This is a genomic window from Burkholderia sp. ABCPW 111 (genome assembly GCF_000773065.1).
Lineage (GTDB): Bacteria > Pseudomonadota > Gammaproteobacteria > Burkholderiales > Burkholderiaceae > Burkholderia > Burkholderia savannae.
Genome location: NZ_JPWT01000059.1, coordinates 1 through 82,933 on the forward strand (window position 1 = coordinate 1; position 82,933 = coordinate 82,933).

Here is an 82,933-nt window from a genome sequence, read left to right on the forward strand (position 1 = left end):
GGCCACGCCCTATGTCGAGTACATGATTACCGACAGGGGCAAGTTGCTCGAGCCGGTTTTTCATGCGATGGCGCAGATTTCCGATCAACTGTTCGGTGATGAGTTATCGAGTCAAGACGTCAATCAGTGAACGTCTTTGTGGTTCTCCCTATTCGGTCCGACCGGAGTTGACCCTGCAACTCAGGACACGCGGACACTGTTAGGTTGATGGCACTGCGGCGTGCCTGAACTCGTGGGGCGAGCGGTATTTCAGGGCTTGATGCGGGCGGCGCTCAATGTGGTGTTCAAACGCAATAGCTAGACGCGAGAGCGCCGGTGATGCGTCAGGCTTGTCCATGCATGCGACGTAATTGTGCTTCATGGTCTTCACGAACGATTCGGCCATGCCATTGCTCGGCGGCGAACGGACCGGCGTGGTCAGCGGTTCAAGGCCCAGTTCCCGAGCGAAGCTGCGTGTGCGGTGGTCGATGTAGGCCGAACCGTTGTCCGACAGCCATTCGATGGGCTGCGCGGCCTGCGTGGTGCCGAAGCGCTGTGGCTCGGACGTCGCCTGCCGATCGCGCGGAATATTCCGTTTCAGTTCGCCGTTGGGTGTCAGGACCGTCTTGGGGCTGATGCCGTTGCGGTGGTTGAGTCCTCTCGCGTTCCGGCCGATGGGCTGACGCGAGGAGGGTTGCATCATGTCCACCGGCATCTTGCCTGCCGCGCGGTCCCTTCCTCGCCTGCGGGCTTCGCTTGATCGGACGGTTTGCAACCGTCCAGCCCGCTCGCCAGCCCGTATGGCGCGCGGTGTCGTCCGTTTCACGGCGCGCGAAAATCGTGTGTTTTGATGCACTGTGGGGCGGATTCATGCGCCTCAAATTGCGGTGACCGATTTCTCGGCAGATCGTACCTTCGGCTAGCCAATCAGCGGTCTTGATTTTGTCCACCATGCGCATCGTGTCGTAACTCAGCGGATCGGCGCTCGTCGCGACAGAGGCCGACGAAAACGACAATCGAACCGTGGAGAAAGACGACGGCGCAAGCGATGCATGGCCGCATGAACAAACAATTTCGCTATCGGTTGCGAATTCATGTGCAATCCGCGGCGAACCCGGATGGGTTCGCCGCGTTTAATCACGAAATTCGAGCACAAAATCAAAACGACGACGGGGAGGCAATCCGATGTTTACCCGTTTGATGGCGTGCGGTAGCATTAATATGCCGTCCAGCTTCGGGAGAAATCATGGACCGGAAACAGTGCATCTCCCTCATTGAGAGCGGCTGTATTATTAGTGCCATAATCAATGACGGACAAACGATCTCAGGCATTGTCCACAGCCTGGATCAGGAAAGCAGGACGATAACGGTCAGGCGCGGCCATGATAAATATTGCGATATATTCGTCGATAAAATAATGGCGATCAGCGTCAGGCCGCGCCCCGCAGACGTCGACAATTTCAAGATCGAGATCGACTCGCTTCATGATGAAAAATTGATCGAGCGCGTGAGGCGAGAGTTCTTGACGCCGTGGCAGCGCACGATTACCCCGCTGCATTTTCGGTTCTTGTATGGAAAATCAGGCGCAAACCAAGCGACCAGGACGAAAATAGATCGCTGGATAGACGCCGTTCGAACCCTCCAGGCTGCGCTTAGAATAAAAGACGATGAAATCATTCGGCAGATAGCACTATATGTCTATTCGATCAAACACGATGGCCACGTGCAGAGCGAAAAATTTCCCCGGGAGTCGATCGAGGAGAAACTGATGGCGATTCCCATTGGAGAACAGGTAACGCTATACGGGGATTTTAGCGATTCAATTAATTATAATATCGAGCAGGGCCGGCTATTGGAAATTGACATGGATAAACGATTGGTCAGGCTGCATAGTGCGATTGATGATCTGGATTTCGACATTGATCTCGATGCGATATTTGCAATTGAAGCGGACCGGCTCGCAGCCGATATTGCGGCATCGCACTAGATGCGCTGTCGCATCTCCCCATGATTGTTCGTCCGAAATATCGCCGGATTGGCGGGAAGCTGCGCAAGCGCCGAGGCCGAACGACAGACAGCAGACAGCAGACGACAGGCGCTCCGCAACCGCAGCGGACGATCTTCAAGCGGTCGAATAACGAGCCTGCCGCTTTCCGCGAAGCTGTCGCCGGCCGCCCGAGGTCAAACGCTGCGCGAACGCGGTCGCATTTTTCGGCGAGCGCAGCAGAACCCGGACGGCACCGCGCATGAGCGCCGAAAGGCGAGGTGCGAGGGGCCGCGCCCGCGTGACGAGGCCGGCCGAGCGGATGAAAATTCGGCTGCTCTTCTTGCTTGATGATCACCTGCATAGGCGCGCGTTCGGCACGGTCATGACGAGGGCGATATGGATCGCGCTGCCGCCGCCGCCAATAACGGCCGCACTGTCGCCGCGGACGACAGCACCTCGATACGCGGGCCAAGCCAAGCACATCGACGTCGCGAGCAACGCAACATGACGCGTCGTCGCGCGACCCGCGCGAAGCGTGTTGTCGCTTGATCCGCGACCCATTCCCGGTGCGGATGAACTTTGCGTAGTCAATGCGCTCGCGTCGTCGCCCGGCGAATGCGGGTGGTGCCGCGCAGCAAGCCGCGCGCGTTTCAGCTCATCGGAAGCGGACGGCATGGCGCGTGCCTTGATCGGAAGGATTCCGCGCCAAGCCGTTATCGCCGTGCGGCCGAATGCCGAAACTGACGGTTGCACCCTTGTTTCGCTCGCGCGTGCACGCGGCCGCCGCTCGCGCGATCGAGACGCCATGCCGGACATGCGCGATCCGTCGGCCATCGACATATTTGGCAATGCGCTTGTCGAAATATCTCGCGGCATGGCCCTTCTCTGACGTGGCGCGTTCGAATCGAAATCGGCATTCAAACAGTTTCGGCGGCCGTCGCCACGGGTTGCCCGCAGCCGGCGAGCGCGTGATCGCGGCAACGGCGATGCAGATGACGAAAAAGCCGGCCATCCACGGCCGCCACGCCCGGGCGCTGCATGCGTTGGCGGTGGGGGCGGCGTCGCTGCCGTGCGGCAACCGGGCGGTGAGCCGCACGTTCGACATCGCGAGACGGCACCTCCGATCCATGCGGCACGCACGGCCGGGTGATCCGATGGCCATCGCCGAAAACGCGCGATGCGTGAACGGCCCGGCGCGAAGCCGAACGCGCCGAGTGCGAGATCGCATGGCGGCGGCTCGCCCAATAACGGAACGCAGCGCTGAGCCGCGTTCGTGACGAAGCGATCCAAACGAGTCGCGGCGGCGATTGCCGTCTGATGGAATCGGTTGCTTTCGAAGGTTTGAAGGAAATTGACTGGAAAAGCATCGCCGATGGGCGATGGGAACATCCGGCGGCGCCGTCAAACTCAGGAACCGAAAGGCGAGCGCCCAATAAGCATATCGCTCACGAAATCCACAGGACGGAAAGATGGAATTAAAAATTTCCCTTTGCCATCCAATTCGTTTTCATGTCGATCCGGACGGATGGATTTATTTATAAATAAGTGGTTATTTGCTTCGGCTCGCGGCATTCGCCGGCAGAGAAATTCATTTTCTCTCGCGAGCGGCGCGGAGATGCCGGGTCGGGGCGCGCGATACGCTTGCGGATGCGAAGAGAGGCGCATCGCGCATCGCTATCAAACGGGGCTCAATGAACGCCGGCGCCGCACAAGGTACAGAGCAAGTTGCGCTACAAAAAGGCGATTAATTTTAAATTCCGGCTCAAACATGAATATTTTGCAAATCCGGCTTCGGCGTCATATATAAATATTGGTGGCGCGATATCCATCCGTTAATTCGCGAGGGAGTTTTCGGGTTCGGTCGATTGTGATTTGGTGAAAAATGCAAATTATTCTTGCAAGGATGATCGTGCCGCAGAATGCGAAGCGCGTTTTCGCACTTTTCGTGCCATTGATGTGCCGGGCCGCCTCCGGGGTGACGGTGGCGCAGTTCTCTTCGCCAAAGGATCGATGTCCGATCGCGTGAGATGGAGGTTCTGATGATTCGCTACTTCAAATCCCTGATGCATGACGAACGGGGTGTGAGCGCACTCGAGTACGTCGTCCTCGGCGGCATCGTCGTTGTCGCGCTCGCGGCGGTGGGCACCATTCTGAGCAGCACGTCCACCGGGCTTCCGAACGTCTTTTCGACTTTGCTTGCGAAAGTCACGGGCCTGATCTAAATCCTTTTTTCGCGTGTTGCCGGGGACGACACGGATTCTGCGAGGTCGGACGCCCTGTCGCGGCGCGCGAACGGACGGCGCTCTTTATGGCCAGCTATGTACAGGCGGCAGCTACGCTAATTCTGGCGCTGCTCGCGGCGCAGGACATTTGCGTTCGGCGTTTAGCCAACGGCGCGGTGCTCGCGCTCGCGACGCTTTACTTCGCGGACGCGGCGCTCATTCGCGACAGCTCCGCGTCGGTGGCGAGCCACGCCGCCATCGCGGCGGTGATGTTGGCGCTGTTCGGGGCATTGCGACATCTCGGCTGGATCGGCGGAGGCGACGTCAAGCTGGCGGCGGCGATATTCCTCTGGGCGGGACCGGCGTTGGTGTTCCCCGTGATGCTGATCGTCGGGGCGGGCGGGCTGCTGCTCGGCTTCGCGATCGCCGCCGCCGTCGCGTGGCGGCGCGGGGCGACGGCATCGCGATGCATCTCGGCGCGCGGCGTGCCGTACGGCGTTGCGCTCGCATTGGGCGGCGCCTTTGCGATATGGGCGCCGGTGGCGAATAGCGCTTCCATCAATTAGCGTCGCGTGCCCGTCGTCATGCCAAAGTCAATCAGAATGGCCGCGCTCCTCATCGCCGCAGGTATCGGCGCCTTCGTGCTGCGCGGACTGTATGTGGCCGCATCGGTTCAGAAGGCGGCCGAGCCGGCGCCGCTCGAGCGCGTGCGCGTCGCGGCGGCCGATTTGCCCGAGGGGCTCTTGCTGCGCGACAACGACCTTGCCTGGCAAAGCATGCCGCGCACCCAGATTCCGGCCGGCGCGTTCGTCGAGACGCAACCCGGCGCCGATCTCAAAGGCGCGTTGCTGCGCAGCCGGGTCAGTGCAGGTACGCCGCTTCGCGTCGACAACGTCATACCGGCAGGCGCGCCCGATTTTCTCGCCGCCGCGCTCAAGCCGGGCATGCGTGCGATCTCGGTCCCGATCGACGACGTCTCCGGCAACGCCGGCCTGATCCAGCCGGGTGACTACGTGGACGTGCTCCTGACCCAGCAGATCGGAGGCAACGCCGCGGCGTCCGTTCCGCTCGAGCGCGCGATCGAGTCGGAAACGGTCCTCACCCGCATCCGCGTGCTCGCGGTGGGTTCCGAGTTCCAGCGGCCGAAGGCGTCCAACGCGGCCGAGTCGACCGCGCGGGCGCGAACGGTGACGCTCGAAGTCAGTCCGCGCACGGCGCAGGTGGTATCGGTCGCGACGCGTCTCGGCGCGTTGTCGCTCGCGCTGCGCAGCTTCGCGACGAGCGACCGCCGTCATCCGGCGGGCGGCGAGGAGATGGAGCCCGATACGCCGCCCGTCTGGGCGGGCGACGTGTCGCGCGCGTTTCGCGATTCGGCGCGCTCGCAGGCTTCGTCGCGAGACTTCGCCCGGCAGCAGTTGCCGTTGCAGTCGGTGGTCATCTATCGCGGTTCGAGCATCGCCGACAGCGCGCCGGCCGGAAATACCGGCACGCCCGGCTTGCCGCCGCTGCCGCCGGGATTGGCGAGCAGCGGCGGGGTGGCCGAGGGGGCGACGCCGCCTCGGGCGACGACGCAGTGACCGTTTGGATTTCACTCAATCGCCGTTCGGCTTCTGACGGGGACACGAATGTTGCGCATAGTCCGCTCGCTCGCTTGCTGCTGTCGGCTGGGAATCGCCGGATTCGGGATCGCGTGCGCGCTCGGCGCGTTCGCGCAGGATTCGGGTTCGACGCTGATCGTCGCGAGCGGCAAGGGCGAGATGCTGTCGCTGCCCGAGCCGGCCGTCGCGATGTTCGTCGCGGACCCGGCCATCGCCGACGTTCAGGTGCCGACGCCGCGCACCGTGTTCGTGCTCGGCAAGAAGGCCGGCACCACGACGCTGATCGCGCTCGGCGCGAACAACCGGACGATCCTGCGCAAGACGATCGTGGTCCAGGTCGATACGCAATCGCTGCAGCGCGTGCTCGACACCCGGTTCCCGCAACTGGGCGTGACCGTGACCGGCGCGCCCGGGTCGCTGATGGTGAGCGGCCGCGTACCCAGCGCGGCGGACGCGGACGCCGTGATGCAATCGCTCACGCCCTACCTGCGCGACAAGGAGAAAATCGTCAACAGGCTGACCCTGTCCCGGCCCGTCCAGGTGAACTTGCGGGTGAGGGTGACGGAGGTCGATCGCAACATCACGCAGCAGCTCGGCATCAACTGGAGCTCGCTCGGCAACGTCGGCAATTTCGTCGGCGGCCTGTTCAACGGGCGCACGCTGTTCGACCCGACGACCAACCAGTTCAATCTTTCGCCGACGGGCGCGTTCTCCGTTCGCGGCGGCTTCCATACGTCGCGATGGTCGATCGACGTCGTGCTCGACGCGCTCGATCAGGAAGGGCTGATCACGATGCTGGCCGAGCCCAACCTCACCGCGATGTCCGGCGAGACGGCGAGCTTTCTCGCCGGCGGCGAGATACCGATTCCCATCGCGCAAAACAACACGGGCGCGATCACGATCGAATTCAAGCCGTTCGGCGTGTCGCTCGACTTCACGCCGACCGTCCTGGCCGACAACCGGATCAGCTTGAAGGTGCGGCCGGAAGTCAGCGAGATCGATCCGGCGAACAGCGTGACGACGGGCGGCGTCCGGGTGCCGGCGCTTACCGTGCGGCGCGTCGAGACGACGGTCGAGCTGTCGAGCGGGCAGAGCTTCGCGATCGGCGGCCTGTTGCAGAGCGAGACGAGCGACATCGTCTCTCAACTGCCGGGGCTCGGGCGCTTGCCCGTGATCGGCCGGCTGTTTTCGTCGAAGAGTTTTCAGGACAACAAATCCGAGGTCGTCGTGATCGTCACGCCGTACATCGTTCAGCCGGCCGGCCCCGGCCAGCTCGAGCACGCGATCGACAGCGTCACGCGGCCGAGCAGCGATCTCGAGTTCGCGCTCCAGCGCAATCTGGGGCTGGATTTGTTGACGGGCGACACGCCGCGGCTCGTCGGCGCGGCGGGCTTTGTCTATTGACTGTCGGGAGGCCACGATGCGCGTTCGAACGATCGCCTTCGCGCTGACGCCGCTGGCGCTGGCGAGCTGTCTGTCGGCGCCGCCGCCGCTCGATCTGCCGGATGCGTCGGCGATCGGCTTCGACGGCGTGCGCGCGGTGCCGCCCGACTGCGGCCGGTTGGCGGAGCCGTCGCATTTCGTCGACGCGGGATACCGGCGGCCGAGCGTCGCGTTCGGATGCGCGACGTACAGGAATCTTGCCGCGATGCTGGCGCGGCCCGAGGATCTCGTCGCGCCCGTGCCCTACGCCGGCGCGGACGCGGCGTTCGCGGCCGACGCCGTTCGCCGGTTCATGGAGGACCGCGTGAAGCAGCCCACGTCCGCAAGATCGAACACGACGACGATTGCTCACTGACTCCGATCGAATGCCGATCCCACGCACATGAAAGTCCTGGAACGTCGCCCCTTCAAACGCACCGCCGCCGCGAGGACGGTGGACTTCGTCGCAGTCGTGTCCGATCCGGGAAGCGAGGATGTCATCCGCCGCTTCGCGCAGGATCTGGCCATCACGCGGATGCATCTGCAGATCGGGCAATTCGACGATGCGATCAGGCTGCTGCAGCAGAGCGAACGCTCGCCGCGCCAACTCGTCGTCGACATATCGGATTGCGCGATGCCCGTTTCCGATCTGATGCGCCTGGCGAAGATGTGCGATCCGTCGGTTCGCGTCGTGGCGATCGGCACGCGAAACGACGTCGGCTTGTTTCGCAATCTGCTCGGGATCGGCGTGCACGATTATCTCGTCAAGCCGATCACGGTCGAACTGTTGCGGCGCGCGCTGACGACCGACGAGGCCATCGCGCAGGTCCGCACCGGCAAGACGGTCAGCTTCGTCGGCGCGCGCGGCGGCGTGGGCACGACCACGATCGCGGTTTGCCTTGCCCGCTGCCTGTCGGACGAGAAGCTGCGCCGGGTCGCCTATGTCGATCTGAACCTGCACGGCGGCGCGGCCAATTCGCTGCTCGGTCTCAGCAGCAACAACGGGCTGACCGAGCTGCTGCAAATGGAGCAACGTCCCGATGAAGCGTTCATCGAGCGCATGTCCGTCGCGAAGGGCGACCGGCTGAGCATTTTGTCAGCCGAGCTGCCGTACGCAGCGGCTGCGCCGGTGCGCGCGGGCGCCATCGCGGATCTCGTCGACACGCTGAAGGGCAAGTACCACTACGTGCTGCTCGACGTTCCGGTTCAGGCTAGCGAGCTGATCGAGGACGCACTGCTCGCGTCGGATCTCGTCTACATCGTCGCGGATCGCTCGGTTCACGCCGCGTACGAATGCGCGCGCCTCGTGCGCTTCGCGCAGCAACTGCCCGGCGAGCGGAGCGTGTCGGTACTCCTGAACAATCCGCTCGAACCGGTGGCCGGCCGCGTTCAGCCCGCCGAATTCGCGCAGGCGTTCGAACGGATCAACGTTCGCGAGCTGCCGCACGAACCTCAGACGCTCGCTGTCGCGGAGAATCTCGCCGAACCCGTCGGCGATGCGAAACGCGTCGGCTTCCTGCACGAAATCCGCCGGCTCGCGGACGGCATCACCGGCGAGCCGATGTCTGTCGCCGAGGCGTGGTATGCGCGGTTCGTGAAGTGGAGGAGAGGATCGTGACGTTCGGCACGCGAAATAGCGAACCCGCCCGGCCGACGCCGCCCGAGAAGCCGGCTGCGGCGCAGCCCGCCGTTCGCGTTCCGGCGCCCGCCGCCGACAGCCACGAAGCGTTGATTCGATCCGGCAAGTTCGATGTGATCCGCTCGGCGGTGTTCGCGTCGATGAACATGTCCGCCGCGCTCATGAAGACGCGCGACGAGGTGCGCGCGGGAATCGAACAGGTCGCCGCGCATACGGCCGAGCGCGAGCAACTGAAAATCACCGCGGGCGAACAGGTGCTGATCGTCGACGCGATCCTGAACGACATGTTCGGCGTCGGGCCGATCGAGCCGCTGCTCGCGGACGACGCCGTCACCGACATTCTGGTGAACGGCCCCGATCAGGTCTACGTCGAGCGCAGCGGACGCCTCGAGCTCACGTCGCTGAAGTTTCGCGACGATGCGCACGTCATCGGCGTCGCGCAGCGGATCGCGGCCGCCGTGGGCCGGCGGGTCGACGAAAGCAGCCCGATGGTCGATGCGCGGCTCGCCGACGGCAGCCGGGTCAATGTCGTGCTGCCGCCCATTGCGATGCGCGGCCCGTCGATTTCGATCCGCAAGTTCGCGAAGCGCGACATCACGCTCGCGCGCATGGCGCAGCAGGGCAACCTCTCGCCGACGATGCTCCAGGCGCTGAAGCTCGCATGCGCATGCCGGCTGAACGTCGTCATTTCAGGCGGCACCGGCTCGGGCAAGACGACGCTGCTCAACGCGATGTCGCAGCATATCGAGGAGCACGAGCGCATCGTGACCATCGAGGACGCCGCCGAGCTGCAACTGCTTCAGCCGCACGTGGTCAGCCTGGAAACGCGCCCGGAGAACACCGAGGGGCTGGGCGAGATTTCGCAAAGGGATCTCGTGCGCAACGCGCTGCGAATGCGGCCCGACCGAATCATTCTTGGCGAGATTCGCGGCCCGGAAGCGTTCGACGTGCTGCAAGCGATGAACACCGGCCACGACGGCTCGATGACGACGATCCACGCGAACTCCCCGCGCGACGCGATCAACCGGCTCGAGAGCATGGTCATGATGGCGAACGCCAATCTCCAGCTTCTGTCGATCCGCCGCCAGATCGTGAGCGCCGTGCATCTGATCATCCAGATCGAACGGATGCGCGACGGCGTGCGTCGCGTGACGAAAGTCACCGAGATCGTCGGCATGGAGGGGGAGGTGGTCATCACGCAGGACCTGTTCCTGTTTCGTCAGGATGCCGACACGTCGAGAGAGACGGTCAAGGGCGGTTTCGAAACGACGTCGCTGCGGCCGGCGTTTGCGGCGCGCGCCGCCTATTTCGGCCTCGAGAGTTCGTTGGACGAGGTCTTCCGATCATGACGGCGAATGTCTTTGCCGTCTGTGCATTCTTCGTGATCGCGGCGATCGGCCTGGCGCTGATGTCGCTGCGCGATCGCGTGCGCAATTCGCCGCAGCGCCTGATAAGCGAACGGCTTCATCGAATCGTGCCGGCGGATGCGGGCGGCGCGGCGCTCGCCCGGGCGGAATCCGGAACCGCGCTGCTCAACCTGGAACAGCGGCGCGGCAGGCTTAGATCGTGGCTTCAGCAATACGTCCAGCGCGTTCGTACCGTGGCCGGCAGCGGCGGCCTGCGCATCGTGGGCGCGAGCGCGGTGGCCGGCGTGATCGCCGCGGCGTCGGTCATCGCGTTCTTCGACCCGCCCGGCGCGATGCGTCCGTTCATTTATCTGGGGTTGCCGCTTCTTGCGGTGAGGCTCAGCTATCGCGCGTTGATCTCGCGGTTTCGCACCCGATTTCTGGAGGCCTTTCCCGATACGATCGATTTGATTGTGCGCTCGGCCCGCGCCGGCATTCCGGTCACGCAGGCGATCAGCACCGCGGGCGAGGCCGCGGCCGAGCCGGTGCGCTCGACGTTTCGCGTCATGGGAGACCGCCTTCGGCTGGGTGTGGAGCTGAAGGACGTGCTGAGCCAGGCGGCGGGGCGGCTCCTGATCGCGGACTTTTCGCTGTTCGCCGTGTACTTGCTGCTGCAGCGCGAGACAGGAGGAAGCCTCGGCGAAACCCTGGATGAGCTGTCGGCGATCATCCGCACCAGGCGGGACATTCGGCTGAAATCCCGGGCGTTGACCGCCGAAGGGCGCATCACGACCAACATCATTTCGGCGATGCCGTTCGTCATCATCGGCGTGCTCTACATCGTGAACCGGGCATACGTCGAACTGCTGTTCGAGACGGATGCGGGCCACACGATGCTGACGACGGCCGCCGTGATGCTCGCGATCGGGCTCGTGCTGATCCGGAAATTGTCGAAACTGGATACGTCAAGATGACAGCCTTTCCCGGCATCTCCGCGTGGTTCCTGCTCAGCCGCGGATTCGCGTTGCTGCTCGTGCTGGGCTGTGTCGCCGTCGCGCTCGCCGACCCGGGCGCGCGGACGCGCGCTAGGATCGCCGAGCGCGTGCGGCGCGCGACCGGGCAGGCGGGCGCGACGTCCGGAATGACGATGTTCCAGGCCGGGGATCTTCGTCAGGGGCTGTCGCGGCGGCTGGCGCAGCTCGGAGAGCGGTTGCCGGAATTCGATCCGATGCAGCGCGTGAAGCTCGGCCGCCAATTGACTCGGGCGGGTTTGCGCGATCGTCGCGCGGTGTCGTCGATGATCGGGATCAAGTTGTCGAGCGGCCTTCTATTCGCGGGCGCCGCGCTTCTCCTGAGCCCGTTCATCCCCCGCTTCGGCGCGTATGTCGTCATTCGTTTGCTGGCGATGACGGGCGCCTTCGTCGTCGGCCTGATCGTGCCGGAGTATGTCCTCGCCGCGCTGATCGCCCGCCGTCGCCGGAAGATTGCCGCGTGCCTGCCCGACGCGCTCGACCTGCTCGTCGTTTGCACGATGGCGGGCAACAGTCTCGTGACCAGCATCAAGCGCGTCGCGCTCGAACTGGTGCGCATCTGCCCGCCGCTTGCCGACGAATTGTCCGTTTGCGCGGACGAGATGACGATCGGGGAAGGCAGTGCCGTCGTGCTGGTCAACTTCGCCGCGCGAGTCGACCTTCCGTCCGCGCGATCCCTCGCCGCGACGCTGATTCAATCCCAGCAATACGGCACGCCGATCACGCAGGCATTGCGCACGCTGTCTCGGGCCGAACGGGCGGAGCAGCTCTTTGCGCTCGAAGAGAAAGCCGCGAAGCTCGCGCCGAAAATCACGCTGCCGATGATGGTGTTCATTCTGCCGACCGTCGCGTTGATCGCGGGCGGCCCCGCGGTGATACGCCTGCTCACGATATTCAAATGAGACATTCGATCTTGCAAACGGCCTGGCTTGCGATCGCCTTGCCGATCGTCTTTGCGGGATGCACGCAGCCGGGATTCCAGCCGCGCCCGGCGCTGTCGCATCGGATCGACGATCCGGCGGCCGATCTGCGCATTGCGGACAGCGCGCTGTCCGGCGGCAACGTCGATCTTGCCGCCACGCTGTACGAAAAGGTGCTCGACGCGCATCCGGATTCGCTGGCGGCAAGGCTCGGCCTGGGCGACGTCTATTATCGATCCGGCAACCTGGAGCGTGCGCGAGTGCTGTATTCGCAGGCCGCCGAGCAGGCGCCGGCCCAGCTCGGCGCGCGGCTCGGCCTCGCCCGCGTCGCGCTGCGGCAGCGCCGTCTCGACGATGCGCTTCGCCTGTATCGCGCGTTGCTCGCCGAGCAACCGGGCAACCCGCTCGTGGCCGAAGGGCTCGGCACGGCGCTCGACATGGACGGGCGGCACGCGGACGCGCAGGCGGTCTATCGCAATGCATTGCTCGCGCATCCCGATGAGCAGGGGCTGCGCATCAATCTCGGGTTGTCGCTCGTGCTGAGCAACCGCTCGCGCGAAGGCGTGAACGTCCTGCTCGATGTCGCGGGCCTGCCGGATGCGCCTTGGCAGGCGCGGCAAAGCCTCGCGTTCGCGTACGGCGTTCTCGGCAACGCGGATTCGGCCAAGCGGATTCTGTCGTCCGAGCTTCCGCCTTCGGCCGTGGCCGACAACTTGCGCGTCTATCGGGCCGTGCGCGCGAAGTTCGCGTCGCGCGATCTGCCGGAAGCGCCGCCGTCGGCGAGCGATGTCCGGCCGGGCGCCGCGCATTCCGGGCCGAGGGCGAAAAAATGACGCGACGCGCGAGGTGCGCCGGAGGGCAGCGCGGCGTCGTCTCGCTCGAATTCGTTCTGATGCTTCCGTTTCTCTTGATGGTGCTCCTCGGCATCATCGACGTGAGCTTCGTTCTGTGCGACAAGGCGGTGATCACGAACGCGAGCCGCGAGGCGGCCCGCGCGGGCGTCGTGTTGCACGTGCCGCAGTTGACGAGCGCGCAGATCAGCAGCGTCGCGCTGGCGTACGCGCAGAACAGTCTCATCACCGGCGGCACGCCGAGCCCGCCCACGATCACCGTCAGTCAGCCGAGCGGGACGTCTTCGGGCAGTCCGTTGTCGGTGACGGTCAGCTATACCTATACCGGTCTCGTGCTGGGGTCCGCGTTCAGCGCACTGACGGGGCCCGTCACCATCACCGCCACGACCGTCATGAACTACGAATGAGGCGGCGCGTGCGACTCACCACACGTTCGAATCGACATGCGCCCGAGCGGCGGCGCGGCGGGATGACGGCGCGGCGACAGGACGGATCGATCGCGCTGTTCTTTCTGATGTTCCTGATTCCGTTGCTGTCGTTCGGCGCGTTCGCAATAGACGCGGCGCGCGTGGCGGTGGTGCGCAACGAACTGCAGAACGCGGCGGATGCGGCGGCGCTGGCGGGCGCCGCGGCGTTGCTGCCGTCCGGCGGCACCAGCCCGAACTGGGCGCAGGCCGCATCGGCGGCCACCGGGGCGATATCGCTCAACGCGTCCGACGGCGTGAAGCTTTCGGCCGGCACGGTCAGCGCGGGCTACTGGAGCCTGACCGCCAGCCCGGCCAGCATGCAAGCGTCGACGATTACGCCCGGAACCTACGACGCGCCGGCCGTGCAGGTCACGATGACGCGCGCGACGGGCGTCAACGGCGGGGCGATTGCGTTGCTGCTGGGCGGCCTGCTCGGGATCGGCAGCGTGTCCGGCAGCGCGACCGCCGTGGCCGCGATCGCGGCGCCGGGGGCGGTCGCCGCGGGCGGGTTGTTTCCGATCGCGCTGGATCAATGCGTCTACAACCAATATTGGAATCTGGCGACCAATCAGCCGCTCGTCAATCCGTTGACGAACCTGCCGTACGAATTCATCGTGACGAACGGGCAGACATACGGCTCGTCATGCACGGCCGGTCAATGGACTTCATTTCAGTCGACCGCGAACGACGTGACGACGATGACGAACCTGATGACGGCCGGCAACCCGGCGTCGCTTGCCATCGGCGACAGCATCTGGCTCGTCACCGGGGCAAAGACGGCGCTTTACAGCTCCGTCCCGGTCGGGACGACCGTGGTGCTGCCGGTCGTCACGCAGACATCCACCAAGAGCTATGTCCCGATCGTCGCCTTTGCCGCCTTCCACATCGATGCGTCGCTCGGCGGCACCGCCAAGTACGTTCAGGGCCACTTCGTCGGCGGCGTCAAGCTGACTGGCGTCGCGACCGGCGTCGGGCCGTACTACGGCGTCTACGCGCCGCCGAGGCTCGCGTTTTGAGCCGTGATTCGCGTGCGGCGCAGGATGGCGAGAAGCATGAACAGCAGCACGATCGGGCCGATTTGCGGGAGCTCGAGCCATGGATTCAGCATCTCGTACACCGGCAACAGCCAGGCGCAGATCGCGGCGGCCTGCTCGCCCGGCAACCACCCGTCGCGCAGGCCGAGCGTGACCATGCACGCAAGCGCGATGCCGAGCCAGGCCAGTTCGTAGTGCCACAGGTACGGATTCGAGATGAGCGTGGAGACGAACAGCGCCGCGCCTCTCAATCGCGTGTCGCGCGTGCGTCTCCACACGCTGCATGCCGCGGCGACGGCCACGACGGCAACCGATCCGTGCCACGCGTATGCGTAACTGAGCGGCACGTCGCTCAGGCGCAGCGCGGCGAACGGTGTCGGCGACACGAACCAGAACACGACGCCGTGCTCGAGGATCAGCGTTCGCGCGAGCTCCGCGTTGACGGCGAACAGGCGCACCGATTCGACGCCGCAAACCAGCACGGCGATCGCAGCCAACAGGATGGCGCTGACGGCGGCCGACGCGAGCGTGCGCCACGCGCGCACGGCGATCAGGACGAATGGGAACAGCAGCGCCATTTGCGGTTTTGCGCTGAGCAATCCGATGCAAATGCCCGCGTGGATGGGCTTCTTGTCGACCCAGTACACCGCGAGGGCGGCGCAAGCGGCCGTCAGGATGGCGTTCTGCCCGAAGATCGCCGTGACGAAGATGCACGGGGAGGCGACGAGCGGTACGCAGCCGAGACCCGGCGTGCGATGGATGCTCGCGGCGCCTGAAATGCGGCGTGCGGCAATGACATAGCCCAGTAGACTCGCGCCGATGAAGTACGGATAGGCGACGGAAAACGGGAGCAGCGCCAACGGCGTGACCATGAGCAGATACGTGGGCGGATACAGCCAGGCGATGAAATTCTCGCGTTGAAAATCCGAAAGCCGCGTCAGCACGAGGTCCGCGAGAAGATGAAGGTCGTACGCTTGCCAGGGCGCGCCGTGCAGCGCGAGGTACGACGCGGACCAGAACACGGCGAAGTCCGGGCCCGGCCGCACCACGTCGAACTCGGGGAAGCGGCGGTTGATTCCGGTCCAGGCTACGAATAACAGCCCGTAAAGCGCGAGCGTCACGCTACTGTAGAGAACGATCCGCCGCTGCGTCAGCCACGCGTTCACGGGGGGGCGGCTCACGGGCATGCGCGGGCGCGGAACGTACATGATCCGGGCGGCGCGCTATTCGGTGAACTGGTGCGTGGGGACTGGGCGCGCCGAGCCGGGTGCGCCCGCCCGACGTCTTGCCGCGGCGGCGCGCTTGGCCGGCGAATCGATCCGCGCGGAAGGCGGATGCGCATGATCGTGCAGCACGAATGCCGCGCTATCGCGGCTTTCCGCGCGATACCGCTGCCTGATCAGATAGATCGGGCGTTGCTTCGATTCATGGTAAATGCGCCCGATGTACTCCCCGACGACGCCGATGCCGACGAGCTCGATCCCGCTCATGAAAAGGATGATGGAAATGAGCGATGCATATCCCGGCACTGGATTTCCGAACAGAAGGGTGCGGAAGACGATGAACGCGCCGTACGCAAACGCGAATAATGCGATGGCGAGCCCGACGTAGGTCCAGCTGCGAAGCGGAATGGTGCTGAAGCTCGTGATGCCCTCGAGCGCGAAATTCCACAGCCGCCATCCGGAGAATTTCGAGCGGCCGGCCCGACGGGGCGCGCGCTGATATTCGATGATCACGGTCCGGAAGCCCACCCATGCGAACAGGCCTTTCATGAAACGCCGGCGCTCCGGCAGCCTTCGCAGCGCATCGATGACTTGCCGGTCCATCAGGCGGAAATCCCCGACGTTCGCCGGCATTTCGACTTCGGAAAGCGCGTTGTGCACGCGATAGTAGAGCGCCGATGCGATGCGCTGGGCGAACGAATCGCACGTCCTGTCGGTTCGCCGTGCCGCCACGACCTCGGCGCCGCGTCGCCAGTGATCGATCATTTGCGGAATCAGGCCGGGAGGATCTTGCAAGTCGGCGTCGATCGGAATGACGGCGGCGCCCGTCGCCTCGTCCATGCCGGCCGTCAGCGCGGCTTCCTTGCCGAAATGGCGCGTCAGATCGACGACGCGTATGCGCGAATCGCGGGAACTTGCGGCGATCAGCTTGTCGAGGGTGCCGTCGCTGCTGCCGTCGTTGACGCACACGATCTCGAAACGAGCCGAGTCAACCGAATCGAGAACCGGAATCGTCTCGGCGAAGAACAGGTCGACGGTGTCGTGTTCGTTGTAGAAAGGTACGACGAGCGAAATCAAAGGTTTTCTGCTTCGCATGAACGCGCTCCACTCGCCAATGTGGCGGAAGTTATAGCGCAGGCTGAAGCGCGCAGTTGAATAATGTAATTGGTTTTGATGAGTGGATTGTGCGTGCGATCATGGCGATAAAATGAATTAAATTCCTATCTTATAAATTGTAGGTCATTATCCGCGATGGAAAATGAATTTTGATTTTCCTGTTTGTCGGAGGGCCAATGAAGGCGTGGCCGTCGCGGGAGCGGCGCGCTGCATCGCCGAGGCGACGCAACGCGGGCGGCGCATGTCGAAGCGGCAATGCGCCGTGCGGATTGCGCCGTGACGCAGGAGCGGGCGCCGACGGGCCTGGCCGATTGCCGGCCGTTCGTCGCGGAACGCCGGTCCGATGGCCGGAAAACCGATGTGCGGAGAGCGCGAATGACGCATCGGCATACGCTTCGATTCGCGACTTATCTGGGCGTCGGCGTATCGGGAACCGCCGCGCAATATGTCATTTTATGGACGCTGGTTTCGACTGCGATCGCGGCCCCGGTATTTGCGTCGGCGGCGGGAGCGGTGGTTGGCGCGCTATTGAATTATGTTCTCAATTATCACATTACGTTCAAGCGTTCCCGGCCCCATGATCAAGCGGTTCCACGCTTTTTCTCCGTGGTGTTCGCCGGCATCGTCATCAACGTCATGGCGATGTTCGCGCTGGTACGCTTGCATGTCCCGTTCATGCCGGCTCAAGTCGTTGCGACCGGATGCGTGTTGGGAGCGACTTACCTCGCCAACTCCGCGTGGTCGTTCAAGCGGTAGTTTGCGAGCGACCCCTTTCGGCGGCGCCATACGAAGATTGATGATTTTTCTCGGGCGCAACCGGTGTCCGCCATGCGGCGAGATCGTGCTTTTCGTCGAAGCGTCGTCATGCGGTGCGGCTGCGCGCAAGCTACGCACGCGCGGAGTCCGTCGCGGAATACGTCGACCCCGTCGACCCCGTCGACGCATCGGCCGCGCCGCCGCCACGTGGCCGGTGCCGATGTCTCGCTGCGCTTTCACGATATCGGGGCGAGCCCGTCAGCCGGCTCGCCGGCGATTTTGCCGGATCTCCAGGAACGGTTTTGCCGCTCGCCCCCGGATTTGCATTCGAATCGGAAGTGGGGCGCGCGGCGTGGCGGAGTATCGGCGAATCCCGGCCAACGCATTTCAGCAGCCGGAGCGAAGCGGCACTCCGCTCACCGCCTCGAACCTGCCGGACCGCTCGACCGCTCGACTGCTCGACTGCCCGATCACTCGATCACTCGATCACTCGATCACTCGATCACTCGATCACTCGATCGCCGCCCGCCGAACGTTCAACCCCGCCAGAGCCAAATCAGCATTCGTGCATCGCTATCCACGACGGATTGGCTCGCGTCGCGACGATCGCCGCTAGAATCGTCGCTTGCGAAAACCTGACGAATCACCTCGAACCACCAGCGGAGCACCAACGATGAAGCACAACCAAGGGATCGGCCGCCGGCTCGCCGCCGGCATCGCAGCGGCGCTGCTCGCAACGGCCGCGCATGCCGACACGTCGCTGCTGAACGTGTCCTACGACGTCACGCGCGAACTGTACAAGGACATCAACGCGAGCTTCGCCGCCGCCTACAAGCAGAAGACGGGCGAGACGGTGTCGATCCGGCAATCGCACGGCGCGTCGAGCGCGCAGGCGCTGTCGGTGCTGCAGGGGCTGCAGGCCGACGTCGTGACGATGAACCAGCCGAACGACATCGATCTGCTCGCCGAGCGCGGCCAACTGCTGCCGAAGGACTGGCGCACGCGCTTGCCGAACAACAGCTCGCCGTACTCGACGACGATGGTGTTCCTCGTGCGCCACGGCAACCCGAAGGGGATCAAGGACTGGAGCGATCTCGCGAAGCCGGGCGTGCAGGTGATCATCGCGAATCCGAAGACGTCGGGCAACGGCCGCTATGCGTATCTCGCCGCATGGGGGTATCAGAAGCTGAAGGGCGCGACCGATCAGCAGGCGCTCGACTTCGAGAAGGCGATCTTCCGCAACGTGCCGGTGCTCGACTCCGGCGGCCGAGGCGCGACGACGACGTTCACGCAGCGCGGCATCGGCGACGTGCTCGTCACGTTCGAGAACGAGGTCGCGCTGATCGACACGGGCGCGGCGGGCGCGAGCTTCGACGCCGTCTATCCGTCGGCGAGCATTCTCGCGGAGCCGCCCGTGGCGATCGTCGACAAGGTCGTCGACAAGAAGGGCACGCGCCGCGCGGCGCAGGCGTATCTCGAGTACCTGTACTCGCCCGCCGCGCAGGAGATCGTCGCGCAGCACCATCTGCGCCCGCGCGACGCGAACGTGCTGAAGAAGCATGCGAGCGAGTTCAAGCCGCTCAAGACGTTCAGCGTCGAGCAGATCTTCGGCAACTGGGCGAACGCGCAGAAGACGCATTTCGCGGACGGCGGCACGTTCGACAAGATCATCGTCGATCGAAAGTAAGCGCCGGCCCGGCGGCGAAGCGAGCGCGCCGCCGGGCATCCGCGCGGGCCGTCGTCGCCGGGCGGCCGGGGCATGCTTCGCCGGCCGCGCGAACCTTACATTTTCCGTTCGCGGATTCACGGGCGTATTCCATCGAACCGGAATGCGCCCGTTTTCGTTTTCTTTATCCGATTCGGATGCCGAATTCATTCGCGATTTTCGGCATTTCCGGGTGTGTTCCGGCTTCACCCGATCGCGTTCCCGTCGCAATCCGCCGGTTTGTTGCGCGCGCAACAAATGTTAACATTCTGGGCATCCTGTATGCACGCGGAACCTATCGAGCCGCGTAATTGCTTTCGGCGGCGAGGCAAAAGCGGCCGTATCACGTGCATTGTCGATCGATTAATGAATGGATAGGCCGGGTGGTTGACGCGCCATTTTTTCATTATTAGGATGCGCGGAAATTGAATAAATCAATTGAGACATTATCGAGGAAGGCATTGCACTGCAATACCTTACGTCTTTGAAATAAATAGAAAGCGAAAATGAATAAACCGATGGATGGAGGGAACGCCGGATCGGCGGGATGGCGCGGCCGGCTCTCGGCGGCGGCGGTTGTCGCGACGATGCTGGCCCTGGCAGGGTGCGGCGACGATCTGCAGAGCAGCACGACGCCCGCGCAGCTCAATCAGCCGTACACGGACACGGCCGCCTACTCGCCGAACGCGGGCGACGGGCTCGCCGCGTCGCAGGTGTCCGAACGCGCCGCGGTGATGAGCCACCAGTGGTCGTCGAACGGCGCGACGCTCGATTACCTGAGCACGACCGGGCATCTGACGGCCTACGATTCGAACGGCAACGCGGAAGCGACGATGTCGTATGTCGCGTACACCGTGCCGACGCAGGACGGCTCGCCGCGGCCCGTCACGTTCTTCTACAACGGCGGCCCCGGCTCGTCGTCGGTGTGGCTGCGGCTCGGCTCGTTCGCGCCGACGCGCGTCGCGACGCCCGATCCGCTGATGACGAACTGGCCGAATTTCCCGCTCGTCGACAATCCGGACAGCCTGATCGCGACCACCGACATGGTGTTCATCGATCCGCCCGGCACCGGCCTGTCGGAAGCCATCCAGCCGAACACGAACCAGACGTTCTGGGGCGCGGACGCCGACGTGAAGGTGATGCGCGATTTCATCCGCCGCTATCTGTCGGTCAACGGCCGCGGCGGATCGCCGATCTACCTGTACGGCGAATCGTACGGCACGCCGCGCACGGACATGCTCGCGCTCGCGCTCGAATCGGCGGGCGTGCAGCTGACTGGCATCGTGCTGCAGTCGTCGATCCTGAACTACATGGCGGCGAACGGGGATCAGGCGGTCGGCACCTTCCCGTCGTATGCGCAGGTGGCGGCGTATTACAACCTGGTGTCGCCGTCGCCGACGAATCTCGGCGCGTACGCGCAGCGCATTCAGGATTTCACGACCGCGCAGTACACGCCGATCGTCCATTACGCGACGGCCTCGTCGCCCGTGTCGCCGGACGCCGCGACGCTCGCCGCCTGGTCGACGCAGACGAGCATGACGACGGCGTCGCTCGGCGCGTACTTCCAGTACTTCTACGACACCGAAGCCTCCCCCGGCCAGACGACGCTCGTGCCCGGCTATACGATCGGCCGCTACGACGGCCGCGTGTCGCTGCCGAACGGCGATTCGCGTCTCGCGAGCGACGACGATCCGTCCGACATCCTGATCTCGCAGCCGTTCACGAAGGCGCTCGCTTCGCAGATGCCGAACTATCTCGGCTACACGGCGCCGAACGCGACCTATCAGACGCTGAACCCGAACATCATCGGCGTGTGGAACTTCAGCCATGCGGGCCAGCCGTATCCGGACACGATCCCGGATCTGCTCGCCGCGCTGCAGCTCAATCCGAAGCTGAAGGTGCTGTCGTCGAACGGCTACCATGACCTCGCGACGCCGTACTTCGAGACGGAAAAAGAGCTCGCGCGGCTGCAGACGGTGTCCGGCCTCAATCCGAACCTGCAGGTCACGTTCTATCAGGGCGGCCACATGATCTATCTCGACGACGTCGCGAGGCCGCAGATGAAGTCGGATCTCGTCGCGTTCTATCAGAACCAGCCGGTGGCGAACGCGCTGACGCTCGCGGCGCTGCCGCCCGCGTGGCCCGACGAAAGCCCGGCGAACACGCCGACGGCGAAGATCGCGCGGGCCGCCGCGGCCCGCTGAGATTGCGGCGAGCGGGCCGCGCGATGAGCGGCCCGCTCCGTTGAACCCCGATATTGCGAGTTACGTCATGTCCCATATTTTTCAGTTGCGACGCATCATTCCGGCGATCGCGTTCGCGGTTGCCGCGGCGTTCACGATCGGCGCATCCGCCGAGACCTTGCAGGCCGTTTCGTCCGCTGCGCCGCTGCACGGCGGCGTCGACGGCCCGTTCTTCCCGAAGGCCGCCTCCGCCGCGCCCGCGTCGGCTTCGGCGACGACGGGCGCGCAGTTGCAGCAGCAGGCGCAAAGCCGGCTCGCCGCGAGCCTCGGCGCGAGCGGCGCGCTCGGCAACGGCGCGGCGCTCACGAAAGCGCAGGCGCAAGCGAGCGGCCTCGGCTACGTCGCGCAGCATTTCGACGAAATCGACACCGCGCACACCGGCAAGGTCACGCTCAAGCAGGTTCAGCAGTTCATCGAGCAACAGCGTCAGTGACGGACTGACGCGAGCGCGGCGCGCGGCCCGCCGAGGGTTGGGCGCGCCGCGCGGATCGCGCGCGGCGCGCGGGCCCGGCCGCGCGACGAACGCATCGCAAGCGCCGCGTGCTACGCTCGCCGCACCGACTCCGGCGAGACTGCGATGAACGTCGATTCCTCTTCCCCGCACCCCCCCGATCCTTTCGCGGACGGCGGCGCCCGCGCGCGCAAGCCGCCGCGCGGCGGCCGCCGGATCTGGTCCGGCACGCGCGAGGTGATCGCGTACGGCATGCCGGCGTCCGTGTGGCGCGATCTCTATTACTGGGCGCTCAAGGTGAGCTGGCCCGTATTCTTCGCGACGCTCGCCGCGCTGTTCGTCGTCAACAACACGCTGTTCGCGCTGCTGTACCTGCTCGGCCGCACGCCGATCGCGAACCAGTCGCCGCCCGGCTTCATGGGCGCGTTCTTCTTCAGCGTCGAGACGCTCGCGACGGTCGGCTACGGCGACATGCATCCGCAGACCATCTACGCGCACGCGGTCGCGACGCTCGAGATCTTCGTCGGGATGTCGGGGATCGCGCTGTCGACAGGGCTCGTGTTCGCGCGCTTCGCGCGGCCGCGCTCGAAGATCATGTTCGCGCGCCACGCGATCGTGCGCTCGCTCAACGGACGGATGACGCTGATGGTGCGCGCGGCGAACGCGCGGCAGAACGTGATCGCCGAGGCGCGCGCGAAGATGCGGCTGATGCGGCGCGAGCATTCGTCGGAGGGATATTCGCTGATGAAGATCCACGATCTGAAGCTCGTGCGCAGCGAGCACCCGATCTTCCTGCTCGGCTGGAACATGATGCACGTGATCGACGAATCGAGCCCGCTGTTCGGCGAGACGCCGGAGTCGCTCGCGCAGCGCAGCGCGATGCTGCTCGTGATGATCGAAGGCTCCGACGAAACCACCGCGCAGGTGATGCAGGCGCGCCATGCGTGGGAGCACGGCGACATCCGCTGGCATTACCGCTACGTCGACCTGATGAGCGAGGTCGACGGCATGACGCACATCGACTACACGCGTTTCAACGACGTCGAGCCGGTCGAGCCGCAGCCGGCGGCCGACGGGGGCGATTCGCCCGACGGGCCCGACGCGAGCGGCCCGGCCGCCGCGCCGAATCCGCCGCCCGCCTGAGGCGGCGCGCGGCCCATCCGGCGAGCCGAGCGGGCCGGGAGTGAAATCTCTCTCAAATTGCAAGCAAAGCTTCAGCAGTCTTTCGCTGAAACGCTGATCGATATCAAGATAAGCAAAAAAATTCTTCTATTGGCGTAAAAAAATAAAGTTCATTGAGTTGCGCGTCGAAACGCAGGGCCGCGCCTTGCCGGCGCGGGGCGACGCCGCAACGTCGAACAGCACATCGAGGAGACGACAATGAACGCACGCCTGCCGGTCGGCGGCCCGCCCGCGTTGGCCGACTATCGCCTGACCGACAACCTCCGCGCGACGCGCGGCCGCATATTCCTGACGGGCACGCAGGCGCTCGTGCGCCTGCTGCTGATGCAGCGCGCGCTCGACGACGCGCAGGGCCTGAACACCGCGGGCTTCGTCAGCGGCTATCGCGGCTCGCCGCTCGGGATGGTCGACCAGCAGCTGTGGAAGGCGAAGAAGCAGCTCGATGCGAGCGGCGTGCGCTTCCTGCCCGCGATCAACGAAGAGCTCGGCTGCACCGCGGTGCTCGGCACGCAGCGCGTCGAGGCCGATCCGGAGCGCACCGTCGACGGCGTGTTCGCGATGTGGTACGGCAAGGGGCCGGGCGTCGATCGCGCGGGCGACGCGCTCAAGCACGGCAACGCGTACGGCTCGTCGCCGCACGGCGGCGTGCTCGTGGTGGCGGGCGACGATCACGGCTGCGTGTCGTCGTCGATGCCGCATCAGAGCGACTTCGCGATGATCGCGTGGCATATGCCGGTCGTGAATCCGTCGAACATCGCCGACATGCTCGAGTTCGGCGTGTACGGCTGGGCGCTGTCGCGCTTCTCCGGCGCGTGGGTCGGCTTCAAGGCGATTTCGGAGACGGTCGAATCCGGCTCGAGCGTCGATCTCGATGCGCTGACGACGCGCTGGCCCGCGCCCGAAGGCTTCGCGCCGCCCGCGGACGGCCTGCACAACCGCTGGCCGGACCTGCCGAGCCTCGCGATCGAGGCGCGCCTCGCCGCGAAGCTCGACGCGGTGCGCCACTTCGCGCGCGCGAACAGCATCGACAAGTGGATCGCGAAGAGCGCGCACGCGAACGTCGGCATCGTCACGTGCGGCAAGGCGCATCTGGACCTGATGGAGGCGCTGCGCCGGCTCGATCTGACGGTCGCCGATCTCGACGCGGCCGGCGTGCGGATCTACAAGGTCGGCCTGTCGTTCCCGCTCGAGATGACGCGCATCGACACGTTCGTCGAAGGCCTGACCGAAGTGCTCGTGATCGAGGAGAAGGGCCCCGTGATCGAGCAGCAGATCAAGGATCATCTTTACAACCGCGCGTCGGGCGCGCGGCCCGTCGTGCTCGGCAAGCACGACGCGGCGCACGCGCCGCTGTTGTCCGAGCTCGGCGAGCTGCGCCCGTCGCGCATCCTGCCCGTGTTCGCCGACTGGCTCGCGCGGCACAAGCGCGCGCTCGACCGCCGCGCGCGCGTCGTCGATCTCGTCGCGCCGACGATCCTGTCGAACGAGGCGGACGCGGTGCGGCGCACGCCGTACTTCTGCTCGGGCTGCCCGCACAACACGTCGACGAAGGTGCCGCAAGGCTCGATCGCGCAGGCGGGAATCGGCTGTCACTTCATGGCGTCGTGGATGGAGCGCGACACGACGGGCCTGATCCAGATGGGCGGCGAGGGCGTCGACTGGGCCGCGCACGCGATGTTCACGAGCACGCGCCACGTGTTCCAGAATCTCGGCGACGGCACCTACTTTCATTCGGGAATCCTGGCGATCCGGCAGGCGGTGGCCGCGCGCGCGAACATCACCTACAAGATCCTCTACAACGACGCGGTCGCGATGACGGGCGGGCAGCCCGTCGACGGCAGCATCTCGGTGCCGCAGATCGCGCGGCAGGTCGAGGCGGAAGGCGTGTCGCGCTTCGTCGTCGTGTCCGACGAGCCCGAGAAGTACGACGGCCATCATGCGCTGTTCCCGACGGGCACCACGTTCCATCACCGCCGCGAGCTCGATGCGGTGCAGCGCGAGCTGCGCGACACGCCGGGCGTCACCGTGCTGATCTACGACCAGACGTGCGCGGCCGAGAAGCGCCGCCGCCGCAAGAAGGGCGAATTCCCCGATCCGGACAAGCGGCTGTTCATCAACGAAGCGGTCTGCGAAGGCTGCGGCGATTGCGGCGTGCAGTCGAACTGCCTGTCGGTCGAGCCCGTCGAGACCGCGCTCGGCCGCAAGCGGCGCATCGATCAATCGTCGTGCAACAAGGATTTTTCGTGCGTGAACGGCTTTTGCCCGAGCTTCGTGACGGTCGAGGGCGCGAAGCTGAAGAAGGCGGCGGGCGCCGCGTTCGACGAGGCCGCGCTCGCCGCGCGCGTCGACGCGCTGCCGCGCCCGGCGACGCATCTGGCCGACGCGCCGTACGACATGCTGGTGACGGGCGTCGGCGGCACGGGCGTCGTGACGGTGGGCGCGCTCGTCAGCATGGCCGCGCATCTGGAGGGCAAGAGCGCATCGGTGCTCGACTTCATGGGCTTCGCGCAGAAGGGCGGCTCGGTGCTGTCGTTCGTGCGGGTCGCGTCGTCGGACGCGTGGCTCAATCAGGTGCGCATCGACACGCAGCAGGCCGACTTGCTGCTCGCGTGCGACATGGTCGTCGGCGCGAGCGCCGACGCGCTGCAGACGGTGCGCCGCGAGCGCACGCGCATCGTCGTGAACACGCACGCGATTCCGAACGCCGCGTTCGTGCGCGATCCGGACGCGAGCCTGCACGCGGACGCGCTCGTCGAGAAGATGCGGCACGCGGCGGGCGACGGCTTCCTGTCGCGTTGCGATGCGCAGGCGCTCGCGACGAAGTTCCTCGGCGACACGATCGGCGCGAACATCCTGATGCTCGGCTTCGCATGGCAGCAGGGGCTCGTGCCCGTGTCGCTCGACGCGTTGATGCGCGCGATCGAGCTGAACGACGTCGCGGTGCCGATGAACAAGCTCGCATTCGCGATCGGCCGGATGGCGGCCGCCGACGCGGCGGGGCTCGACGCGCTGTGGGACGCGCGCCATCCGGCGCACGAGCCGCTGCCGCCGCAGACGCTCGACGCGGTCGTCGCCGATCGCGAGGCGCGGCTCGCCGAATACGGCGGCGCGCGCTACGTCGAGCGCTATCGCGCGCTCGTCGGCGCGGCGCGCAAGGCGGGCGACGAACGCGTCGCGCGCGCGGTCGCGACGACGTTCTACCGGCTGCTCGCGGTGAAGGACGAATACGAAGTGGCGCGGCTCCACGCGCACGGCGCATTCCGCGCGGCGCTCGAAGCGCAGTTCGAGGGCACCGCGGGCAAGGACTTCCGCGTGAAGTTCAACCTCGCGCCGCCCGCGACCGCGAAGGCGGGCAGGGACGGCTCGGCGCCGGGAAAGCAGGTGTTCGGGCAGTGGCTGTGGCCGGTGCTCGGCGTGCTCGCGCGCGTGCGCGGCCTGCGCGGCACGCGGCTCGATCCGTTCGGCGGCACCGTCGAGCGCAAGATGGAGCGCGCGCTCGCCGACGACTACGAGGCGACGATGCGCCGCGCGCTCGCGGCGTTGACGCCCGGGACGGCCGACGCGGTCGCGCGGCTCGCGGAGCTGCACGCGAAGGCGCGCGGCTACGGGCACGTGAAGCTCGCGAACGTCGCGAGCGTGAAGCGCGCCGAGCGCGAGCTCGCCGCGCGTATCGCGATCGATGCGGCGACGAGCGCGGCCGTGCAGCGCGCGCTCGACGAGATGAAGGGCGCGGGCGCGTTGCGCGGGATTCCGGTCGTCGTCGCGAAATCGTGAGCGCGGCGCGAGCGCCGGACGTCAGATGACGGGCAGCGGGCAGCGGGCAGTGGGCAGCGGGCGGCGAGCGGCGAGCGACGGGCAGCGGCCGGTTGCGCGCGGCATGGCGCAGCGGTCCTCCGCCGTCGCGTTCCAGCGTTGCGCGCGCTGCGTGTCTGTCGCGTGCTGCGTACGTCGCGAGCGCCTCGAGTGTCTCGCGCGACGCCCGCCCGTCACTGCGCCGCCCGCTCGCCGAGCGTCGAGAACGCGCGCCGGCGAGCGCGCGTCGTCAGACGATGCCCTTCTTGCGCGTCGACAGCGCCGTCTCCGACAGATCGACTTCGCGCATCAGCTTCGCGAGCGTTTCGTCGTTGATCTTCTGCTCGCCGCGCAGCCGGTAGAGCACCGCGCGCTCCGCGCGGATCGCCGCGATCTTCAGCGCCAGTTCCATCTTCTCGGTCTGCCGCGCTTCTTCGCGCGGCGTCGCGCCGTCGGCGGCGAGGCCCGCGAGCCGGCGGCGGTACAGGTCCATCACGCGCGCCGTCACGTCCGCGCAGCGCGCGGCGGCCGTCTCGTCGAGATCGACGGCAAGCGCGTCGTGCGCCGCGTCGACCGCGCGGATCGCCGCTTGCGCCGCCGCCGCGCGCGCGGCGCGCTCTTCCTCCGCGTGCGGATTGCGCATCGGGCGCATGCCGCGCAGCAGGAGCGGCAAGCCGATCACCGCGACGACGAGCGAGCCGAGAATCACGCCCGACGCGACGAAGATCGCGGTGTCGCGGCCCGCGAGCGGCGTGCCGTCGCCGAGCGCGACCGGAATCGACAGCACGCCCGCGAGCGTGACCGCGCCGCGCACGCCGCCCACCGTCATCACGGCGATCGTGCGCACGCCCGCCATCGTGCCGGTGAGCCCCTGCCTCGCCGCGCGGCGGCTCGCGATCCAGCGCAGCAGCCAGACCCACGCGAAGCGGATCGCGTAGAGCGCGGCGAGCATCGCGGCGACGTAGCCGAGCATCGCGCCGACGAGCGCGTCGCTCGTATGGTGTGCGTCGAGGAGCGCGCGGCCGATGATGTGCGGCAGCTGCAGGCCGAGCATGATGAACACCATGCCGTTGAACACGAACTCGATCATCGCCCACGTGCTTTCCGCGCGCACTCGCGCGGCGACCGTGCTGCTCTTCGAGAAGCTCGTGTAGTTCATCATCATCCCGGACGCGACGGCCGACAGGATTCCTGACAATCCCAAATGCTCGGCGATCAGGTACGACGCGAACGGCACGAGCAGCGTCATCACGATGCCGGGCGCGGGATCGCCTTCCTGCGAGGCGTTCAGGAAGCGCGTCGACAGCGCGCTGAACAGCCACGCGAGAGCCGCGCCCGCCACGAGGCCGCCCGATGCGACGATCACGAAGCTGATCGACGCGTCGCGCAGCGAGAACATGCCGGTCAGCGCGGCGGCGATCGCGAACTTGAGCGCGACGAGGCCCGACGCGTCGTTCATCAGCGCCTCGCCCTCGAGGATGTGCATCAGCTGCGGCGGGATGCGACCCTTGCCCGCGATGCCGGACAGTGCGACCGCATCGGTCGGCGACAGCACCGCGGCGAGCGCGAACGCGATGGGCAGCGGCAGGCCGGGAATCAACCAATGCGCGAAGTAGCCGACCGCGAGTACCGTCATGAACACGAGGCCGAACGCGAGCATCAGGATCGCGCGCCGTTGCAGATACAGCTCGCGCTTCGGAATGCGCCAGCCGTCCGCGAACAGCAGCGGCGGGATGAACAGCAGCATGAAGATTTCGGGATCGAACGTGACGTGCAGATTGAACTTCGGCCACGCAAGCACGGCGCCGATCGCGATCTGCATCAGCGGCAACGGCAGGCGCAGCGGCAGCACGCGCGTCGCGACGCCCGACAGCGCGACCGCGAGCAACAAAATCAAAACAGTGAAGACGATTGCCATCGATGATTGAAACGGGGAAGAAACGACGGTACGCAGTGTAGCGTGCGCGCGAAATGCGCGACGGGAAGCGACGTGCGAGCATCGGCGCACTGTGATGGTGCGCACAATCCCCATCGCCATGCATGCGCGGCGCGGCGCGATCGACGCATCCGCACCGGGGATGGCGCGACTGGGCGTGGTGTCGTGCGAGTGAGCACGGAGCTTGCTTGAGGCTTGCAGACAACTACGATCGAACAACCGAGGACCACCGATGAAAACCCGCGAGCCGCACGTTTCGCCTGCCGACGTTTTCGTCATGAGGAGGGCCGCCGCATGACCACGACCGTTCAGCAGGAGCGTCCCGTCGCCGCGTCGCCGTATCGCTTCGAGCCGGAGATGACGTCCGGCCTCGAGCGCGTCGCCGCGCATCACCACGATCTCACCCTGACGACGGTGTTTCAGCCGATCTTCAGCCTGTCGCACATGCGCGCGGTCGGCTACGAGGCGCTGTTGCGCGCGCACGATGCGCTCGACCGCCCGGTGTCGCCGCTCGACGTGTTCGGTGAAGCCGCGCGCCACGGCGAGGCGACGCAGGTCGACCGCCTCGCGCAGGCGCTGCATCTCGAAAACTTCGCGCGATTCGGCGCGGAGCGCGAATGGCTGTTTCTCAACGTGCACCCCGGTGTGCTCACCGATCCGTTTCAGGCCGCCGCGCTGTTCGCGAACCTGAAGCGGCTCGACATCCCGCCGCGGCGCATCGTGCTCGAGGTGCTCGAGCAGCGCGCCGACGACATCGAGCGGCTCGCCGACGCGGTGCGCGAATTCCGCGAGCAGGGCTTTCTGATCGCGCTCGACGATTTCGGCGCGGGTCATTCGAACATCGAACGAATCTGGCAACTGAGCCCGGACATCGTGAAGCTCGACCGGATCATGCTGTCGCATGCGCAGCATCGCACCGGACTCACCGCGATCCTGCACGGGCTCGTCACGCTGCTGCACGAGGCGGGCAAGCTCGTGCTGATCGAAGGGATCGAGACCGAGCACGAGGCGCAGATCGCGCTGTCGTGCGATGCGGATTTCGTGCAGGGCTATTTCTTCGGACGTCCGGCGCCGGGGCTGCCCGACAGCGCCGCGGCGTCCGCCTGCATCGGCGAGCTCACCGAGCGCTATCGCAAGCAGACCGAAGCGGCCGAGCGGCGCGACGCGCAGCGGCTCGCGCCGTACCAGCGCGCGTTCGAGCGCGCGGCCGAGCGCCTCGCGGCGGGCGAGCCGCTCGACGAGGTCTGCTGGAACTTCCTCGCGCTCGATCACGCGGCGCGCTGCTTCCTGCTCGACGAGCGCGGGCGGCAGGCGGGCCGCAACGTCGTGCTGCGTGCGGACCGCGCGTCGCACGAGACGCGCTTTCTGCCGCTCGCCGACGCGCAGGGCGCGAACTGGCTGCGGCGTCCGTATTTCCGCTCGGCGATCGCCGAGCCGGAGCGCGTGCAGGTGACGCGGCCGTATCTGTCGATCAACGAGGCGCTGCCGTGCGTGACGTTGTCGATCGCGGTGCGCGTGAACGATGCGCTGTGCGTGCTCTGCGGCGACATCGACTGGATCGACGGCGAGACGCCGCCCGGCGCTTGATCGTCGGCGGGCCCGCGGGCCGCTGTGTTGAGTGGCGGTGCGCGCGGGCGTTGCTGCGGCACACGCGGGTTCGCTATGTGTCCGCGGAATTAACTGCAATCTTGGTTGAGTTTTTGATTCGATGCGAATGCATCGCGCGTTGCGTGCAGTTGCGCCTCGCGATACGCGGCGAGCACGTTGCCTTGCCTCGGTTCGTGCGTACGGCTTTCCAAGGCCGCGAGCGGTGCGCGTACGGCCGCGGGTTCCTGCGCGCGTCGCCGCGGGCGCGATCGGCGACGGCGCGCGTTGCATTTTGCGAACGCGAGGCCGAGAATGCTCCGAGGATTGCGGTGCCGGGCCGGCTTCGCGCGATCCCGCCATCGGCACTACGCGAAGAAAATCATGAAAAGACCGCTTTCGCTGACTGTCCTAGCGTGGTTCGTCATCGTCTCGAACCTGATCGGGCTGATCTCGCTGCCGTTTTCTCTTCACGATCCCCTTTCGCTCGCCGTCCTGCGCCGCTCGCCGCTGCCGATCGAGGCGACCGTCGCGATCGCCGTCGCCAGCGAGGCGCTGCATCTCGTCGCCGGCGTCGCGATCCTGAAGCGGAAAATCTGGGGGCGCACCCTGTACGCGGTCGTTGCGCTCGTCGGATTCGCGATCTCCGCATTCACGACGCCGTTCAGGGGCATGCTGATCGTCGTCGCCGCGCTGATCGCGCTGTTCCTGTTCATCCTGTATCGCCCGGCCGCAACCGCATACTTCAGACGGGCAGCCGCATGAACGCGCTGCGCAACGTGGTTGCGGTGCTGTTCCATGTGCTCGGCAGCTTCGTCGCGGTCGGCACGATGGCGTGCGTCGTCTGGTTGCGGCCGGCGACGCCGCGGCGGCTCGCGTGCGGCGCGGCGCTGCTCGTCGGCGCGGGCGCGCCGTATGCGGTCGGCGCGGCGATCGGCGCGTTTCGGCCGCGGCTGCGGCCGGTCGGCGCCGCGCTTGTCGTGTCGTCCGGGCTCGTGCTGCTCGACGTGTTCGCGATGGTCGGACTGCGGCCGTCGCCGGATCTGCTCGCGATGGCGATCGCGCGGCGCCCCGGGGCTCGCGTTCCCGCTCGAAGGGCTCGCGTGGGCTGAGCTCGTCGCGCTCGCGATCGGCGTCGCGGGGTGACGGTTCGCCGCGCACGGCGCGGATTGACGGGCGCTCGCCGGGCGGCGGACATTCGTCTTGCGACGGCTTTGCCGCGGCTACTGCCGGGGCAGGGCTTCGAGGCCAAGATCGCCGCCAACGCCGCCAACGCCGCCAACGCCGCCAACGCCGCCAACGCCGCCAACGCCAACGACGCCAACAACGCCAACAATCCCGACGCACGACCAAGATCCCGACATGGCCGGCCAAACGGTCCGACACGTCGGCAAGCGACGCCGCCCGCCCCCGCTTCCGCCTCCGCTTCGCTCATCCATTCGATTTCCATTCCATAAACTTTCAAAAGCATTCACATTCGCGTCATATCGCCCTCGTATCTTTCTTGCGTTTTTGAAAGAAACCACATCAACGGGAAGCCGAAAACATGAAGCGAGTGAGACTGGCGGCGCTCCTTTGCGCGAGCGTTTTCGCGGCGGCGGGCTGCGGCAGCGACGAGCCGAAGACCCCCGCCGCAACGGACGACGGCGCGCAAACCACCGCCGCGCGCAACGTGATCTTCTTTCTGGGCGACGGAATGGGGATGACGACGCTGACGGCCGCGCGGATCTACGCGGTCGGCGAGGACGGCGCGCTTACGCTCGACACGCTGCCCGAAACCGCGTTCGTGAAAACCTATTCGAACGACGCGCAGGTGACGGACAGCGCGCCGTCGATGTCCGCGTACATGACGGGCGTGAAGACGAACAACGAAGTGATCTCGATGACGCCCGACACGAAGGCGATCGAGCCGACCGCGAACCTCACCGGCAATTGCGGCGCGGACAACGGCAAATCGGTGCCCACGCTGCTCGAGATCGCGAAGGCGAAGGGGCTCGCGACGGGCGTCGTGACGACCACCCGCGTCACGCACGCGACGCCCGCGGCCACCTACGCGCACGTGTGCCATCGCGACGCCGAGAACGACATCGCCGCGCAGCTCGTGCCGGGCGGCGCGGGCTACAACGCGGCGCTCGGCAGCGGCGTCGACGTCGTGCTCGGCGGCGGCACGCAATTCTTCGTGCCGAAGGACGCGGGCGGCAAGCGCGCGGACGGCCGCAATCTCGTGAACGAGCTGAAGGCGAAGGGCTACGCGATCGCGCAGAACCGCGACGAGCTCCTCGCCGCCGACGCGACGAAGAGCGGCAAGCTCGCCGGCCTCTTCGCGTCGAGCCACATGAGCTACGACCTCGATCGCGGCGCGACGAAGGAGCCGAGCCTGGCCGACATGGCGACGCGCGCGCTCGACGTGCTGCAGAGGAATCCGAACGGCTACTTCCTGATGATCGAGGGCGGCCGCATCGATCACGCGCTGCACGACACGAATGCGAAGCGCGCGCTGCAGGACACGCTCGCATTCGACAACGCGATCAAGGCGACGCTCGACAAGGTTCGCCAGAGCGATCCGGATCTGAAGAACACGCTCGTCGTCGTGACGGCCGATCACGATCACACGCTCGTGCTGAACGGCTACGCGGCGCGCACGGGCAAGACGGAGGCGGGCAAGCCGGGCGTGCTCGGCGTGCTGCGCAACTATCAGACGGGCGCGATCGCGAAGGACGCCGACGGCGCGCCGTACACGATCATCGGCTTCGGCAACGGCGAGAACCGCGTGCAGGGCAGCCGCGCGGGCACGGGCCTCACCGACGCGGTGACGGGCGCGGACGATTACCGGCAGGAAGCGGTCGTGCGCATGGCGAAGGGCGGCGAGACGCACGGCGGCACCGACGTGTTTCTCGGCGCGATCGGCCGCGGCGCGGACGGCTTTCACGGCGTGATCGAGAACAACAAGGTGTTCGAGCTCGTGCGCAGCGCGGCGCAGCTTTGAGCGCGGCCTTGACGGAACAGGGGAATACAGGATGTCGACTATGAAGCGCATCGCGGCGGCGACGCTCGCCGCGGCGGCCCTCTCGGGCGGGTTCGGCCACGCGGCGCACGCCGCGGGCCAGGCGAAGAACGTGATCTTCTTCCTCGGCGACGGAATGGGGCCGACCACCGTGACCGCGAGCCGCATCTACAAGGTCGGCGAGGCCGGCCAGCTCACGATGGAGAAGCTGCCGCGCACCGCGCGCATCAAGACCTTCTCGAACGACGCGCAGACGACGGACAGCGCGCCGTCGATGGCCGCGTACATGACGGGCGTGAAGATGAACAACGAGGTGCTGTCGATGTCGTCCGACACGCGCGCGATCGCGCCGGGCACCGACGCGAACGGCAACAAGACGGTGAACAATTGCGGCGCGACCAACGGCAAGGCCGTGCCGACGCTGCTCGAGCTCGCGAAGGCGCGCGGCAAGGCGGTGGGCGCGATCACGACGACCGAGCTCACGCACGCGACGCCCGCCGCGACTTACTCGCACATCTGCCATCGCGACGCGCAATACGACATCGCCGCGCAAGCGGTGCCGGGCGGCGCGGGCTACAACGCGGCGCTCGGCGACGGCGTCGACGTGCTGATGGGCGGCGGGCGCAATCACTGGACGCCGTTCGATCCGGTCGCGAACAGGCGCGGCCGCGCGGACGGGCGCAACCTGCTCGCCGAGCTGCAGGCGAAGGGCTACGCGCTCGCCGCGACGAAGGATCAGCTCGCACAGGCGGGCGGCGGCAAGCTGATCGGACTCTTCAGCACGACGAGCCATCTCGAGTATGAACTCGATCGCGTCGCCGGCAAGGGCGAAGGCGCGACGCAGCCGAGCCTCGCGGAGATGACGGCCAAGGCGATCGATGTGTTGTCGAAGAATCCGAACGGCTATTTCCTGATGGTCGAAGGCGGGCGCATCGATCACGCGCTGCACGGCACGAACGCCAAGCGCGCGCTCGAGGATACCGTCGCGTTCGACGAGGCGATCCGCACGGCGCTCGCGAAAGTGGATCTGTCGAACACGCTCGTCGTCGTGACGGCCGACCACGACCACACGATGACGATCAACGGCTATTCGAAGCGCGGCAATCCGATTCTCGACATCAGCCGCGGCTATCGCGACGGCCAGCCGAACAAGGATGCGGACGGCAACACGTACACGACGCTCGTGTTCGGCAACGGCGCGAACCGGCCGAACGCGCGGGCCTCGGTGGATTCGGCGAGCGCGACGAACGAAGCGTACTTGCAGGAAGTGGGCGTGCGGATGGGCGGTGCGGGCTCCGAGACGCACGGCGGCGGCGACGTGATGCTGTTCGCCGACGGCGCCGATGCGAAGGCATTCAAGGGCACGCTCGACAACACGAAGGTGTTCGGCCTCGTGAAGTCGGCGTTCGGGTTCTGAGCGGGAGGGTTGCGATGCGCACCTTCGCGATGCAAACGCGCGGGGAAAGACGCGCCGGAAGGCTCGTCGCGCGGCGCGTGCGCGCGGCGCTCGGCGCGACGGCCATGTTCGCCGGCGCGCCGGCGTTCGCCGCGCCCGCCGCGCCCGATCTCGACGCGGTGCTGTTGCACGAGAGCGCGTCGGTGAGCGCGGACGGCGTGACGCGCACCGTCACGTATCGCGAGCGGATGGTGCGCCGCGACGGGCACGTGTGGATCGAGCGCGTGCTGCCCGCGAGCGCGAAGCACGGGCAAGCGAGCGAACGACACGCGCACGGCGGCCACGCGCACGCCGCCGCGCACGCGCCGCAGTCGCGCGGCGGCGTGCGCGCGGCCGCCGCTTCGACGGACGCGCACGCAGGCCACAAGCACTTCGACTTCGATGCGGCCGCGCGGCACGTGACGAACGAAGGCGGGAAGGTTCGCATCGAGTACGTCGATGCGGCGCAGCGTACCGTCGTCGCGGTGCCGCCCGCCGAGTACGAGACGACGGGCTTCGACGGCTCGTGGGACAACGCGTTCTACATCACGCCGCCGTCGCGGTTGAAGCGGCTCGCGGCGAAGTCGACGCCCGGGCCTGTGTCCGGCACGCGCTGGTACGAGCAGACGGTCGGCGCGCCGCGCGCGCAGGGCGTCAATCGCGTTCTCTGGAGCGACACGCTGCAGGCGCCGCTCGTCGTCGAATATCGCAGCGCGGACGGCCATGCGTCGCGCAAGCTGACGCTCACGCCGGCGTCGCGCGCGAAGGTGCCGCCCTGGCAGCAATTGCAGCCGTATGCGCGCAAGGAGTATGCGGACTATCTCGATTGACGCGTGATGCGTGATGCGTGATGCGTGATGCGTGGCGCGTTCGCGCCCGCGTGCGATGCCGGGACAAGCCGAGCAACGCAACGCAACGTAACGCGAGACGGCGCGGAGCAACACAAGCGAAGCGATGCGATGCGGGCGATGGCCGCACGGAGCAACGTCGCGCGCGGCGCGGCGAGCAAACGCAGGCAAGCAAGGCGAAGGCGGCGCAAGGCCGGGCGACATGGCGCAGCGCGTTGCCCGTCGTCCGTCATCCATTGACCGTCGCCGCCGCATTCCGCCCGCCATGCGCGCGCGTTCGCGCCGTCGGTTACGATGCGGGCTGGTTCAACTCGACCCGAGCCGCCTCCATGCCAGCTTCCTCGATCCTTCTCGAAGTCATCGCGACGACGATCGGCGATGCGAAAGCCGCCGCCCGCGCGGGCGCCGATCGCCTCGAACTCGTGACCGCCATCAGCGAAGGCGGATTGACGCCGAGCGTCGGCGTGATCGAAGCCGTTGTCGCCGCGGTGCCGATTCCCGTCAACGTGATCGTGCGGCCGCACAGCCGCTCGTTCCATTACGACGCGAACGAGCTCGCGGCGATCGCGCGCGACGTGCGCGCGGCTGTCGCCGCGGGCGCGAACGGCGTCGTGTTCGGGATGCTCGACGCGCACGGCGACGTCGATCTTGCCGCGTTGCAGCGCGTCGCCGACGCGGCCGACGGACGCGATCTCACGTTCCATCGCGCATTCGACGTCGCGCGCGATCTGAATACCGCGCTCGATACGCTGCTGCGCGTGCCGTCGGTCACGTCGGTGCTGACGTCGGGCGGGCATGCGTCGGTGCTCGACGCGCGCGACGTGGTCGCGCGGATGGTGCGCCGCGCCGAGGGCTCGACGTGCGCGGTGCTCGCGGGCGCGGGGCTCACCGTCGACGCGGTCGGCGATTTCGTGCGCGCGACAGGCGTGCGGGCCGTGCATTTCGGCTCGGGCGTGCGCGAGCGCGGCGAGGTGCTCGCGCCGATCGACGAGCGGCTCGTCGCGAAGGCGCGCGCGACGCTCGACGCGGCGGCGCGAGGGTAGCGCGTCGAAGGCATGTGCTCGCACGCGTGGGCAGGTGCTGCGCGACGATAAAAAAGCCGGGACATCGTCCCGGCTATTTGCTTGACTATTGAAGGCGTTCGGCGTTCGGCGTTCGGCGTTCGGCGTTCGGCGTTCGGCGTTCGGCGTTCGGCACCGATTGTTTGATGTTCGACACCCGACACCCGACACCCGACATCGCACATCGCACATCGCACATCGCGCATTCGACACCCGACGTTACCCGCCGAACCTCGGACGTCCGGCGTTCGACGCCCGACGTTCGAAATCCGACATCCGACGCCCGGCTTCTCTTTCAGCGCTCGAGCTTCAAACGAAAAGCATCGCGCCGGGAGCGCTCGGCCGTCACCGGCGAATGTTCGCGAGCGCGCGGCCGCCGTTCGCCACGCGCGGCGGCGCGCTCAGGCACTCAAGCGTTCAAGCGTTCAAGCACTCAATTGCGTCGCTTCGCTCGCCGACATCCCGAGCCGCGCCAGCAGCTTGCGGTCGGCTTCCGCGCGCGGATTGCCGGTCGTGAGCAGCACGTCGCCGTAGAACATCGAGTTCGCGCCGGCGAGGAAGCACAGCGCCTGCATCGAATCGTCGAGCTGCTCGCGGCCCGCCGACAAGCGCACCATCGCCTTCGGCATCGTGATTCGAGCGATCGCGATCGTGCGCACGAATTCGAACGGATCGAGCGCCTGCGCGTTCTCGAGCGGCGTGCCTTCGATCGCGACGAGATTGTTGATCGGCACCGACTCCGGATACGGGTTCATGTTCGCGAGCTGCGCGATGAGGCCCGCGCGCTCGCGGCGCGATTCGCCCATGCCGATGATCCCGCCGCAGCACACGTTGATGCCCGCCTCGCGCACGCGCTCGAGCGTGTCGAGCCGATCCTGGTACGTGCGCGTCGAAATGACCTGGCCGTAAAACTCGGGTGACGTATCGAGGTTGTGGTTGTAGTAGTCGAGGCCCGCTTCGGCGAGCGCCTTCGCCTGATGCTCCTCGAGCATGCCGAGCGTCACGCACGTTTCGAGGCCCATTTCCTTCACGCCGCGGATCATGTCCTTGATCGGTTCGATGTGCCGATCTTTCGGGCTGCGCCACGCCGCGCCCATGCAGAAGCGCGTCGCGCCGTTTTCCTTCGCGGTGCGCGCGGCGGCGAGCACCGCGTCCACTTCCATCAGCTTCTCCGCCTTCAGGCCGGTCTCGTGATGCGCGGATTGCGAGCAGTAGCCGCAATCCTCCTCGCAGCCGCCCGTCTTGATCGACAGCAGCGTCGACAGCTGGATCGCGTTCGCGTCGAAGTGCTCGCGATGCACCTGCTGCGCGCGGAACAGCAGATCGTTGAACGGCAGCTCGTAGAGCGCGATCACGTCGGCGACGCGCCAGCGCGGCGCGACGGGCGCGGTCACCGGCGTTTCGGTCGTCGCGCGAGCGGTTTGGGCTTGAGTCATGTCGGTCATCCTTCGGAACGGGGATCGATTCGGAAATGCTTCGATAAGCGGGTAAAACGTCAGCGCGGCGCGGCGGCGCGCAACGCTTTCAGCAACAGGTTCACGTCGAGCGCCGCCGACGCCGCCTCGGGCGACGGCGGGCTCATGTGCGCGACGTCGCCGACGAGCGGCGCGCCGTGCTCGCGGTCGAGCCACGCGCGCAGCGTGTCGACGTTTTCGTCGGCGAAGTTCATCGCGGCGTCGATGCGGTTCGCGACCCAGCCGGCGATGCTCAGGCCGCGCGCGGCAATCGCGTCGGCGGTGAGCAGCGCGTGGCTGATGCAGCCGAGCCGCACGCCGACGACGAGCACGACGGGCAGGCCCAGCGCGACCGCGAGATCGGCGGTGTCGCGCGTGCCGGTCAGCGGCACGCGAAAGCCGCCGACGCCTTCGACGACGACGACGTCCGCCGCCTCGCATGCACGGCGATGCGCGGCGACGATCGCGTCGATGTCGAGCGCGACGCCTTCGCGCGCGGCGGCGATGTGCGGCGCGGCGGGCGCCTTCAGCAGGAACGGCGTGCGGATCTCGGCGGGCAGCGCGACGTTCGCGGCGGCGTCGAGCTGGTCCGCGTCGTCGTTGCGCCACATGCCGTCGCGCTCGTATGCGCCCGCGGCGATCGGCTTCATCGCCGCCGCGCGCAGCCCCGCGCGCGCGAAGCCGCGCAGCAGCGCGGCCGACACGAAGGTCTTGCCGATCTCGGTGTCGGTGCCCGTCACGAACAGCGAAAGCGGCGCGCTCATGCGGCGGCCTCGGCCCGCGTGACGAGCGCCGCTTCGAGGCGCGCGAGGTCGTCGAACGAATGCGCGGCCGACAGCGAGATCCGCAGCCGCGACGTGCCGGCCGGCACCGTCGGCGGCCGGATCGCGGGCACCCAGAGGTTCTGCGCGTCGAGCGCGGCCATGGCGGCGAGCGTCGCTTCGTTGCTGCCGATCACGAGCGGCTGCACGGCCGTGTGCGAATCGACGGGCCGCCACGGCGTCGCGCGCAGGATCGCGCGCGTGCGCTCGATCAGCGCGGCGAGATGCGCGCGTCGCGCGTCGCCTTCGTCGCTCGCGATCACGCCGAGGCTCGCGGACACCGCGCACGCGACGGACGGCGGCGCGGCCGTCGTGAAGATGTAGCTGCGCGCGCGCTGCACGAGCCATTCGATCACGGTCTCGTGCGCGACGACGAACGCGCCCGCGACGCCCGCCGCCTTGCCGAGCGTGCCGACATAGACGAGGTTCGGCGAGCGCAGCCCGTGCGCGGCGAGCGCGCCGCGGCCTTGCGGGCCGAGCACGCCGAAGCCGTGCGCGTCGTCGACGACGAGCCATGCGCCGTGCGCTTGCGCGAGCGCGACGAGGCGAGCGAGCGGCGCGACGTCGCCGTCCATGCTGAACACGGTGTCGGAGACGATCAGCTTCGTCGGCGCGTCGGACGCGGCGAGGAGCGCTTCGAGCGCGTCGGCGTCGGCGTGCGGATAGATGCGCACGTCGGCGCGCGACAGCCGCGCGCCGTCGATCAGCGAAGCGTGGTTCAGCGCGTCGGAGAAGATCGTCGCGCCGCGGCCCGCGAGCGCCGTCAGCGCGGCGAGATTCGCCATGTAGCCGGTGCTGAAGTAGAGCGCGCGCGGCGCGTCGCAGAAGCCGCCGGAGAATGCCGCGAGCTCGTCTTCGAGCGCCGCGTGCGCGCGCGAATGGCCGCCGAGCAGATGCGAGCCGCCGCTGCCGGAGCCGTAGCGGCGCGCGCCTTCGGCGAACGCTTCGATCAATCGCGGATGCGCGGCGAGGCCGAGATAGTCGTTGCTCGCGAAGCCGACGATCTCGCGGCCGTCGACCGTCATGTGCGCGCCGCATGCGGTGTCCGCGATGCGGCGGCGGCGGCGCAGCCCTTGCGCGTCGATGTCGGCGAGGCCGCGTTCGAGCGTGGCGAGCAGGTTCATGCGCGTGCCTCCGTGAGCGTTGCGTCGAGCGTCGCGCGCGTGCGCGACGCGAGCCATTCGATTTCGCCGTCGTCGAGGATGTACGGCGGCATCAGGTAGACCGTCGTGCCGATCGGGCGCAGCAGCGTCTCGCGTGCAAGCGCGTGCTCGAAGAAGCGGCGCGGGAATGTGCGGGCCGCGTCGCCTTCGAGCGCGACGTCGAACGCGAAGATCGTGCCGCGCTCGCGCAGGTGGCGCACCTGCGGATGCGATGCGAGCGGCGCGAGCGCGGCGCGCATCAGCGCGGACTTGCGCGCGTTCTCGGCGAGCACGTCGTCGGTGTCGAACAGATCGAGCGTCGCGACGGCCGCGCGGCAGGCGAGCGGATTGCCCGTGTACGAATGCGAATGCAGGAAGCCGCGCGTCACGTCGTCGTCGTAGAACGCCTCGAAGATCGCGTCGCGCGACAGCACGAGCGACAGCGGCAGATAGCCGCCGCTGATGCCCTTCGACAGGCACAGGAAATCGGGCCACACGTTCGCCTGCTCGCACGCGAAGAACGTGCCGGTGCGCCCGCATCCCACCGCGATCTCGTCGGCGATCAGATGCACGTCGTGCGCGTCGCACAGCGCGCGCAGGCCGCGCACGTACGACGGATCGTGCATCGCGAAGCCGGCCGCGCACTGCACGAGCGGCTCGACGATCAGCGCGGCAATTTTCTCGCCGCGCTCGGCGAACAGGCGCTTCACGTCGTCGAGCGCGCGCGCGGCGACGTCGGCGGCGCTTTCGCCGGGTTGCGCGCCGCGCGCGTCCGGCGACGCGACGACGTGCGCCGCGCGAATCAGCGGATCGTATGCGTCCTTGAACAGCGCGACGTCGGTCACGCCGAGCGCGCCGATCGTCTCGCCGTGATAACCGTTCGCGATGCAGACGAATTCGCGTTTGTCGCCGCGGCCGCGGTTGCGCCACGCGTGGAAGCTCATCTTCAGCGCGATCTCGACGGCCGACGCGCCGTCCGACGCGAAGAACGCGTGGCCGAGCGTGTGCCGCGTGCGCGCGGCGAGCCGCTCGGCGAGCTCGATCGCGCTTTCGTGCGTGCAGCCGGCGAGCATCGCGTGCTCGAGCGTGTCGAGCTGCTGCTTGAGCGCCGCGTTGATGCGCGGGTTCGCGTGGCCGAACAGGTTCACCCACCACGAGCTGATCGCGTCGAGATAACGGTTGCCCGCGCGATCGAAGAGCCACGCGCGTTCGCCGCGCGCGACCGGGATGAGCGGCAGCCGCTCGTGGTGCTTCATCTGCGTGCAAGGATGCCAGACCGCGCGAAGGCTGCGCGCGACCCAATCGTCGGTTGCGTGTGTGCTCAAGACTGCTCCGGGACCAAAACGCGTCGAGGGCGTGCGAAGCGCCGCTTGCTCATGCGGGATCGATGGCGGAGAAAGCGCTCGATCGGATGGCGAAAAACGCGTGTGCAAAATCAAAACCGGGGCTGAGATTAGCGTGTTTTGCGCTTCGTTGCAGTACCCGTTACAAAACGCCGGAGCCTTTACGGACGCGGAGTTCGGCGCATTTCGCGGCCGCTCGCGACGGTTTGGGCCCGTTCGTTCGCATACGGCGCAGAAGACGACGGCAAAGAGCGGCTACCCGTCGGGCGGAAATCGGGCGGCGCGCGGCCGAAACAGCGCGAGCGCCGAAAAAAGGGCGCTTTCAGGCGAGATCGAATGGCTGCCCGCGTGCGTCGCCCGCGCCGACAGGCGACGCGCGCGGACGGCGTGCGGTCATCGATGTGAGGAAAACGCAAGAACGCGGAAGAGGAGCCGGCCGCAGCGGTGCGCCGGCGTGCGGCCGAGAACGGCCAAGCGCGGGACGGATCGATTGCTCGGCGATCAGCGGCTTGCGAGTGCGCGCGCGGCGTTCGGCGAATCGTCAGCCGTTTGCGCGATCGCGTCGCGCCACACGACGCGATCGTCGACCGCGTACAGCTGGCACTGCCCCGCGCTCTGCTTGCGGCAGCCATCGAGCGCGAGCGCCATCGGATCGTCGCCGCCTTCGGCCCACGACCACGCGCCTTCGCTCGACACCGCGAACGCGCGGCTCGGATGCTGCGCGAGGAAGCGGCGATACGCGGCGCGCCCGGCCTCGTCGATGAACGGCACCGCTTCGACCGCGTCGATCGCCGCATAGCCGCTCGCTTTCGGCTCGTGCGGATTCGCGACCGCGTAGCGGACCGACGTCGGCAGATTCAGCTGCGCGAGGAACGACGCGACGGGCGGCCACCAGATCGGCACGCCGTCGCGATCGACGATGATCCGGTGCGCGTCGTCCTTATAGCGGCCGAAATCGACGAAGAGCGTGCTCGCGCCGTGCGACACGTACGCGTCGCGCAGTTGCGCGACGAGCGCGGGCGACCATACGGAATCGTTGTCGCCGTACAGCCACAGCGACGGCACATGCGTGCGCGAGCCGTACGTGTCGAACGCGTCGACGAGATTCTTCTGCCAGCCTTCGCAGAGATCCTGGCGCAGCCCGCCCGAGAAGTTGATGATCCCGCGCACGCCGCGCGCGGCCTCGGCGCCGTATGCGAGCGATACGAGCCCGCCGTGCGACGTGCCCGCGACGACGACGTGCTTCGCATCGACGTAAGGCAGCCTCGACATGTAGCCGATCGTCGCGGCGACGTCGCGCGCCTGCGCGACGCCGTTTCGCTCGACGTCGCAGCCTTCCTGGGCATACGCGCCGCCCGAGCCCGCGAAGCCTTCGCGGTTCGGCGCGACCACCGCATAGCCGCGCCGCACGAACTCGCGCGCGAACGACAGCGGCCGGCTGCGCGGCTGCGCGCGCAGGTCGCCGGGGTTCTTGCCGTGATTGAAGACGACGAGCGGGAAGGGGCCGGGGCCGTCCGGCTTGAACACCGTCGCCTCGAGCGTGATCGCGCCGGCCGCGTCGACCGGAATGCGGATGATCGTTTCGTTGAGATTCGCGGCGACGGGCGGCAGGCCCGAATTGCCGTAGTCGAAGCGCTCGGCGTTCGCGAGCGCGCCGGGGCGGGCGTTCGCGGCGGCAGGCGCGGACGGAATGTCGGGCGGCAGCGGGCCGGCCTGAGCGGCCGACAGCACGCATGCCGCGATCCATCCCGTCATCACCTTGCCGAATGCCATGCCAGAGCCCACCGACGCGAATTGCACCAAACGTCGGCCATCCTAGCCTGACAAATTCCGGTTGTGCAATGCCGGAATTACCCGGCATGGCGAGCTGCATCGCCAACCCGCGGTATCGGCTTGGGCCGCGTGGACTCAGCGCTCGCTTACATCGCCGTCGACGTAGCGCCACGCGCCTTGCGCGTCGCGCGTGAAACGGCTCGTTTCGTGCATCCGGTGCGCGCGGCCGCCGACTTTGTAGCGTGCGACGAATTCCACTTCGGCGTGCGTATCGTCGAGCTGCGCATGGCGCTTGATCGCAAGGCCGAGCCAGCGCGGCGCGTCCGCGCGGGCGGCGTCGGCGCCGAGATCGGGCGGGCAGGTGCGCGGGTCCCAGGTCGCGCGCAGATAATCGGTCGCGCCGAGCACGTACGCGCTATAGCGCGAACGCATCAGCTCGAGCGCCGTCGCGGCGCGCGCGTGCCCGTCGATCAGGCGCGCGCAGCAATCCGCGTAGCGCGGCGCGCGCGCGTTCGCCAACGCGCCGGGCGCGGCGCCGCCGCACGGACAGTCGAGCGGGCGCTCGGAGGCGGGCTTCGTGGCTTGCATCGTGATTCGAAAAAAAGGGGGCGGCTCGCCGGCTCACCAGCCGAGCTCGACGCCGTCGTATTGGAAGAAGCGGCCGTTCGCCTGCTCGCGGTCGCCCGCCGCCTGCGCGATCACGCGCCGCATGCCGGCGACGCTTGCCTGCGGCTCGAGCGCGGCCTGCGCGCCGCCCATGTCGGTGCGCACCCAGCCCGGGTGCAGCGCGATGCAGGCCGCATGCCGCGCCTGCAGCGACGCGATCCGCAGCGCGTCGTTCACCGCCGCCTTGCTCGCGCGATAGAGCCAGCCCGTCGTGCCGGTCGCCTCGCTGATGCTGCCCATCTTGCTCGACAGCACCGCGAGAACGCCGCGGCTCTCCTCGACGAGCGGCAGCAGGATCGGCATGAGCAGCATCGGGCCGAGCACGTTCGTGTGCATCACGTCGTCGAAGTCCTCCGCGCTGACGGGCTCGACGCCCGCCGTGCGCGGACCGTACACGCCCGACACGACGACGGCCGCGTCGAGCGCGACGTCGCCCAGTTGCCGGTCGAACGCCGCGACGTCGCCCGGCCGCGCGACGTCGAGCGCGATCGCGCGCGCGCCCGCCGACGCAAGCGACGCGAGCGATGCCTCGTCGCGTGCGGTGGCGATCACGCGCCAGCCGTCGTGCAGATATTGGCGCGCGAACTCGCGGCCGATGCCGCGCGATGCGCCGACGATCAATACGGTCTTCATCGGAGGACTCCTGTTCGAGTGCGCGTCGAATCGATCAGATCAGCTCGATGCCCATCGCGGTCGCCTCGCCGCCGCCGATGCACAGGCTCGCGACGCCGCGCTTGGCCGCGCGCGCGCGCAGCGCGCCGATCAGCGTGACGAGGATGCGGGCGCCCGACGCGCCGATCGGATGGCCGAGCGCGCACGCGCCGCCGTTCACGTTGACTTTGTCGTGCGGCAGGTCGTGCTCCTTCATCGCCGCCATCGCGACGACCGCGAACGCCTCGTTGATCTCGTACAGATCGACTTCGGCCGCGCGCCAGCCGTTCTTGTCGAAGAGGCGCCGGATCGCGCCGACGGGCGCCGTCGTGAACTTCGACGGCTGTTGCGCGAACGTCGAATGGCCGACGACGCGCGCGAGCGGCGTGACGCCGAGCCTGCTCGCCGTCGACGCGCGCATCATCACGAGCGCGGCCGCGCCGTCGGAGATCGACGACGAATTCGCGGCGGTCACGGTGCCCGTCTTGCTGAACGCGGGTTTGAGCGTCGGGATCTTCTCGGGGCTCGCCTTGAACGGCTGCTCGTCGCGCGCGATCACCGTCTCGCCCTTCTTGCCGGCCACCGTCACGGGCGCGATTTCCCACGCGAACGAGCCGTCTTCGTTCGCCCGCTTGGCGCGCGCGAGCGATTCGATCGCGAACGCATCCTGCGCCTCGCGCGAAAACGCGTATTCGCCCGCGCATTCCTCGGCGAACGTGCCCATCAGGCGGCCCTTGTCGTATGCGTCCTCGAGGCCGTCGAGGAACATGTGGTCGAGCACCTGGCCGTGGCCCATGCGCATCCCCGCGCGCGCCTTCGGCAGCAGGTACGGCGCGTTCGTCATGCTTTCCATGCCGCCCGCGACGATCACGTCGGCCGAGCCCGCGACGAGCATGTCGTGCGCGAACATCGCCGCGCGCATGCCCGAGCCGCACATCTTGTTGATCGTCGTGCAGCCGACCGAAAGCGGCAGCTTCGCGCCGAGCGCCGCCTGCCGCGCCGGGGCCTGTCCCTGCCCCGCCGGCAGCACGCAGCCCATCACCGCTTCGTCGATCTGCTCGGGTTTCAGGCCCGCGCGCTCGAGCGCCGCGGCGATCGCGACCGCGCCGAGCTGCGGCGCGGCGAGCGACGCGAAATCGCCCTGGAAGCCCGCGATCGGCGTGCGCGCCGCCGATGCGATGACGATCGGGTCCTGATCAACAGCCGTCATGTTTCGTCTCCTTGATGGTTTGGGCAATGAGATCGACCGCGCCGGCGAGCTGCGCCGCGTCGGCCGCCACGACGTCATTGTCCGCCGAATGCGCGCCTCCTGCCGAGAGCGCGCCGACCGCGCGGCGGTACGTCGCATCGAGCTGTTCGGAGTGCGACACGGCCATTCCGAGATCGCGCATCCGGCCGTCGTGCACGCCGTAGACGAGCGCGTGCACGGTGAGCGGCTGGCCGCGCGCCCACGCGTCGTTGACGATCGTCGTGCGGCACACGTTGACGACCTGCTCGATCGCGTTGAGCTCGATCAGGCGCCGGTAGCGCGCTTCGCCGAGCGGCCATTCGTCGAGCAGCGCCGCGTGCTTCTCGCGCACGTCCTGCACGTGGTGCAGCCAGTTGTCCGCGAGCCCGACGCGGCGGTTGTGCAGCGCCGCGTTCACGCCCGAGCAGCCGTAGTGGCCGACGACCATGATGTGCTTGACCTTCAGCAGGTCGACCGCGAACTGGATCACCGACAGACAGTTCAGATCGGTGTGCACGACGACGTTCGCGATGTTGCGGTGGACGAACACTTCGCCGGGCGGCAGGCCGATGATCTGGTTCGCGGGCACGCGCGAATCGGAGCAGCCGATCCACAGATACTCGGGCGCCTGCTGGTCGGCGAGGCGCGAGAAGTATTGCGGGTCGCCGGCGAGCTTGCGCTTGACCCAGGCGTCGTTGTTGTCGAACAGATGGGAGAGCGGATGGTCGTTCGTGTTCATCTCAAGTGAGTTCCGTGGGATGAAAAAAAAGGGCTCACGCGGCGGCGCGCTTGCCGTCGTCGGCCGCGTCGCTCGGCGCGAAGCGCTCCGGATAGCGGATGCAAAAGCGCAGCGCCGGCTCGTACGCGTAGAAGTCGGGCAGCTCGCCGCGCAGCAGGCGGTCCTTGCTGTCCTGCCAGAGCTGCGGATCGAAGAAATCCGCGTGATGCCTGATGAAATGCTCGCGCACGCGCGGATCGCCGAGCAGGAACGGCGCGTAGGTTTCGGGGAAGATGTCGTGCGGGCCGACCGTGTACCACGGCTCGCCCGACATCTCGTCTTCCTCGTTGCGCGGCGGCGGCACGCGGCGCACGTTGCAGTCGGTCAGATATTCGATCTCGTCGTAGTCGTAGAACACGACGCGCCCGTGGCGCGTCACGCCGAAGTTCTTGTACAGCATGTCGCCGGGGAAGATGTTCGCCTGGATCAGCTCCTTCACCGCGTTGCCGTATTCGCGCACGCCGTGCTCGATCTCCGCGTCGCTGCCGTTCTGCAGGTACAGATTGAGCGGCACCATCCGGCGCTCGATGTACAGGTGCTTGATGACGAGGTTGCCGCCCTCGTATTCGATGAGCGACGGCACTTCCTTTTCGAGCTCGCGCACGAGCGCGTCGTCGAGCCGCGCGAGCGGCAGCGCGACGCTCGAGTATTCGAGCGTGTCGGCCATCCGGCCGAGACGGTCGTGACGCTTGACGAGCAGGTATTTGTCCATGATCTGCTCGCGCGTCGTTTCCTTCGGCGGCGGGAAGTGGTCCTTGATCATCTTGAACACGTACGGGAACGACGGCAGCGTGAACACGAGCATCACGAGCCCCTTGATGCCGGGCGCGACGATGAAGCGGTCGCTCGAATGCGACAGGTGATGCAGCAGATCGCGATAGAACAGGTTCTTGCCCTGCTTCTGCAGGCCCACCGACGTGTAGATCTCCGCCTTCGGCTTGCCCGGCATGATCGAGCGCAGGAACTGCACGTACGCGGACGGCACGTTCATGTCGACGAGGAAGTACGAGTGCGAGAAGCTGAAGATGATCTTCAGCTGGTCGCGCCGCAGCAGCACCGTGTCGAGCGCGAGGACGCCCGCGCGCGCGTGGCGGATCGGCACCGCGAACGGCAGCACGCGATCGCCGTTGATGATGCGGCCGACCACGTACGCGGTCTTGTTCCGGTAGAACAGCGACGAGAGCACGTGGATCTGGAAATTCACCGCTTCGTCGAATGCGCCGAACTCGTCGTGAATCGCCTGCATGATGCACGCGATGTCACGCTCGAGATCCTCGAACGGCGGGTTCAGCTGGAAGTTCGTGACGATCCGCTCGAGCGTCGCCGCGAGCCCTTCGCTGCCCGGATAGTACGCGCGGTACGTCGGCTTCGCGGCGGGCTCGTCGTTCTCGATGTATTCGGTCGAGATCGCCGGGCGCACGAAGATGAAATCGTTGTTGAAGTACGCGCGGTGCAGGATCTTGCAGCACACCGAATTGAAGAACGTCTCCGCGCACTCGGGTTGACGGTGCGACGTCAGGAGACCGATGTAATGCAGCTTGATCTGCGGCCAGACTTCGCTGCCGATGTTCTCCGCGTCGTACTCGTCCTCGAGCAGCTCGACGCATTCGCGCACGCGATCGTCGTACGACGTGATGCGCTCGCGCGCGAGCCGCTGCAGCGCGTGCCAGTCCTCGCGCTCGAACAGGTCCTTCGCCTCGACGGCCGCTTCGCGGAAGATCCGGTAGTGGCGGTCGAAGTTCTCGAGGATCGTCTGCGCGACGTCGAAGCCGATCTGCGAGGACAGCAGTTTGGGAAAATGATTCATCGTGCGCGGGCTCACGGGCGGGAAGCTCACGCCATTTTAGCGCCCGGCGGGCGCGCTTTAGGCAACGCGGGGCGATTCGGCGCAGGCGGCCCGCGCGAACGGTTCAGCGACGTTCGCCGACGTTTCGCGGATCTTCCCGCAACGCTAGGGGTTCGCGCGGGATCGTGGCGCGATCTTTTTTTCAGGGGCGCGAAGGCTCGCGGCGCGCGGTTTCGCGTTGAGCGATAGAATCGGTTCCGGTTCGCGCCGCACCGCGGGCCCGACGACAACGCAACGAGACACCCCCGATGAACGCACTGGAACACCAACTCGATTATCCGTTCGCCGACACGCTGCCCGAGCCGGGCGGCTTCGTCGAGGTCGCGCCGGGCGTGCGCTGGCTGCGCATGCCGCTGCCGTTCGCGCTCGATCACATCAATCTCTGGCTGTTGCGCGACGAGATCGACGGGCAGGCGGGCTGGACGATCGTCGACTGCGGGATCGCGTCGGCGGACATCAAGGCGCACTGGGAGCGGATCTTCGACGCGCATCTGGACGGCCTGCCCGTGCTGCGCGTGATCGTCACGCACTGTCATCCGGATCATCTCGGACTCGCGAACTGGCTGTGCGAGGGCGGCGAGCGCGCGCGCTGGAACGTGCGGCTGTGGATGACGCTCGGCGAATACCTGTTCGGCTGCCTGATGGCGGCGGGCAACGGTTCGAACGCGGGCGGACCGGGCGCCGCCGACCATTTCGCGCGGCACGGCCTGACCGATCCGGCCTCGCTCGACAAGCTGCGCAGCCGCCGCAGCTACTTCTCGGATCTCGTGCCCGCGGTGCCGCCGCGCTACCGGCGGCTGCGCGAGAGCGACGCGGTCGCGATCGGCGGGCGCGAATGGCGCGTCGTCACGGGCTACGGCCATTCTCCAGAGCATTGCGCGCTCCACTGCGCGGCGGACGGCGTGCTGATCTCCGGCGACATGGTGTTGCCGCGGATCTCGACGAACGTGTCGGTATTCGATCTCGAGCCGGAGGCAAACCCGCTCGCGCTTTATCTGGGCTCGCTCGGCCGCTACGAAGCGATGGCGGCCGACACGCTCGTGCTGCCGTCGCACGGCAAGCCGTTTCGCGGGCTGCGCACGCGCATCGCGCAACTGCGCGCGCATCACGACGCTCGGCTCGCCGAGGTGCGCGCCGCGTGCCGCGAGCGGCCGATGAGCGCGGCCGACATCGTGCCGATCATGTTCAAGCGGGGCGGGCTCGACATTCATCAGATGACTTTCGCGCTCGGCGAAGCGATCGCTCACCTGAATCTGCTGTGGCTCGCGGGCGAGCTCGCGCGCGAGACGGGCGCGGACGGCGTGATCCGGTTCCGGCACGCGAGCTGAGGCGCGCGGGCTCGATTCCGCATTCGACATCCGATTCCCGCCGTCGCGCCGGCCGCGCCCGCCGGCGATCCGGCGCCACGCCGAGGGCTCGAAGCGCCATCCCTCGCCCGTCCAACGCATCGAATGCGTGGGCGCGAGCGCGTCGATGAACGCCGCGTCGTGCGACACCGCGACGATCGCCCCCGGAAAATCCGCGAGCGCCGCCTCGAACGCGCGCACCGATTCGAGGTCGAGGTGGTTCGTCGGCTCGTCGACGACGAGCAGCTCCGCGCCCGACAGCAGCGCGCCGATCATCGCGACGCGCGCGTGCTGGCCGCCGCTCAGCGCATGCGCGGGCGTGCCGGCGTCGATCGGCAGGCCGGCGTCGTCGAGCGCCGCGCGCCAGCGCTCGGCGAGGTCCCAGCGCCCGTCGAGCGTGCCGAAGTCGTCTTCTCGCGCGTCGCCGCGCGCGATGCGCTCAAGCGCCGCGAGCGGCGCGTCGAGATGCGCGACGGCGGCGGCCGTGCAACGTGGGTCGTGTGTCGCGCCGGCGTCGTGCTGCGCGACGAACGCGATCGACGCATGCCGGTCGATCGCACCCGCCGTCGGCGCGAGCCCGCCCGCGATCAGGTGCGCGAGCACGCTCTTGCCGACGCCGTTGCGGCCGACGATCGCGGTCGGCGTGCGATCGAACGTGAGGTCGAGCGAATCGAACAGCGTGACGCCGTCGTCGAAGCGGAAGGAAACGCGATGGAGCGCGACGAGCGCGGTAGCGGGTGCGGTCCGGGCCATGAGCACCTCCGAAAATGGGTGGCGACTTTCGCGCGGCGCGCACGGGATGCACGAAGTGCAACGCGCGGCGGCGAAACCATTCGGGGAAGGCTCAGTTGTTCACTTGGCGGCTCGGAATTCGTCGGAGGAAAGATGCGCGGAGTTTAGCAAGCTCCGCGCGAAGCGGACAAGGGCGGCCCGGCGCGCGTCGTTGCGCGCGGGCCGCGGCGGCGGCGTCGCAGCGCTACTGCACCGACACCGCGTCGAAGTGCTGCCGCCCGAACGGGCTCACGCGATAGCCGGCGACGTTCGGACGCGTGATCGCCGCGGCGGTCGGATAGCCGAGCGGAATCCACAGCGCCTCGTCGTGGATGATCTTCTGCGCGGCTTCGTAGAGCTTCGCGCGCTTCGCCTGATCGGCCGTTTCCTTGCCGTCGGCGATCAGCCTGTCGAGCTTCGGATCGCAGTAGCGCGCGAAGTTGAGCCCCGACTTCACCGAGTTGCAGCTGAATTGCGGCGTGAGGATGTTGTCCGGATCGCCGTTGTCGCCGGCAAAGCCCATGAACAGCAGGTCGTGCTGGCCGAGCTTCGCCTGCTTGATCAGCTCGCCCCATTCGATCACCTTCACGTCGGCCTTCACGCCGATCTTCGCGAGGTCGGCCTGCAGCAGCTCGGCGCCCGCCTTCGGGTTCGGGTTCAGCACGCTGCCCGTCGGGCGCACCCAGATCGTCGTCGAGAAGCCGTTCGGAAAGCCCGCGGCCGCGAGCAGTTGCTTCGCCTTCGCCGGATCGTGCGGATACGGCGCGATCGATTTCGCGTAGCTCCACGTGTTCGGCGGGTACGGGTTCGTCGCGGGCGTCGCGGTGTTGTCGAACACGACCTTCAGGTACGTCGTGCGATCGAACGCGAGATTGAGCGCCTCGCGAACCTTGTCGTTGTCGAGCGGCTTCTTCTGCGTGTTGAGCGCGACGAACGCGGTCATGAACGCGGGCGTCTCGACGACCTTCAGCGCGCGGTCGGCCTTCGCCGCCGCGACGTCCTGCGGCTTCGGCGACAGCGCGATCTGGCATTCGCCCGCCTTCACCTTCTGCGCGCGCACCGAAGGATCGGGCGTGATCGCGTAGATGAGGCGCTCGACCTTCGGCTTCGGCCCCCAGTACGTCGGGTTCGCCTCGTAGCGGATCACCGCGTCCTTCGTGTAGCTCTTCAGCACGAACGGGCCGGTGCCGACCGGCTTCGCGTTCAGGTCGGTCTGCTTGCCCGCCTTCAGCAATTGATCCGCGTATTCGGCCGAATAGATCGACGCGAAGCCCATCGTCAGGATCGGCACGAACGTCGCGTTCGGCTCGTTCAGCTCGAACTTCACGGTCGAGTCGTCGACTTTCGTCACCGCCTTCACGAGCTTCACGAGCCCCATCGATTGCGCATGCGGAAAGCCGCTCGCGCCCGCGACCTTGTGCCACGGATTCGCGTCGTCGAGCATCCGGCTGAACGTGAAGACGACGTCGTCGGCATCGAGCGCGCGCGTCGGCTTGAAGTAGTCGGTGGTCTGGAACGCGACGTTCGGGCGCAAATGGAACGTGTACGCGAGGCCGTCGGCGCTGACGTCCCATTTGTCCGCGAGCGCGGGCACGACCTTCTTCGATGCTTCGTCGTACGACACGAGCGTGTTGAACACGACGTCGGCGGACGCGTTCGTCGTGACGAGCGAGTTGTACTGGACGACGTCGAAGCCGTCCGGGCTCGACTCGGTGCAGACCGTCAACGGTTTCGCGGCGGCGACGGCGGGGGCGGCGGCGACGAGCGCGGCGGCGGCGATGAGCGTGAAGCGCATGAGATCTCCCACGTGGCGTAATTCTGATGACGGCGGGCGGCAACGCCGCAGCGGCCGCACGCCAGCGGGATAGCATACCGTCAATATGCGCCCGATGTTAATCGGCGCCGGAACGCACCATGCCGCGGCGCCGGAACCGACGCCGCGGCGGCGCGCCGCCGCGGAGCAGCGGCGTTACGTCAGCTCGATCGCCAGCGCGGTGGCTTCGCCGCCGCCGATGCACAGGCTCGCCGCGCCGCGCCGCGCGCCGCGCTCGCGCAGCACGCCGAGCAGCGTGACGACGATGCGCGCGCCCGACGCGCCGATCGGATGGCCGATCGCGCACGCGCCGCCGTGCGCGTTCACGCGTGCGCGCGGCAGGCCGAATTCGCGCATCACCGCCATCGGCACGACCGCGAACGCCTCGTTGATCTCGTAATAGTCGACGTCCGACGGCTGCCAGCCGGTGCGCGCGAACAGCTTGCGCAGCGCGCCGATCGGTGCCGTCGTGAACCATTCGGGCTCCTGCGCATGCGCGGAGTGCGCGCGGATCGTCGCGAGCGGTTGCACGCCGAGCGTCTCGGCGACCGACGCGCGCGCGAGCACGAGCGCCGCCGCGCCGTCCGACAGCGGGCTCGAATTCGCGGGCGTGATCGTGCCGTCGGCGCGAAACGCGGGCTTGAGCGTCGGGATTTTCGCGGCGTCGACGGTTTGCGGCTGCTCGTCGATCGAAATGGTTTGCGCGCCTTGACGCGTGCGGATGTCGACGGGCGCGATCTCCCAGTCGAGCGCGCCGCTTCGCTGCGCATGCTGCGCCCATTGCAGCGATTCGGTCGCGTACGCGTCTTGCGCCGCGCGCGTGAAATCGTAGCCCGCCGCGCAGCGCTCGCCGAATTCGCCCATCGGCGTGCCGCGATCGTACGCGTCCTCGAGGCCGTCGAGCGCGACGTGGTCGTAGAAGCTCGCGTGGCCCGAGCGGTAGCCGCCGCGCGCGCCGAGCGCGAGATACGGCCCGTTCGACATGCTCTCCATGCCGCCCGCGACGACGACGTCGGCGCTGCCGTTCGCGAGCGCGTCGAATGCGTAGCGGATCGCCTGCATGCCGGAGCCGCACACCTTGTTGACGGTCGCGCACGCGACCGAGCGCGGCAGCCCCGCGCCGAGCACGGCCTGCCGCGCGGGCGCCTGCCCGAGCCCCGCGTTCAGCACGCAGCCGACGTACGCTTCGTCGACGCGCGCCGGATCGATGCGCGCACGCTCGACGGCCGCGCGGATCGCGACGCTGCCGAGCTCGGTTGCACGCTTCGACGAGAGGTTGCCCAGATAGCGGCCGACAGGCGTGCGCGCCGCGGAAAGAATCACGATCGGATCGGCTGACATGATGCGCTCCATGCGTGGGGAAAAGACGGCCTGGTATTTGAATGCATATGCATATATTATGGTCGGGCGCGTTGCCGATGCAAGGTGCGGCGCTCATGGGAGGAGTACGGCTGGGGAACGGCGAATGAGGCCGCGGGTACGACGGGTACGACGTGTGCGCGTGTCGCGCGGCGGCGGGTCGCGTCGCGCGGAGGAAAGCGCCGCGCGCGAAACGCGCTCGGAAGGACGGCGAACCGCGAGGCTCAGTCCGACAGCGCCTCGGCGAGCGCGAAAATCTCGGCGTCGAGCGCCTGCATGTTGCGCTTGCCGACGCGCCGATACACGTCGTTTTGCGCGGCTTCCCAATCGGCGCGCGACGCCTTGTACAGCGCGGCGCCCTTCGGCGTGAGGCTCCAGAGCCGTACGCGCTGGTCGTCGCCGGATTCGGCGCGCACGAGCCGATTCGACTGCAGCGTCGCGAGCGTGCGGCTCAGCGTGGTCTGATCCAGCAGCAGGCGCGTCGCCAGCTCGCCCGTCGGCAGCGTGCCGCAGCCGTGCAGGGCCGCGAGGATCGTAAACTGCGTGACGCGGATGCCGTGCTTCGCGAGGTGCGCGTCGTAGAGCGACGTGATGGCGCGCGTGGCCTGGCGCAGCGTGCCGCAGTGGCACAGGAGTCTCATTGGAGCGTCGCTCATCGTGGGTCCTTCGGAATCGTTCGTCGACAGTGAACATTCTATGACTTACAAAATGCATATGCATGATTTTGCGTCGATCGGCGGTGGCGCATCGGTGCCGTGGATCGCCGTTTTGATGGATGAACCGATGTGCATGCATCGGTTGAGCGGAAAGTTGTGCTCGCCGATCGGGGCGAGGCGGCTTCGTTCGGGGTGTGGCGGCACCGCGTGCGCTCGCGTGCGCGGCGGCGGCCGTGCGTAACCGTGGTCTTGTCAGCGAGAATCGAAATGAAACTGGATGATGCTGTCGTACTGGTGACGGGGGCGAATCGCGGCCTGGGGCGCGCGTTCGTCGAGGGGCTGAAGGCGGCCGGCGCGAAGAAGATCTACGCGGCCGCGCGCGATCCGGCGCGCGTGACGACGCCCGGCGTGCAGCCGGTGCGGCTCGACGTCACGCGTGCGGACGACGTCGCCGCCGCCGCGCGCGACCTGCGCGACGTCAATCTGCTCGTCAACAACGCGGGCATCTACCGGACGGGCTCGCTCGTCGCGGATGCGGACGGCGGCGCGCTGCAGGCGCAACTCGATACGAATTTCTTCGGGCTGCTCGCGATGGCGCGCGCGTTCGCGCCGGTGCTGCGCGAGAACGGCGGCGGCGCGATCGTCAACGTGCTGTCGGTGCTGTCGTGGCTCGGCGTGCCGAACGCCGGCGCGTACGGCATTTCGAAGGCCGCCGCGTGGGCCGCGACGAACGCGCTCCGCAACGAGCTGCGCGAGCAGGGCACGCGGGTTCTCGCGCTGCATTCCGCGTACATCGACACCGACATGGTCGCGCAGGCGCAGGGCGTGCCGAAGAACCGTCCGGAGGACGTCGTCCGGCAGACGCTCGACGCGCTCGCCGCCGGCCGCGACGAGGTGCTCGTCGACGATTTGACGCGCGGCGTCAAGGCGGGATTGTCGGCCGATCCGGCGGTCTACACGCAGCCGCCGACGGGCGCATGAAGGCTCGTTGAAGCGCCGCTGAAGCGCCCGTGCGACGGCTGCGCGAGAGATGCGTGACGGATGAGTGAAAGGCACGGCGCAAGATGTGTCGCCGTTGGCGTTGCTGCCTTCGCCTTCGCCGTCGCCTTCGCCTTCACGTTCGTCGTTGCCGTCGACGTCGACGTTGGTGCTGCCGTCGCCACCGTCGCCATTGCCGCCGCCGTCAGCGGCGGTGCGCCTCAGCCCGCCTTCGCCCGCGGTTTGCGCGGCGCTTTCTCGAAGAGGCGGTCGTACAGCCAGCGCGGCATCACGTGCAGCAGCTTCGCGACGACGCCCATCTGCCACGGAATCACGCGAAACGCCGTCTTCTGCGAAATGGCGAGCGCCGCGCGCTTCGCGAAGCGGTCCGCGTCCATCAGGAACGGCATCGGATACGGATTGTGCTCGGTCATCGGCGTGCGGATGTAGCCGGGCGCGATCGTCACGACCGCGACCTGCGCGGGCCGCAGCTCGACCCGCAGCGCCTCGAGATATCTGATCGCCGCTGCTTTCGACGCGCTGTACGCGCCCGAGCCCGGCAGCCCGCGCACGCCGGCGACGCTCGCGACGCCGACGAGCGTGCCGCGTCGAGCGGCCGTCATCGGTGCGATGAACGGCTCGAACGTTGCGATCATTCCGTAATAGTTGACGTCCATGATCTCGCGGAACGCGGCGAGATCGCCTTCGCCCGTGATCGCGCCCTTGCTGATGCCGGCGTTCGCGATCACGATGTCGGGACACCCGTGCGCGGCGACGAAGCGCGATGCGGCGAGCGCCAGCGCGTCGGCGTCGCGCACGTCGGCCGGGTAGATCGAGATCGCGGCTTTGGGAAAGCGCTGCGCGAACTCGGCGAGCGCGTCGGCGCGCCGGGCGACGAGGCCGAGCGTCGCGCCTTGCCGCGCGTATTCGGCGGCGAGCGCGAGGCCGAGTCCGCTGGACGCGCCGGTGATGAAGACCTTGAGTGGGAGAGGGGCGTTCATGCCGGCGCGGGGCGGGGGGTTACAGCTTCTTGTCCTGCACTTGCTTGACGAGGTAGTCGAGCACCTGCGCCGTGCCTTCCAGGCTGTTCGTGTACGCCGGGCCCGTCTTGTACTTGCCCTGCACGACGATCGTCGGCACGCCGTCGATGTTGTAGCTCTTCAGCAGCTCGGCCGATTGCTTCACCTGGCCCTGCACGCTGAACGAGTTGTACGCGTCGAGGAACTTCTTCTTGTCGACGCCTTGCGTCGCGAGGAAGTCGGCCTGCGCCTGCGGCGTCAGCAGATAGTTCTTCTCCTTGTGGATCGCGTTGAACACGGCGGGCGTGACTTTCTCGGAGATGCCGAGCGCCGCCAGCGCGTAGAACAGCTTCGAGTGCGGAATGAAATCGTCACGGAACGCCACCGGCACGCGCTTGAACGCGATCTTGTCGCCTTGCTTCTTCACCCATGCCTCGACCGTCGGCTCGAACTCGTAGCAGTGCGGGCAGCCGTACCAGAAGAACTCGATCACCTCGACCTTGCCGGCCGGCGCGGACACCGGCTGCGGCGACTTCATCACTTCGAAGTCCTTGCCGGCGACGGGCGCGGCCGGCGACGCCTGCGCGAAACCCGCGACGAGGCTCAGGGACAGGAACAGCGTGCTAAGCAGTTTTTTCATGTTCGAACGTTCAATCGGTTGCGTGGGTAACGATGTCGGACGGCAGCGCGGCTTACTGCTTCGTAAAGCGGATCACGGCGGTATCGACTCCCGCATCGGACAGCCGCTGGCGCGCGGAGTTCATGTCGTCGAATTTCGAGAACGGCCCGATCCGCACACGGAAGTAGGTGACGCCGCTCACGTCGCGCTTGGACACCTTCGATTCGAACCCCTGGAAGCCGAGGCGCGCGCGCTGCTGCTCGGCGTCCGCTTCGGTCTTGTACGCGCCCACCTGCAGGAAGTAGCCGGTGTTCGCGTCGGCGCCCGACGTCGGCTTCGCGGCGGCCGTCGTCGCCGACGACGCGCCCTTCGGCGCCTGCGCGGCCTTAGGCGGCGTCGCGGCGCTCGCCTGCGCGTTGTTGTTCGCGACGTGCGGCGCCGAGCTGCCGTTCGCGGCCGTCTGCGGCTTCTTCGCGGGCGGCGGCGTGATGTCGGCGGGCTTCGGCGCGACCGCGACGCCGTTGTCGGCGGCGTTGTTCGATTCGCTCGACGAGCCGTTGCCGTTGTTGTTCGACGACGGCACTTCGACGATCTGCGGCTCCGGCAGCAGCGGCGGCTGGCTCGGATTCGCGGCCTGGCCGGGCGCCGTGTTGGGCGGCGCGGGCTGCGCGGCCTGCGGCGTGACCGGCTGGCCCGGCGTCTTGCCCTGCAGCGCGCGGTTCGGATCGAACTGCTGCGGCTGGCTCGCGTTGCTGTCGGCGGGCGGCGCGACCTTCGACACGAACGGCGACGGCGCGCGGGTGATATAGAGCGCCACCACTACCGCGATGGCCAGGCCGACGATGAGGCCCAGCACGATTCCAAGAAACGTTCCTCCGGCTTGTTTCGATTGCTTCGACGTGCGGCGTGGTTTTGCCATTGCTTGAGTCACCTGCGAAAAATTTCGTGAAACAGCCGCGGCGCGCTGCGCCGCGGCGCTTGGCCGATGGTCCCGGCGTTACATCTTGCTGGGCGCGGACACGCCCAGCATCGCGAGACCGTTTTCGAGCACCTGGCGCGTCGCCGCGAGGAGCGCGACGCGCGCGGTGCGCGGCGCTTCTTCGTCGACGAGAACGCGCTCCGCATTGTAGAACGAGTGAAACTCGCTCGCGAGGTCGCGCAGGTAGAACGCGACCGCGTGCGGCGCGAGCTCGTGCGCCGCGTGCGCGAGCACGTCCGGATACTCGGCGAGCTTCTGCATCAGCGCCGTCGCCTGCTTGCTGCCGAGCGGCGACAGGTCGGCGCCCGGCAGCAGCGCGTCGGTGGCGCCATAGCGTGATTTCCACTCGTTGAGCACCGAGCAGATCCGCGCGTGCGCGTACTGCACGTAATAGACCGGGTTTTCGTCGTTCTGTTTCAGCGCGAGATCGATGTCGAACACGAATTCCGTGTCCGCCTTGCGGGAAATCAGGAAGAAGCGCACCGCGTCGCGGCCGCGCGTGATCGTCGCCTCGTCGAGCAGGTCGGGCGAGACTTCCGAGCCCGGCGTCGCGCCGCCCGACCATTCGATCAGGTCGCGCACCGTCACATAGCTGCCCGCGCGCTTCGAGATCTTCACTTCCTGGCCGTCGCGCATCACCGTGACCATCTTGTGCAGCACGTAGTCGGGATAGCCCTTCGGAATCCCGACGTGCAGGCCCTGCAGGCCCGCGCGCACGCGCGCGATCGTGCCGTGGTGGTCCGAGCCCTGGATGTTGATGACCTTCGTGAAGCCGCGCTCCCACTTCGTCACGTGGTACGCGACGTCCGGCACGAAGTACGTGTAGGTGCCGTCCGACTTGCGCATCACGCGATCCTTGTCGTCGCCCTCGTCGGTCGTGCGCAGCCACAGCGCGCCTTCCTGCTCGTAGGTCATGCCGGCCCGGATCAGCGCATCGACCGTCTTCTCGACGCGGCCTTCCGTGTAGAGCGACGACTCCAGATAGTACTGGTCGAACTTCACGCCGAACGCCTTCAGGTCCATGTCCTGTTCGCGGCGCAGGTACGTGACCGCGAACTTGCGGATCGCCTCGAGATCCTCGACGTCGCGCTTGCCCGTCACCGGCTCGCCGTCGCTCGCCGCGACGGTCTCGCCGTTCAGGTAGTCGCGCGCGATGTCGGCGATGTACTCGCCGTTGTACGCGGCCTCCGGCCAGAGCGCGTCGCCCGGCTTGAGGCCGCGGGCGCGCGCCTGCGTCGAGATCGCGAGATTGCCGATCTGCACGCCCGCGTCGTTGTAGTAGAACTCGCGATGCACCGCGTAGCCCTGGCTCGCGAGCACGTTCGCGAGCGCGTCGCCGAGCGCCGCCTGGCGGCCGTGGCCGACGTGCAGCGGGCCCGTCGGGTTCGCGGACACGAATTCGACCAGCACGCGCTTGCCGTGGTTGCGCTCGGACGCGCCGAACGCGCGGCCTTCGGCGAACACCGCGCCGATCACCGCCTGCTTCGACGCGGGCGAGAGGCGCAGGTTGATGAAGCCGGGGCCGGCGATTTCGGCCGCGTCGACGAGGCCCGCCGCTTCGGGCTGCGCGGTGAGCGCGGCGACGATCTTCTCGGCGAGCTGGCGCGGATTCGCGGAAAGCGGCTTCGCGAGCTGCAGCGCGACGTTGCACGCGATGTCGCCGTGCGCGGCGACCTTCGGGCGCTCGAGCGCGATCGCGGGGAGGATGAACGTGGCGTCGGCGTCGCCTTTGGACGCCTGGACGACCTGCTTCACGCTGTTTTCGAGCAGGGTTTCGAGAGTATGTTTTTGAGCAGGCAGCATGCTGGTCGAAGATATCGTTGGCGGCGTCCCGCCTGGCCGGGCCGCCGTCGCGCCACACGGCGCGCGTTTCAGGGATCGCTGAATTTTAACAGGTGCTAATATGTCCCTCAGGTGCTGAGCGCCCCCGACGTTTGTTCAGCGCGCCGGCCGGGCGTCCGTCGCGGACGTACGGCGAGCACGACAAGATGAAAAGGGAGTTGTCATGATTACGTTCAAAAGCAAGGCGGCACAGGATCTGGATGTGCTGAAGGATTTCGCGGTCTATGTGCTCGGCGTCGTCGGCAAGCAGCTCGGCGAGCGCGGCGTGATCACGTCCGACGAGCTCGACGACGCGATCGCGAAGCTCGAGGACGCCGTCAGCCAGGCCAAGCAGGCGCGGGCCGAGCATGCGGGCCATTTCCATGAAGACGAACCCGATCACCCGCACCACGAAGTCTCGCCGAGCCTCGCGCAACGCGTCGCGCCGTTTCTCGTGATGCTGCGCGAAGCGAAGGCGCAGAACGCCGACATCCACTGGGGCTTCTGAGCGCCGTTCGCCGGCCTTCCGATACCCGGAAAGCCCGCCTCGCGCGGGCTTTTTGCATGTTGGGGGCCGGGGCGCGCGGCGCGCTCCGGCCGCCGTCGGCCGGCCGTGCGACCGCGCCTGGCGCGGGCCGCCGCCGGCCGCGCGCGCGGCCCGCGGCCGAAACGCGCCGCCGGCCGCGGAGCCGACCGAATGCCCGCCGCCGTGCGCGGCGCCCGCGGCGGCCGTCAGAGCAGCGGCGCGAGCGCGCGCTCGGCGTCCGCCTTCGACAGCGCGGTGCGGCGCGCGAAATCCTCGAGCTGATCCTGCCCGATCTTGCCGACCGAGAAGTACATGCTGTCCGGATGCGCGAGATAGAAGCCCGACACGCTCGCGGCCGGCAACATCGCGAGCGAATCGGTGATGCTCATCCCGATCTCGTCTGTATGAAGCGCTTCGAACATTGCGCGCTTCACGAGGTGATCCGGGCATGCCGGGTAGCCGGGCGCGGGGCGGATGCCCGAGTAGCGCTCGGCGATCAGCGCGTCATTGTCGAGCTGCTCGTTTGCCGCATAGCCCCATAGCTCGCGGCGCACGCGCGCGTGCATCGCCTCGGCGAACGCCTCCGCGAGGCGGTCGCCGAGCGCCTTCAGCATGATCGCGCTGTAGTCGTCGTGGTCGGCCAGGAACTGCTTTTCTTTCGCGTCGACGCCGATCCCGGCCGTCACCGCGAACATCCCGATGTAGTCGGCGACGCCCGACTCCTTCGGCGCGATGAAATCGGCGAGCGAGCGGTTCGGCCGCATCACGCCGTCGACCACCGGGCGCACGCTCTGCTGGCGCAGGTTGCGCCACGTGAGCAGCACTTCCGAGCGCGTGTCGTCCTTGTAGATCTCGATGTCGTCGTCGCCTACCGTGTTCGCGGGCAAGAGCGCGATCACGCCGTTCGCGGTCAGCCAGCGGCCCTGGATCAGGCGCGCGAGCATCGATTTCGCGTCGGAGAACACGCGGCGCGCCGATTCGCCGACGATCTCGTCGTTCAGGATCGCCGGATACGGGCCCGCGAGATCCCAGGTCTGGAAGAACGGGCCCCAGTCGATGTAGTTCGCGAGCTCGTTGAGGTCGTAGTTCTTGAACACGCGCCGGCCGATGAACTTCGGCTTGACGGGCGCGTGGTGCGCCCAGTCGATCCGCGTCTTGTTCGCGCGCGCCTCGTCGAGCGTGACGAGCGGCAGCGCCTTCTTGTTCGCGTGCTGCGCGCGGATGCGCTCGTAGTCGGACTTCAGCTCGTCGAGATACTTCGCCGCGCCTTCGTCGGACAGCAGGCTCGACGCGACCGACACCGAGCGCGACGCGTCCGGCACGTAGACGACGGGGCCTTCGTAGTGCGGCGCGATCTTCACGGCCGTGTGCACGCGCGACGTGGTCGCGCCGCCGATCAGGAGCGGAATCTTCTTCACGCGGAAGTAGTCGTCGCGCTGCATTTCGGACGCGACGTACGCCATTTCCTCGAGGCTCGGCGTGATGAGGCCCGACAGCCCGATGATGTCCGCGCCCTCGACCTTCGCCTTCGCGAGGATCTCGTTGCACGGGACCATCACGCCCATGTTGACCACTTCGAAGTTGTTGCACTGGAGCACGACCGACACGATGTTCTTGCCGATGTCGTGCACGTCGCCCTTCACGGTCGCGATCACGATCTTGCCCTTCGCGCGCACGTCGCCGCCCGCTTCCGCGAGCAGCCGCTTTTCTTCCTCGATGAACGGGATCAGGTGGGCGACGGCCTGCTTCATCACGCGCGCTGATTTCACGACCTGCGGCAGGAACATCTTGCCCTGGCCGAACAGGTCGCCGACGATGTTCATCCCGTCCATCAGCGGGCCTTCGATCACGTTGATCGGGCGGCCGCCCGCCGCGTCGATCTTCGCGCGCACTTCTTCGGTATCCTCGACGATGAAGGTCGTGATGCCGTGCACGAGCGCATGCGAAAGCCGCTTCTCGACCGGCTGGTTGCGCCACTCGAGGTTCTCTTCCTTCTTCGCGCCGCCGGCCTTGAACTTGTCGGCGATTTCGAGCAGGCGGTCGGTCGAATCGTCGCGGCGGTTCAGGATCACGTCCTCGACGCGCTCGCGCAGCTCGGCGTCGAGATCCGCGTACACGCCGAGCTGGCCCGCGTTCACGATGCCCATGTCCATCCCGGCCTGGATCGCGTGGTACAGGAACACGGTGTGGATCGCCTCGCGCACCGGGTCGTTGCCGCGGAACGAGAACGACACGTTCGACACGCCGCCGCTCACCTTCGCGTACGGCAGGTTCTGCTTGATCCAGCGGGTTGCTTCGATGAAGTCGACCGCGTAGTTGTTGTGCTCCTCGATGCCGGTCGCGACCGCGAAGATGTTCGGGTCGAAGATGATGTCCTCGGGCGGGAAGCCGACTTCGTTCACGAGGAAGTCGTACGAGCGCTTGCAGATCTCGGTCTTGCGCTCGTACGTGTCGGCCTGGCCGGTCTCGTCGAACGCCATCACGACGGCCGCCGCGCCGTAGCGGCGGATCAGGCTCGCGTGGTGGCGGAACGCTTCCTCGCCTTCCTTCAGCGAGATCGAGTTGACGATCGCCTTGCCCTGCACGCATTTCAGGCCGGCCTCGATCACGTCCCACTTCGACGAGTCGATCATGATCGGCACGCGCGCGATGTCCGGCTCCGACGCGATCAGGTTCAGAAAGCGCACCATCGCCGCCTTCGAATCGAGCATCGCCTCGTCCATGTTGATGTCGATCACCTGCGCGCCGTTCTCGACCTGCTGGCGCGCGACGGCGAGCGCCTCGTCGAACTGGCCGTTGAGGATCATGCGCGCGAACGCCTTCGAGCCGGTGACGTTGGTGCGTTCGCCGACGTTGATGAAGAGCGTTCCGGGCGTGACGTTGAACGGCTCGAGGCCGGCTAGGCGCATCGTATGGTCGGTCATGGCGGTGCGTGCGTATTCGGGTTGGAGTGGGGGGCGGCTGTGAGCGTCAGGCGGCTTCGCTGTACTGGTTCGGCCAGCGGCGCGGCTTGACTTCGGCGAGCGCCTTCGCGATCTCGGCGATGTGCTCGGGCGTCGTGCCGCAGCAGCCGCCCGCGAGGTTCACGAGGCCCGCCTGCGCGAATTCCTTCAGGAGCCCCGACGTGACGTCCGGCGTCTCGTCGAAGCCCGTCTCGGCCATCGGGTTCGGCAGGCCGGCGTTCGGGTAGCACGACACGTAGGTGTCGCACAGCTTCGCGAGCTCGGCGATGTACGGGCGCATCAGCGCCGCGCCGAGCGCGCAGTTCAGGCCGAAGGTGAGCGGCTTCGCGTGGCGCAGCGAATTCCAGAACGCCTCGACCGTCTGGCCGGACAGGATGCGGCCGGATGCATCGGTGACGGTGCCGGAGATCATGATCGGCAGCCGTTCACCGGTGTCCTCGAACAGCTGGTCGAGCGCGAACAGCGCGGCCTTCGCGTTCAGCGTGTCGAAGATCGTCTCGACGAGGAACAGATCCACGCCGCCGTCGAGCAGCGCCTTCGCCTGCGTGTAGTACGCGTCGCGCAGCTCGTCGAACGTGACGTTGCGCGCGCCCGGATCGTTGACGTCCGGCGAGATGCTCGCCGTCTTCGGCGTCGGCCCGATCGCGCCCGCGACGAAGCGCGGCTTGGCCGGCGTCGTGTATTTGGCGGCCGATTCGCGCGCGAGCGCGGCCGACGCGACGTTCATCTCGACGACGAGGTCTTCCATCCCGTAATCGGCCTGCGCGACGGCCGTCGCGCCGAACGTGTTGGTCTCGACGATGTCGGCGCCCGCGGCGAAGTACTGGTCGTGGATCTCGCGAATGATCTGCGGCTGCGTGATCGACAGCAGCTCGTTGTTGCCCTTCACGTCGCGCGGGAAATCCTTGAAGCGCTCGCCGCGATACGCGGCTTCGTCGAGCTTGTAGCGCTGGATCATCGTGCCCATCGCGCCGTCGAGGATCAGGATGCGCTGCCGAAGCAGCGTCGGCAGCTCGGCGCCGCGCGTGTACGGCGCGGCGAGGGCGGCGGATTGGGCGGAAGACGCGATCGGCGTGGGCTCGGACATGGCGGATTACCGGCGTATCGGAAAGCCGTCATTGTAGCCGCTGCTCCCGTCGTACGTGAGGCGGCCGTTCGCGGGCAAACAAAGCCCCCGCGCGGCGGACCGGGCGGGGGCGGGTTGGAGTGCGCCGGATCGCGTCGGGCGGCGGCGCTTTCGCGGACCCGCGGGTCCGGCAAGCGGCCGCGTCCGTGCGACGTTAGTGGAGAACCACGGGTTGCGTCATCAGGCTGTCGAACTGTCCGAGGAATTCGTCGACCTCGTCGAGCGACGGCTCGGCCTGGATCAACTGCTTCACGTGCTCGCGAAAGCGCGCGGCGAGTTCGCCGTCGATGAAGATTTCGCGTTGCGCGTTCTTGTCGACGATCTCGTAGCCACCCGAGTTCATCGCATGGTGGCCGTCCTGCGGCGGAAACTCGACGACGCAGTAGTTGGGGCTGTTGTAGATCATTTGCATGGCGGCACTCCTCTTTGCTGTGGCTTTCGGCCTCGTTGCCACCGTAGGTGGGGCAGACCGAGCCGGTTTCAAGGGGGTTGGCGCTGCACGCCGGTCGTTTTTACACGCGGCGTATCGGTTTGATGCCGATGACCTTAAAACGTTTCCGATTCTGCTCCAGTGGACGAAAGTTGTTGTCAAAGATTGTCAAGGTTGTTGCCGCTCGTGAACGGCGGGCGATTCGGCTGGCGTGCCGTCGGTCGTATTTACCGATTCGTCGGCGTTCAGCGGCGCGCCGGACGCCGGCGCCCGTGCGGCGTCCGCGCCGGCGCCTACGTTGGCGCTCGCGCCGCCGTTCGCGCCGGTGCGTTCGCCCGCCGCGTCGCGCGCATCCGAGCGACGGTGCAATAGCAACTCGATCTGCGCGCCGTTCGGTTCCGTCTGGACCATTCGCACGGGCAGCCAGCCGAGCGACGGCGCGAGCCAGATGTCGATGCGGCGCGTGTCGCCCTCGCGGCGCGGCAGCCGCATGAAATGCCGGGCGTCGAGCCTGCCCATGCCGGTCGAGATCGTCTCGTCGCCGATCGTCGTGATCGGCCAGGTCTCGCCGCTGTCGCGATCGACGACGAAGAACTCGCGCGTGACGCCCGGGCGGTACGCGTCGGGATCGCCGCCGACGAGGCCCGCGAGCTGCAGCAGCATGCTGAAGCGGTCCTGCGCGCCGTCGGGCAGCGCGAGCGAATTCGGCGTGCCCGTGAACACGATCTGCCTCGTCTCGCGATTGAAGATCGCGAAGTCGGGCGGCCGCCTGCCGCGCGTCTCGACGTAGCGCTGCGGCGCGATGCCGAACGCGTCGACGCGGCCGCGGCTCTCGTACGTGTACGGGCCGACGAACGGCACGGGCATCGACACGTACAGCGAATAGGCGCGGCCGTCGGTCTGCCAGAGGATCGTGCCCGGCGTGTTCTGCATGCCGTTGTAGAACGTGTCGTATTGCAGCTCGCCCGAAGGCGGGAGCGTGAACTTCGAGCCGGGCTGCGCTTCGCCGGGCGATGCCGCGCCGGGCTGCGCGGTTGCGTCCGCGCCCGACGCGCCGCCCGCCGTGTTGCCTGATGCGCCGCTCGCCGGCTCGTCCGTTGCGGCTGTCGCCGCACTCGCGGACTTGGCCGCGGAAGCGGCGACAGGCGCTGCGACGGGCGCTTCGGTAGGCGCTTCGGCGGGCGACTCCACGGCGCTCAACACGGGTTCCGCGCGACGCGGCGCGCGGGCGCTCGGCTGCGGAGCGGGCATGGGCGTGGGCGCCGCATGCTTTGGGACGGCCCGTGGCCGAACGGCCGCGGGCTTCGCGGGCGCCGGCGCACGCTCGATCTGCTGCGGCTTCAGCAACTCGACCTGAACCGGCACGTTCTCGGGCTCGACAGGCTTGAACGGCTCGCGAAACCGCACGAGCCACAGCGCGGCGAGCCAGTGGAGCGCGAGCACGAGCGCGAGCACGAACGCCGCGCGCCGCACGCGGCGCGGCGCGATGCGCGGGTTCGACGAAACGGTGGACGACGGCGGCATCAGGAGCGGGCGAGCATCTCGAGCAGCGAGGAAGCGGGGGGCGCGCGCCATGCGCGGCCGGGACGCGGCGGCGCCGGTCAGGCGTCGCGCGCCCCTTCACTATACCCAAGCTCGTAGGAGAGCTTCTGCGCGCAAGCGCGCAGCGCGACGTCGATCTCCCCGCCCCAGCGGATGTCGAACGCGCCTTCGTGGCCGAGCGCGATGATCGCGAGCGCGAGATCGCCGAGCGCGTCGAACACCGGCATGCCGAACGCGTTGATCGTCGGCAGCAGCATCCCTTCGACGCGGGCCGCGCGATGCGCGCGCACGTCGGCGAGCGCCGCGTCGACTTCGGCGAGCGTGCGCGGCCCGGTGTAGTGCGTCGCGCGCCGCGTGTCGGCGAGCTCGCGCTCGATCAACGCGGCCGTCTTGCCGCGCGGCAGGTACGCGGCGAACACGAGGCCCGTCGCCGAGCCGAGGAGCGGCATCACGTCGCCGAGCTTGAGCGACGCCTTCGCCGGATGGCTCGACTCCATCCAGTGGACGATCGTCGGCCCCTGGTTGCCCCATACCGCGATGCCGACCGTCTGGTCGAGCTGATCGCGCAGCGCGGTGAGCGCGATCCGCGCGAGCTTCACGCCGTCGACGCGCGCAAGCCGCGCCAGGCCCATTTGCAGCGCGAAGCCGCCGAGCTCGTAGCGGCCCGAGACCGGGTCCTGCGAGACGAGCCCGAGCCGCTGGAAGCTCACGAGATAGCGGTGCGCCTTCGCCGGGCTCATCGCCGCGCGCTGCGCGAGGTCGCGCAGCATCATCGCGCGGGGCTCGCTCGTCAGCACGTCGAGCAGGCGAAAGCCGACCTCGATCGACTGGATGCCCGAGCGGATCTTTTCCTCGGCGGTGTCGTGGTCGTCGGCGAGATCGTCGTCGGGCGAATCGGAGGCGTTTGAGGCGGACTTGTTCACGGCGTTGCGGGAAGAATGGGAATCGAACGGCGGCGCGGCTTGCGGCGCGCGCCGCCGCGCGGATTCACCATCGTAAAATAGATTCCTTCCATCGTCACTACAACGGCTCTCTTCCCTATGAAACTTGCTTCGCTCAAGGACGGCACGCGCGACGGCCAACTGATCGTCGTATCCCGCGACCTGCACACGGCGGCGATCGCCGACGCGATCGCGCCGACGCTGCAGCGCGTGCTCGACGACTGGGCGTTCTATGCGCCGCAGCTGCGCGATCTGTACGACGCGCTGAACCAGGGCCGCGCGCGCAATGCGTTTGCGTTCGAGCCCGCCGACTGCATGGCGCCGCTGCCGCGCGCGTTCCAGTGGGCGGACGGCTCCGCTTACGTGAACCACGTCGAGCTCGTGCGCCGCGCGCGCGGCGCGCAGATGCCGCCCGAGTTCTGGACCGATCCGCTGATGTACCAGGGCGGCAGCGACGACTTTCTCGGGCCGCGCGACGACATCGTCTGCGCGTCGGAGGAGTGGGGCATCGATTTCGAGGCGGAGGTCGCGGTGATCACGGCCGACGTGCCGATGGGCGCGACGCCCGACGAGGCGCTGAAGGCGGTGCGGCTCGTCACGCTCGTCAACGACGTGTCGCTGCGCAACCTGATTCCCGCCGAGCTCGCGAAGGGCTTCGGCTTCTTTCAGAGCAAGCCGGCGAGCGCGTTCGCGCCGGTCGCCGTGACGCCCGACGAGCTCGGCGAGCACTGGCGCGACGGCCGCGTGCATCGCCCGATGATCGTTCACTGGAACGGCAAGAAGGTCGGCCAGCCGGATGCGGGCGTCGACATGGTGTTTCACTTCGGTCAACTGATCGCGCACGCGGCGAAGACGCGCAACGTGCGCGCGGGCTCGATCGTCGGCTCGGGCACGGTGTCGAACCAGGATGCGAAGCGCGGCTACTGCTGCATCGCCGAGAAGCGCTGCGTCGAGACGATCGAGCACGGCGCGCCGCAGACCGAGTTCATGCGCTATGGCGACAAGGTCAAGATCGAGATGTTCGACGAAGCCGGGAAGTCGATCTTCGGGGCGATCGAGCAGGCGGTGGCGCCGGTGGACGGCGCTGCGTAATCGAGCGAAGGGCGCGAAGGGCGCGAAGCCGAAGCCCCGCGACGAGAGGCCGTGCGAGCAAGCCGCGTGAAACGCGCGCCGGCGCGGCGCGCGACGTGCACGTTCCGGCGTCGCGGTGCGCGCGGTGCTTCGCCGGTCCCGCGCCGGGTTTCGCCCGATGCCCGCCCGAACGGGCTTCGCTACACTGAATCGAAAGCGACGAAGAAGCCTCCCGATCACTCAATCCCAATCGAAGGAAGGTTCAGCATGTCCGATCTCGCTCCCTATGCCGGCTACGAAGCGCTGCGCATCCGGCGTCAGCCGCACGGCGTCGTCGAAATCGTGATGAGCGGCGAAGGCGCGAACCGCAGCGGCCTCGCGGTCGCGAGCGAAGCGATGCATCGCGAGCTCGCCGACATCTGGCGCGACGTCGATCGCGATCCCGATGCGCGCGTCGCCGTGATTCGCGGCGAAGGCAAAGGCTTCTCGGCGGGCGGCGATCTCGCGCTGGTCGAGCGGATGGCCGACGACCACGCGGTGCGCGAGCGCGTCTGGCGCGAGGCGCGCGATCTCGTCTACAACGTGATCAACTGCAGCAAGCCGATCGTCTCCGCGATGCACGGGCCCGCCGTCGGCGCGGGGCTCGTCGCGGGGCTGCTCGCCGACGTGTCGATCGCCGCGAAGAGCGCGCGGATCATCGACGGCCACACGCGCCTCGGCGTCGCCGCGGGCGATCACGCGGCGATCGTCTGGCCGCTTCTGTGCGGGATGGCGAAGGCGAAATACCACCTGCTCCTCTGCGAGCCCGTGAGCGGCGACGAGGCCGAGCGCATCGGGCTCGTGTCGCTCGCGGTCGACGATCACGATCTGCTGCCGAAGGCGTACGAGCTCGCCGAGCGGCTCGCGCACGGCTCGCCAAGCGCGATCCGCTGGACCAAGTACGCGCTCAACAACTGGCTGCGGCTCGCGGGGCCGACGTTCGACGCGTCGCTCGCGCTCGAATTCATGGGGTTTTCGGGGCCGGACGTGCGCGAAGGCATTCGCTCGCTGCGCGAGCGCCGCGCGCCGGATTTTTCGGGCGACGCGCCGTCGTGAGCGCCGCGCGCGCTATGATCGGCAATGGACGCCGCCGCGCGGCGTTCGCCCGTGACCCGCTTCAATCGTTTCGAAGGAATCGACGATGACCGATACCAACGGCACCAATCCGTTTTCCGGCTTCGGCGGCTTTCAGCCCGCCGGCTTCCTCGACAAGATGTGGGAGATGATGCGCCTCACGCCGTTCGGCGGGTTGGGCGCGTTTCCGGGCGCGTCGCAAGGGCTGCCGCCGTCGCTGTCGGCGATGTCGGACCTGATGGCGCCGCTCGCGAGCGTCGAGGAGCTCGACAAGCGGATCACCGATCTGCGCGCGGTCGAGCAGTGGCTGAAGCTCAACCTCGGCATGCTGCAGTCCGCGATCCAGGCGCTCGAGGTGCAGCGCGCGACGCTCGCGACGCTGCGCGCGTTCGGCGCGTTCGCGCAGACCTCGATGGCCGCCGCCGAAGCCGCGCTGACACCCGACGATTCGGCGCATCGCGAATCCGCTTCGACGCCGGCGTCGGCGCGCGAAGCCGGCGCGAGCGAGCGCGACGAAACGCGCGGCGGCGCGTTCGCGAGTGCCGATGCGGGCGCGGCGGCCGCGGCCGAAGGCGCGCAGCAGCCGCAAGCGGCGCCGGGCGCCGACGCGTTCGATCCGGCGGGCTGGTGGAACCTGCTGCAATCGCAATTCAATCAGCTCGCGCGTTTCGCGATGGCCCAGTCGGGCATGACGCCCGCGGGCGGCGCGTCCGAGCCGGGCGGCGACGCGGCGCCGAAGCCGTCCGCCGCGAAGAAGCCGGCGACGCGCCGCGCCGCCTCGCCGCGCGCGAGCGGCTCGGCGGCCGACCGCGCGCCCGGCGCGTCGAGCGCGGCCGACGACGCGAAGCCCGCCGCCGCGAAGAAACCGGCGAAGCGCAGCCCGTGACGCGCGCGGCGCCGATGAGGACACGCTGAGGCGGACATGCGGCTCGCGCTCGTGCTGATGGGAGGCGGCGCGCGCGCCGCGTATCAGGTCGGCGTGCTGAAGGGGCTCGCCGAGATCGCGCACGATGTCGATCCGAAGCGGCGCACATCGCCGTTCACGGTGATCTGCGGCTCGTCGGCGGGTGCGATCAACGCGACGTCGCTCGCGAGCCACGCCGACGATTTCGAGCACGGCGTGCGGCGTCTGCTCGAATTCTGGGAGCGGCTGCGCGCCGAGCACGTGTATCGAACCGACTGGCTCGGCATTGCCGCCGCGGGCGCGCGCTGGCTCGCCGCGATGAGCATCGGCTGGGCGGCGCGCCGCTCGCCGCGCGGGCTGCTCGACAACGCGCCGCTCGCGCACCTGCTGCGGCGCGAGCTCAACTTCCACCGGATCGAGCTGATGCTCGAGGCGCGCAAGCTGCATGCGCTGTCGGTGACGGCGCTCAGCTACACGAGCGGCCGCCATCTGACGTTCTATCAGGCGAGCGAGCCGATTCAGGCGTGGCGGCGCGCGGAGCGCACGGCCCGGATGGTCGATCTGTCCGCGGGGCATCTGATCGCGTCGTCGGCGATTCCGTTCGTGTTTCCCGCGGTGCCGCTCGTGCTCGACGGCCAGATCGAATATTTCGGCGACGGCTCGATCCGGCAGATCGCGCCGCTGTCGCCCGCGATCCATTTCGGCAGCGACCGGATCGTCGTGGTCGGCGCCGCCGACCCGCGGCCCGAGGTGCCCGCCGCGAACGGCAACGGGCGCGGCTACCCGTCGCTTGCGCAGATCGGCCAGCAGGTGCTCGCGAGCGTGTTCCTCGATTCGATCGGCGCCGACATCGAGCGGATCGATCACGTGAACCGGATGATCGAGCATTTGCCCGCCTACGTCGAGCCGGCGAGCGGCTGGCGGCACGTCGACGTGCTCGCGATCGCGCCGTCCGAGCGGATCGAGCTCATCGCGTCGAAGCATCTGAAGCGGCTGCCGCTCACGGTGCGCGGGCTGCTCGGCGCGGTGGGCGGCAACAAGCCGGCGGGCGCGTCGTTTGCGAGCTATCTGCTGTTCGAGGCGGAGTTCACGCGCGAGCTCGTCGAGCTCGGCTACCGCGACGCGCACGGGCAGCGCGAGCGGCTCGCGCAGTGGATCGCGTCCGCCGAGCGCACCGGCGCGGAAGCGCAAGGCGGCCCGGGCTCGGGCGTCGAGGCGGGCGCGAGCGTCGCGGGGGCGGACGACGGCGTGGCGGGCAGCGGCGATGCGCGCACGTCCGGCCGGGCCGCCGGGCGCTGACGGCGCCGCAGCGGCGGCCCGCGTCCGGATTCGACGTGCCGCTCGCGACGAACGGGATCGTCCCGGACCGGATGAATCGCCCGCATGCGGCCCGATGCGTGCCGACGCGGCCCGTTGCCGCCTCGCGCCGTTCGCCCGCGTTGCGGCGGGGCGGCGCATTCGGGCGCGGCGATTCAGCGCCGTTCGCCCGTCGTTCAACGGCCGTTCGCCCGCCATTGCGGCTTGGGTTGCGTTTTCGCCACGCTAACGGAATGCTTTCGCTGCGACGCTTTGCCGCATGGGCGCGGCCCCGGCGCCCGCCGCCGTCTCGGAACGGTCACAGTCGCGTGCTATTATGGCCGCCGCCGAATACATCACATCGGGCCGCTCGGGCGCAGCCGTTCACCACGGCGCGCGCGGGGCCCGGCAACGAAGCCGGCGGTGCGCCGGCGCCTTTCAGGCATGCGCGACGCGGCTTTCGATCGTCGGGAGCGCTGAGTGCGGCCTGCCCCACGGTGGAAGTGCGGCCGCCCGGCGTCCGGCGCGAAACCTGCGTCCGGGCCCGGATTAGCGCGTAAAATTATCGACTTGGTTGCGAAAACGCCTGCACTAGGCGTGTTTGCCGCAACAGTCACGTTTGGTTGTCGCATTGCGCAGAACAGGGGTGGGACCATGAACACCATGCTTTATCCGGAACTTTACAAGTCGCTCGAAGCCGTCCGCTGGGACATGGAGAAGGACATCCCTTGGGACAAGTTCGACGCATCGCTCCTGAGTGACGAGCAGGCGAGGACGATCAAGATGAACGCGATCACCGAGTGGTCGGCGTTGCCCGCGACGGAGATGTTCCTGCGCGACAATCACCACGACAGCGATTTCTCCGCGTTCATGAGCGTGTGGTTCTTCGAGGAGCAGAAGCACTCCCTCGTGCTGATGGAATATCTGCGCCGCTTCAAGCCGGAACTGATGCCGACGGAAGAGGAACTGCACGCGGTGCGCTTCGAGTTCGATCCGGCGCCGCCGCTCGAGACGCTGATGCTGCACTTCTGCGGCGAAATTCGCCTGAACCACTGGTATCGCCGCGCGGCCGAGTGGCATACCGAGCCCGTCATCAAGCACATCTACGAGACGATCTCGCGCGACGAGGCGCGTCACGGCGGCGCGTACCTGCGCTACATGAAGAAGGCGCTCAACAACTGCGGCGACGTCGCGCGCGCGGCGTTCTCGAAGATCGGCGTGCTGATGGCGTCGGCGCGCCGCACCGAGAAGCCGCTGCACCCGACGAACCTGCATGTGAACCAGGCGCTGTTCCCGCGCGACACCGTGCAGTCGCGCCTGCCCGATCCGGAATGGCTCGAGCGCTGGCTCGACGAGCAGATCCGTTTCGACGGCGAGTGGGAGAAGAAGGTCGTCGACCGCATCCTGCACAACCTGTCGGTGCTGTTCGAGCGCACGTTCGCGACCGCGCAGGAACTGAACCGCTATCGGAAGGAAGTCACGGCGCGCCTGCAGGCGCAGGGCGGCCCGGCCGCCGCGCAGCCCGCGTAACCGCCGCCGCATCGCGCGACAAGCCCGCTCGCAGGTTCGGCGGGCTTTTCTTTTGCCGTTTCGCGTTGCAGCCGGCGTGCGCCTGGTGCGACGCGGTTTGCCCCGTTCATCCCGACCAACGAGTTTTCCGACCATGCCCGCTTCGTTCGAACGCAAGCTGATCACCCGCGACGCGCTCGCCGCCTTGCGCGCGTCGCTGCCCGCGCCCGTCGTCTTCACGAACGGCGTATTCGACATCCTGCATCGCGGCCACGTCACCTATCTCGCCGACGCGAAGGCGCTCGGCGCATGCCTCGTCGTCGGCGTGAACAGCGACGCGTCGGTGCGCATGCTCGGCAAGGGCGACGACCGGCCGATCAACGTGCAGGAAGACCGGATGGCGCTGCTCGCCGCGCTCGAATGCGTCGACTGGGTCGTCGGCTTCGACGAGAAGACGCCGGTGTCGCTGATCGAGGCGGTGCGCCCCGACATCCTCGTGAAGGGCGGCGACTACGACATGGACGCGCTGCCCGAAGCCGCGCTCGTGCGCGGCTGGGGCGGGCGGGCGCTGGCGATTCCGTTCGAGCACGATCGCTCGACCACCAAGCTGCTGAAGAAGGTGCGCTCGCAGTCGAACGGCGACTGATCGACGCTTCGCGCGGCCGGCGTCGCGCGCAGGGGCGCGCGGGCGGCTCGACGCTGCGTCACGGCGTCAGTGTGCGGCCGAGGCGTTCGGCTGGGGTTGGGCCGGCGCTCGAGCCGGCGGCGCCGCGGCCGTGGCCGCGGCGGGCGGCAATGCCGGGGCCTGCGTCGCCGAACTCGTCGCGGCGCCGGACGCCGGAACGGACATCGGGCCGGAAGTCGGGCCGAGCGCGTTCAGCGGCGCGGTGTCGAGCGGCGGCGACACGATCGGCCCGCCGATGATCGGTTGATCCGCTGCCTGCGACACGGGCGCAACGCGCAGCGCGTCCGGCCGCACCTGCAGCAGCGCGTGGCCCGGCTCGCGCGGGCCCGCGGCGGGCATCGGGCCGAACACGCCGCGCACTACCACGAACGCGAGCATGTTGGCGAGAAAGAGAATAGAGATCAGCCAGCGCAGCATCGTCAATACTCCCGAGAATCGTTCCGTTACCGTCAATCCGCCGCGCATCGCATCGCATCGCATCGCGGCGCCGCGCCGCTCGCGCGCGCGGCCCGCGTCACGTCGAATGCGCGATCAGCGCGAGGCCCGTCAGCACGAGCGTGTCGTGCCGCGTATGCGGGACAGTCAGCGCGCGCACGATCGCCTCCGCCGCGCCGCCCGACAGCACGAGCCGCACCGGCGCTTTCCACGCTCGTTCGAGATCGCGCCACGCGCGCTCGATGAGCCCCGCCTGCGCCTGCAGGCAGCCGGCGGACAGCGCATGCGGCGTGTCGATCGCGAACGGCGCGTGCGCGTCGTTCGCGGCGACTTCGTCGAGCAGGCTCGTCGCGGCGTCGATCGACACCGTCGGCAATTGCGCGGTGTGCATGCCGAGCGAGCGCATCATCAGCGCCCAGCCGGGCGCGATCAGCCCGCCCGCGAAATGGCCGTCCGCGCGCAGCGCTTCGAGCGTCGTCGCGGTGCCGAACGTCGCGATCAGCAGATGCTCGCCCGGGAATGCGGCGTGCGCGCCGATGAGCCCCGCCCAGCGGTCGCTGCCGAGGCGCGAGGGCTTCGCGTAGCCGTTCGTCACGCCGCATTGCGCGGCGCTCGCGCGGACGACGGTGCGTGCGAGCGCGGGCCAATGCGCGTCGATCAGCGCGTCGATGCGCGCGGCGGCCGCGTCGCCCGCGACGTTCGAGATCCACGCGCCGCTCGGCGCGGGCAGCGTCGACCAATCCGGCGTGTCGTCCGCGTGCTCGAACGCGCCGCTCGCGACGAAATGGCGCGCGCTGTCCGCGAGCGCCCATTTGACGCGGCTGTTGCCCGCGTCGATCAGCAAGCACAAGCCGCTCATCGGTCGCTCCCCTGCGCGCGCAGCGACACGTCGCCCGCCGCGATCGCCTGCCGGCCGGCGGGCGTGTCGAGCAGCAACTGGCCTGTCGCGTCGATGCCGGCCGCGACGCCGCGCGCGAGCTCCGCGCCGCGTTCGAGCAGCGCGACGTCGCGGCCCGCGTAAGCGTGCAGCGCGTTCCAGCGCGCCGTGAACGGCGCGAGGCCGCTCGTCGCGAACGCGGGCAGCGCGACGGCGAGCGCGTTCAGCGCGGCGGCGAACGTGTCGGTGAGCGTCGCGCCGGGGCGCACGGCGGACAGCGCGACGGGCGGCAGGCCGCTCGCGAGCGTCGCGTCGCGCGCGCGCAGCGCGTCGATTTCGGCCGCGGCGGCATCGGCCGCACGCACGTTGACGCCGAAGCCGATCACGACCGCGGTCGCATCGTTCGTGTTCCAGACGGTTTCGATCAGGATGCCGGCGAGCTTGCCGACGATCGCGGTCTCGCCGCCTTGCGTCGACGTGACGAGCAGGTCGTTCGGCCATTTGAGCGCGATGCGAGGGGCGGCGGCGGTCGTATCGGCGGTTGCGGCGGCGGTCGTGTCGGCGCGTTGGCGGGCGGCCGGTTCGGCGCGCGCGCCGGTCGGCATTTCGGCGAACGCTTCGGCGAGCGCGACGCCGACCGCGAGGCTCAGGCCCGCGAGCTCGCCGACGGGCCGCGGCAGCACGCACGCGATCGAGCACAGCAGCGCGTCGCCCGGCCGGGCGAACCACGGGCGGCTTTGCCGGCCGCGTCCGGCCGTCTGCTCGTACGCGACGCGCGCGATCGGCGCGGCGAGCGCGTCGCGGCTGCGCGGCAGCGATTTCAGCTGCGCGGCGAGGTCGGCGTTGGTCGAACCCGTCGTGTCGACGATCTGGATCGACCATTCGCGGGCCGCGGGGGCGAGGCGCGCATCCACGCGTGCGCGGTCGATGCGCGGCCCGTCGTTCGCGGGCGTCGAGAGGTGAGGGGCGGCATTCATGGCGCGTATTGTAGCGACAGGGTGTCGCGCGTGGCTTTCCACGTGACCGACGAGGGCTTCGGATCGACGGCGTTCGAAGCGCGCGGGCGCGATCGAGTTGCCGCGACGCCGCGCAACGCGGCGCGCCGAAATGCGCCGCAGCCGCGGGCGAACGCGTTTCGCGACGGCCTCGGCGCACGGATCGACAAGCGCGGCGCGCTGCCCGACGAGGTTCGTGCGCTCATCAAAGCCCCCGGCGCCGCGGCCAACAGGATCGAGCAAGGCGGCGGCCAACCGAAGGACGGCGTGAACGCGATTCGCGGCGTGACGGCGATCGCGCCGGGCGGTGCGTCGTCGACGGCGCTGAAAAAGCACATTTGATGAACAGGCTCGGGCGGTATCGGCGCGCGCCGTCTGTCGATGAATGGACGGCGCGGCGCATTTGCGCCGATGATTCGGCGTCCGAGCGTCCGAGCGTCCGAACGATTCGGCGATTCGGGAACGCGGCGGCTCCGCGCTTCGGCGAAGTAGGCGGCGCGGCGCTTTGGCCCTCCGGCGCTCGGCCTCGCGCTCGCCGGCGCGCGCGATCTCGCGCCGCGCGACGACGGTATGCGCTGGCGCCAAACAGCCGCGCACGCGCCGCCGATCGGCGGCGCGGCCCGGCGCCGCGTTCGCGTGCCGGCCAGGTGCGTCGCGCGATGCGCCCGGCCGGCAACGGCGAAACGGCGCGTCAGACGATTCGCGGCTTGCCGTCCGACGTCAGCGCTTGCGCCTGGCGAGCGCCGGCGCGCGTCGCGGGATCGGGCCGCGGTGGGTCCTCCCGCAGCCTGTCGAGACGCTCCTCGATGTCGCCGTTGCGCAGCCTGTCGAGGCGCTCCTCGAGGTTGATGTCGCGCAGGTTGCCGTCGGCGCGCTGCAATTGCCGATTGAAGTTGTCGGCCCAGATCTGATGCGCGCGCTCGGCCGCGGCCCGCTCGATCCCCCGCCTCGCTTCCTGTTCAGCCTGCTGTCGCGCCGCCTGAGCAGCCTTTTCCTCGGCCGCGCGACGCGCGGCGTCGCGCGCAGCCGATTCGGCGCTTTCGCGCGCGCGACGCTCCGCTTCCTGCTCCGCCTTGCGCTGCGCCTCCCGCTCCGCCTGCTGCTGCGCGTCGCGCTGCGCAGCGCGCATCGCCGCGTCCTTCGCCGCGCGCTCGGCCTGCAGCGCCGCCTCGGTCTGCGCCTGTTTGCGCGCGACCTGCTCGGCCGCCGTTGCCGCCTGCGCCTTCACCTGCGACGACACCGCCTCGCCGACCCGATGCTCCGCGCCGGACGCCGCCTCGCGGCGCGCGTCGTGCAACGCGACGCCCGGCGCCGCCTGCCCGGCCTCGCGACGTGCGGCGAGATTCGAGAAGCTCTGTTGAATTCGCGCCATCTTGTCGACGAAGAAGCGATCGTTCATCACGTGGCGCACGAGCGCCTCGCTCGCGACGCGAATCGCCTTGTCCTTGTCGACGAGCCCGGAATAATCCTTCGCCCGTTCGACCGCGCGCATCACGATATCCTTCGCCTGGCTCGATTCGAGACACCGCTTCAGCGCATCGGCTTCCTCCGTCTTGTTCTCGACGAACACGCCGCTGTCGAGCATCGCGCGGATCAATTCGGCGCGCGTTTCGTGCCGCAATGCGTACTGCGCGCCGTCGAGCGCGCGTCGCGCGCTGTCCGCGACGTCCTCGAACGCGCGCGTCGCCTCCTTGAGCGCCTTCTTCTCGGCCTTGAGCGCCGTTTCGACCGTCGCCTTTTCCGACTTCGTCGCGCTCGCGCGCGGTTGCGCCTTGAGCTCGGCGAGCCGCTGCTCGAATTCGTCGACGCGCGCCCGTACCGCGCCGACGCTCGCGCGCGCCGCGTCGAGCCGCTGCGCGAAGCGCGCCTTGACGGAGTCGCCGCTCGCTTGCATGCGCTGCCCGAACTGCTCGTGCAACGCGCGCAGCAGCGACAGATGCGCGTCGCCGAGGCTCGCCCGCATGTAGTCGGGCAGATTCAGGCCGTGCGATTTCAGGCGCTCGTTCAATTGCGACTGGAGCTGTTCCTGCGCGCGTTCGAGCATCGTCTGCCGATGTTCTTCCGCGGCTTTGCGCTGCGCGATCTGCCAGGCCCGGAGCTTGATGTTTTCGAGCCGCGCCTTCACGCTGTCCTTCGACGCCGCGGCCGTTTCCGGCAACGGCTCCCGCAGGCGGCCGACCACTTCGTCGAACTGGTTCTTGATTTTGCCCGTCAGCTTGTCGAGCGCGGCTCGGTCGCCCGGCCGCGCTTGCGCGGCCTTGTCGTCGAGTTCCGCGAGCAACCCCTTCATCGATGCGAGCAGTTGCGGATGATTCACGCCGTGGTCGAGCACGGCCTTGTAATAGCCCGGCAGCTTGCCTTGCAGCAGCCGGCTCAGGCCCGACTTCTCGTGATCCGGCGAACGCAGCAGTTTCGCGACCTCCCGGGCGACCGCCTGACTGTCGCTGTCGGTCACGACCGCCTGCAGCAACTGCAGGTACGCGTCGTTCAGCTCGATTCCCGCGCCGCGCTCGGCCGAAGGCCGGTCGGTCAGACGGCGCGCCAACGCCGCGCCGATCTCGAATTCGCCGTACTGATTCTTTTGCGCGAGCCTGCGTAGCGCCGCGCCGCCCTGCGGATCGCGTGAACCGCCGAGCGCATCGATCAGCGCGCCCGCCAGACCGGTCACGGGCTGCGCCAGTTGACGCGCGCGCGCGTCGATGGCTGATTCGGCCGACGGGGCGGCGGCCGCGGCGCTCCCGGGCGTGGCGGCCTGCGCGGCGGCACGGAAATCGAGCGGCGTGAACGACGCCAGCAGTTTGTCCGCGAGACGCTCCCCTGACGTGTCCGACGCCTTGAACGGCTGGCTCGTCGGCAACGGCCGGTGCGCGGACGCCGTCGCCCCGGCATCCCCGGCTTCCGGCTGCGGCGCGCTTCGGTCGCCCGACGGCGCGCCGCCGTCGAGCTTCGCGCGCGGATTTTCGCCCGCCGCCTGCTTCGACGCGCTCGCGTCGCCGGACGAGCCGGCCGCCTCGCGCAGGCTGTCGGACGCCTGCGTGTCCGTCGCGAGCTTGTCCGTCGCGCCGATCACGCCCGATGCGACCTTCGCCGGCGGCTGCGGAATCGCACCGGCGGCGCCGGCGACCGCGCTCGAGATCGCCGCGCCCGTCGCCGCCTGCTTGATGCGGTGATCGACGCGCTGCGTCGCGTCGGCCGCTTGCGCGACGCCTTCCGGCGGCGTTGTCGCGCCGGTCGCGACCGCGCGCGCGATCGCGCCCGTCGCGCGCCCGGTCTTCGCGTACTGCTTCCACGCGTCGAGCTTCTCGCCTTCGAGCAGCGCGAGCGAACCGTCGCCGTTCGCGTAGGCCGACCTGATGTCGGCCTCGCGCATGTGTCCGGACTGGATCATGAACCCGATCAGATTGCCGCCCCAGACTTTCGGCCGTCCGCCGAGATCCGTCGTGAAATAGTTGGTCTTGTAGTCGGCGTCCGGATAAAGCGTCCGATAAACCTTGTGCGCGAAGTAGTCGGTCGCGAACTCGTCGTAGTTCCAGTTGGAATTGATGCCGGCTTCCTTCGTCGTCTGCTGAAAGCCCGTGTGATCGTGCGAAGCCGCATGCACGCTCTCGTGCACGATCGTCGAGCGGATCTTCGCGGCGTCGAGCACGCCGCCCGACGAATATTCGGGCGCGTCGGTCGCCATGTGAATCCTGCCTTCGGGCGATGTCCACGCGATCGGGTTGAGCGTCGGCTCGTCCGCGTAGTACGGAATGCCCATCACTTTCGACAGCCCTTCCATCGTCGTCTCGGCGATGTCCATGCGCGGCGGCGCGATGCCGAGCACGGACGCGAGGCCCGCGCTCAGCTTGTCGATGTCGACATAATCCTTGACCGACCAGTTCGGCGACGGCTGCTTGTTCTCGTTCACGAACGGCTTGAGCTCGATCGGCTGAAATGCCTGTGCGCGCGGCGCGGTTGCGGTAGCGGTAGCGGTAGCCGCGGCCGCGCCGGCGGCGGGCGGCAGCGGCGCCATTGGCGCCATGGGAGGCATCGGCCGCGGTGCGCCTGGCGGCGGCGGGGGCGTCCGCAAGCCGAGCGAAGGCGTGGGCGGCGGCGGGGGCGCAAGCGAGCCGAGCGCGGGCGCGGGCGGCGGGGGCGGCGCTAGCGAGCCGAGCGCGGGCGCGGGCGGTGGGGGCGGCGCTAGCGAGCCGAGCGAGGGCGCGGGCGGTGGGGGCGGCGCTAGCGAGCCGAGCGAGGGCGCGGGCGGTGGGGGCGGCGCTAGCGAGCCGAGCGCGGGCGCAAGCAGCGGGGGCGGCGGGGGCGGCGCGGGACGCGCGCTCGGCGCCGCGCCGTCGTTCGCGAAGGCCCGGTTCGCGCCTTCGAAAAAGGCGCTGACATCCGCGTGCCGCGGATGCGTGTGCGGCAGGCGCTGCGGATTCGCGTCGACGCGGTGTTCGTGCCCGCCGGCCTGCAATGTCCCTTCGGAGCGGACGTCCTGTGGCGCATTCGGCGACGCGCCCGCCGTTGCGGCGAGATGCTTAAACTCGATCATGGATCACACTCTTCTCGTGTTGCGCCACGTGCGCGGTGTCGCGCAGCGACGCGGGAAACGCCTTTACCCAGACGATGAAATCGGACAGCCGATGCGCGAGCGCTTCGGCCGTCAGTTCCGTCGCCGTCTCGGCCCGATACGCGATGAGCCCCAGCTCCGGATGCCAGCCGATGCCCGGTTGCTCGCCGAGCAGCGGATTGAGCGCCGCATGCAGCAGCCGGCGCAGCGTGTCGTCGGTCGCCGCCGCGGGCAGCGGCCAGTCGATGCGTCCGACGACGACGAGTTGCGCGCCGCTACGGCGCAGCAGGATCGGCAGGGATTCGTCGATCAGCAGACGGCAGAGGCCCTGCGAATCGAATTGCAGGCTGGGCAGGCCGAGCCGCTGCGCGAGCTCGGCGAGCAGCGCGTCGGTCGCGCCGTCGTGCGGGGAGGGCGCGGACGCCGAGCGGATGCCCGGCGGGAGGTCGGAAAAACGGACGGTCATGAGTGTCGTGTGGAACAAGGGCTTCGCGTAAACGGGGTGGCTCGCCGGAAGGCAAGCGCGGCCGAAATGCGTGGTTCGGCCGCCATGCGTATTCGTACACGATCGTCTCGCGCGCCTCTTTTTGAATTCGTCGATCGCTTCGTTTTTTGGGGGGCGGAGTTCGCGCGGCGGGCGGCGCGATCGGCTGGGCGGAGGGGCGTAAAGCGCGCGTGCGCGCCTGCGTGTTTGCGCGTTCGTGTGTTCGTGTGTTCGTGTGTTCGCGTGGCGGCAGGCGCATCCGCCGCATCCGCGCGACGGCGGGTTCCCGTGGCCCGCCGCCGCGCCCGTTCAAGGCATTCGTTCGATCAAGGCGCGAGCGCCGGGTGCTTGAGCGCGTGCGCGGCCTCGATCCATTGCGCGTGGAACGCGTCGGGGTCGCGCGGCAGCCCGAGTTCGCCGTTGCGGTACGCGATCGCGAGCGTTTGCACCGCTTCCGGCAGCTCGCGGTCGGCGGCCTGCCGGTACAGCGCGAGCGCGCGCGCCTCGTCTCGGCGCACGCCGCTGCCGTCGCGGTACGCGTTCGCGAGCATGAATTGCGCGGCCGGTATGTCGTGGCGGGCCGAGAGCTCGAACCAGCGGGCCGCCTCGGCGGGATCGGCGGGCGTGCCGTAGCCGCTGCGGTAGATGAGGCCGACGTAGTACGCGGCGTTCGGATCGCCCACGGCGGCGAGCGGGCGCAGCATCGCAAGCGCGCGCGGGTAGTCGCGCGCGGCGCCGCCCGTGCCGAGCAGCCATGCCTTGCCGAGCGCGAGGCGCGCGTCGCGCACGCCGGCGCTCGTCGGCGCGCTGCCGAGCGGCGCCGCGCGCGCGGCCGTTTCGAGCCAGCGCATGCCTTCGTCGCGCAGCGCGAGATCGCGCGAGCCGACGAGCGCGAGGCCGAGCGCCGACTGCGCGTCGGCCGAGCCGCGCTGCGCGAGCGCGCGAAGGCGGCCGAGCGCGCGCGGCTCGGCCGCCTGTTCGACCATCGCGCGCCATTCGTCGAGCTGCGCGCGCGTGACGGACTGCGCGCCGGGCGCCGGATGCTCGAGCCGGTCCGCCACGGCGACGCCCGCCGCCAGCGCCGCCGCGACGGCGAGCATGCCGACGGGCGATAGCGTCGCGCGCAGCAGGCGCTGCCGCGGCGACGGGCGCGGCGCGTCACCGGGCGGCGTCGTGACGCGTGTCGAGATCAGGTTCTTGGTTGCATTCATCATCGAAGTGAGTCGGTTTCATGGTTGGCGAGCGGGGCAGCGCCCGGCGCTCCAGGGGCGCGCGGGGCGCGGGCGGTGCGGGCGCGGCGAGACGGAGTGAGCGAAGCGAGGGGGCGAAACGAGGGAGCAAAACGAGAGAGCAAAACGAGATGGCGAAGCGCATGCGGCGAGGCGGCCGGTTCGCACGCACCGGCGCATCGCGCGCATCGCGCGGCGCTCGATGCGAACCGCATATCGCCATCGCATTTCTCATTTCGCATTCGCACTTCGCATTTACACTTTGAACCGCGAACCGCGAACCGCGAACCGCGAACCGCGAACCGCGAACCGCGAACCGCGAACCGCGAACCGCGAACCGCGAACCGCGAACCGCGAACCGCG

General features: G+C 68.3%; 69 protein-coding genes and 3 pseudogenes. 38 read left to right on the forward strand and 34 right to left on the reverse strand.

What is annotated here, in order from left to right; genetic code table 11:
• Positions 1-199: 199 nt before the first annotated feature.
• Positions 200-544: pseudogene (locus X946_RS10835) on the reverse strand (integrase core domain-containing protein); the annotation flags it as partial.
• A 681-nt stretch (positions 545-1,225) separates the two neighbouring features.
• On the opposite strand from X946_RS10835, the gene X946_RS10840 reads away from it, so the two are divergent.
• Positions 1,226-1,966, forward strand: coding sequence for a hypothetical protein (locus X946_RS10840; RefSeq protein WP_038747007.1), 741 nt, complete (start codon positions 1,226-1,228; stop codon positions 1,964-1,966).
• 655 nt (positions 1,967-2,621) lie between these two features.
• Here X946_RS10840 and X946_RS10850 read toward each other — a convergent pair.
• On the reverse strand, positions 2,622-3,071 hold the full coding sequence (locus X946_RS10850; protein WP_156440160.1) for a hypothetical protein: 450 nt from the start codon (positions 3,069-3,071) through the stop codon (positions 2,622-2,624).
• A 934-nt stretch (positions 3,072-4,005) separates the two neighbouring features.
• On the opposite strand from X946_RS10850, the gene X946_RS10855 reads away from it, so the two are divergent.
• The 12 genes from X946_RS10855 to X946_RS10910 all read left to right on the forward strand — a co-directional run bounded on the left by X946_RS10855 (position 4,006) and on the right by X946_RS10910 (position 14,478).
• Positions 4,006-4,188 (forward strand): Flp family type IVb pilin, encoded by a 183-nt coding sequence (locus X946_RS10855; protein ID WP_038747161.1) that lies wholly within the window; start codon positions 4,006-4,008, stop codon positions 4,186-4,188.
• A gap of 86 nt (positions 4,189-4,274) precedes the next feature.
• Positions 4,275-4,754: a prepilin peptidase gene (locus X946_RS10860; protein ID WP_038747013.1), complete on the forward strand. Its 480-nt coding sequence runs from the start codon at positions 4,275-4,277 to the stop codon at positions 4,752-4,754.
• A gap of 18 nt (positions 4,755-4,772) precedes the next feature.
• On the forward strand, positions 4,773-5,765 hold the full coding sequence (gene cpaB / locus X946_RS10865) for a Flp pilus assembly protein CpaB (protein WP_038747016.1): 993 nt from the start codon (positions 4,773-4,775) through the stop codon (positions 5,763-5,765).
• Between the two features lie 48 nt (positions 5,766-5,813).
• Positions 5,814-7,190 carry a type II and III secretion system protein family protein gene (locus X946_RS10870; RefSeq protein ID WP_038747019.1) on the forward strand — a complete coding sequence of 459 codons (1,377 nt, stop codon included), beginning with the start codon at positions 5,814-5,816 and terminating at the stop codon, positions 7,188-7,190.
• A gap of 16 nt (positions 7,191-7,206) precedes the next feature.
• Positions 7,207-7,584, forward strand: coding sequence for a CpaD family pilus assembly lipoprotein (locus X946_RS10875; protein ID WP_038747022.1), 378 nt, complete (start codon positions 7,207-7,209; stop codon positions 7,582-7,584).
• Between the two features lie 27 nt (positions 7,585-7,611).
• The gene (locus X946_RS10880) at positions 7,612-8,826 is read left to right on the forward strand and encodes an AAA family ATPase (RefSeq protein WP_038747025.1); all 1,215 of its coding nucleotides are present in this window, start codon (positions 7,612-7,614) and stop codon (positions 8,824-8,826) included.
• Entirely contained in the window at positions 8,823-10,196 is a 1,374-nt protein-coding gene (locus X946_RS10885; RefSeq protein ID WP_038747164.1) for a CpaF family protein, read from the forward strand. The genes X946_RS10880 and X946_RS10885 overlap by 4 nt, the downstream gene beginning before the upstream one ends.
• Complete coding sequence (locus X946_RS10890; protein WP_038747027.1) at positions 10,193-11,167, forward strand: type II secretion system F family protein; 975 nt, start codon at positions 10,193-10,195, stop codon at positions 11,165-11,167. The genes X946_RS10885 and X946_RS10890 overlap by 4 nt, the downstream gene beginning before the upstream one ends.
• The gene (locus X946_RS10895) at positions 11,164-12,126 is read left to right on the forward strand and encodes a type II secretion system F family protein (RefSeq protein ID WP_081989503.1); all 963 of its coding nucleotides are present in this window, start codon (positions 11,164-11,166) and stop codon (positions 12,124-12,126) included. The genes X946_RS10890 and X946_RS10895 overlap by 4 nt, the downstream gene beginning before the upstream one ends.
• Positions 12,123-12,977, forward strand: coding sequence for a tetratricopeptide repeat protein (locus tag X946_RS10900; RefSeq protein WP_038747030.1), 855 nt, complete (start codon positions 12,123-12,125; stop codon positions 12,975-12,977). The genes X946_RS10895 and X946_RS10900 overlap by 4 nt, the downstream gene beginning before the upstream one ends.
• Positions 12,974-13,402, forward strand: a complete 429-nt coding sequence (locus X946_RS10905; RefSeq protein WP_038747033.1) for a TadE/TadG family type IV pilus assembly protein — start codon at positions 12,974-12,976, stop codon at positions 13,400-13,402. Before X946_RS10900 ends, X946_RS10905 begins: the two co-directional genes overlap by 4 nt.
• 62 nt (positions 13,403-13,464) lie before the next feature.
• Complete coding sequence (locus tag X946_RS10910) at positions 13,465-14,478, forward strand: TadG family pilus assembly protein (protein ID WP_038747036.1); 1,014 nt, start codon at positions 13,465-13,467, stop codon at positions 14,476-14,478.
• On the opposite strand, the gene X946_RS10915 is transcribed toward X946_RS10910, so the two are convergent.
• Together X946_RS10915 and X946_RS10920 are read right to left on the reverse strand one after the other, a co-directional pair.
• Positions 14,451-15,683, reverse strand: a complete 1,233-nt coding sequence (locus tag X946_RS10915) for a glycosyltransferase family 87 protein (RefSeq protein WP_038747169.1) — start codon at positions 15,681-15,683, stop codon at positions 14,451-14,453. The genes X946_RS10910 and X946_RS10915 overlap by 28 nt on opposite strands.
• Positions 15,684-15,719: 36 nt before the next feature.
• Positions 15,720-16,814, reverse strand: coding sequence for a glycosyltransferase family 2 protein (locus X946_RS10920; protein ID WP_038747039.1), 1,095 nt, complete (start codon positions 16,812-16,814; stop codon positions 15,720-15,722).
• Between the two features lie 396 nt (positions 16,815-17,210).
• Between X946_RS10920 and X946_RS30875 the strand changes: the two genes are divergently transcribed.
• The 6 genes from X946_RS30875 (at position 17,211) to X946_RS10945 (ending at position 26,946) form a co-directional block, all read left to right on the forward strand.
• Positions 17,211-17,591, forward strand: coding sequence for a GtrA family protein (locus X946_RS30875; RefSeq protein ID WP_161788655.1), 381 nt, complete (start codon positions 17,211-17,213; stop codon positions 17,589-17,591).
• 673 nt (positions 17,592-18,264) lie between these two features.
• Positions 18,265-19,278: a sulfate ABC transporter substrate-binding protein gene (locus X946_RS10925; protein ID WP_038747042.1), complete on the forward strand. Its 1,014-nt coding sequence runs from the start codon at positions 18,265-18,267 to the stop codon at positions 19,276-19,278.
• 524 nt (positions 19,279-19,802) lie between these two features.
• Positions 19,803-21,500, forward strand: a complete 1,698-nt coding sequence (locus tag X946_RS10930) for a S10 family serine carboxypeptidase-like protein (RefSeq protein ID WP_038747045.1) — start codon at positions 19,803-19,805, stop codon at positions 21,498-21,500.
• Positions 21,501-21,567: 67 nt separating this feature from the next.
• Positions 21,568-21,972 carry a hypothetical protein gene (locus X946_RS10935; RefSeq protein WP_038747047.1) on the forward strand — a complete coding sequence of 135 codons (405 nt, stop codon included), beginning with the start codon at positions 21,568-21,570 and terminating at the stop codon, positions 21,970-21,972.
• Between the two features lie 144 nt (positions 21,973-22,116).
• Entirely contained in the window at positions 22,117-23,133 is a 1,017-nt protein-coding gene (locus tag X946_RS10940; RefSeq protein ID WP_038747050.1) for an ion channel, read from the forward strand.
• A 237-nt stretch (positions 23,134-23,370) separates the two neighbouring features.
• Entirely contained in the window at positions 23,371-26,946 is a 3,576-nt protein-coding gene (locus X946_RS10945) for an indolepyruvate ferredoxin oxidoreductase family protein (protein ID WP_038747053.1), read from the forward strand.
• A 268-nt stretch (positions 26,947-27,214) separates the two neighbouring features.
• On the opposite strand, the gene X946_RS10950 is transcribed toward X946_RS10945, so the two are convergent.
• Positions 27,215-28,882, reverse strand: a complete 1,668-nt coding sequence (locus X946_RS10950; RefSeq protein WP_038747055.1) for a Na+/H+ antiporter — start codon at positions 28,880-28,882, stop codon at positions 27,215-27,217.
• A gap of 312 nt (positions 28,883-29,194) precedes the next feature.
• Here X946_RS10950 and X946_RS10955 point away from each other — a divergent pair, with 312 nt between their 5' ends.
• From X946_RS10955 to X946_RS10985, 8 genes are all read left to right on the forward strand, one after another.
• Entirely contained in the window at positions 29,195-30,487 is a 1,293-nt protein-coding gene (locus X946_RS10955; RefSeq protein WP_038747058.1) for an EAL domain-containing protein, read from the forward strand.
• Between the two features lie 381 nt (positions 30,488-30,868).
• Complete coding sequence (locus X946_RS10960; RefSeq protein ID WP_038747061.1) at positions 30,869-31,249, forward strand: hypothetical protein; 381 nt, start codon at positions 30,869-30,871, stop codon at positions 31,247-31,249.
• Complete coding sequence (locus X946_RS10965) at positions 31,246-31,596, forward strand: hypothetical protein (protein WP_038747064.1); 351 nt, start codon at positions 31,246-31,248, stop codon at positions 31,594-31,596. The genes X946_RS10960 and X946_RS10965 overlap by 4 nt, the downstream gene beginning before the upstream one ends.
• A gap of 30 nt (positions 31,597-31,626) precedes the next feature.
• Entirely contained in the window at positions 31,627-31,941 is a 315-nt protein-coding gene (locus X946_RS35455) for a hypothetical protein (protein WP_162483263.1), read from the forward strand.
• Between the two features lie 89 nt (positions 31,942-32,030).
• Entirely contained in the window at positions 32,031-33,470 is a 1,440-nt protein-coding gene (locus X946_RS10970) for an alkaline phosphatase (RefSeq protein WP_038747065.1), read from the forward strand.
• Positions 33,471-33,501: 31 nt separating this feature from the next.
• Entirely contained in the window at positions 33,502-34,905 is a 1,404-nt protein-coding gene (locus X946_RS10975) for an alkaline phosphatase (RefSeq protein WP_038747067.1), read from the forward strand.
• Between the two features lie 14 nt (positions 34,906-34,919).
• Positions 34,920-35,753: a hypothetical protein gene (locus X946_RS10980; RefSeq protein WP_038747069.1), complete on the forward strand. Its 834-nt coding sequence runs from the start codon at positions 34,920-34,922 to the stop codon at positions 35,751-35,753.
• 347 nt (positions 35,754-36,100) lie between these two features.
• The gene (locus X946_RS10985) at positions 36,101-36,814 is read left to right on the forward strand and encodes a copper homeostasis protein CutC (protein ID WP_038747072.1); all 714 of its coding nucleotides are present in this window, start codon (positions 36,101-36,103) and stop codon (positions 36,812-36,814) included.
• A 443-nt stretch (positions 36,815-37,257) separates the two neighbouring features.
• Here X946_RS10985 and bioB read toward each other — a convergent pair whose 3' ends face one another.
• From bioB to aceK, 10 genes are all read right to left on the reverse strand, one after another.
• Entirely contained in the window at positions 37,258-38,268 is a 1,011-nt protein-coding gene (bioB, locus tag X946_RS10990; RefSeq protein ID WP_038747172.1) for a biotin synthase BioB, read from the reverse strand.
• 59 nt (positions 38,269-38,327) lie between these two features.
• Positions 38,328-39,050, reverse strand: a complete 723-nt coding sequence (bioD, locus tag X946_RS10995; protein ID WP_038747075.1) for a dethiobiotin synthase — start codon at positions 39,048-39,050, stop codon at positions 38,328-38,330.
• Positions 39,047-40,231, reverse strand: coding sequence for an 8-amino-7-oxononanoate synthase (gene bioF / locus X946_RS11000; protein ID WP_038747174.1), 1,185 nt, complete (start codon positions 40,229-40,231; stop codon positions 39,047-39,049). The genes bioD and bioF overlap by 4 nt, the downstream gene beginning before the upstream one ends.
• Complete coding sequence (bioA, locus tag X946_RS11005; protein ID WP_038747078.1) at positions 40,228-41,574, reverse strand: adenosylmethionine--8-amino-7-oxononanoate transaminase; 1,347 nt, start codon at positions 41,572-41,574, stop codon at positions 40,228-40,230. Before bioA ends, bioF begins: the two co-directional genes overlap by 4 nt.
• A 519-nt stretch (positions 41,575-42,093) precedes the next feature.
• Positions 42,094-43,365 (reverse strand): dienelactone hydrolase family protein, encoded by a 1,272-nt coding sequence (locus X946_RS11010; RefSeq protein WP_161788656.1) that lies wholly within the window; start codon positions 43,363-43,365, stop codon positions 42,094-42,096.
• A 135-nt stretch (positions 43,366-43,500) separates the two neighbouring features.
• Entirely contained in the window at positions 43,501-43,953 is a 453-nt protein-coding gene (locus X946_RS11015; RefSeq protein ID WP_038747084.1) for a YchJ family protein, read from the reverse strand.
• Between the two features lie 33 nt (positions 43,954-43,986).
• The gene (locus X946_RS11020) at positions 43,987-44,664 is read right to left on the reverse strand and encodes an SDR family oxidoreductase (protein ID WP_038747087.1); all 678 of its coding nucleotides are present in this window, start codon (positions 44,662-44,664) and stop codon (positions 43,987-43,989) included.
• A 34-nt stretch (positions 44,665-44,698) separates the two neighbouring features.
• Positions 44,699-45,892, reverse strand: a complete 1,194-nt coding sequence (locus X946_RS11025) for an acetyl-CoA C-acetyltransferase (RefSeq protein ID WP_038747090.1) — start codon at positions 45,890-45,892, stop codon at positions 44,699-44,701.
• Positions 45,879-46,649, reverse strand: a complete 771-nt coding sequence (gene can, locus X946_RS11030; protein WP_038747093.1) for a carbonate dehydratase — start codon at positions 46,647-46,649, stop codon at positions 45,879-45,881. Before can ends, X946_RS11025 begins: the two co-directional genes overlap by 14 nt.
• A 34-nt stretch (positions 46,650-46,683) precedes the next feature.
• The gene (gene aceK / locus X946_RS11035) at positions 46,684-48,495 is read right to left on the reverse strand and encodes a bifunctional isocitrate dehydrogenase kinase/phosphatase (protein WP_038747094.1); all 1,812 of its coding nucleotides are present in this window, start codon (positions 48,493-48,495) and stop codon (positions 46,684-46,686) included.
• Positions 48,496-48,782: 287 nt separating this feature from the next.
• On the opposite strand from aceK, the gene X946_RS11040 reads away from it, so the two are divergent.
• Positions 48,783-49,862 (forward strand): MBL fold metallo-hydrolase, encoded by a 1,080-nt coding sequence (locus X946_RS11040; RefSeq protein WP_038747097.1) that lies wholly within the window; start codon positions 48,783-48,785, stop codon positions 49,860-49,862.
• A 149-nt stretch (positions 49,863-50,011) separates the two neighbouring features.
• Here X946_RS11040 and X946_RS30885 read toward each other — a convergent pair.
• From X946_RS30885 to X946_RS11060, 4 genes and pseudogenes are all read right to left on the reverse strand, one after another.
• Positions 50,012-50,633: pseudogene (locus X946_RS30885) on the reverse strand (ATP-binding cassette domain-containing protein); the annotation flags it as partial.
• Positions 50,634-50,856: 223 nt separating this feature from the next.
• Positions 50,857-52,446: an ABC transporter substrate-binding protein gene (locus X946_RS11050; protein WP_038747101.1), complete on the reverse strand. Its 1,590-nt coding sequence runs from the start codon at positions 52,444-52,446 to the stop codon at positions 50,857-50,859.
• A gap of 174 nt (positions 52,447-52,620) precedes the next feature.
• Positions 52,621-53,805 carry an acetyl-CoA C-acyltransferase gene (locus tag X946_RS11055; RefSeq protein ID WP_038747177.1) on the reverse strand — a complete coding sequence of 395 codons (1,185 nt, stop codon included), beginning with the start codon at positions 53,803-53,805 and terminating at the stop codon, positions 52,621-52,623.
• Between the two features lie 242 nt (positions 53,806-54,047).
• Positions 54,048-54,464 carry a MarR family winged helix-turn-helix transcriptional regulator gene (locus tag X946_RS11060; RefSeq protein ID WP_038747104.1) on the reverse strand — a complete coding sequence of 139 codons (417 nt, stop codon included), beginning with the start codon at positions 54,462-54,464 and terminating at the stop codon, positions 54,048-54,050.
• 282 nt (positions 54,465-54,746) lie between these two features.
• On the opposite strand from X946_RS11060, the gene X946_RS11065 reads away from it, so the two are divergent.
• The gene (locus tag X946_RS11065; protein ID WP_038747107.1) at positions 54,747-55,460 is read left to right on the forward strand and encodes an SDR family oxidoreductase; all 714 of its coding nucleotides are present in this window, start codon (positions 54,747-54,749) and stop codon (positions 55,458-55,460) included.
• Between the two features lie 218 nt (positions 55,461-55,678).
• On the opposite strand, the gene X946_RS11070 is transcribed toward X946_RS11065, so the two are convergent.
• The 4 genes from X946_RS11070 to argS all read right to left on the reverse strand — a co-directional run bounded on the left by X946_RS11070 (position 55,679) and on the right by argS (position 59,877).
• A complete protein-coding gene (locus tag X946_RS11070) occupies positions 55,679-56,458 on the reverse strand; it encodes an SDR family oxidoreductase (RefSeq protein WP_038747110.1) in 780 nt (259 codons plus the stop codon).
• Between the two features lie 19 nt (positions 56,459-56,477).
• Positions 56,478-57,116 (reverse strand): thiol:disulfide interchange protein DsbA, encoded by a 639-nt coding sequence (gene dsbA / locus X946_RS11075; RefSeq protein WP_038747112.1) that lies wholly within the window; start codon positions 57,114-57,116, stop codon positions 56,478-56,480.
• A 52-nt stretch (positions 57,117-57,168) separates the two neighbouring features.
• The gene (locus X946_RS11080) at positions 57,169-58,014 is read right to left on the reverse strand and encodes an SPOR domain-containing protein (protein WP_038747115.1); all 846 of its coding nucleotides are present in this window, start codon (positions 58,012-58,014) and stop codon (positions 57,169-57,171) included.
• 78 nt (positions 58,015-58,092) lie between these two features.
• Positions 58,093-59,877: an arginine--tRNA ligase gene (gene argS, locus X946_RS11085; protein ID WP_038747117.1), complete on the reverse strand. Its 1,785-nt coding sequence runs from the start codon at positions 59,875-59,877 to the stop codon at positions 58,093-58,095.
• Positions 59,878-60,079: 202 nt separating this feature from the next.
• On the opposite strand from argS, the gene X946_RS11090 reads away from it, so the two are divergent.
• The gene (locus X946_RS11090; RefSeq protein ID WP_038747120.1) at positions 60,080-60,403 is read left to right on the forward strand and encodes a DUF1840 domain-containing protein; all 324 of its coding nucleotides are present in this window, start codon (positions 60,080-60,082) and stop codon (positions 60,401-60,403) included.
• Between the two features lie 224 nt (positions 60,404-60,627).
• Here X946_RS11090 and metH read toward each other — a convergent pair whose 3' ends face one another.
• The 5 genes from metH to X946_RS11115 form a co-directional block, all read right to left on the reverse strand.
• Positions 60,628-63,345 carry a methionine synthase gene (gene metH / locus X946_RS11095; protein ID WP_038747122.1) on the reverse strand — a complete coding sequence of 906 codons (2,718 nt, stop codon included), beginning with the start codon at positions 63,343-63,345 and terminating at the stop codon, positions 60,628-60,630.
• A gap of 46 nt (positions 63,346-63,391) precedes the next feature.
• Positions 63,392-64,471 carry a homocysteine S-methyltransferase family protein gene (locus X946_RS11100; protein ID WP_038747125.1) on the reverse strand — a complete coding sequence of 360 codons (1,080 nt, stop codon included), beginning with the start codon at positions 64,469-64,471 and terminating at the stop codon, positions 63,392-63,394.
• 193 nt (positions 64,472-64,664) lie between these two features.
• Positions 64,665-64,922: a BTH_I0359 family protein gene (locus tag X946_RS11105; RefSeq protein WP_009893251.1), complete on the reverse strand. Its 258-nt coding sequence runs from the start codon at positions 64,920-64,922 to the stop codon at positions 64,665-64,667.
• Positions 64,923-65,108: 186 nt separating this feature from the next.
• Positions 65,109-66,464 carry a DUF3108 domain-containing protein gene (locus tag X946_RS11110; RefSeq protein ID WP_038747128.1) on the reverse strand — a complete coding sequence of 452 codons (1,356 nt, stop codon included), beginning with the start codon at positions 66,462-66,464 and terminating at the stop codon, positions 65,109-65,111.
• A 77-nt stretch (positions 66,465-66,541) separates the two neighbouring features.
• Positions 66,542-67,405, reverse strand: a complete 864-nt coding sequence (locus X946_RS11115; protein ID WP_038747131.1) for an IclR family transcriptional regulator — start codon at positions 67,403-67,405, stop codon at positions 66,542-66,544.
• A 117-nt stretch (positions 67,406-67,522) separates the two neighbouring features.
• On the opposite strand from X946_RS11115, the gene X946_RS11120 reads away from it, so the two are divergent.
• The 7 genes and pseudogenes from X946_RS11120 (at position 67,523) to rfaE2 (ending at position 73,962) form a co-directional block, all read left to right on the forward strand.
• Positions 67,523-68,515, forward strand: a complete 993-nt coding sequence (locus X946_RS11120) for a fumarylacetoacetate hydrolase family protein (protein ID WP_038747134.1) — start codon at positions 67,523-67,525, stop codon at positions 68,513-68,515.
• Positions 68,516-68,761: 246 nt separating this feature from the next.
• Positions 68,762-69,589: an enoyl-CoA hydratase/isomerase family protein gene (locus X946_RS11125; RefSeq protein ID WP_038747139.1), complete on the forward strand. Its 828-nt coding sequence runs from the start codon at positions 68,762-68,764 to the stop codon at positions 69,587-69,589.
• An 85-nt stretch (positions 69,590-69,674) separates the two neighbouring features.
• The gene (locus X946_RS11130) at positions 69,675-70,493 is read left to right on the forward strand and encodes a PhaM family polyhydroxyalkanoate granule multifunctional regulatory protein (RefSeq protein WP_038747142.1); all 819 of its coding nucleotides are present in this window, start codon (positions 69,675-69,677) and stop codon (positions 70,491-70,493) included.
• 36 nt (positions 70,494-70,529) lie between these two features.
• Positions 70,530-71,810 (forward strand): patatin-like phospholipase family protein, encoded by a 1,281-nt coding sequence (locus X946_RS11135; RefSeq protein ID WP_052145055.1) that lies wholly within the window; start codon positions 70,530-70,532, stop codon positions 71,808-71,810.
• 71 nt (positions 71,811-71,881) lie between these two features.
• Positions 71,882-72,360 (forward strand): annotated as a pseudogene (locus X946_RS36155) (hypothetical protein).
• Between the two features lie 101 nt (positions 72,361-72,461).
• The gene (locus tag X946_RS11140; RefSeq protein WP_038747145.1) at positions 72,462-73,337 is read left to right on the forward strand and encodes a ferritin; all 876 of its coding nucleotides are present in this window, start codon (positions 72,462-72,464) and stop codon (positions 73,335-73,337) included.
• 133 nt (positions 73,338-73,470) lie between these two features.
• Positions 73,471-73,962 carry a D-glycero-beta-D-manno-heptose 1-phosphate adenylyltransferase gene (gene rfaE2 / locus X946_RS11145; RefSeq protein ID WP_038747148.1) on the forward strand — a complete coding sequence of 164 codons (492 nt, stop codon included), beginning with the start codon at positions 73,471-73,473 and terminating at the stop codon, positions 73,960-73,962.
• A gap of 66 nt (positions 73,963-74,028) precedes the next feature.
• Here rfaE2 and X946_RS11150 read toward each other — a convergent pair whose 3' ends face one another.
• From X946_RS11150 to X946_RS11160, 3 genes are all read right to left on the reverse strand, one after another.
• The gene (locus X946_RS11150) at positions 74,029-74,418 is read right to left on the reverse strand and encodes a hypothetical protein (RefSeq protein ID WP_038747150.1); all 390 of its coding nucleotides are present in this window, start codon (positions 74,416-74,418) and stop codon (positions 74,029-74,031) included.
• A gap of 97 nt (positions 74,419-74,515) precedes the next feature.
• A complete protein-coding gene (locus X946_RS11155; RefSeq protein ID WP_038747153.1) occupies positions 74,516-75,295 on the reverse strand; it encodes a type III pantothenate kinase in 780 nt (259 codons plus the stop codon).
• Entirely contained in the window at positions 75,292-76,290 is a 999-nt protein-coding gene (locus tag X946_RS11160) for a biotin--[acetyl-CoA-carboxylase] ligase (RefSeq protein ID WP_038747182.1), read from the reverse strand. The genes X946_RS11155 and X946_RS11160 overlap by 4 nt, the downstream gene beginning before the upstream one ends.
• 30 nt (positions 76,291-76,320) lie before the next feature.
• On the opposite strand from X946_RS11160, the gene X946_RS29515 reads away from it, so the two are divergent.
• Positions 76,321-76,650 (forward strand): hypothetical protein, encoded by a 330-nt coding sequence (locus X946_RS29515; protein ID WP_052145056.1) that lies wholly within the window; start codon positions 76,321-76,323, stop codon positions 76,648-76,650.
• 349 nt (positions 76,651-76,999) lie between these two features.
• Here X946_RS29515 and X946_RS36160 read toward each other — a convergent pair whose 3' ends face one another.
• From X946_RS36160 to X946_RS11175, 3 genes are all read right to left on the reverse strand, one after another.
• A complete protein-coding gene (locus X946_RS36160; protein WP_235364013.1) occupies positions 77,000-80,329 on the reverse strand; it encodes a hypothetical protein in 3,330 nt (1,109 codons plus the stop codon).
• A 496-nt stretch (positions 80,330-80,825) separates the two neighbouring features.
• A complete protein-coding gene (locus tag X946_RS11170; protein WP_052145057.1) occupies positions 80,826-81,323 on the reverse strand; it encodes a type III secretion system chaperone in 498 nt (165 codons plus the stop codon).
• Between the two features lie 344 nt (positions 81,324-81,667).
• On the reverse strand, positions 81,668-82,555 hold the full coding sequence (locus tag X946_RS11175) for a tetratricopeptide repeat protein (protein WP_038747156.1): 888 nt from the start codon (positions 82,553-82,555) through the stop codon (positions 81,668-81,670).
• Between the last annotated feature and the right edge of the window lie 378 nt (positions 82,556-82,933).

Excerpts from the sequence above, each read along its gene's own strand:
- X946_RS10840 (WP_038747007.1), top strand. The coding sequence starts at position 1,226 with ATGGACCGGAAACAGTGCATCTCCCTCATTGAGAGCGGCTGTATTATT.
- X946_RS10850 (WP_156440160.1), bottom strand. The coding sequence starts at position 3,071 with ATGTCGAACGTGCGGCTCACCGCCCGGTTGCCGCACGGCAGCGACGCC.
- X946_RS10855 (WP_038747161.1), top strand. The coding sequence starts at position 4,006 with ATGATTCGCTACTTCAAATCCCTGATGCATGACGAACGGGGTGTGAGC.
- X946_RS10860 (WP_038747013.1), top strand. The coding sequence starts at position 4,275 with ATGGCCAGCTATGTACAGGCGGCAGCTACGCTAATTCTGGCGCTGCTC.
- cpaB (WP_038747016.1), top strand. The coding sequence starts at position 4,773 with ATGCCAAAGTCAATCAGAATGGCCGCGCTCCTCATCGCCGCAGGTATC.
- X946_RS10870 (WP_038747019.1), top strand. The coding sequence starts at position 5,814 with ATGTTGCGCATAGTCCGCTCGCTCGCTTGCTGCTGTCGGCTGGGAATC.
- X946_RS10875 (WP_038747022.1), top strand. The coding sequence starts at position 7,207 with ATGCGCGTTCGAACGATCGCCTTCGCGCTGACGCCGCTGGCGCTGGCG.
- X946_RS10880 (WP_038747025.1), top strand. The coding sequence starts at position 7,612 with ATGAAAGTCCTGGAACGTCGCCCCTTCAAACGCACCGCCGCCGCGAGG.
- X946_RS10890 (WP_038747027.1), top strand. The coding sequence starts at position 10,193 with ATGACGGCGAATGTCTTTGCCGTCTGTGCATTCTTCGTGATCGCGGCG.
- X946_RS10895 (WP_081989503.1), top strand. The coding sequence starts at position 11,164 with ATGACAGCCTTTCCCGGCATCTCCGCGTGGTTCCTGCTCAGCCGCGGA.
- X946_RS10900 (WP_038747030.1), top strand. The coding sequence starts at position 12,123 with ATGAGACATTCGATCTTGCAAACGGCCTGGCTTGCGATCGCCTTGCCG.
- X946_RS10905 (WP_038747033.1), top strand. The coding sequence starts at position 12,974 with ATGACGCGACGCGCGAGGTGCGCCGGAGGGCAGCGCGGCGTCGTCTCG.
- X946_RS10910 (WP_038747036.1), top strand. The coding sequence starts at position 13,465 with ATGACGGCGCGGCGACAGGACGGATCGATCGCGCTGTTCTTTCTGATG.
- X946_RS10915 (WP_038747169.1), bottom strand. The coding sequence starts at position 15,683 with ATGCCCGTGAGCCGCCCCCCCGTGAACGCGTGGCTGACGCAGCGGCGG.
- X946_RS10920 (WP_038747039.1), bottom strand. The coding sequence starts at position 16,814 with ATGCGAAGCAGAAAACCTTTGATTTCGCTCGTCGTACCTTTCTACAAC.
- X946_RS30875 (WP_161788655.1), top strand. The coding sequence starts at position 17,211 with ATGACGCATCGGCATACGCTTCGATTCGCGACTTATCTGGGCGTCGGC.
- X946_RS10925 (WP_038747042.1), top strand. The coding sequence starts at position 18,265 with ATGAAGCACAACCAAGGGATCGGCCGCCGGCTCGCCGCCGGCATCGCA.
- X946_RS10930 (WP_038747045.1), top strand. The coding sequence starts at position 19,803 with ATGAATAAACCGATGGATGGAGGGAACGCCGGATCGGCGGGATGGCGC.
- X946_RS10935 (WP_038747047.1), top strand. The coding sequence starts at position 21,568 with ATGTCCCATATTTTTCAGTTGCGACGCATCATTCCGGCGATCGCGTTC.
- X946_RS10940 (WP_038747050.1), top strand. The coding sequence starts at position 22,117 with ATGAACGTCGATTCCTCTTCCCCGCACCCCCCCGATCCTTTCGCGGAC.
- X946_RS10945 (WP_038747053.1), top strand. The coding sequence starts at position 23,371 with ATGAACGCACGCCTGCCGGTCGGCGGCCCGCCCGCGTTGGCCGACTAT.
- X946_RS10950 (WP_038747055.1), bottom strand. The coding sequence starts at position 28,882 with ATGGCAATCGTCTTCACTGTTTTGATTTTGTTGCTCGCGGTCGCGCTG.
- X946_RS10955 (WP_038747058.1), top strand. The coding sequence starts at position 29,195 with ATGACCACGACCGTTCAGCAGGAGCGTCCCGTCGCCGCGTCGCCGTAT.
- X946_RS10960 (WP_038747061.1), top strand. The coding sequence starts at position 30,869 with ATGAAAAGACCGCTTTCGCTGACTGTCCTAGCGTGGTTCGTCATCGTC.
- X946_RS10965 (WP_038747064.1), top strand. The coding sequence starts at position 31,246 with ATGAACGCGCTGCGCAACGTGGTTGCGGTGCTGTTCCATGTGCTCGGC.
- X946_RS10970 (WP_038747065.1), top strand. The coding sequence starts at position 32,031 with ATGAAGCGAGTGAGACTGGCGGCGCTCCTTTGCGCGAGCGTTTTCGCG.
- X946_RS10975 (WP_038747067.1), top strand. The coding sequence starts at position 33,502 with ATGTCGACTATGAAGCGCATCGCGGCGGCGACGCTCGCCGCGGCGGCC.
- X946_RS10980 (WP_038747069.1), top strand. The coding sequence starts at position 34,920 with ATGCGCACCTTCGCGATGCAAACGCGCGGGGAAAGACGCGCCGGAAGG.
- X946_RS10985 (WP_038747072.1), top strand. The coding sequence starts at position 36,101 with ATGCCAGCTTCCTCGATCCTTCTCGAAGTCATCGCGACGACGATCGGC.
- bioB (WP_038747172.1), bottom strand. The coding sequence starts at position 38,268 with ATGACTCAAGCCCAAACCGCTCGCGCGACGACCGAAACGCCGGTGACC.
- bioD (WP_038747075.1), bottom strand. The coding sequence starts at position 39,050 with ATGAGCGCGCCGCTTTCGCTGTTCGTGACGGGCACCGACACCGAGATC.
- bioF (WP_038747174.1), bottom strand. The coding sequence starts at position 40,231 with ATGAACCTGCTCGCCACGCTCGAACGCGGCCTCGCCGACATCGACGCG.
- X946_RS11010 (WP_161788656.1), bottom strand. The coding sequence starts at position 43,365 with ATGGCATTCGGCAAGGTGATGACGGGATGGATCGCGGCATGCGTGCTG.
- X946_RS11015 (WP_038747084.1), bottom strand. The coding sequence starts at position 43,953 with ATGCAAGCCACGAAGCCCGCCTCCGAGCGCCCGCTCGACTGTCCGTGC.
- X946_RS11020 (WP_038747087.1), bottom strand. The coding sequence starts at position 44,664 with ATGAAGACCGTATTGATCGTCGGCGCATCGCGCGGCATCGGCCGCGAG.
- X946_RS11025 (WP_038747090.1), bottom strand. The coding sequence starts at position 45,892 with ATGACGGCTGTTGATCAGGACCCGATCGTCATCGCATCGGCGGCGCGC.
- can (WP_038747093.1), bottom strand. The coding sequence starts at position 46,649 with ATGAACACGAACGACCATCCGCTCTCCCATCTGTTCGACAACAACGAC.
- aceK (WP_038747094.1), bottom strand. The coding sequence starts at position 48,495 with ATGAATCATTTTCCCAAACTGCTGTCCTCGCAGATCGGCTTCGACGTC.
- X946_RS11040 (WP_038747097.1), top strand. The coding sequence starts at position 48,783 with ATGAACGCACTGGAACACCAACTCGATTATCCGTTCGCCGACACGCTG.
- X946_RS11050 (WP_038747101.1), bottom strand. The coding sequence starts at position 52,446 with ATGCGCTTCACGCTCATCGCCGCCGCCGCGCTCGTCGCCGCCGCCCCC.
- X946_RS11055 (WP_038747177.1), bottom strand. The coding sequence starts at position 53,805 with ATGTCAGCCGATCCGATCGTGATTCTTTCCGCGGCGCGCACGCCTGTC.
- X946_RS11060 (WP_038747104.1), bottom strand. The coding sequence starts at position 54,464 with ATGAGACTCCTGTGCCACTGCGGCACGCTGCGCCAGGCCACGCGCGCC.
- X946_RS11065 (WP_038747107.1), top strand. The coding sequence starts at position 54,747 with ATGAAACTGGATGATGCTGTCGTACTGGTGACGGGGGCGAATCGCGGC.
- X946_RS11070 (WP_038747110.1), bottom strand. The coding sequence starts at position 56,458 with ATGAACGCCCCTCTCCCACTCAAGGTCTTCATCACCGGCGCGTCCAGC.
- dsbA (WP_038747112.1), bottom strand. The coding sequence starts at position 57,116 with ATGAAAAAACTGCTTAGCACGCTGTTCCTGTCCCTGAGCCTCGTCGCG.
- X946_RS11080 (WP_038747115.1), bottom strand. The coding sequence starts at position 58,014 with ATGGCAAAACCACGCCGCACGTCGAAGCAATCGAAACAAGCCGGAGGA.
- argS (WP_038747117.1), bottom strand. The coding sequence starts at position 59,877 with ATGCTGCCTGCTCAAAAACATACTCTCGAAACCCTGCTCGAAAACAGC.
- X946_RS11090 (WP_038747120.1), top strand. The coding sequence starts at position 60,080 with ATGATTACGTTCAAAAGCAAGGCGGCACAGGATCTGGATGTGCTGAAG.
- metH (WP_038747122.1), bottom strand. The coding sequence starts at position 63,345 with ATGACCGACCATACGATGCGCCTAGCCGGCCTCGAGCCGTTCAACGTC.
- X946_RS11100 (WP_038747125.1), bottom strand. The coding sequence starts at position 64,471 with ATGTCCGAGCCCACGCCGATCGCGTCTTCCGCCCAATCCGCCGCCCTC.
- X946_RS11105 (WP_009893251.1), bottom strand. The coding sequence starts at position 64,922 with ATGCAAATGATCTACAACAGCCCCAACTACTGCGTCGTCGAGTTTCCG.
- X946_RS11110 (WP_038747128.1), bottom strand. The coding sequence starts at position 66,464 with ATGCCGCCGTCGTCCACCGTTTCGTCGAACCCGCGCATCGCGCCGCGC.
- X946_RS11120 (WP_038747134.1), top strand. The coding sequence starts at position 67,523 with ATGAAACTTGCTTCGCTCAAGGACGGCACGCGCGACGGCCAACTGATC.
- X946_RS11125 (WP_038747139.1), top strand. The coding sequence starts at position 68,762 with ATGTCCGATCTCGCTCCCTATGCCGGCTACGAAGCGCTGCGCATCCGG.
- X946_RS11130 (WP_038747142.1), top strand. The coding sequence starts at position 69,675 with ATGACCGATACCAACGGCACCAATCCGTTTTCCGGCTTCGGCGGCTTT.
- X946_RS11135 (WP_052145055.1), top strand. The coding sequence starts at position 70,530 with ATGCGGCTCGCGCTCGTGCTGATGGGAGGCGGCGCGCGCGCCGCGTAT.
- X946_RS11140 (WP_038747145.1), top strand. The coding sequence starts at position 72,462 with ATGAACACCATGCTTTATCCGGAACTTTACAAGTCGCTCGAAGCCGTC.
- rfaE2 (WP_038747148.1), top strand. The coding sequence starts at position 73,471 with ATGCCCGCTTCGTTCGAACGCAAGCTGATCACCCGCGACGCGCTCGCC.
- X946_RS11150 (WP_038747150.1), bottom strand. The coding sequence starts at position 74,418 with ATGCTGCGCTGGCTGATCTCTATTCTCTTTCTCGCCAACATGCTCGCG.
- X946_RS11155 (WP_038747153.1), bottom strand. The coding sequence starts at position 75,295 with ATGAGCGGCTTGTGCTTGCTGATCGACGCGGGCAACAGCCGCGTCAAA.
- X946_RS11160 (WP_038747182.1), bottom strand. The coding sequence starts at position 76,290 with ATGAATGCCGCCCCTCACCTCTCGACGCCCGCGAACGACGGGCCGCGC.
- X946_RS36160 (WP_235364013.1), bottom strand. The coding sequence starts at position 80,329 with ATGGCGCCAATGGCGCCGCTGCCGCCCGCCGCCGGCGCGGCCGCGGCT.
- X946_RS11170 (WP_052145057.1), bottom strand. The coding sequence starts at position 81,323 with ATGACCGTCCGTTTTTCCGACCTCCCGCCGGGCATCCGCTCGGCGTCC.
- X946_RS11175 (WP_038747156.1), bottom strand. The coding sequence starts at position 82,555 with ATGATGAATGCAACCAAGAACCTGATCTCGACACGCGTCACGACGCCG.